The sequence below is a fragment of the Streptomyces rhizosphaerihabitans genome (assembly GCF_025399795.1).
Classification (GTDB): Bacteria; Actinomycetota; Actinomycetes; order Streptomycetales; family Streptomycetaceae; genus Streptomyces; species Streptomyces rhizosphaerihabitans.
Window position 1 is genome coordinate 1 of sequence record NZ_JAODTZ010000045.1, and the last position, 89,704, is coordinate 89,704.

Annotated in this window: 72 protein-coding genes; 22 read left to right on the plus strand and 50 right to left on the minus strand. The window is 71.0% G+C overall.

Translation table 11 applies throughout. The features are described from left to right. From N4G66_RS33375 to rimP, 4 genes are all read right to left on the minus strand, one after another. The coding region (locus tag N4G66_RS33375; RefSeq protein ID WP_261708017.1) for a translation initiation factor IF-2 N-terminal domain-containing protein at positions 1-184 on the minus strand (184 nt) is incomplete at its 3' end. 149 nt (positions 185-333) lie between these two features. Beyond that, entirely contained in the window at positions 334-612 is a 279-nt protein-coding gene (locus tag N4G66_RS33380; protein WP_261708018.1) for a YlxR family protein, read from the minus strand. A 101-nt stretch (positions 613-713) separates the two neighbouring features. Then, positions 714-1,736 (minus strand): transcription termination factor NusA, encoded by a 1,023-nt coding sequence (gene nusA / locus N4G66_RS33385; protein ID WP_261708019.1) that lies wholly within the window; start codon positions 1,734-1,736, stop codon positions 714-716. A 2-nt stretch (positions 1,737-1,738) separates the two neighbouring features. Continuing rightward, on the minus strand, positions 1,739-2,236 hold the full coding sequence (rimP, locus tag N4G66_RS33390) for a ribosome maturation factor RimP (protein ID WP_261708020.1): 498 nt from the start codon (positions 2,234-2,236) through the stop codon (positions 1,739-1,741). Between the two features lie 252 nt (positions 2,237-2,488). Between rimP and N4G66_RS33395 the strand changes: the two genes are divergently transcribed. From N4G66_RS33395 to N4G66_RS33405, 3 genes are read left to right on the plus strand one after another with little or no spacing between them, the layout of a single operon-like run. Next, positions 2,489-3,091 carry a hypothetical protein gene (locus N4G66_RS33395; RefSeq protein WP_261708021.1) on the plus strand — a complete coding sequence of 201 codons (603 nt, stop codon included), beginning with the start codon at positions 2,489-2,491 and terminating at the stop codon, positions 3,089-3,091. Beyond that, positions 3,088-3,561: a ferritin-like domain-containing protein gene (locus tag N4G66_RS33400; RefSeq protein WP_261708022.1), complete on the plus strand. Its 474-nt coding sequence runs from the start codon at positions 3,088-3,090 to the stop codon at positions 3,559-3,561. Before N4G66_RS33395 ends, N4G66_RS33400 begins: the two co-directional genes overlap by 4 nt. A gap of 38 nt (positions 3,562-3,599) precedes the next feature. Then, entirely contained in the window at positions 3,600-4,532 is a 933-nt protein-coding gene (locus N4G66_RS33405) for an aminoglycoside phosphotransferase family protein (RefSeq protein WP_261708084.1), read from the plus strand. Positions 4,533-4,835: 303 nt separating this feature from the next. On the opposite strand, the gene N4G66_RS33410 is transcribed toward N4G66_RS33405, so the two are convergent. The 9 genes from N4G66_RS33410 to N4G66_RS33450 all read right to left on the minus strand — a co-directional run bounded on the left by N4G66_RS33410 (position 4,836) and on the right by N4G66_RS33450 (position 18,077). Beyond that, positions 4,836-6,527 carry a proline--tRNA ligase gene (locus N4G66_RS33410; protein WP_261708023.1) on the minus strand — a complete coding sequence of 564 codons (1,692 nt, stop codon included), beginning with the start codon at positions 6,525-6,527 and terminating at the stop codon, positions 4,836-4,838. 71 nt (positions 6,528-6,598) lie between these two features. Beyond that, complete coding sequence (locus N4G66_RS33415) at positions 6,599-7,168, minus strand: GNAT family N-acetyltransferase (protein WP_261708024.1); 570 nt, start codon at positions 7,166-7,168, stop codon at positions 6,599-6,601. A 61-nt stretch (positions 7,169-7,229) separates the two neighbouring features. Beyond that, complete coding sequence (locus tag N4G66_RS33420; protein WP_261708025.1) at positions 7,230-8,078, minus strand: GNAT family N-acetyltransferase; 849 nt, start codon at positions 8,076-8,078, stop codon at positions 7,230-7,232. A gap of 559 nt (positions 8,079-8,637) precedes the next feature. Beyond that, a complete protein-coding gene (gene ispG, locus N4G66_RS33425) occupies positions 8,638-9,795 on the minus strand; it encodes a flavodoxin-dependent (E)-4-hydroxy-3-methylbut-2-enyl-diphosphate synthase (protein WP_261708026.1) in 1,158 nt (385 codons plus the stop codon). Positions 9,796-9,965: 170 nt separating this feature from the next. Continuing rightward, positions 9,966-11,270 (minus strand): M50 family metallopeptidase, encoded by a 1,305-nt coding sequence (locus N4G66_RS33430; RefSeq protein WP_261708027.1) that lies wholly within the window; start codon positions 11,268-11,270, stop codon positions 9,966-9,968. Beyond that, positions 11,267-12,523 (minus strand): 1-deoxy-D-xylulose-5-phosphate reductoisomerase, encoded by a 1,257-nt coding sequence (gene dxr, locus N4G66_RS33435; protein ID WP_261708028.1) that lies wholly within the window; start codon positions 12,521-12,523, stop codon positions 11,267-11,269. The genes N4G66_RS33430 and dxr overlap by 4 nt, the downstream gene beginning before the upstream one ends. A gap of 203 nt (positions 12,524-12,726) precedes the next feature. Continuing rightward, positions 12,727-15,501, minus strand: coding sequence for a preprotein translocase subunit SecA (gene secA / locus N4G66_RS33440; protein WP_261708029.1), 2,775 nt, complete (start codon positions 15,499-15,501; stop codon positions 12,727-12,729). 53 nt (positions 15,502-15,554) lie between these two features. After that, positions 15,555-16,013 (minus strand): hypothetical protein, encoded by a 459-nt coding sequence (locus N4G66_RS33445; protein ID WP_261708030.1) that lies wholly within the window; start codon positions 16,011-16,013, stop codon positions 15,555-15,557. Positions 16,014-16,145: 132 nt separating this feature from the next. Next, complete coding sequence (locus tag N4G66_RS33450; RefSeq protein WP_261708031.1) at positions 16,146-18,077, minus strand: acyl-CoA dehydrogenase family protein; 1,932 nt, start codon at positions 18,075-18,077, stop codon at positions 16,146-16,148. 415 nt (positions 18,078-18,492) lie between these two features. On the opposite strand from N4G66_RS33450, the gene N4G66_RS33455 reads away from it, so the two are divergent. Next, a complete protein-coding gene (locus N4G66_RS33455; protein ID WP_261708032.1) occupies positions 18,493-19,506 on the plus strand; it encodes a LacI family DNA-binding transcriptional regulator in 1,014 nt (337 codons plus the stop codon). A gap of 310 nt (positions 19,507-19,816) precedes the next feature. Then, positions 19,817-21,859 carry a glycoside hydrolase family 31 protein gene (locus tag N4G66_RS33460; protein WP_261708033.1) on the plus strand — a complete coding sequence of 681 codons (2,043 nt, stop codon included), beginning with the start codon at positions 19,817-19,819 and terminating at the stop codon, positions 21,857-21,859. A 77-nt stretch (positions 21,860-21,936) separates the two neighbouring features. Here the strand turns inward: N4G66_RS33460 and N4G66_RS33465 are convergent, their stop codons facing one another. The 6 genes from N4G66_RS33465 to N4G66_RS33490 all read right to left on the minus strand — a co-directional run bounded on the left by N4G66_RS33465 (position 21,937) and on the right by N4G66_RS33490 (position 30,910). Further along, a complete protein-coding gene (locus N4G66_RS33465) occupies positions 21,937-22,653 on the minus strand; it encodes a glycoside hydrolase family 12 protein (RefSeq protein WP_261708034.1) in 717 nt (238 codons plus the stop codon). A gap of 37 nt (positions 22,654-22,690) precedes the next feature. Beyond that, positions 22,691-25,057 (minus strand): glycoside hydrolase family 95 protein, encoded by a 2,367-nt coding sequence (locus tag N4G66_RS33470; RefSeq protein WP_261708035.1) that lies wholly within the window; start codon positions 25,055-25,057, stop codon positions 22,691-22,693. Further along, complete coding sequence (locus N4G66_RS33475) at positions 25,054-27,060, minus strand: beta-galactosidase (RefSeq protein WP_261708036.1); 2,007 nt, start codon at positions 27,058-27,060, stop codon at positions 25,054-25,056. The genes N4G66_RS33470 and N4G66_RS33475 overlap by 4 nt, the downstream gene beginning before the upstream one ends. A 147-nt stretch (positions 27,061-27,207) precedes the next feature. Next, positions 27,208-28,143, minus strand: a complete 936-nt coding sequence (locus N4G66_RS33480) for a carbohydrate ABC transporter permease (RefSeq protein ID WP_261708037.1) — start codon at positions 28,141-28,143, stop codon at positions 27,208-27,210. Further along, complete coding sequence (locus N4G66_RS33485; RefSeq protein WP_261708038.1) at positions 28,140-29,204, minus strand: ABC transporter permease; 1,065 nt, start codon at positions 29,202-29,204, stop codon at positions 28,140-28,142. The genes N4G66_RS33480 and N4G66_RS33485 overlap by 4 nt, the downstream gene beginning before the upstream one ends. A gap of 26 nt (positions 29,205-29,230) precedes the next feature. Continuing rightward, the gene (locus N4G66_RS33490) at positions 29,231-30,910 is read right to left on the minus strand and encodes an extracellular solute-binding protein (RefSeq protein ID WP_261708039.1); all 1,680 of its coding nucleotides are present in this window, start codon (positions 30,908-30,910) and stop codon (positions 29,231-29,233) included. Between the two features lie 363 nt (positions 30,911-31,273). On the opposite strand from N4G66_RS33490, the gene N4G66_RS33495 reads away from it, so the two are divergent. Then, positions 31,274-34,276, plus strand: a complete 3,003-nt coding sequence (locus tag N4G66_RS33495; RefSeq protein WP_261708040.1) for a glycoside hydrolase family 3 C-terminal domain-containing protein — start codon at positions 31,274-31,276, stop codon at positions 34,274-34,276. Positions 34,277-34,861: 585 nt separating this feature from the next. Here the strand turns inward: N4G66_RS33495 and N4G66_RS33500 are convergent. The 4 genes from N4G66_RS33500 to N4G66_RS33515 all read right to left on the minus strand — a co-directional run bounded on the left by N4G66_RS33500 (position 34,862) and on the right by N4G66_RS33515 (position 41,987). Further along, complete coding sequence (locus tag N4G66_RS33500; RefSeq protein ID WP_261708041.1) at positions 34,862-35,767, minus strand: helix-turn-helix transcriptional regulator; 906 nt, start codon at positions 35,765-35,767, stop codon at positions 34,862-34,864. Positions 35,768-35,855: 88 nt separating this feature from the next. Continuing rightward, entirely contained in the window at positions 35,856-37,301 is a 1,446-nt protein-coding gene (locus N4G66_RS33505; protein WP_261708042.1) for an aldehyde dehydrogenase family protein, read from the minus strand. A 465-nt stretch (positions 37,302-37,766) separates the two neighbouring features. Then, on the minus strand, positions 37,767-39,434 hold the full coding sequence (locus N4G66_RS33510; protein WP_261708043.1) for a PucR family transcriptional regulator: 1,668 nt from the start codon (positions 39,432-39,434) through the stop codon (positions 37,767-37,769). A gap of 171 nt (positions 39,435-39,605) precedes the next feature. Further along, positions 39,606-41,987, minus strand: a complete 2,382-nt coding sequence (locus N4G66_RS33515) for an ATP/GTP-binding protein (protein ID WP_261708044.1) — start codon at positions 41,985-41,987, stop codon at positions 39,606-39,608. Positions 41,988-42,283: 296 nt separating this feature from the next. Here N4G66_RS33515 and gabT point away from each other — a divergent pair, with 296 nt between their 5' ends. Together gabT and N4G66_RS33525 are read left to right on the plus strand one after the other, a co-directional pair. Beyond that, complete coding sequence (gene gabT / locus N4G66_RS33520; RefSeq protein WP_261708045.1) at positions 42,284-43,618, plus strand: 4-aminobutyrate--2-oxoglutarate transaminase; 1,335 nt, start codon at positions 42,284-42,286, stop codon at positions 43,616-43,618. Positions 43,619-43,819: 201 nt separating this feature from the next. Then, positions 43,820-44,755 carry a phosphatase PAP2 family protein gene (locus tag N4G66_RS33525; protein WP_261708046.1) on the plus strand — a complete coding sequence of 312 codons (936 nt, stop codon included), beginning with the start codon at positions 43,820-43,822 and terminating at the stop codon, positions 44,753-44,755. Here the strand turns inward: N4G66_RS33525 and N4G66_RS33530 are convergent. The 8 genes from N4G66_RS33530 to N4G66_RS33565 form a co-directional block, all read right to left on the minus strand. Next, a complete protein-coding gene (locus tag N4G66_RS33530) occupies positions 44,694-46,523 on the minus strand; it encodes a chitinase (protein WP_261708047.1) in 1,830 nt (609 codons plus the stop codon). The two genes, N4G66_RS33525 and N4G66_RS33530, sit on opposite strands and share 62 nt — an antisense overlap. Before the next feature lie 211 nt (positions 46,524-46,734). Beyond that, a complete protein-coding gene (locus N4G66_RS33535) occupies positions 46,735-47,193 on the minus strand; it encodes a bifunctional DNA primase/polymerase (RefSeq protein WP_261708048.1) in 459 nt (152 codons plus the stop codon). Between the two features lie 238 nt (positions 47,194-47,431). Beyond that, a complete protein-coding gene (locus N4G66_RS33540; protein ID WP_261708049.1) occupies positions 47,432-48,859 on the minus strand; it encodes an NAD(P)/FAD-dependent oxidoreductase in 1,428 nt (475 codons plus the stop codon). A 30-nt stretch (positions 48,860-48,889) separates the two neighbouring features. Then, on the minus strand, positions 48,890-49,690 hold the full coding sequence (locus N4G66_RS33545; protein ID WP_261708050.1) for an ABC transporter permease: 801 nt from the start codon (positions 49,688-49,690) through the stop codon (positions 48,890-48,892). Beyond that, entirely contained in the window at positions 49,691-50,620 is a 930-nt protein-coding gene (locus N4G66_RS33550; RefSeq protein ID WP_261708051.1) for an ABC transporter permease, read from the minus strand. After that, a complete protein-coding gene (locus tag N4G66_RS33555; protein ID WP_391858931.1) occupies positions 50,620-51,771 on the minus strand; it encodes an ABC transporter ATP-binding protein in 1,152 nt (383 codons plus the stop codon). Before N4G66_RS33555 ends, N4G66_RS33550 begins: the two co-directional genes overlap by 1 nt. A 5-nt stretch (positions 51,772-51,776) precedes the next feature. Beyond that, on the minus strand, positions 51,777-53,024 hold the full coding sequence (locus tag N4G66_RS33560) for a polyamine ABC transporter substrate-binding protein (RefSeq protein ID WP_261708053.1): 1,248 nt from the start codon (positions 53,022-53,024) through the stop codon (positions 51,777-51,779). Between the two features lie 76 nt (positions 53,025-53,100). Next, the gene (locus tag N4G66_RS33565; RefSeq protein ID WP_261708054.1) at positions 53,101-54,627 is read right to left on the minus strand and encodes a gamma-aminobutyraldehyde dehydrogenase; all 1,527 of its coding nucleotides are present in this window, start codon (positions 54,625-54,627) and stop codon (positions 53,101-53,103) included. Positions 54,628-54,835: 208 nt separating this feature from the next. On the opposite strand from N4G66_RS33565, the gene N4G66_RS33570 reads away from it, so the two are divergent. Together N4G66_RS33570 and N4G66_RS33575 are read left to right on the plus strand one after the other, a co-directional pair. Continuing rightward, complete coding sequence (locus tag N4G66_RS33570; protein WP_261708055.1) at positions 54,836-55,417, plus strand: NADAR family protein; 582 nt, start codon at positions 54,836-54,838, stop codon at positions 55,415-55,417. A 130-nt stretch (positions 55,418-55,547) separates the two neighbouring features. Next, on the plus strand, positions 55,548-57,143 hold the full coding sequence (locus N4G66_RS33575) for an MFS transporter (protein WP_261708085.1): 1,596 nt from the start codon (positions 55,548-55,550) through the stop codon (positions 57,141-57,143). A gap of 66 nt (positions 57,144-57,209) precedes the next feature. On the opposite strand, the gene N4G66_RS33580 is transcribed toward N4G66_RS33575, so the two are convergent. Further along, on the minus strand, positions 57,210-58,091 hold the full coding sequence (locus N4G66_RS33580; protein WP_261708056.1) for a DUF4190 domain-containing protein: 882 nt from the start codon (positions 58,089-58,091) through the stop codon (positions 57,210-57,212). Positions 58,092-58,726: 635 nt separating this feature from the next. On the opposite strand from N4G66_RS33580, the gene N4G66_RS33585 reads away from it, so the two are divergent. The 3 genes from N4G66_RS33585 to N4G66_RS33595 all read left to right on the plus strand — a co-directional run bounded on the left by N4G66_RS33585 (position 58,727) and on the right by N4G66_RS33595 (position 62,061). Continuing rightward, complete coding sequence (locus N4G66_RS33585; RefSeq protein ID WP_391858932.1) at positions 58,727-59,869, plus strand: adenosine deaminase; 1,143 nt, start codon at positions 58,727-58,729, stop codon at positions 59,867-59,869. A gap of 17 nt (positions 59,870-59,886) precedes the next feature. After that, positions 59,887-60,570, plus strand: a complete 684-nt coding sequence (locus tag N4G66_RS33590) for a glycerophosphodiester phosphodiesterase (RefSeq protein ID WP_261708058.1) — start codon at positions 59,887-59,889, stop codon at positions 60,568-60,570. A 339-nt stretch (positions 60,571-60,909) separates the two neighbouring features. Beyond that, on the plus strand, positions 60,910-62,061 hold the full coding sequence (locus tag N4G66_RS33595; RefSeq protein WP_261708059.1) for a serine hydrolase domain-containing protein: 1,152 nt from the start codon (positions 60,910-60,912) through the stop codon (positions 62,059-62,061). Between the two features lie 38 nt (positions 62,062-62,099). On the opposite strand, the gene N4G66_RS33600 is transcribed toward N4G66_RS33595, so the two are convergent. The 7 genes from N4G66_RS33600 to N4G66_RS33630 all read right to left on the minus strand — a co-directional run bounded on the left by N4G66_RS33600 (position 62,100) and on the right by N4G66_RS33630 (position 67,868). Next, a complete protein-coding gene (locus N4G66_RS33600; RefSeq protein WP_261708060.1) occupies positions 62,100-62,627 on the minus strand; it encodes a hypothetical protein in 528 nt (175 codons plus the stop codon). A gap of 63 nt (positions 62,628-62,690) precedes the next feature. Next, a complete protein-coding gene (locus tag N4G66_RS33605) occupies positions 62,691-64,055 on the minus strand; it encodes an FAD-dependent oxidoreductase (protein ID WP_261708061.1) in 1,365 nt (454 codons plus the stop codon). A gap of 333 nt (positions 64,056-64,388) precedes the next feature. Continuing rightward, positions 64,389-64,892, minus strand: coding sequence for a hypothetical protein (locus N4G66_RS33610; RefSeq protein WP_261708062.1), 504 nt, complete (start codon positions 64,890-64,892; stop codon positions 64,389-64,391). Further along, the gene (locus N4G66_RS33615; protein WP_261708086.1) at positions 64,876-65,367 is read right to left on the minus strand and encodes an RNA polymerase sigma factor; all 492 of its coding nucleotides are present in this window, start codon (positions 65,365-65,367) and stop codon (positions 64,876-64,878) included. Before N4G66_RS33615 ends, N4G66_RS33610 begins: the two co-directional genes overlap by 17 nt. A gap of 130 nt (positions 65,368-65,497) precedes the next feature. Next, positions 65,498-66,136: a class F sortase gene (locus tag N4G66_RS33620; protein ID WP_261708063.1), complete on the minus strand. Its 639-nt coding sequence runs from the start codon at positions 66,134-66,136 to the stop codon at positions 65,498-65,500. Beyond that, the gene (locus N4G66_RS33625; RefSeq protein ID WP_261708064.1) at positions 66,133-66,498 is read right to left on the minus strand and encodes a Tat pathway signal sequence domain protein; all 366 of its coding nucleotides are present in this window, start codon (positions 66,496-66,498) and stop codon (positions 66,133-66,135) included. Before N4G66_RS33625 ends, N4G66_RS33620 begins: the two co-directional genes overlap by 4 nt. Before the next feature lie 446 nt (positions 66,499-66,944). Further along, complete coding sequence (locus tag N4G66_RS33630; RefSeq protein ID WP_261708065.1) at positions 66,945-67,868, minus strand: LysR family transcriptional regulator; 924 nt, start codon at positions 67,866-67,868, stop codon at positions 66,945-66,947. A 196-nt stretch (positions 67,869-68,064) separates the two neighbouring features. On the opposite strand from N4G66_RS33630, the gene N4G66_RS33635 reads away from it, so the two are divergent. Beyond that, positions 68,065-69,036, plus strand: a complete 972-nt coding sequence (locus tag N4G66_RS33635; RefSeq protein ID WP_261708087.1) for a DMT family transporter — start codon at positions 68,065-68,067, stop codon at positions 69,034-69,036. 43 nt (positions 69,037-69,079) lie between these two features. Here N4G66_RS33635 and N4G66_RS33640 read toward each other — a convergent pair whose 3' ends face one another. The 3 genes from N4G66_RS33640 to N4G66_RS33650 form a co-directional block, all read right to left on the minus strand. Continuing rightward, entirely contained in the window at positions 69,080-70,270 is a 1,191-nt protein-coding gene (locus tag N4G66_RS33640; protein WP_261708066.1) for an ABC transporter substrate-binding protein, read from the minus strand. A gap of 82 nt (positions 70,271-70,352) precedes the next feature. Then, positions 70,353-71,783: a sensor histidine kinase gene (locus tag N4G66_RS33645; RefSeq protein WP_261708067.1), complete on the minus strand. Its 1,431-nt coding sequence runs from the start codon at positions 71,781-71,783 to the stop codon at positions 70,353-70,355. A 302-nt stretch (positions 71,784-72,085) separates the two neighbouring features. Next, positions 72,086-72,742 carry a response regulator transcription factor gene (locus N4G66_RS33650; RefSeq protein WP_261708068.1) on the minus strand — a complete coding sequence of 219 codons (657 nt, stop codon included), beginning with the start codon at positions 72,740-72,742 and terminating at the stop codon, positions 72,086-72,088. Positions 72,743-73,059: 317 nt separating this feature from the next. Here N4G66_RS33650 and N4G66_RS33655 point away from each other — a divergent pair, with 317 nt between their 5' ends. Continuing rightward, positions 73,060-73,782 (plus strand): hypothetical protein, encoded by a 723-nt coding sequence (locus N4G66_RS33655; protein WP_261708069.1) that lies wholly within the window; start codon positions 73,060-73,062, stop codon positions 73,780-73,782. Positions 73,783-73,890: 108 nt separating this feature from the next. On the opposite strand, the gene N4G66_RS33660 is transcribed toward N4G66_RS33655, so the two are convergent. Then, positions 73,891-75,330, minus strand: coding sequence for a gamma-aminobutyraldehyde dehydrogenase (locus N4G66_RS33660; protein ID WP_261708070.1), 1,440 nt, complete (start codon positions 75,328-75,330; stop codon positions 73,891-73,893). A 187-nt stretch (positions 75,331-75,517) separates the two neighbouring features. On the opposite strand from N4G66_RS33660, the gene N4G66_RS33665 reads away from it, so the two are divergent. The 7 genes from N4G66_RS33665 to N4G66_RS33695 all read left to right on the plus strand — a co-directional run bounded on the left by N4G66_RS33665 (position 75,518) and on the right by N4G66_RS33695 (position 83,294). Further along, positions 75,518-76,033, plus strand: coding sequence for an Lrp/AsnC family transcriptional regulator (locus N4G66_RS33665; RefSeq protein WP_261708071.1), 516 nt, complete (start codon positions 75,518-75,520; stop codon positions 76,031-76,033). Then, positions 76,018-77,400 carry an aspartate aminotransferase family protein gene (locus N4G66_RS33670; protein WP_261708072.1) on the plus strand — a complete coding sequence of 461 codons (1,383 nt, stop codon included), beginning with the start codon at positions 76,018-76,020 and terminating at the stop codon, positions 77,398-77,400. Before N4G66_RS33665 ends, N4G66_RS33670 begins: the two co-directional genes overlap by 16 nt. A 273-nt stretch (positions 77,401-77,673) precedes the next feature. Then, positions 77,674-78,411 (plus strand): ABC transporter ATP-binding protein, encoded by a 738-nt coding sequence (locus N4G66_RS33675; RefSeq protein ID WP_261708073.1) that lies wholly within the window; start codon positions 77,674-77,676, stop codon positions 78,409-78,411. Continuing rightward, the gene (locus N4G66_RS33680; RefSeq protein ID WP_261708074.1) at positions 78,393-80,051 is read left to right on the plus strand and encodes a hypothetical protein; all 1,659 of its coding nucleotides are present in this window, start codon (positions 78,393-78,395) and stop codon (positions 80,049-80,051) included. Before N4G66_RS33675 ends, N4G66_RS33680 begins: the two co-directional genes overlap by 19 nt. 118 nt (positions 80,052-80,169) lie before the next feature. Next, the gene (locus N4G66_RS33685) at positions 80,170-80,577 is read left to right on the plus strand and encodes a VOC family protein (RefSeq protein ID WP_261708075.1); all 408 of its coding nucleotides are present in this window, start codon (positions 80,170-80,172) and stop codon (positions 80,575-80,577) included. A gap of 760 nt (positions 80,578-81,337) precedes the next feature. After that, positions 81,338-82,453, plus strand: a complete 1,116-nt coding sequence (locus tag N4G66_RS33690; protein ID WP_261708076.1) for an LOG family protein — start codon at positions 81,338-81,340, stop codon at positions 82,451-82,453. 187 nt (positions 82,454-82,640) lie between these two features. Continuing rightward, a complete protein-coding gene (locus N4G66_RS33695; protein ID WP_261708077.1) occupies positions 82,641-83,294 on the plus strand; it encodes an LAETG motif-containing sortase-dependent surface protein in 654 nt (217 codons plus the stop codon). A gap of 72 nt (positions 83,295-83,366) precedes the next feature. Here N4G66_RS33695 and N4G66_RS33700 read toward each other — a convergent pair whose 3' ends face one another. From N4G66_RS33700 to N4G66_RS33730, 7 genes are all read right to left on the minus strand, one after another. After that, the gene (locus tag N4G66_RS33700; RefSeq protein ID WP_261708078.1) at positions 83,367-84,422 is read right to left on the minus strand and encodes an ABC transporter ATP-binding protein; all 1,056 of its coding nucleotides are present in this window, start codon (positions 84,420-84,422) and stop codon (positions 83,367-83,369) included. Continuing rightward, a complete protein-coding gene (locus N4G66_RS33705) occupies positions 84,423-86,021 on the minus strand; it encodes an ABC transporter permease (protein WP_261708088.1) in 1,599 nt (532 codons plus the stop codon). Between the two features lie 98 nt (positions 86,022-86,119). Beyond that, complete coding sequence (locus N4G66_RS33710; RefSeq protein WP_261708079.1) at positions 86,120-87,214, minus strand: thiamine ABC transporter substrate-binding protein; 1,095 nt, start codon at positions 87,212-87,214, stop codon at positions 86,120-86,122. 206 nt (positions 87,215-87,420) lie between these two features. Further along, entirely contained in the window at positions 87,421-88,527 is a 1,107-nt protein-coding gene (rlmN, locus tag N4G66_RS33715; RefSeq protein ID WP_261708080.1) for a 23S rRNA (adenine(2503)-C(2))-methyltransferase RlmN, read from the minus strand. Positions 88,528-88,713: 186 nt separating this feature from the next. Continuing rightward, positions 88,714-89,097, minus strand: coding sequence for a hypothetical protein (locus N4G66_RS33720; RefSeq protein ID WP_261708081.1), 384 nt, complete (start codon positions 89,095-89,097; stop codon positions 88,714-88,716). After that, positions 89,087-89,470: a DUF6193 family natural product biosynthesis protein gene (locus N4G66_RS33725; RefSeq protein ID WP_261708082.1), complete on the minus strand. Its 384-nt coding sequence runs from the start codon at positions 89,468-89,470 to the stop codon at positions 89,087-89,089. Before N4G66_RS33725 ends, N4G66_RS33720 begins: the two co-directional genes overlap by 11 nt. 54 nt (positions 89,471-89,524) lie before the next feature. After that, positions 89,525-89,704: hypothetical protein (locus N4G66_RS33730; RefSeq protein WP_261708083.1), on the minus strand; the 180-nt coding region annotated here is incomplete at its 5' end.

An 89,704-nucleotide genomic window follows, 5' to 3' on the forward strand; every position in this document is an offset into this window, starting at 1 on the left:
GCGGGGCGGGCTTGCCGCCACCGTTGCCCTGCTGGAGGGCATCTGTCAGTTTGCGTACGACGGGGGCCTCGATCGTCGAGGACGCCGAACGGACGAATTCACCGAGTTCTTGGAGCTTGGCCATGACGACCTTGCTCTCTACGCCGAACTCCTTGGCGAGTTCGTATACCCGGACCTTAGCCACTTCGCTCCTTTTAGGTCCGGGTCTGCGTCCGGACCGTCGCTACTTCATGGGCGTACTCATCGCGTGCTCATCGAGTGCTCATCGCAATCTCGACCTACTTCCAACTCGCGGAATACCAGGGCCGCACGGGGGTTCCGCACGACGCTTTCTTACGGGTTTGCCTGCTCGACGTAGAGGCGCAACGCCTCGGTGTCGAGCGGTCCCAGGGCGCGCAGCGCCCGTGGGATCGCCCGGCGGCGGACCGCCAGATCGAGACAGACCAGAACGGGATGCACGTACGCACCCCGGCCGGGCAGCGTACCGCGATGATCGGGGGCACATTCGCCCTCGACCGCCACGATGCGCAGCAAGTCTCTCTTGGCCGCTCGCTCCCGGCACCCCACACAGGTGCGTTCAGGGCATGCGCGGGCTCGCGTCCGGCCAGACACTCTTAAGTCTACCTCCCCGTACCGACCTCACCCCTTTGGGGCAAAAATCGAACGGTTGTTGTCGTGATGTAAGCGATCCGCGGGCCGGATCTATTCCCGGTCTATTCCCCGCGCTGCTCGCCGCGCTGCTCGCCGCGCTGCTCGCCGGGCTGCTCGGTGTCCGGACGGATGTCGATCCGCCAGCCCGTGAGGCGGGCGGCGAGGCGGGCGTTCTGGCCCTCCTTGCCGATCGCCAGCGACAGCTGGTAGTCGGGAACCGTCACGCGCGCGGAGCGGGCCGCGAGGTCGACGACCTCGACCTTGGAGACACGGGCCGGGGAGAGCGCGTTCGCCACCATGTCGGCCGGGTCGTCCGACCAGTCCACGATGTCGATCTTCTCGCCGTTGAGCTCGGCCATCACGTTGCGCACCCGGCCGCCCATCGGGCCGATGCAGGCGCCCTTGGCGTTCAGACCGCTGCGGTTGGACCGTACGGCGATCTTCGTGCGGTGGCCGGCCTCGCGGGCGATGGCGGCGATCTCGACGGAACCGTCGGCGATCTCAGGCACCTCCAGCGCGAAGAGCTTCTTCACGAGGTTCGGGTGCGTACGGGACAGGGTCACGGAGGGACCGCGGACACCCTTGGCCACCCGTACGACGTACGAGCGCAGGCGCAGGCCGTGCTCGTAGTTCTCGCCGGGGACCTGCTCCTGCACCGGCAGGATGGCCTCCAGCTTGCCGATGTCGACGAGCACGTTCTTCGGGTCACGGCCCTGCTGGACCACACCGGTGACGATGTCGCCCTCACGGCCCGCGTACTCGCCGAGTGTCGCGTCGTCCTGCGCGTCCCGCAGGCGCTGCAGGATGACCTGCTTGGCGGTGGTCGCGGCGATCCGGCCGAACCCCGACGGGGTGTCGTCGAACTCGCGCGCCTCCTGCCCCTCCTCCAGGTCCTCGGGGTCCTCCTTCGCCCACACGGTCACATGACCGGTCTCCCGGTCGAGTTTCACGCGCGCGCGCCGACGGCTTCCCTCGGTGCGGTGGTAGGCGATGAGGAGGGCCGACTCGATCGCCTCGACCAGCAGGTCGAAGGAGATCTCCTTCTCCCGTACCAAACCCCGCAGGGCACTCATGTCGATATCCACGGCTACGCCTCCTCTTCCTTCTTGTCCTTGCGGCTGAACTCGACCTGGACGCGGGCCTTGACGATGTCCGCGAAGGCGAGCCGCTTGGCGGTGGGCTTGCGCCCCTTCACGCCCGGCACTTCGACATCCAGACCGTCGTCCTCGACCCGCAGGATCCTGGCGAGCAGTTCTTCGTTGTCCGCCAGCTGGAACTTCACCAGGCGGTCGGTGGCGCGTACGTAGTGACGGTGCTCCTTGAGCTCGCGCTCGGCACCGGGGGTTCCGACTTCGAGGGTGTATTCACCCGCACCCATCGCGTCCGTCTCGTCGAGCTTCGCCGAGAGCGCGCGGCTCACATCGGCGATCGCGTCCAGGTCGGCACCTTCGTCCGAATCCACGACGACGCGCAGAACACGCTTGCGGCCTACGGTCTCCACTTCGATCTCTTCCAGATCGAGGCCCTGGGAGCTCACGAGCGGATCCAGGAGTTCTCGCAACCTCTCGCTCTGGGTCGTGCTCATCCGGGTGACTCCTCGGCCGCGTGTGCTGTTGTGGGTTGGTCGCGTGTCAGCTCAAAGGGTATCCGGTCGCGGAGGGTGTTGCCGTCCACCGGGATCGGTGTGCTCGCGCCGACGGGTACCGGAGGGTGTCCGCGAAATCGCGCCGGAGGCAGATGGAGGAGAGCCGCTGGGCGGTGATCGGCCGATGCGCGGGTACCGTGATCACGGGCAGCTCGCCCATACATTCGTACGAGCCCTCCGAGGACGTCTGCCGTGTCGTTCCCCCTGCCGTCGCGCACCCCGTCGGGTCCGCGCCGAAGGACCCTGCTCGCGGCCGCCGCGGGCGCCTTCGCGCTCGCGGGCTGTTCCGCTCCCGAGCCGTCCAGCGACACGACGGGCGGCAGCCCCTCGGCCGCGGACCGGGCCCGCGCGCGCGGGGCCCGCGACAGCGCGACGCTGGCCGACCGGTACACCGCGGTGATCGCCGCCCATCCGGACCTGGCGGGGCGGCTCGGCCCGCTGCGGGCCGAGGTCGTCCGGCACGTGCAGGCGTTCGGCGGCGGCAGCGCTGGGGCGTCCGCGTCTCCGTCCTCGCCCTCCTCGGCGGCGTCCCCGTCCGAGTCCTCGTCGGGGTCCCCGTCGACTTCGAGTTCGGGGTCGAGCGCGGCTTCGGCTTCGGCTTCGGCCGGTGTCTCCCCCGGTGCGGCGGCCCGGCCCAAGGACGCGCTCGCCGACCTCGCCGCCGCCGAACTGGCGCTCGCGGACGAACGGACGCAGGCACTTGTGGAGGTTCCCGGCGAGCTCGCCCGACTGCTCGCCTCGGTGGCGGCGGCCGGTGCGGCCCACGCGTTTCTGCTGACGAAGGCGGCGAAGTGAGCAAGCGGAACAAGACCGAGGAAGTCGAGCTCAAGGCCCTGCAGGCCGCGCTGGGAGCCGAGCACGCGGCCGTCTACGGCTACGGCGTCGTCGGCGGCCGGATCGGCACGGCCCGGCAGGCGGACGCCCGGTCGGCGTACGACGCCCATCGGGCACGCCGGGACGAACTGGCGCGGGCGGTGAAGGACATGGGCGCCATGCCCGAGGCCGCGTCGGCCGCGTACATGCTGCCGTTCCCGGTGACGGACACCGCCACCGCCATACGGTTCGCGACCGAGCTGGAGGAGCGGGTGGCCGACGTGTACTCCGACCTCGTGCGCGCCGCCACGGGTGACCGGCGGCGCATGGCGGCCGGGGCGCTGCGGGAGGCCGCGGTCCGTGCGGTGCGGTGGAGCGGCGAGAGCGTAGCCTTCCCTGGGCTCGCCGAGCGGGCGGGCGCCCCGTCCGCCACGGCGCCCTCGCCGACGTAACGCGACCTGGAAGGAACCTCTCGCGCATGGACTCGCGCATGGCCTTCGAACCGCCGCAGCGCCTTCTTCGGGCGCTCGGCGAGACCCGCCGGAGCGGGTCGGAGGGGGCCGACGAGTGGCTGGAACGGCTGCCCGAAACGGCCCAACAGGCCTCCGATCTACGCGAGTTGACCGTGGAGCGGGTGCAGGCACCGGGTGGGCGCAGCAGTCTCGTCGTCCTGGTGCGGCGGGCCGACGGCACGCCCGCCGTGCTGAAGCTGGCGCCCGAGCGGGCGCGCCCGGAGAGCGAGCGGGCCGCGCTCGCCCACTGGGACGGCCGCGGCGCGGTCCGTCTCCTCGACCCGGACGACACCCGCGACGCCCACGGCGTCCTGCTGCTGGAGCGGCTGCACCCGGACATGTCCGTGCGCTCGCTGCCCGAGGCGAAAGCCCTGCTGGAGGCGGCGGGGACGCTGCGGCGGCTGTGGGTCGAGCCGCCCGCCGGCCATGTCTTCGAGACCGTCGCGGAGCGGACCGGGCGGCAGGCCGAGGCCATGCGGGCCGCGGCGACGGCCGAGGACGGTGCCGGTGCCGAGGTGCCGGCCTTGGTCGACGCGGCGCTCGCGGCCCGCGACGAACTGCTGGCCGGGCCTCCCGAGGCGCGCCTGCTGCACGGCACCTTCCGGCAGAGCAAGGTGCTCGCCGGGGAGCGCGCGCCCTGGCTGGCCGTGGGACCGGACCCGGTGGTCGGCGAGTGCGCGTTCGACCTGGCCCGGCTGGTCCGCGACCGGGTCGAGGACCTCATCGCGTCGCCTTCGGGGCCGTCGATCACCCGGCGCAGGGTCAAGCGCCTCGCCGAGTCGCTGGACGTGGACCAGGAGCGACTGCGCGGCTGGACCCTGTTCCGCGCCGTCGAGTCGGGCGTCCGGGCGGGCCGGGTCGGCCGCCTGCGCGACGCCGAACTCCTGCTGGAGTTCGCCGGCTGGCTCTGACCCCGACTCCCGTTTGGCTGCGGCGAGTTCGAGGCCGTGGGACGACGACCGAAGACCGGCGGGAGTTCGCCGGCCGGTCCGGCGACGTGCGGGTTTCGAATCCCCGGCGCACCACCGTCGGCGCCCGCTCGGGTCCCGTCCGGGCTTCACCCCTTCGTGCGGCGCATGGCACAAGGCCCTTACGAAGCACGACACATGACAGTCCGTCACTTCCGTGCGGGCGGCGAGCGGCCCGGGAGAAACGGGTCGGCGGCGCTCCCGCACCCTCCGAAGAGGGGCTGCGGGAGCGCCGCCGGGGAACGGCTACGCCGTCAGGCGGGCGATCGCCTCTTCGACGGTCAGTTCCTCGCGCTCGCCGGTGCGGCGGTCCTTCAGCTCCACGACGCCCTCGGCCGAGCGGCGGCCGGCGACGAGGATCGTCGGTACGCCGATGAGCTCCGCGTCGGTGAACTTCACGCCCGGGGAGACGCCGGCGCGGTCGTCGACCAGGACGCGGACGCCCGCGGCGCCGAGCTTCTCGGACACGTCGAGCGCCAGCTCGGTCTGGAGGGCCTTGCCCGCGGCGACCACGTGCACGTCGGCGGGAGCGACCTCCTTGGACCAGCACAGGCCCTGCTCGTCGGCCGACTGCTCGGCCAGCGCGGCGACCGCGCGGGAGACACCGATGCCGTACGAGCCCATGGTCACGCGGACCGGCTTGCCCTGCTGCCCGAGAACGTCGAGACCGAACGTGTCGGCGTACTTGCGGCCGAGCTGGAAGATGTGACCGATCTCGATGGCGCGGTCCATCTTGAGGCCGGTGCCGCACGCCGGGCAGGGGTCACCCGCCTGCACCACGACGACGTCGAGGTAGTCGTCGACCTCGAAGTCACGGCCGGCGACGACGTTCTTCGCGTGCGTGTTGATCTTGTTGGCGCCGGTGATCCAGGCCGTGCCGGGCGCGACGCGCGGGTCGGCGATGTAACGGACCTTCTCCAGACCCTGCGGGCCCACATAGCCGCGTACGAGGTCGCCGCGGCCCTCGAAGTCCTCGGCCGTGACGAGCTCGACGACCGCCGGGGCGAGGTGCTCGCCCAGCTTGCCGAGGTCGACCTCGCGGTCGCCGGGGACGCCCACGGCCACGATCTCGCCGTCGACCTTGACCAGCAGGTTCTTCAGGGTCGCGGAGGCGGGCACGCCCAGGTGCTCGGCGAGCGTCTCGATGGTCGGGGTGTCGGGGGTGTCCAGCTCCTCGACCGCACCGTGCTCCTCGGAGACGGGCGTGAGCTTGAAGGTCACGGCCTCCGTGTTGGCGGCGTAGTCGCAGGCCGGGCAGTCCACGAAGGTGTCCTCACCTGCGGCGGCGGGCGCGAGGAACTCCTCGGAGGCCGAGCCGCCCATGGCGCCGGAGACGGCGGACACGATGCGGTAGTCGAGACCGAGGCGCGCGAAGATCTTCTGGTAGGCCGCGCGGTGCAGCCCGTAGGACTCGGCGAGGCCCTCGTCCGTGATGTCGAAGGAGTACGAGTCCTTCATCTGGAACTCGCGGCCGCGCAGCACACCGGAACGCGGGCGGGCCTCGTCGCGGTACTTCGTCTGGATCTGGTAGAGCATGACCGGCAGGTCCTTGTACGAGGCCACCTGGTCCTTCACCACCAGGGTGAAGATCTCCTCGTGCGTCGGGCCGAGCAGGTACTCGGCGCCCTTGCGGTCCTTGAGGCGGAAGAGGAGGTCGCCGTACTCCTCCCAGCGGGCGGAGGCCTCGTAGGGCTCCTTGGGCAGCAGGGCCGGCAGGAGGACCTCCTGGGCGCCGATCGCGTCCATCTCCTCGCGGACCACCCGGGAGACGTTGTCGAGGACCTTCTTGCCGAGCGGCAGCCAGGTCCAGATGCCCGCGGCGTTGCGCCGTACGTAGCCGGCGCGGACGAGCAGCTTGTGGCTGAGCGTCTCGGCATCCGCCGGGTCGTCACGCAATGTCTTGACCATCAAACGGGACATGCGCTGGACCTGGGCCATGATTCTCGACTCCTGCTGCGTAAGGGTGATGTCTGGAGGTTAGCCGGGCAGCGGCCGTCCCCGGAAATCCATTAGCGGTGTCGCAGTGGAAGCGGGGCGCCCATCACGGCGTACGGCTTGGGTGCGCTGGGGAACATGACCTGCCGCGCCAGGTCCTCGTAGCCGAGGGAGCGGTACAGGCCGCGGGCCGGGCTGTCGAAGTCGATCGCGGAGAGGATCGAGCGGGGTTCGGCCGCGGTGTCGGTGATGGTGGTGATCAGGGCGCGGCCGATACCCCGGTTCTGGAAGCGGGGGTGGACGTGCAGTTCGGTGATCACGAACGAGTCGTCGAGCCAGCCGTCCTGGCCCCGGCCGCGCAGATACGGTTCGACGACGGTGGACCACCAGTGCGCGCGGTCGTTGGGCATGCCGTAGACGAAGCCGACGAGCCGTCCGTCGAGTGTGGTCGCACCGAGCGCGTGGGCTCCCGGATAGGTGAGGTGGCGCAGCACGATCTGACGTCGTACGGCGATCTCGTCGGCGCCGAGCCCGAAGGCGAGCGCCTGCACGGCGAGCGCCTCGTCGACGCGCGCGGTGAGATCCAGCGGGCCGATGACCACGTCGTGGGAGTCGCGGGGGCCCTGACCGGGGAAGCGCAGCATGCCGGGAGACTACCTGGCGGACAGCGGGACGTGTGAGGTCCCGCTGGGCCCGCGCCGGGTGTCAGAACAGGACACTCATGAACGCGCCGACCTCTTGGAACCCGACGCGGCGGTACGCCGCCCGCGCCGCCGTGTTGAAGTCGTTGACGTAGAGGCTGACGACCGGGGCGACATCCGCGAGGGCGTAGCGCAGCACGGCCGCCATGCCGGGGGCCGCCACTCCCTGGCCGCGGTACTCGGGGGCCACCCACACGCCCTGGATCTGGCAGGCCTGGCCGGTCGCGGCCCCGATCTCGGCCTTGAAGACGACCTTGCCGTCCTGGTCGAGGCGGGCGAAGGACCGGCCGGAGCCGACGAGTTCGGCAACCCGGGCCTGGTAGAGCAGGCCGCCGTCGCCGGCCATCGGCGAGATACCGACCTCCTCGGTGAACATGGCGACGCAGGCCGGCATGATCGTCTCCATCTCGTCCTTGCGGATGCGGCGGACGTACGGATCCGGGGCGATGTCGGCGGGCAGCCGGTCGGTCACCATCAGCGGCTGGTGGGCGCGGACCTCGCGGGCGGGGCCCCAGCTCGGTTCCAGCAGTCGCCACAGCTGGGCGGTGGGTCCGGCGGGGCCGACGATCGAGGAGCAGCGGCGGCCGCCCCTGCGGGCCCGGTCGGCGAAGCCGCGCACGGCTCGCTGGGTGGCGCAGATCGGGACGAGGTTGGCGCCCGCGTAGCAGAGGGACTGGAGCATGCCGTCCTCGTACCAGCCCCACATCTCGCCGCCGAGCCGCCATGGGTCGAGCCCGGCGACCTGTACACGGGAGGCGACGAAAGCGTTCGCCACCGGCTCGCGGCCGAGGACGGCGAGCGCGGCGTCCAGGTCACTCGGTTCGAGGACCCTGGTGGTGGTCTGGGTCAACACGTACGGGGGCCTCACCCTGGGGTCTGCTGATCTCCGCACTGTACCTGTCGAGGTTGTGCCTCGCCCGCCCTCTTGCACGGGCTGACCGGCGGGGGCCGGTGCGCCCCTGGCCGGGCGGACCGGCCGCTGGCGGGGGGCTGCTCACGCATGCCCCCGCGGTCCCGGGGCCTGGGCCTGTCCAGGGTGCACGGGAACCTCGGCCGGACCTGGATCCGCCGGGAACCTGGGCCGGGCGGGCACGGGTTCGCCGGGAGCCCGAGCCCGACCGGAGTTCGCCGGGACCTGGGGCGGACCCGGATCTGCCGGGACCTGGCCAACCTGGGCCGGCACGGGTTCGCCGGGAGTCCGAGCCCGACCGGAGTTCGGCGGGAACCGCGGCCGGACCCAGGTCACCGGGAAGCTCGGGCGCACCCGATTTCGCCACGAACCTCAGCCCGTCCACGGTTCGGCGGGAACCGCGGGCGGGCACGGATTCACCAGGACCCGCAGCTCGTCCGGGGGTCGCCGGGAGCGGTGGGTGCGTCCGGGGCGGGCGCGTGGGGAGGAGTCCGGTCGGGCGTCAGCCCGCGACGGACACCGACGGCTCGCCGGAGGCGATGCCCTCGGCCTCCATCTGCTCGGCGAGCTTCATCGCCTCCTCGATCAGGGTCTCCACGATCTTCGACTCGGGGACGGTCTTGATGACCTCGCCCTTGACGAAGATCTGGCCCTTGCCGTTGCCGGAGGCGACGCCGAGGTCGGCCTCGCGGGCCTCGCCCGGGCCGTTGACGACGCAGCCCATGACGGCGACGCGCAGCGGGACCTCCATGCCGGTGAGGCCCGCGGTGACTTCCTCGGCCAGCTTGTAGACGTCGACCTGGGCGCGGCCGCAGGACGGGCAGGAGACGATCTCCAGGCCGCGCTGCTTGAGGTTCAGCGACTCCAGGATCTGCAGGCCGACCTTGACCTCCTCCACCGGCGGGGCCGACAGGGAGACGCGGATGGTGTCGCCGATGCCCTCGGAGAGCAGCGCACCGAAGGCGACGGCCGACTTGATGGTGCCCTGGAAGGCGGGACCGGCCTCGGTCACGCCGAGGTGCAGCGGGTAGTCGCAGGCGGCGGACAGCTGGCGGTAGGCGTTGACCATGACGACCGGGTCGTTGTGCTTGACCGAGATCTTGATGTCCCGGAAGTCGTGCTCCTCGAAGAGGGAGGCCTCCCAGAGCGCGGACTCGACCAGCGCCTCGGGCGTCGCCTTGCCGTACTTCTGGAGCAGCCGCCTGTCGAGCGAGCCCGCGTTGACGCCGATCCGGATCGGGGTGCCGGTGTCGTTGGCGGCCCGCGCGATCTCCTTGACCTGGTCGTCGAACTGCTTGATGTTGCCGGGGTTGACGCGAACGGCGGCGCAGCCGGCGTTGATCGCGGCGAACACGTACTTCGGCTGGAAGTGGATGTCCGCGATGACCGGGATCTGGGACTTCTTGGCGATCGTGGCGAGCGCGTCGGCGTCGTCCTGGGTGGGACAGGCGACGCGCACGATCTGGCACCCGGACGCGGTCAGCTCGGCGATCTGCTGGAGCGTGGCGCCGACGTCCGACGTCCGCGTGGTCGTCATCGACTGCACCGAGACGGGTGCGTCTCCGCCCACGGCAACAGTCCCGACCTGGATCTGCCGGGTCTTCCGGCGCTCGGCCAGCTTGGTCGGAACGGACGGCATGCCGAGAGAAATCGCAGTCATCTGCTGTGCAACCCCAAGTTATGGATCAAGGTCCCGGGAATCATGGGCTCCGGGCTTCGAGATTACGGTACGGGCGCACCACCGGGCACATCACGCCCCCGGCGTTCAAACCCACTCAATGGAAGACGGCCGGGCACCCAGGGTGCCCGGCCGTCGCTAATGCTGTATGACTAAGAGATTTTCACGGGATTGACAACGTCCGCGATCAGGACGAGGACCGTGAAGCAGACGAAGATTCCGGCCACCACATAAGCCACCGGCATCAGCTTCGCCACGTCGAACGGGCCCGGGTCCGGGCGGCGCAGGACGCGGGCGAGGTTCCGCCGCAGGGACTCCCACAGCGCGCCCGCGATGTGCCCGCCGTCGAGCGGGAGCAGCGGGAGCATGTTGAACAGGAACAGGGAGAGGTTGAACCCGGCGACCAGCAGGAGCATCATCGCGACCTGCTGCGACGCGGGGATGTCCAGGGTGAAGACATCGCCGCCGATGCGTGCCGCGCCGACGACGCCCATCGGGGAGTCGGCCTTGCGCGGGCCGTCGCCGAAGGCCGCGTCCCACAGGTCGGGGACCTTGCCGGGCAGCGAGACCAGGGACTCGACGCCGTTCTGCATCATGTCGCCCATGCGGTTCACGGACTGGCCGAAGGACTGCTCGACGATGCCGGTGGCGGGCGTGAAGCCGAACCAGCCGGCCTCCACGTACTTGCCCTCCACATAGCCGCCGCTGCCGTCGTTCTTGTTCACCGTGTTCTTGACCAGGTGGGCGGTGAGGCCGAGCTGCTCGCCCTTGCGGTCTACGGTGATCGTCACCTTCTTGCCGGGGTTGGCGCGGATGTCGGACTGAAGCGCGGACCAGTCCGAGACGGGCGTGCCGTTGAAGGCGACGATCTTGTCACCGGGCTTGAGTCCCGCCTCCGTGGCGGGCGCGACGGGGTCCTTCTTCGTGCACTTGTCGCGGTTCTCGCTGGCCTGGATCACGCAGGGGGAGACCGCGCTGACCGTGGTGGTCTGGGTCTGGACGCCGAACGTCATCATCACGCCGAGGAAGATCGCGACGGCCAGGATCAGGTTCATGAAGGGTCCGGCGAACATCACGATCACGCGCTTCCACGGCTTGCGCGTGTAGAAGAGGCGGGTCTCGTCGCCGGGCTTCAGCTCCTCGAACGCGGCCGAGCGGGCGTCCTCGACCATGCCCCGGAAGGGGGACGTCGAGCGGGCCTCGATCCGGCCGTCCGGGCCGGGCGGGAACATCCCGATCATGCGGATGTAGCCGCCGAGCGGTACGGCCTTGATGCCGTACTCGGTGTCGCCCTTCCTGCGCGACCAGATGGTCGGGCCGAAGCCGACCATGTACTGCGGCACCCGGATGCCGAAGAGCTTGGCCGTCGACAGATGTCCCAGCTCGTGCCACGCGATCGAGATCAGCAGCCCGAGCACGAAGACGACTATGCCGAGAATCATCATCAGGGTCGTCATGCACGAGCCTCCGCGGTTGTCGTCTGTGCCGTCAGTTCACGGGCCCGGGCGCGCGCCCAGGTCTCCGCTTCGAGGACGTCCGTGAGGGTCAGGGAAGTTCCCGTACGCGGTGTGCCGTGTTCCTCGACGACCCGGGTGACGGTCTCCATGATCCCGTTGAACGGCAGTGTGCCGTTCAGGAACGCGTCCACGCACTCCTCGTTGGCGGCATTGAACACCGCCGGGGCCGTACCCGCGAGCTGCCCCACGTGCCGGGCGAGCCCCACCGCCGGGAAGGCGTCGTTGTCGAGCGGGAAGAACTCCCAGCTCGACGCCTTCGTCCAGTCGAAGGCGGGCGCCGCGTCCGGGACGCGTTCGGGCCAGCCGATGCCGATGGCGATGGGCCCCCGCATGTCGGGGGGTGTCGCCTGGGCGATCGTCGAGCCGTCCGTGAATTCCGCCATCGAGTGGACATACGACTGCGGGTGCACGACCACCTCAATCCGATCGAAGGGAATGTCGTAGAGGAGGTGGGCCTCGATGACTTCCAGTCCCTTGTTGACCAGGGTCGCGGAGTTGACCGTGATGACCGGGCCCATGGCCCAGGTGGGGTGCGCGAGGGCGTCGGCCGGTGCCACGTCCGCCAGCTCGGCCTTCGTACGGCCGCGGAACGGGCCGCCGGAGGCGGTCACGACGAGTTTGCGCACCTCCGCGCGGGTGCCGGAGGCCAGCGCCTGGAAGAGGGCGGCGTGCTCGGAGTCGACCGGGATGATCTGGCCCGGCTCGGCCAGCGCCTTGACCAGCGGGCCGCCGACGATGAGCGACTCCTTGTTGGCGAGCGCGAGGGTGCGGCCCGCCTCCAGGGCGGCGAGGGTGGGCGCGAGGCCGATGGAGCCGGTGATGCCGTTGAGGACGGTGTGGCAGTCGGAGGCGGCGAGCTGGGTGGCCGCCTCGGGTCCGGCGAGGACGTCGGGAAGGGTCTCACCGGGGGCGTAGTGGGCCGCGAGGGCCTCCCTGAGCGCCGGGACGGCGTCCTCGCGCGCGACGGCGACCGTCCGTACCCGCAGTCGGTGGGCCTGCTCGGCGAGCAGGGAGACCCTGCCGCCGGCGGCGGACAGCGCGGTGACCCGGAACCGGTCGGGGTTGCGCAGCACGAGGTCGATGGCCTGGGTGCCGATCGAGCCGGTGGATCCGAGGATCACGACATCCCGGACTCCGGCCACGGGGTCGAAGACGAGATGCGGATCAGCGAGGGGGGCTGGACTGTCGCTCATCCCCCCATTGTGGCCGCATCGCGGCCGCCGAAGGACAGGGCGTCCCCTCTTCCCGCCGCCGCCCCCTCGATTCCCGGTGCGCGGCCGCGTCGAGGGGCCTTCGCGAGGTGGGGACATCCCGCTGGCATCCCGTACGGGCGGCGGTGGGCGGGGCTCGGCCCGCGGGGCTTGCGGCGTACCCCACCGCCGTACTGAACCGCAGGTCAGCGCTTGCGGCGGCGTCTGGCTCCGGACTTCGGCGGCTTGGGGCGGTTGGGCGCGGACGGTCCGTCGGTGGGCCCGTCCGCGGGTCCGGGAGGGGGCGGCGCGGTCCCGGGGGGCCGGGTGCGGGCGAACGCGCCTTCGACCACACCGTCGGCCGTGTCGAGCGTCGGCGCGGTGAAGAGGAGGCCGTCGCCCCGGTCTCGCCGGTCGAGGGCCTCGGTGGCCGGGGCCGTGGCGTCGAGGTTGAAGACGTAGCCGACGGACTCCTCCTTGATGGCGTCGGTCATGGCTCCGTACATGTCGAAGCCCTCGCGCTCGTACTCGATGATCGGCTCGCGGCCGAGGGTCCAGCGCAGACCGATGCCGTCGCGGAGGTAGTCCATCTCGTAGAGGTGCTCGCGCCACTTGCGGTCGAGGACGGACAGGACGACGAGGCGCTCCAGGTCGCGCAGGGGCTCGGAGCCGAGTCCCGTCTCGCGCTCCGCGTACCGGGTGCGGATGTCGTCGGTCAGCGTCTCGACGACCCGCTCGGTGGTGAGGCCGTCGCGGCCGCCGTAGCGGTCCTCCAGTTCCTCGACGGTGATCCCCACGGGGTACAGCTGCCCGAGCGCGCCCCACAGCCGCTCCAGGTCCCACTCCTCGCCGAAGCCCTCGCCGGTCTCCTGCTCGACGTACGCCCGGACGGTGTCCTCCATGAAGTGGACGATCTGTTCGCGCAGGTCCTCCCCCGCGAGGACGCGACGGCGTTCGGCGTAGATGAGCGTGCGCTGCCGGTTGAGGACCTCGTCGAACTTCAGGACGTCCTTGCGGGACTCGAAGTGCTGCTGCTCCAGCTGTGCCTGGGCGGAGGCGATGGCGCGGGTGACCATCTTGTTCTCGATGGGTACGTCGTCGGGGACGTTCGCCATGGACATCACCCGGTCGACGACGTTGGCCCGGAACAGCCGCATCAGGTCGTCCTCCAGCGAGAGGTAGAAGCGGGAGGCGCCGGGGTCGCCCTGGCGGCCGGAGCGGCCGCGCAGCTGGTTGTCGATGCGCCGTGACTCGTGGCGCTCGGTGCCGAGGACATAGAGCCCGCCGAGTTCCTTGACCTCGTCGTGCTCGGCCGCGACCGCGGAGGTGATCCGGTCGAGCACCCCGCGCCGCTCCTCCGGGTCCGCGTCCTCGCCCGCCTCGGCGAGCGCCATGGCCTCGGGGTTGCCGCCGAGCATGATGTCGGTGCCTCGGCCCGCCATGTTGGTGGCGACGGTGACGGCGCCCCGGCGTCCTGCCTGGGCGACGATCTGGGCCTCACGCCGGTGGTTCTTGGCGTTGAGGACCTCGTGCCGGATGCCCTGCCTGCGCAGCAGGGCGGAGAGCACCTCGGATTTCTCGACGGAGGTGGTGCCGACCAGGACCGGCTGGCCGAGCTCGTGCTTCTCGGCGATGTCGGCGAGGATCGCGGCGTACTTCGCCTCCTCGGTGCGGTAGATCTGGTCGGGGTCGTCGCGCCGGACCATGGGCCGGTTGGTGGGGATCGGGACGACGTGCAGCTGGTAGATCTGGTGGAACTCGGCCGCCTCGGTCATGGCGGTGCCGGTCATGCCGGCGAGTTTGCCGTAGAGGCGGAAGAAGTTCTGGAGGGTGATCGTGGCGAGCGTCTGGTTCTCGTCCTTGATCGTGACGCCTTCCTTGGCCTCGATGGCCTGGTGCAGTCCCTCGTTGTAGCGGCGGCCCGCGAGAATGCGGCCGGTGTGCTCGTCGACGATCAGCACCTCGCCGTCCACGACGACGTAGTCCTTGTCCCTCTTGAAGTGCTCCTTGGCCTTGAGGGCGTTGTTGAGGTGACCGATCAGCGGGGTGTGGTCGGACTCGTAGAGGCTGTCGATGCCGAGCTGGTCCTGGAGGTACTCGACGCCGGGGTCCAGGACCGACACCGTGCGGGTCTTCGGGTCGTACTCGTAGTCGTGCCGCATCCGCAGTTCGGCGAGGCGGTCCTTGTCGGCCTGCGTGGTGAACTGCTCCTCCTGCACGCGTACGCCCTTCATGTGCTGGGCGAACGCGGCGAAGGCCTCGTACCAGTGCGTGGGCTGGTCGGCCGGGCCGGAGATGATCAGCGGGGTGCGCGCCTCGTCGATGAGGATCGAGTCGGCTTCGTCGACGATCGCGAAGTGGTGCCCGCGCTGGACGAGTTCGTCCAGCGACCAGGCCATGTTGTCGCGCAGGTAGTCGAAGCCGAACTCGGTGTTGGTGCCGTAGGTGATGTCGCAGGCGTACTGGGCACGGCGTTCGGCGGGAGTCGACTCCGTTTTGACGACGCCGACGGTCAGGCCGAGGAAGCGGTACGCGCGCCCCATCCACTCGGCGTCCCGCCGGGCCAGGTAGTCGTTGACCGTGACGAGGTGAACTCCCTTGCCGGAGAGGGCGTTCAGGTAGACCGGCAGGGTGCCGACAAGGGTCTTTCCCTCGCCGGTCTGCATCTCGGCGATGTTGCCGAGATGCAGCGCCGCTCCGCCCATGATCTGTACGTCGAAGTGGCGCATGCCGAGGACGCGGCGGGACGCCTCGCGCATCGCGGCGAAGGCCTCCGGCAGCAGGTCGTCGAGGCTCTCACCGGCGGCGTGCCGTTCTTTGAACTCCGGCGTGAGCGCCTGGAGTTCCTCGTCGGTCAGCGCCCTGAACTCCTCCTCCAGGGAACCGACCTGCTCGGCGAGGCGTTCGAGGCGGTGCAGCATCCGGCCCTCGCCCGCCCGCATGATCTTGCCGGTGATGGCGTCGAGCCCTTTTCCTGGCATGGGAATTCCCTCGCAATTCGGCGCAGCCAAACGGCGTCCATGAGCATCCCCGTCTAGCGATCGTCCCGCTGGAGAATATGGACACCCTGCTGATTCGCTCTGATCACTTCACGCGGCACGGGGTCGTCGACCGCGTCGAGCGCGGCGCGGCAGAGCTGCCGGACCACGGGCCGCCCGCCCGGCCGGCCGGCGTCGAGGAGTCCGTCGGCGCCCCGGAGGTCGGTCCTCCGGGCCACCGGTGCGTCGGAGTCGGCGGCGGGTGGCCGCGACACCTCGTCGAACAGGGGCGACGCGCGGTCGTCGAGGAGGACCGCCGGGGCGTCCCGGTGGGCAGCGAAGGTCTCCGGCGTGGTTTCGCGCAGCTTCCGCGCAAGGGGGCGCACCTCGTCGCGCACGGTCCACAGGACCCGTACGCGATCCATTTCGTTCAGCTGCCGCTTTACCTCGGAGCGGGCCCGCGTCAGCTGTACGGAAATGCCGTGACTGTATTCTTCCCCGGCTCCTCGACGCATTTTCCGTCCCTGTTCGCCGTTCCTTTCATTGTTGACGCACGGCTTCGGTGCGGCAAGCAGCGGAACGGCGAACGGGGCCTCTGCACACGACTGGGTATTGCCGGGTATTGCCGGCTGTTCCTGGGGAAAGGGTCAGCGAATGGGACGGTGGACGTTTTCCTTCGTGCTCGCGCCGGGTGTGGCGTCGGCGATCCAGGGGCCTTCGCCGGACGGGTCGAGGACGCCTTCCTCCAGCCAGGTGTAGGTGCCCGACAGGACGCCCTTGACGACCTTGCGGTCGATGTCGTCGGTGTTGGTCCACAGGCGTCCGAAGAGTTCCTCGACACGGACGCGGGACTGGCGGCAGAAGGCGTCGGCGAGCTGGTAGGCCTCGCGGCCGTGTTCCCCTGTGCTGCGCAGGTGTTCGGCCCGTACGCAGGCCGCGCTCATCGCGAAGAGCTCGGCGCCGATGTCGACGATCCGGCCCAGGAAGCCCTGTTTGGTCTCCATGCGGCCCTGCCAGCGCGACATCGCGTAGAAGGTGGACCGGGCGAGTTTGCGGGCACTGCGTTCGACGTAACGCAGATGCGTGGAGAGGTCGACGTCGTGATGGAACTCGTTGTACGAGCGCGGGAGTTGACCTGCTCCCGCGACCAGTTTCGGCAGCCACTTGGCGTAGAAGACACCGGCGTTCGCGCCCGCCTTCGCCTTCTCCGAGAGGGACTTGTCGGGGTCGATGAGGTCACCGGCCACGGCGAGATGGGCGTCGACGGCCTCCCGGGCGATCAGCAGATGCATGATCTCCGTGGAGCCCTCGAAGATGCGGTTGATGCGCAGGTCGCGCAGGACCTGTTCGGCGGGGACTGCGCGCTCGCCGCGGGCCGCCAGCGACGCGGCCGTCTCGAAGCCGCGGCCGCCGCGGATCTGGACCAGCTCGTCGGCCATCAGACAGGCCATCTCGGAGCCGTACAGCTTGGCGAGGGCGGCCTCGATGCGGATGTCGTTGCGGTTCTCGTCGGCCATCTGCGAGGACAGGTCGAGAACCGCTTCGAGGGCGAAGGTGGTGGCCGCGATGAAGGAGATCTTGGAGCCGACGGCCTCGTGGAAGGCGACCGGCTTGCCCCACTGCTCGCGCACGGCCGACCACTCACGGGCGATCTTCAGGCACCACTTTCCCGCGCCCACGCACATGGCGGGCAGCGAGAGGCGGCCGGTGTTGAGGGTGGTGAGGGCGATCTTCAGGCCCGCCCCCTCCGGTCCGATGCGGTTCGCGGCCGGCACCCGCACCCGGTGGAAGCGGGTGACGCCGTTCTCCAGACCGCGCAGGCCCATGAAGGCGTTGCGGTTCTCGACCGTGACGCCCTCCGAGGCGGCTTCCACCACGAAGGCCGTGATGCCGCCCTTGTGGCCCTCGGACTTCGGGACACGCGCCATGACGACGAGGAGATCCGCGACGACGCCGTTGGTCGTCCACAGTTTCACCCCGTCGAGGACGTAGTCGTCGCCCTCGGGGACGGCCGTCGTGGCGAGCCGCGCCGGGTCGGAGCCGACGTCCGGCTCGGTCAGCAGGAACGCGGAGATGTCGGTGCGGGCGCAGCGCGGCAGGAAGGTGTCCCGCTGCTCCTGGGTGCCGAAGAGTTTCAGCGGCTGCGGTACGCCGATCGACTGATGGGCGGAGAGCAGCGCGCCGAGCGCCGGGTTCACGGAGCCGACCAGGGCGAGGGCCTTGTTGTAGTACACCTGGGTGAGGCCGAGACCGCCGTACTTGGTGTCGATCTTCATGCCGAGGGCGCCGATTTCCTTGAGCCCGGTGATGGTCTCGTCCGGGATCCGCGCCTCGCGCTCGATCCGGGCGGAGTCGATCTTCGTCTCGCAGAAGTCGCGCAGTTTGGCCAGGAACTCCTCGCCGCGCTGGACATCCTCGTCGGCGGGGAGCGGGTGCGGGTGGATCAGGTCGAGCCGGAAGCGGCCGAGGAAGAGTTCCTTGGCGAAGCTGGGCTTCTGCCAGCCCTGTTCGCGCGCGGCCTCGGCGACCTGTCGGGCCTCACGTTCGGTGACTGTGGGCTGGTGGGGTGTTGCGGACATGAGGCTCACCTCGCCGCGAATAGGGATCTTGGGGCTGTTCGTTACCGAACGGTTCTACTCGATCGTATTTACCGGATTCCCGGTGACCCCACCAGTCCTCGCGCAGCGTTCGGCCCAATGGGCGCCCCTCGGAACCCCGGCCGGAACCACCCCTCGGCCGCCCCCTCACCCGCCGGGACAGGCATGGTCGGCGGTGTTGCGCCGGAGGTCCGTTCCGGGGGACGGTCTGGGTACGCCGGCCAGGGGCCTCCGCACGACCACGAGGGCGATGAACCGCGTTCAGGAAATCCGTTGTCGAAGCGCTTCGACAACCTATGGACACGATTCTCCCACCGGGCTACTGTCGAGCTACCCTCACTCGCCCCTATCCGTACCACGCGCACTGTCGAAGCGCTTCACAAGCTTGGAGAGCTGGATGGTCACCCTCGCCGAGGTCGCCCAGCACGCCGGAGTCTCGGCCAGCACGGTGAGCTATGTCCTCAGCGGCAAGCGGTCCATCTCCGCGGGCACCCGCCAGCGGGTCGAGCGGAGCATCCAGGAGCTCGGCTACCACCCGAACGCGGGCGCCCGCGCCCTGGCGAGCAGCCGGTCCAACATCATCGCGCTGATGGTTCCGCTCCGCACCGACATGTACGTACCCGTGATGATGGAGATCGCCATCGCGGTGGCCACGAACGCCCGGACACACGGCTACGACGTCCTGCTGCTCACCGGCGAGGAGGGGCCCGACGCGGTGCGCCGGGTCACCGGCAGCGGGCTCGCCGACGCGATGATCCTGATGGACGTCGAACTCGACGACGAGCGGCTGCCGTTGCTGCGCGAGACCGACCAGCCGTCCGTGCTCATCGGCCTGCCCGCCGACACCACCGGCCTGACCTGCGTCGACCTCGACTTCGGGGCGACGGGCGCGTTGTGCGCCGAGCATCTGGCGCTGCTCGGCCACCGTGACATCGCTGTCATCGGCGAGGCGCCCGCCGTCTACGAGCGGCACACCGGCTTCGCCGAGCGCACGCTCGACGGACTCCGTTCCCGCTCGCGGGAGTTGGGACTGCGCGTACTGCACCGGCCCTGCGAGGGCGGCTATGACGCGATGGCCCTCACCCTCGCCCGCATCCTCGACGAACGGCCGGGCACCACGGGCTTCGTCGTACAGAACGAGTCGGCGGTCGAACCGCTGCTCGCGCTGCTGCGCCGGGAGGGCCGTGCCGTTCCCGAGGACGTGTCGGTGATCGCGATCTGTCCGGACCAGGTCGCCACCCAGGCCTCGGTGCGGCTGACCTCGGTCGCCATCCCCGCGCAGGACATGGGCCGGCACGCCGTCGAGCATCTGATCGCCAAGCTCGAAGGACGCGACAAGGACGAAGTCGTACTGATCGCACCGGAGTTGACGGTACGGGCGAGCACGGGGCCGGCGCCGGCCGCTCCCTGACCCGGACCCTCGACCAGGACGCCCGCTTCCGGGCCCCTTCTCGGACCTCGTGTCCCTGCCGGGGCACGCCCCTGTCCGCACGCTCTCTCAGCACCGGCCTGATTCCACCGCCCCGACCTCACCGCCCTGTCCGCACCCCCTGCCTGCGCCTCCGCCCGTCCCCGCTGTCTGCACCCCGGGCCCGCAAACCCGCCCGCATTCGCTGTCCGCGCCCCCTGCCCGTGCCCCGCCGGCACTCGCTGTCGGCATCCCCGGCCCGCGCCCCCTGTCTGCACTCCTTCATGTCTGCACTCCTTCAGGAGCAATCCACGTGAATCAGTCTGCCGAAACCCAGCCCCAGGTCAGCCTCGCGCAGTCCTCCCCGACCGTCGGCACGTTCCGTGAGCGGGACGGCGCGCTGGAGTGGAGCGGACGCACGGAGACCGTCCGGATCGAGCCGTGGGGCCCGGACGCGGTCCGGGTCCGCGCGCGTCTCGGCGGTCCCGTGCTCGACGGCCTGCCGGGAGCCCTGCTCGACGAGCGGGACACCACCACGAGCACGCTCGAACTCGTCGGCGGTGAGGGCCGGTTGACGGTCGGGGCGCTGACCGTCGAGGTGAGCGGCGAGGGGCTGGTCCGCTTCACCCGCACCGGCGACGGCAGTGAGCTCCTCGCCGAGGAGCGCGCCCACTTCTGGTGGCCCGGCTCGCGGCTGTACACCCCCACGGGCAACGGCCACCACCGGCTGGAGCAGCGCTTCGCCGCGTACGACGACGAGAAGCTGTACGGCCTCGGGCAGCACCAGCACGGGCTGTTCGACCAGAAGGGCGCGGTCCTGGACCTGATCCAGCGGAACGCCGAGGTCACCATTCCGGTGCTCACCTCCAGCCGCGGTTACACCCTCCTGTGGAACAGTCCGGCCATCGGACGGGTGGAACTCGCGGGCAACGGCACCCGCTGGGTCGCCGACTCGGCCCGTCAGATCGACTACTGGATCACCGCGGGCACTCCGGCCGACGCCCAGCGCCGCTACAGCGCGGCGACCGGCCGTACGCCGATGCTGCCCGAGTGGGCGGCCGGATTCTGGCAGTGCAAGCTGCGCTACCGCACGCAGGACGAACTCCTGGACGTGGCACGGGAGTACAAGCGCCGGGGTCTGCCGCTGTCGGTCATCGTCTGCGACTTCTTCCACTGGACCCACCTCGGCGACTGGAAGTTCGACCCGGCCGAATGGCCCGACCCGGCGGCCATGCAGGCCGAACTCGCCGAACTCGGCGTCAAACTGGTCGTGTCGGTCTGGCCGTCCGTCTCACCGCTCTCCGAGAACCACCAGCTCATGGAGCAGCGGGGCTACTTCATCGGTACCGAGTACGGACCGATGGCACACGCCGACTGGCCGGACAAGCAGGTCGCCTCCACGGTCCAGGTGGCGTTCTACGACGCCACGAACCCCGAGGCGCGCGACTTCCTGTGGTCGCGGGTGAAGGACAACTACCTCGATCCGTACGGCATCTCGGCCTTCTGGCTGGACGCCTGCGAGCCGGAGCTGAAGCCTGGCTTCTCCGAGAACCTGCGCTACCACGCGGGCCCGGGTCTCGAAGTGGGCAACCTCTACCCGCGCGAGAACGCCCGCACGTTCTACGAGGGTCTGCTCGCGGCCGGGGAGACCGAGATCATCTCTCTCAACCGCTCGGCCTGGGCGGGCAGTCAGCGCTACGGGGCCGCCCTGTGGTCCGGCGACATCGGTACCGACTTCGCGACCCTGCGCCGCCAGATCGCCGCGGGCCTCAACACCGCACTGTCCGGGATCCCCTGGTGGAACACCGACATCGGCGGCTTCCACGGCGGCGACCCGGACGACCCGGCGTACCGCGAGGTCATGGTCCGCTGGTTCCAGTTCGGCGCGCTGTCCCCGCTGATGCGGCTGCACGGCTTCCGCGACCCGGGCCTGCCGCTCGGCCCCGGCATGACCGGCGGCCCGAACGAGGTCTGGTCGTACGGCGAGGAGGCCGGCGCCGTCATGGAGAAGTACCTGCGGCTGCGCGAACGCCTGAAGCCGTATCTGCTGGACGTCATGCGGGAAGCCCACGAGGTGGGGCTGCCGGTGATGCGCCCGCTGCTGCTGGAGTTCCCGGAGGACCAGGCGGCATGGTCGGTGGACGACGCCTACCTCCTCGGCCCGGACCTGCTGGTCGCGCCGGTCCTCACCGCGGGCGCGACGGCCCGTACGGCGTACCTCCCGGCGGGCGCGCGCTGGACGGACGCGTGGACCGGGAAGACGTACGACGGGGGCGCGTCCGTCACGGTCGACGCGCCGCTGGACCGGATCCCGCTGTTCCTGCGGGACGGAGCCCGGCTGCCCGTGGCCGGTTAGGACCTGTCCGAACCGGGTGCGGCCGGTCCCCGCCAGGGACCGGCCGCATCTTCAAGCGTGGATCAACCAGGCACGGATCAACTGCTGCTGACCGTCAGGTTGTTGGTGGTGAAGTCGAGACCACCAGCGGACGAGGTGATCTCGAAGCCGAACTGCACGTCACCGATGGTCGCGGAGCTCGACATCCAGCCCTTGGTGTTCGCGATCCACCTCATGATCGGAAGGATGTTGACGGTGCCGGAGGTGGAGTCCGAGGTGCGCAGGAACGAGAAGACGTCGTTCGCGCCGTTGTTGCCCTTGTAGACGGTCCAGGTGTTGCCGTTCAGCGTGAGCGTGCCCTGTGAGGTGCCGAGCGCGCCGACGGCGCCGTTGTAGTTGACCCAGAGCATGGTCTCGTGGGCGTAGCCGGTGTCCCAGATGTCGTACGAGGTGTTGTACGCGCCGGAGGAGGGGACGGTGACGTTGTAGGTGCTGGTGAGGGTGGACAGCCCCGAGATCGTCTTGCCGACGTACTTCTTGGAGTTGGGGTAGGACTTGATGCCGCCGGTGTTGGGGTGGTCGGCCCAGACTCCCCAGTTGGTGCCGGAGTTGGCCCAGATGCACTGGCTGCCCGCGCCGGAGCCCCAGATGTCGTTGTAGAGCGTGTACCCGTTGAGGGTGGTGCTGCCCCACTGGTCGCAGGAGGACCAGACGGCGGCCTGGGCGGGGGCCGAGGCGAGGCCGATCGTCGCACCGAGCGCGAGCGCGGGGGCGAGCAGGGCCTTGGTGATCCTGTTCAGTGTGCGAAGTGCCATGGCAGTCCCTTCCATGGGTGGGGGGAAGTGCGGGGGTCTACCGCGGCCCCAGCGTGAGGACGCGGTCTTCTCCGGCGCTCAGTGAGAGCGGTCGCGCGCCGGTGGAAGTCTGGAGTTCGATGCGGCAGGTGCGGCCCGGTCGCAGTACGGCCGTGGCACCGTCCGGGTTCCAGGTGAGGTCGGCCTCCGCGCCGAACCTCGTCCGGATGCCGCGGAGTTCGCCGCTCGGGAGGCCGGTGGGGAGCGCGGGGAGCAGGACGAGCCGCTCCGGGGTGGACTGGATCAGTGCCTCGATGAGCACGGCGGGCAGGGTGTGGGCCGCGTCGGCGTTGTAGACGTGCCGGTTCGGGTAGTGGCCGCTCATCAGGGAGACGTGGAAGAAGTCCCCCGCCAGGACGTTGTCGAGGGCGGCCGCCACGCGCCCCGCGTCCCGCAGCCGGGCGGCCACCAGGGCGTGGTGGAGGTGGCCGTGCGCCGAGTCGTTCTCGGCTCCGCGCAGTTCGAGGGCGCGATGGGCCGCGGCGGCGAGCTCGGGGGTGTCGTACGGGTTGATCTCGTCGAGCGGCCAGACGCCGTAGAGGTGGCTGAGGTGCCGGTGGTCGTAGGTGTCGTCGAGTCCGGGGCGGGCCCACTCGGCGAGCGCGCCCTCGGCGTTGACCCGGTGCGGCGGCAGCCGGTCGGCGAGCGCGCGCCAGCGCTCGGCGTCGGGCCCCGGGTGGTACGCGGCGGCCGTGCGCAGGGCGTGCCGGGCAGCCGAGAGGTCCATGGCGGCGTTGACGGTGACCCAGCTCGCGTTCGCCGGCCGGTTCTCCGGTGAGTAGGACGGCACGATCACCAGGTGGCCGTCGTCGTCGGTCCGGGTGAGGAAGTCCTCGTAGAAAACGGCCGCTTCGGCGAGTGCGGCGGCGAGGCGCGGATCGCGTTCGCCGCGGGTCTCGTCGTGGTCCACGAGGGGCTTGAGCAGCCAGTCGGCACCGGCGGTCCACACGTGCAGCGGGTAGGAGCGGCTGAGGTGGTGGATGTGGCCCGACTCGCCGTCGGTGTGGGCGGGGGCCACGACTCCGCGTGCCCCGAAGACGGCTCGGGCGTTGTCCCGCCAGTGCGGCAACTGGCCGTGGATCAGGACCGCGTGCGCCTCGGTGACCTCGGGGAGCGCGGCAGCGGCGGCCGACGCGGTCTGCAGATTGAGGTTGGCGTCCGTGGTGAACGCCCCGGACCAGGCGGTGTCCCAGTCGCCGGACCAGAGCCCGGTCAGCCGGGGCGGCAGGGTCCCGGCCGCGGACAGCAGGTGGTGGCGGCCGGCCGCGAAGAGCCGCTCCAGGAGGGCGGGGCTCTTCGGGCGCCCGACCAGCTCCGAGCCGGGGAGAGCCCGTTCGTCGGGATCGGCGTGCAGGTCGAGGGTGACGCGGAGGTAGGCGGCGCGGTGCAGGGCGGTGTGGCGGGCGAGCAGATGGGCGTAGGCGCGCTCGATGTCCTCGGCGCCGTGGCCGGCCTCGGGCAGCAGCTCCCGCAGCGCGCGGACCTCGGCGAGCGCGTCCAGTTCGCCCGGGTGCCTGCGTACCCGGGTGAGCAGCAGCATCGAACGGGCGCCCTCGACCCGTACGCCGGGAAGGACGGGACGGGTCCGGCCGTCGGTGACGAGGAGCGTGACCCCCGTGTACGCCAGGTCGCTGTCCGGGTAGCGGGCGCGCAGCGTGAGGAGGGCGCCCTCGGGGGTGCGGACGGCTCCGTGTCCCACCGCCAGGCCGGCGGGCGCGCCCGGCAGCCGGTGGTCCAGCGTCACCTCGGCCGCGAGGTCGGAGGCGGTCACGTACTGCGCGATCACGTCGTCGGCGCGCGAGACGAAGACCTCGCTGCGCCAGTTACCGCACTCGGCGCGGACGGCCCCGGTGGTGAAGTCGGCCTCGCGCCGGTAGGCACTCCACTCCTCCGCGGGGCGGCGCAGCCGCACCTGGAAGGCCGGGTGGAAGGGCTGCACCCACAACAGCGGCCGGCCGTCGGTGAAGTCCTCCCCTGCGCTCACGTCTCCGGCCAGCAACCGGTCCTGTACGTCGGCGAGGCGGTCGGCAAGCTCGGGCGGGCGGGCGTCCGCGCTGCCGTTCGGACGGACCAGACGGTGATGATTGACGATCACCCGGTCGTCGTTCGGATCACCGAACACCATGGCGCCGTGCGTGCCGTTCCCGCTCAGGAAGGCGTCCTCCCAACGGGCTGCGGGCCGGGGTTCCCAGGTGCCGTGGACGGGGGCGGCGGTACGGCCGCCATCCGTTCGGGTGTCGGCGGTGGGAGCACCTTCATCTCGGGCGGCTTCATCTCGGGCGGCTTCACTTCGGGTGCCATTGGAGCCGGTACGAGCGGAGCCGGTACGAGCGGAGTGCGCGTCGGCGCGAGCCTTGTCCGTCATGGGGCGAGCACCACCGCTCCGTAGCGCTCCAGTCGTACGGAGCCGGCCACAGGCATGCCGCTGAGCAGGTCGCGGTGGCTGCCCGGCACCTCGACGGTCACCGGGTCGCGCCCGTGGTTGAGCAGGAAGACCAGTTCGCCGCGCCGGACGGCCTCCACCCTGTCGGGCAGTCCGTCGAGCACCGGCCGGACGCCGACGCCGTCCGCCGCCTTCGCCAGCAGTTCACGCAGGGCGGCCGGTTCGGGGAGGGTGGAGAGGTAGCGGGCGGTGCCCTTGCGGAGCACGGCGGGCAGTCCGTCCAGTTCACCGCCCCGGTACCGCGCCTCGACGACCGCGGTGCCGTCGGGTTCGATCTCCTCGGACCAGAGCGTGCCCCGGAAGCCGTCGCACGCCGCGGTCTCCCCCGCGTCCAGCGGCCACCACTCGTGCAGCGTGCGGATGCCGAACAGTTCGCGCAGCCGCTCGTCCATGCCGCCCGGCCGCACCCGGTCGTCCTCGTCGGCGACGCCGGTGAGGAATCCGCAGACGAGCGTGCCGCCCGCCCGTACATGGGCCAGGAGGTTGTCGACCGCCGCGTCCGTGAGCAGATACAGCTGGGGCACGACGACCATCCGGTAGGCGGAGAGGTCGTGCTCGGGATGCGCGAACGCAGTGCCGAGGTGGGCCTCCCACAGGGCGCGGTGCCAGGCCCGTACGACCTCTGCGTAGTCGTTCTCCGAGGACAGGCGGCCGTCGTGCGCTCCTGCCCACCAGGAGTTCCAGTCGTGCAGGATCGCGATGTCGGAACTTACATGACCGCCCGTCACATAAGGGCTCAGAAGGGCGAGTTCGGCACCTATCCGCTTGATCTCCTGGAAGGTGCGCCCCCGCTCCCCCGCGTGGCCGATCATCCCCGAGTGGAACTTCTCCGCACCCTGCCGGGACTGCCGCCACTGGAAGTAGCAGACGGCGTCGGCGCCACGCGCCACGGCCTGCAGCGACCACAGCCGGTTCAGCCCGCGCGGCTTGGGGTGGTTCACGCCGCGCCAGTTGACCGCTCCGGCCGCCTGTTCCATGAGCATCCAGGGGCCGCCCCCGGCCTGGGAGCGCGTCATGTCCTGGATGAGCGCGCCGTTCTGCGCGCCGAGGGGGTCGCGCGGGTCCGGATAGATGTCGACCGAGACGACGTCCTCCTCGGCGGCCCACCGCCAGGCGTCCTGTCCGACCCACATCGGCATGAAGTTGCTGGTCACCGGAGTGTGCGGGCTGTGGCGGCGCACGATGTCCCGCTCGGCGGCGTAACACTCCAGGAGCATGTCGGAGGTGAACCGCTTGAAGTCCAGCACATGCGTCGGGTTCTTCATGTAGTGCGCGTGACGCGGCGGGATGACCTCGTGCCAGTCGTCATAGCCCTGACCCCAAAAGGCCGTTCCCCACGCCTTGTTGAGGGCTTCGACGGTTCCGTACCTGTCCCGGAGCCAGCGGCGGAAGGCGGCGGCCGCCTCGTCGCCGTAGTCGACGGTGCAGTACTCGTTGTTGATGTGCCACATCGTGAGAGCGGGGTGGCTCCCGTAGCGGGCGGCCAGGTCCTCGGTGATGGCGGCGGCACAGCGGCGGTAGACGGCGCTGGAGTGCGAGAAGTGCTGCCGGGAGCCCCACCATTCGGTGCGGCCGTCCTCGTCCCGGGGCAGTGTCCCGGGGTGCAGCCGGCCCATCCAGGGCGGCGGCGAGGAGGTGGGCGTGGCGAGCACGACGCCGATGCCGTGCTCGTGCATCAGGTCCATCAGTCGGTCCAGCCAGCCGAACTCCCTTGCTCCCGGGCGTGGTTCCAGCCTGGCCCAGGAAAAGACGCCGAGGGTGACGGAGTTGACGCCGGCCTCCTTCATGAGCCGGACGTCCTCGTGCCAGGTCTCCTCGGGCCACTGCTCGGGGTTGTAGTCGCCGCCGAACAGGACACGGCCCCGGGTGGCGTCGCTCAGACTCGGCCGCCGGGACTCCGGGCCGATTCCGCGGGGCGTGCGCATGACCTACCTCGATCGGGGTGAGGAGTGGACCGCCGCGGCCGACCGCTGGTCAGGAGCAGGTCGGCCGCGGCGAGCGGAGGGCAGACGGAGCGGATGAGGGAGCGCGGGGGGGAGCCGGAGGTACGGGGCGTGAAGGGCCGGCCGGGGTCAGCCCTTCACCGCGCCGGTGAGCATGCCCTTCTTGAAGTGCCGCTGGACGAAGGGCGAGAGGACCGCGACCGGCAGCAGCGCCATCACCATGACGGCCATCTGGACGGCGAGCGGCGACAGTTGACCGGTGTTGATCTGCGTGGCGAGTCCGACGGGACGCTCCTGCTTCTGCACCAGCTGGATCATGACGTTCTGCAGCGGCATCATGTCCTGGTCGGTCAGGTAGATCGAGGCGTTGAACCAGGCGCTCCAGTAACCGACCGCGTAGAACAGCGAGATCACCGCGAGGACCGCCCGGGACAGCGGCATCACGATCTGCCACAGGATGCGCCAGTCGCCCGCCCCGTCGATGCGGGCGCTGTCGATGAGTTCGGGCGAGATGCCCATGAAGAACGCGCGCAGCACCAGGATGTTGAAGACGCTGACCGCGCTGGGGAGGATCAGCGCGAGATAGCTGTCGGTGAGGCCGAGCGCCTGCACCAGCAGATAGGTGGGGATGAGTCCGGCGCCGAAGAACATCGTGGCGAGCAGCAGCATCAACAGCCAGCGGTGGCCGAGCGATCCGGCGCGCGAGAGCCCGTAGGCGCACAGGACCGACACCGTCATGCTGAACAGGGTGCCGGCCAGGGTCACGCCGACGCTGACGAGCGCGGCGCGCTGCACCTGGCCGCCGGTGAGCAGTTCCTTGTAGGCGACGAGGGTGAAGCTCTTGGGGATGACGACCAGCCCGCCCGCCGCGTCGATGGTCTTCTTCGACTGGAGGCTGGTGACGACCACGATCCAGAGCGGGAAGAGGATCGCGAAGGCGGCCAGGGTGAGGGTGAGCCCCTTGCCCGCGAGGCCGGCCTTCGACGGCTTCTCCTCCCAGGGCGGCCGGGGAGGCGCCGCCCAGCGGCCGGGCTTGTCGCGCGGTTCGTAGGTGACGGCGGTCATTTCTTGTACACCCCCTGCTCACCCATGAGATGGGCGACCTTGTTGGCGGTCAGGACGAGCCCCAGGCCGACCACGCCCTTGATCAGTCCGGCGGCCGCGGCGTAGCCGAAGTCCTGGTTGCGGATGCCGTTCCACCACACGTAGGTGTCGAGGACCTCGGAGGCTCCGGGGCCCACCGAGTCGCGCTGGAGCAGGAGTTGTTCGAAGCCGACGGTGAGCGCGTCGCCGACGCGCAGCACCAGGAGCAGGGCGATCACCGGGCGCAGGGCGGGCAGGGTGATGTGCCACATCCTGCGCCAGCGTCCGGCCCCGTCCATGGCGGCGGCCTCGTACAGGTCGGGCGAGACGGACGACAGGGCCGCGAGGAAGACGATGATGCCCCAGCCCGCGTCCTTCCAGACGCCCTCGGCCGTCACCAGGAACTTGAAGATCCCCGGATCGGTCATCAGGTCGATGCCTTGGTGGCCGTGTTGGCGCAGGGTCTGCGCGATGATGCCCGCCCCGCCGAAGATCTGCTGGAAGACGGTGACGACGAGGACCCAGGAGAAGAAGTGCGGGAGGTACATGACCGCCTGGGCGACCGCCCGGACCCGGGGCCTGACCACGCTGTTGATGAGCAGCGCGAGGCCGACCGGGATCGGGAAGTACAGCACGAGCTGGAGGAAGAACAGCACGAAGGTGTTCTGCAACGCGTGCCAGAAGCCCGAGTCCGCGAAGATCCGCTGGAAGTTCTCCAGGCCGGTCCAAGGGCTCTGGAACATCGCGACGAAGCCGTTGTCGCTGAGATACGGGTCGTAGTCCTGGAAGGCGACGATGTTGCCGAGGACGGGGATGTAGTTGAAGAGGAGGACCAGCGCGATCGCCGGGAGGGTCATCAGGATCAGAGTGCGGTCGCGTCCGAACCGCAGCCGGAAGCCCAGCTTTCCGGCGTCCCGTCCGGCGCTCCGCCGGGCCCGCCGTCGGGCGGCGCGCCCGGCGGCGCCGTCCGGCGGACCCCCGTCCGGGCTCCTCCTGCCCGCCTTGGCCCCGGCCCTGCTCCGAGGCACCGTGCTGTGCGACACGGCCTTCTCCTTGCCTCAGTCCTGGGTCACTTGGCCGCGGAGCCGTTGTCGTCGAGCAGCTTCTTGTACCAGGCGCGCAGGTCGTCCCCGCCCTTCTGCTTCCAGTCCGCGACGGCCTGCTGCATGTCGCCGATCTTCTTGCGGCCGCGGACGATGTCGTCCTCCAACTGCTCGAAGTCGTTGGCGAGGTTGGTCCACCGGCTGGGCTCGGTGATGGTCAGGCCGTAGAAGGAGGACTTCTTGGTGAAGGCGCCCATGCGCTGCTGCCACTCGACCTGGAGCTTGGCGATCTCCGGCAGATCGGGGTGGGCGAGGTAGGCGGCCGGGTCGCCGGTGTAATCGTAGGCGCCGTTGACCTCGTTGGTGCCCTTGGTCGTCTTGGTGGGCAGGCCGTCCTTGACCGTGTAGTCGGTGCCCTCGACGCCGTACACCGTGAGCATGTACTCCTTGGTGCCGTACGGGGCCGCGCAGTAGTCGGCGAGCGCGAGGAAGTCCTTGATCTGCTGCTTGGACGCCTTCTTGCTGACGAAGGTGAAGATGCCGGCGGGCTGGGTCGCCCAGAGTGTGGGGTCGCCGCCGTCGGGGCCGAAGATGTCGAACGCGCCCATCTCGAAGTCCGTCTTCTGGGTGCGCTGTTCGGCCGTCTTGCCGTACCAGTAGGACAGGTCGCCGTTGAAGACGAGGGACTGGCCCGCACCGAAACGGTTGGACGCGTCGCCCTTGACGGCCTTGGCGTCGGGGTGGACGACGCCCGCCGCGTACAGCTTGCGCGTCCACTCCAGGGCGTCGAGGTACTCGGCGGTCTCGATCCGGTTGACCAGCTTGCCGTCCCGAAGGTCCCACCACAGTGCCTTGTCGCTGCCGTTGAGGACGCCGTAGATGTTGAAGGCCGTCCACTTGAGGTCGTCGCAGGCCCACACCTTCGCCTTGGCGTCGGTGGCCTCCTTCGCCCAGGACAGGAACTCATCGGGGGACTTGGGCAGGGTGTAGCCCTTCTTGGCGAAGATGTCCTTGCGGTAGAAGGCCGCGATGTTCGTGACGTACGAGGCCGGCATCGGGATCGCGCGCAGCAGGCCGCCGAAGATGGAGCGCTGCCAGGCGTCGGTCGGTACGGCCGCGAGGTTCGGGTAGTCCTTGACCTTGTCGCCCGACAGGTACGGGCCGAGGTCGGCGAACTTGGCGTTGATGGCGGTCGGTATCTTGCCGTTCAGATTCCAGCCCGGGACGACCACCACGTCGGGGATGTCGCTGGAGGCGAGGATCGCGCCCAGCTTCTCGTCATAGGTGTTGCCGTCCTGGTTCTGCCAGGTCGCCTTGATGCCGATGGCCTCGTTCATGGCCGTGTAGTACGCGTTGTCGTCGGCCGGCGGGGTACCCCAGAACGGCGACATGATCTTCAGGTCGCTGCCGCCGCCCAGCTTCTTCGGGACGGACGTCTTCAGCGTGTTCAGGTCGATCGCCCGGGTGAACCCGGCCGCCGATCCGTTCTTCGACGGAAGGTCGGGCGTGACGACGCTCGACGCCACGAACGTCGGAAGGATCTTCTGCGCGTCCTTGCCCGAGGTGGTGCCGTCCTTGTTGCCGTCCTGTCCGCCTCCGCAGGCGGCGAGCAGGGGCATTCCGCCGGCCACGGCGGCCGCTGCGACCGCCGTGGAGGCGAGGAAGCTTCTCCGGCTGGGGGCGGAGGTGGCGGAGTTCGGCGTCATTGCGTCAACCCTTCATGGCGCACAGCAGGACACCCGGCGGTGGAGCCGTCGGCTGCGGTGTCTTGAGTGGATCTGCCTGAGCTGAAGCGGTCCTCGGGGGACTGTGCCCTCCGAGGAGGGAAGCCCATCAATCGAAGCGCTTCGATGTTGCTGCGAGGTTAAGTGAACGCCTGAGGGTGCACAAGGGTCGATCCCAAGATTCCTCGGAGGTGTCACGCAACAAGGGTTGCCCGTCCGGCACTTGATATCTCTGGCGGGAAACGGAGGTGTTGCGCCCGGGTGTCTTGACACCCACCCCTTGGCCGATCGAGCATCGAAGCGCTTCGAAAGTACTTCGCCGCTCCACCGCAAAGGGATCACCACGTGACCGCAGAGACGCCACCCATGCCGCCCTTCCGTGATGCGAGCCTGCCGTTCGCGAAGCGCATCGACGACCTGCTGGCGCGGCTCACCCTCGACGAACGGATCGCGTTCCTGCACCAGTTCGCGCCCGCCGTCGAGCGACTCGGAGTGCGGGCCTTCCGCACCGGCCAGGAGGCACTGCACGGGGTCGCCTGGATGGGTCCGGCGACGGTGTTCCCCCAGGCCGTCGGGCTCGGCGCGACCTGGAACGAGGATCTCGTGCGCCGGATCGGGGAGGCCGTCTCGTCGGAGGTGCGCGCGATGCGCGCCCGCGACGACCGCGTGGGCCTCAACGTCTGGTCCCCCACGGTCAATCTGCTGCGCCACCCGCTGTGGGGCCGCAACGAGGAGGGCTACTCGGAGGACCCGGCGCTCACCTCCGCCGTCGCCACCGCGTACACCCGCGGGCTGCGCGGCGACCACCCGGCCTACTGGCGTACGGCGCCGGTCCTCAAGCACTGGCTCGCGCACAACAACGAGACCGGCAGGGACACTTCGTCCTCCTCCGTCCGCCCGCGCGTGCTGCACGAGTACGACCTGCGCGCCTTCCGCGACACGGTCCTGGCGGGCGCCGTCGCCGGGGTGATGCCCGCGTACAACCTGGTCAACGGCCGCCCCAACCACGTCTCGCCGTATCTGCGCGAGCACCTGCGGGCCTGGACCGACCAGGAGCTGCTGGTCTGCTCGGACGCGGGAGCGCCCTCCAACCTGGTCGACTCCGAGCACTACTTCGACACCCACGAGGAAGCCACCGCCGCCGCGCTCCTCGCCGGCGTCGACAGCTTCACCGACCACGGCACGGACGGCTCGCGGATCGCCGAACGCGTCCGGGGCGCCCTGGAGCGGGGCCTGCTGACCGAGGCCGGCATCGACACCGCGGTCCGCCGCCAGCTCGCCGTGCGCTTCCGGCTGGGCGAGTTCGACCCGGACCTCGACCCGTACGCCGGCACCGGCGACTTCGACACGCCCGCCCACCGCGCGCTCGCCCTGGAGGCCGCGGAACAGGCGATCGTCCTGCTCAAGAACGACGGTCTGCTGCCGCTGCGCCCCGGTGTCCGGGTCGCCGTCGTCGGCCTGCTCGCCGACGAGTGCAAGCTCGACTGGTACAGCGGAACGCTCATCCACCGTTCGACCCCGCTGGAGGGCCTGTACGAGCGTTTCGGCGCCGAGCGTGTGGACTTCGCCGAGGGCGTGGACCGCGTACGTCTGAGGACGTCGTCCGGCGGGTATCTCGCGGTACCCGCCGCCGATGACGCGTCCGGCGAGGTGCGCGGCGCCGAGGGCGCCCTCGACCCGGCGCTCCTCGCGGGCCGTACGGACCTGGCCCCGCTGACCGCCGACGCCGCCGGCACCGAACTGGCGCTGATCGACTGGGGCGAGGGAGTCCTCACCCTGCGCGCCCCCGACGGCCGGTATCTCTCCGTCGCCGACGACGGCTTCGTCCGCGCCTCCGCCGACCAGCCGGGCGGCTGGGTCGTCCAGGAGACCTTCCGGCTGGAACCCTCCGCATCCCATGAGAACGGCCACCTCCTCAAGCACCTGGGGACGGGCAGGTACGTCTCCGTCGCCGCCGACGGCGTGAAGGTTGCCGAGGAGGACGCCGGGAACCCCGAGATCTTCGGGCTGGAGTTCGGCGAACGCGGCGAGGACGCGGTGGCCCGCGCCGCCGCCGCGGCCGACGTGGTCCTCGTCGTCGCGGGCAACGACCCGCACATCAACGGCCGCGAGACCGAGGACCGTACGACACTGCGGCTGCCCGCCCAGCAGGAGCGGCTGCTGCGGGCCGCCCGCGCGGCGAACCCGGACACGGTGCTGGCCCTGGTCTCCGCCTACCCGTACGCCGTCGACCATGCCGATCTGCCCGCCCTGCTGTGGACCGCGCACGGCGGCCAGGCGGCGGGCACCGCGCTGGCCCGCGTCCTCGCCGGGGACGTCTCCCCCGCAGGCCGCCTCCCGCAGACCTGGTACGCCGGGGACGACGACCTGCCCGGCCTTCTGGACTACGACGTGATCGGCGGCCGGCAGACCTATCTCTACTTCGAGGGGACTCCGATGTTCCCGTTCGGACACGGTCTGTCCTACGCCTCGTTCGCCTACGACGACCTTCAAGTCCACCGGGACGCGGACGCGTTGACGGTCCGCTGCACCGTCACCAACACGGCGACCGTGACCGCCGACGAGGTCGTCCAGCTCTACATCCGCGCGCTCGCCCCGTCCGTGCCCCGTCCGCGCCGTGAACTGGCCGCGCACCGCCGGGTACGGCTCGCCCCGGGCGCCTCGACGGCCATCTCCTTCGAGCTGCCGCTCCGCGCCCTGGAGTTCTGGGACGTGGCACTCGGCCGCCGGCGTCTGGAGCCTGGCGCGTACGAACTGCTGGTCGGTGCGTCCAGCGAGGACATCCGGCTCGGCGCGACCGTCGAACTCGACGGCGAACCGGGCGCTCCCCGCCCCGTCCGCGAACGCGGCCTGAACGCGGCCGACTTCGACGAGCAGCGGAACACCGCGATCGTCGACCGCGCGAAGGCGGCGGGCGACGCGGTGACCCCGGCGGACAGCGGCACGGGCGAACTTCTCTACCGGGACTGCGACTTCGGCGAGGGGGTCACCGGGGTCGTCATCGAGGCGACGGGCGAGGGGGTCGTCGAACTCTCGCTGGACGGCGGCCCGTCGACGTCCTGGCTCCCGGCGGGCGGTGCGCCGGACACCGGACTGCCGCCAGGCGGTGCGCGGGTCACCGAACCGCGGCCCCGCGATGCGCGGGTCAACGAACCGCAGCCGCACGGTGCGCGTGTCACCGAACTGCCGCCGGACGGCAAGCCGGTCGCCGAAGTCACGCTGAGCGGAACGCGAGGGCCCTACGACTACCGCACCCTCACCGCCCCGTTCACCGCCGACGGTGTGCACGACGTCCACCTCAGACTGCGCGGCCCCGTCCGGCTCGCGCACGTCGGCTTCTCCGGCTGAGGGTCCGGAGGAGCCGGCACAGGGGTCCGGCACCGGAAGGCATCGGTGCCGGGCCCCTTCTCTGGCGACCTTAGCTGAAAACGATTGTCACTAGACATGCCGTTTTCGGTCACGTCCCGACGGACGGACGGCCGGAGCCCGTGGGTGTCTTCGAGCTCTTCCGAGAACACCCGGCCGCACACCTGCCGCGAATGCTCAGCAGTCCCGCCCCGGGCCGGGGCGTTTGTTCCTCCCTGGCCGTGCGCTAACATGATCTTCAGCAGATCAGCGGAGGTCACGCCGGTCCGCGATGCGTTGGTGGTCCAAGGAAAGACGCCCCGCTTCCTGCGGGGAAATGCAGGTGCAAGGCCTGCCCGGCGCTCTGTGAAGACCCTGTCCTGCATTGTCCGGGACAGGGTCTTTTTTGTCCGGGTCCGGCTCACACGGGCCGATTCCGGCGGGGCGACGGGGCTGCGTGAGCCCGTGCGGGCCCGTGTTGGCGCGGCGACCGTGGCACGCGGGTCGTCGGCGTGAAACCGCAGCGCACGGGCGAAGCCCTGCGCGCCGAGCGGTCGCCGTCGTGCTGCCTCGTCCCTGGACGGCAATTCAGGGTCGGGCCGGCAGCCAGCCCTGCTGAACGGCGCGCACGCCGGCCTCGAAACGGCTGCGTGCGCCCAGGCGGTCCATCAGTTCGGAGGCGATCCGCCGGGCCGTGCGGTGCGACACCCCGAGCCGTTTGGCGATCGCCTCGTCGGTATGGCCCCCGGCCAGGAGACGGAGGGCGGTCGCCTGCTGGCCGGTGAGCCCGTTCGGGTCGGTGGGGACGACCTCGCCGAGCGGCCGGGCGGCCTCCCAGGTGGTCTCGAAGAGCGCGCACAGCGCGGTGAGCGTGCCCTGGCCGGTCAGCAGGACGGCGCCCGCGGCGGTGTCGTCGCTGCTGACCGAGATCATGGCGGTCCGCCGGTCCATGAGGATCATCCGGGTCGGCAGGGACGGAATCGTGCGGATCCGGCCGCCCAGTCGGGCCAGCCAGGTGGCGTGTTCGACGGTGGGCCGGTTGGTGCGGACGCTGTCGAGGTAGATCGTGCGCATGCGCACCCCGCGGCCGAGCAGATCCTGGTTGAGCGGCCGTGAGGCCGCCATGTTCTCCGCGGTCTGCGGACCGCCCGGGGCGAAGGTCAGGAACTCCTCGCGCACCTCCCGGGTGAGCACGGCCAGCCGGTCGCGTATCTGGTCGAGGCCGACCAGTTGCTCCACCCCGGGATGGCTGGTGGCCGGACGGAGCTCGGCGTACTCGGAGATGAGCTGGGCCGCGGCCGCCCGCGAGGCTTCGAGGCGCTGCTGGTGGGCCGCCAGCTGGGCCTGCTGGCGGCCCATCAGGATCTCCATGCCTATGTCCGGGGAGACCGCCCGGAGCCGGCTCGCGTCCCCGGCGGCGGGGCGCACCAGAGCTAACTCGCTCAGTGTGTCGAGGGCGTCGCGCACCTCTTCCCCGGACAGCCCACCGTCCATGAGTCTTTGCACGTCGGACCGCCGGACACGCCGACGGCCGGAGCCCCCGCACAGTGGGCTCCGGCCGTCGGCTTCGGTGAGGTCTCCGTCAGAGGGCGAGACCCGTCAGCACCAGCACTCGCTCGTACGTGTAGTCGTCCATCGCGAACTTGACGCCCTCGCGGCCGACACCGGACTGCTTCGCACCGCCGTACGGCATCTGGTCGGCGCGGTAGGACGGCACGTCGCCGATCACGACGCCGCCCACCTCCAGGGCGCGGTGCGCGCGGAAGGCGGTCTGCAGGTCGTGCGTGAACACGCCTGTCTGGAGGCCGTACTTGGAGCTGTTGGCGGCGGCGAAGGCCGCGGCCTCGCCCTCCACCTTCTGCACGGTGAGGACCGGTCCGAAGACCTCCTCGCAGGAGATCGTGACATTGGCCGGCACGTCGGCGAGGACGGTCGGCGCGTAGGAGGCGCCGTCGCGCTTGCCACCGGTGAGCAGCGTGGCGCCGGCCGCGACGGCCTCGTCCACCCACGACTCGACGCGCTCGGCGGCGGCCTCGCTGACCAGCGGGCCGACATCCGTGGTGTCGTCGGACGGGTCGCCGGTGACCTGGGCCTCGACGGCGGCGACGATGCGCGGCAGCAGCCGGTCGTACACCGCGGCGTCCGCGATCACGCGCTGCACCGAGATGCAGGACTGGCCGCCCTGGTAGTTGGAGAAGGTCGCGATCCGGGTCGCCGCCCAGTCCAGGTCCGCGTCGCTCGCGAAGTCGGCGAGGACGACGGCCGCGCCGTTGCCGCCCAGTTCCAGGGTGCAGTGCTTGCGCGGCACCGAGTCCATGATCGCGTAACCGACCGTCTCGGACCCGGTGAAGGAGATGACCGGAAGGCGCTCGTCCTGGACCAGGGCGGGCATCTTGTCGTTGGCGACCGGCAGGATGCTCCAGGAACCGGCCGGGAGGTCGGTCTCGGCCAGCAGGTCGCCGATGATCAGGCCGGACAGCGGGGTCGCGGGCGCCGGCTTCAGGATGATCGGGGCACCCGCGGCGATGGCCGGGGCGACCTTGTGGGCGCACAGGTTCAGCGGGAAGTTGAAGGGCGCGATGCCGAGGACGACACCCTTGGGGAAGCGGCGCGTGAGAGCGAGCCGGCCCTGACCACCCAGGTCGGTGTCGAGGCGCTGCGCCTCGCCGCCGTTGAAGCGGCGGGCCTCCTCCGCGGCGAAGCGGAACACGGACACCGCGCGGCCGACCTCGCCCCGGGCCCACTTGATCGGCTTGCCGTTCTCGGCGGAGATGAGCTGCGCGATCTCCTCGGTGCGCTCGGCGAGGCGGCGCGAGACGTGATCGAGGGCGGCGGCGCGTACGTGGGCCGGGGTGGCGGCGAACTCGTCGCACACGGCGTACGCGGCGGCCACGGCCTCCTCGACCTGGGCCTCGGTGGGCACGCTGACCTGACCGACGACCCGGCCGTCCCACGGCGAGGTGACGTCGAACGCGGTCTCACCGGTGGCCCGGCGACCGGCGAGCCAGAAGGCGTGGGGGGCCCCCACAATCTTTTCCTGGGGCATGTGCGAGTCCCGGCCCTTCCATTTGAGGGGGTGTCCATTGGGGGGTGTTGCTGGTGGTCCTGCGCTTTCCCGTCCACGGTAGGGCCGGGACCACCGCCGGTGGTTTGTCCGGCGCGTAGCAGTCGGGGAGTGGGGTACGCCGGTTTGGCCTGATCGTCTAGATCCATCCGAAGGCGTCGGGGCTGGGTTCCCGACGGCAGCCGAACGGCGTCGGGGGCTGGGGGTTCCCGACGGCAGTCGAGGCTGGAGTCCCCGACGGCGGTCGAGGTGGAGTGGGGTGGGGTGGGGTCGCCGGTGGTCGGTGACCTGTGGCCGACAGCCGGTGCGGACAGGTCGCCGAGGCCACCGCGCCCGCGCCTCATGCCCACGCGCCACGCCCCATGCCCATACACATGCCCATGCGCCGCGCCCCTGCCCGAGCGCGCCACCGTCAGCGGCGGGGTCGGTTCACTCCCCCGTCGCGGTCGTGGTCTTCAGGGCCAGCCAGAGTTCCATCCGGACGTCGGGATCGTCCAGCGATCGTCCGAGGATCTCCTCGACCCTGCGCATCCGGTAGCGCAGCGTGTGCCGGTGGACCCCCAGGTCGGCGGCCGCCGCGTCCCACTGGCCGTGGCGCGACAGCCACGCCCGCAGCGAGGCGACCAGGTCCCCGCGTCCGGTGGCGTCGTGATCGTGCAGGGCCCGCAGGAGCCCGTCCGCGAACGCCCGCACCGCGTCGTCCGCGAGCAGCGGCAGAACGGACCCGGCCGCCAGTTCCTCGTGCTCGACGAGGAACCGGCCCCGCCGCCGGGCGACGGACAGGGCCTGTTCGGCCTGCTTGTAGGCGGCGCGGGCGGCGATCGGGCCGGCGGGGGCCGAGAGCCCGACGACGAGTTCGTCCTCGTCGACGGTGGCCCCGGCGGGCTGCTCGCGCGGGACGGCCCGCGCCGACTCCAGCACCACGGCGTAGTCCCCGCAGGCGGCGACCGCGGCACCGCCGTCCACGGCGAGGACGACCAGCCGCTCCCCGTCGGGCACGACGAGCACGGACTCCCCGGAACGCGCGGCGGCGGATTCGACGACCTCGGCCAGGCCGCCCAGCGGATCGCCGTTGACGTCGGGCACGGCGACGGCCGTCTTCGAGGGCGCGGCGGCGCCCACGCGCGCGCGCCCGTCGGCGTGCGCCCGTCCGGCCGACGCGGACACCGACTCCGCGATGATCAGCCGGAAGGGCGCGTCGAGCAGTTCGCCGTACAGGTCCCCGGCGACAGCCCGTGCGTGGTCGGGCTCCCCTGCGAGCAGCATCCCCAGCACGGCCGCGCCGATCCGCTGCTCGGCGGCGTGCAGGGACCGCGAGCGTTCCGTGGTGAGCGTCAGCAGGGCGATCGCCGAGTGCACGGCGTAGCGCTCGGCGGTGCCGAGGGCTCCGGCGGTCCCGACGGCGAGCGCGGCGCGCGGCCTGCGGCCCGTCCCGAGGGAGTGCAGTTCGACGCGGTCCTCCCCGCCCACCACCGAGCTCGCGGGTGCGGGCCGCTCGCGCAGTCGCTCCACGTCCGGGGTGAGCCGCGCGGCGCGGCGCCCCGCCCAGTCCGGCGCGGTGGCGACGACGGCGCCGGACGCGTCGTAGAGCGCCGCCCATCCGTCGACCTGTCCGGCGAGCGCGCCGAGAAGTCCTTCCGGTCCGTCGTTCAGCGCCTGCTTGGTGAGTTCGCGCTGCGCGGCGAACCCGGCGGTGACGGCCCGGTACTGATCCGCGGCGATGGCGGCGGACACGGCCTTGCTGATGGCGAGGAAGGGGGTGCGCCGGGGTACTTCGAGGAGCGGCAACCCCTCCTCCTCGGCCGCGTCGACGAGCGCCTTCGGGATCTCGTCGTAGTTGACCCCGACGGCGAAGCCGAGCCCGACGACTCCGGCGTCGGCCAGCCGCTTCACGTAGCGCCGCATGACGTCGGGATCGTCCGCGTCCAGCTTGAGCGCGGTGATCAGCAGCAGTTCCCCGCCCTCCATGTACGGCACGGGGTCGGCGAGCTCGCTGACATGTGCCCAGCGGACCGGCACGTCCAGGCGGTCCTCGCCCGCACGCACCATGAGCTTGAGCGCGGAGTGGTGGACGAGCGAGGCGAGCGTGGGGGGCATGAGGCCTTCAGGTCTGTGTGATCTCTGTGATCTTTTGGCCGCTGCGTATGAACGGCCTGTATCGATTCTGCCTCACCGTACGGTCGCCGTGTGCGTTCATATCCATACGTCCTGGTCAGTGGTCCGTATATCCATGCGTCCCCTTCGATACGTCACGCCCAGGGGCGCCCCTCAGCCGCGCAGGTCCACCAGCAGCGGCGGGGCGTGTTCGCCCTTCACGCTCGTCAGCGACAGCACGGCGTGTCCCGGCGGCACCGCGTGGGCCAGTTCGGACGCGGACCAGCGCTCCCGCTCGACCTGACGCACGGTGACGGCGTCCGTGGTCACGGCCTTGCCGGTCACCAGCTTGCGCAGCGCGTGGATGGCCCGGGTCATGGGCTGGTCGGCGAAGACGGTGTGCTGGGCCACGTCACGCGTCTCCACCCACTCGGTGCCCCAGGCGGCCGCGAACCTGCCGCCGTCCCAGGTGGTGACCCCGGACAGGGCCATGCGGCAGCCGACCGCACCGTACAGCGGTCCGTGCAGGGCCTCGGGGACGTCGGCGACGGTGCGCAGCGCGAGCACCACGCCCGCGTTCTGCGAGCGCAGCCGCTGCGTCCGGCGCACGGACTCGGCGGTCACCGCGCCGGTGGCGTCGTCGAGGACGAGCCCGGCGAAGTGCACCCGGCCGGCGTCACGGACGACGGCGGTGAACTGGGCCAGCACGAGCCGGGTGATCAGCCGGGACGCCTCGTCATGACCGTGCTCGGGCAGGTCGATGCGGACGCGCAGGGGGTGGTGGGCCACCGCGCGCAGCGAGAAGGGGCGGATCGTGTCGTCGCCCGCGCCGAAGAAGTCGGCGAAGGCCGGCCGGTCCAGCAGGGCGAGCCGGTCGGCGAGAGCCGGGGCGGGGTCGGCGGGGGTACCGGTCTGCCGGAGCCGGGCGTCGAGCTCCCGGCGCATGGCCAGGTGCCGTTCGTCCGCCAGCGCCTCGCGCAGGTCCGCCAGCGCCACGCGCTCCCCCTCGAGCAGCTCCCGCAGGACGGGCAGGGAGGGAAACGCGCCGTAGGCCGCCCGGTACGGGCCGAGCAGCTGGGCGAGCGCCGTCGCGGCCCGCTGGACACCCATGGTGTCGAGGTCACCGGCCAGGGCTTCGGCGAGGAAGGCGGCCGCCTCGTCGGGGTCGTCGGACTCGGCGTAGGGGTCCAGGTCGTGGACGGCCGCCGGGTCGCCGACGCGTACCACGACGTCGAAGGCGGAGTCCGGGTCGAGTGCCGTCCCGGCGGCGCAGACAACGACGACCGCGCACCGGCCGGTCAGCGCCTGGAGGGCGAGGGACTCGACCACGGGGGCGATCACCTGCCGGGTCTTGCCGGACCCCGGCGGTCCCACGACGAGGAGCGACGTGCCGAGCGTCTCCGGCCCGAGGGCCGCGCCCACACCGCCGTAGGCGAGCGGCGTACGGTCACCGCTCACCCACCGCCCGATGCGCACCTGTCCCGCGAGCAGGTCGTGCCGGGCGCCGCGGACAGGCAGGTCGCGGGCGCCGGAGGGGTGGGCGAGGGCGGCGGCGCCCCGGCGCCGCACAGCGTCGGTGAATGCCGTGATCCGTGCCGGGTTCCGGGCCTGTGTCCAGGCGTGTGCGACCCGGGCGCAGTCCACGTCGTTCATCCGGCCGGCGAGCACCTCGGCGGTGAGGATGTCCGCCTCCTCGTGCTGCCCGGCCGCGCGCAGTTCGGGCCAGCGTGCCCGGGGCTCGTCGGGGGCCTGCTGCAGGGGCCCCTCGTCCTTCCTGCGGCTGCGCTCGGCGAGCCAGGTCCGGGCAAGCGGCCACCAGTCGCCGAGGCGGGCGAAGGGCCAGGTGAAGAGCAGAACCAAGGCGGCGTAGACGCCGTAGACGAACAGCACCGAACTGAAGAGGCTGGTACTGCCCGAAATGGCGTAGGTGAGAGAGAAGATCGGATCAACGATCGGAGCGGGATCCCAGCCGACTCCGGGGAACGCGCTCGGGAAGACGAAGCTGAGGGTCAGGAGGGCCGCGAGGAGCGCGAGGAGGGCACGCGCGGGCTGCCGCCTGCGCTCGAAGTAGTAGCGGAAGACCTGTGGCCAGCCGCCCAGTCGGCTCATGGCGAAACCGAGCAGAACGAAGAAGATGCCGTTGTAGGCCACCAGGGCGTCCACACCGCGCCCCTTGTCCGTGTTGGGTGCAACGAGCGTGCCGCCCCACCACCAGTCGTCCGGGGTGAAAAGCCGCAGGAGCGTCCACTGGTACGGGATGACGCCCCGCTTCCAGAAGGACCACACGATCATCCCGACCACCAGGGGGATGACCAGGCCGATGACGGTGACGGGTGAGAGCTTCCCGCGGGCCGGCGCGGCCTTCGGCAGGCTGTACCCGTAGCGCCAGATACCCGGTCGGACATCCGGGCGCGGCTCGTTGAGCCAGTCGGCGACCGCTGGACGGGCCTGCTGCGGCAGGAACGCCGGCCTCGCCGGCACGTCCGGTGGCCCCGCCGGCGGTGGCACCGGATTCGCATGCGTACCCCGCGCGTCCTGGGTCCCGTAGCCGTCCATCGCCCTTGCCCCCTGACCAGCCGCTCCGTCCACCACCAGCGAGTCAATCTAACGCCCCCGTCAGGGGAGTTCACCCCTTACACGGCCGGGTCCGCGGTGAAGCCCCGACGCCTCTCTATATCCACGACGGACAAACATGGCAGCCGAAAACACCCACATGGAGCATGCCAGCCGCCCCTTCACCGCCCTAGCCTGCGAGAAAAGAAGGCAAGCGTCCGAAAACCCCCCGCCCGGACCACCCCGCGTTCGCCGGGGACCGTCCGGTTTCGCAAGACAAGATCATCAGGGAGCCCCTCATGACCGCACTTCCGCAGGAGCGCCGCGTCGTCACCGCCATCCCCGGCCCGAAGTCGCAGGAGCTGCAGGCCCGACGCACCGCCGTGGTCGCGGCCGGTGTGGGGTCGGTGCTCCCTGTCTTCACCACGCGCGCCGGCGGCGGGATCATCGAGGACGTCGACGGCAACCGCCTCATCGACTTCGGCTCCGGCATCGCCGTGACGTCGGTCGGCGCGAGCGCCGAGGCCGTCGTACGCCGGGCCTCCGCCCAGCTCCAGGACTTCACCCACACCTGTTTCATGGTCACGCCGTACGAGGGCTACGTCGCCGTCGCCGAGGCGCTCGCCGAGCTGACCCCGGGCGACCACGCCAAGAAGTCCGCACTGTTCAACTCGGGCGCCGAGGCCGTCGAGAACGCCGTCAAGATCGCCCGCGCGTACACCAAGCGCCAGGCCGTCGTCGTCTTCGACCACGGCTACCACGGCCGTACGAACCTCACGATGGCGCTGACCGCCAAGAACATGCCGTACAAGAACGGCTTCGGCCCGTTCGCGCCCGAGGTCTACCGCGTGCCGGTCGCCTACGGCTACCGCTGGCTGACGGGCCCGGAGAACGCCGGTGCCGAGGCGTCCGCGCAGGCCATCGACATGATCAACAAGCAGATCGGCGCCGACAACGTCGCCGCGATCATCATCGAGCCGCTGCTCGGCGAAGGCGGCTTCATCGAGCCCGCCAAGGGCTTCCTGCCGGCCATCAGCCAGTTCGCCAAGGACAACGGCATCGTCTTCGTCGCGGACGAGATCCAGTCCGGCTTCTGCCGTACCGGCCAGTGGTTCGCCTGCGAGGACGAGGGCATCGTCCCGGACCTGATCACCACCGCCAAGGGCATCGCGGGCGGTCTGCCGCTCGCCGCCGTGACGGGCCGCGCCGAGATCATGGACGCCGCGCACTCCGGCGGCCTGGGCGGCACCTACGGCGGCAACCCGGTGGCCTGCGCCGGTGCGCTCGGCGCGATCGAGACGATGAAGGAGCTCGACCTCAACGCCAAGGCGAAGCACATCGAGTCGGTCATGAAGACCCGCCTCGGCGCCATGGCCGAGAAGTTCGACATCATCGGCGAGGTCCGCGGGCGTGGCGCCATGATCGCGATCGAGCTGGTCAAGGACCCCGCGACCAAGGAGCCGAACCCGGAGGCGGCCGGCGCGCTCGCCAAGGCCTGCCACCAGGAGGGTCTGCTGGTCCTGACCTGTGGCACCTACGGCAACGTCCTCCGCTTCCTGCCCCCGCTGGTCATCGGCGAGGACCTCCTGAACGAGGGTCTCGACATCATCGAGCAGGCCTTCTCGCGCATCTGACGTCCGAGACACCGCAGCACCGGAATCCGGGAAACCGCCCACGGGCGGATTCCGCTCGGGTTCCGGTGCTGCGGCGTTCCGGGTCGGGGCGTGTGAAGAAGGTGTGCGAGGTGCATGACGGGACGCGATTCCGCCTGTCGGAGCCGCACCCCCTGCCGTAGGTTCTAACCAGATCAGCGATACACCCGCCCACAGGGGACTGTGGGTGACACCGGGCCGAGGCTTCCCCGGCCTCGCCCTGGTCGTGCCCTCGCGCACACACCCGGAGCTTCGGGCTCCGGTTCTCCTCACCGATCGGACAGTCGCCCGCCCCAAACCCCCCGGGGCGCGCGGCAACCCGGTCCGGACGGCCGCCTCGGAACCACCCCCCCTGTTCCGGGGCGGCCGACCCTCCTTCTTCCCCTTCCTCCGCCGGGCCCGTTCTTCAGCCCGATGCGGCAGGCGGGTGGTGCCGCGACAGCGTCGGACGATGGCACGCTGTCCCCCATGCCCCGCATGCCTCTCCTGTTCGGCCTGCCCGCCCTCTGCTTCGTGCTCATCACCTGGCAGGTCGTGGCGGGCGGCCCGCTCGTGAGCCTGGACGAGCGGATCAGCGCCGTCCTCGTTCACCCGGACCGGTTCTCCGAGCTGCTCGCCGACCTGGGCAGCGTCCAGGTGGCGGTACCGGTCCTCGCCGTCACGCTGATGTACATCGCGTGGCGGGGCCGCGCCACCGGTCTGGACCGATGGTGGCAGCCTCCTGCCGCCGCCGCGGTCCTGATGGCCCTCGTGCCCGCGGTGATCGTGCCGCTGAAGGAACTGATCGCCAGGCCGGGCCCCCCGGTCATGGGACCCGGCACCGGCTTCTATCCCTCGGGGCACACCGCGACCGCCGCCATCGCGTACGGCGCCGCGACGCTGCTCCTGCTCCCCCTGCTCCGCACCGCGGGCGCCCGTGGCGCACTGCTGAGCGTCTGTGCGGCCGTGAACGCCTGCGTGGCCTTCGGTCTGGTCCGGCGCGGCTACCACTGGCCACTGGACGTGGTGGCCAGTTGGTGCCTCTGCGCGGTGCTGCTGTGCTCCCTGCGGCTGTTCGTCAGCCGAAGTACGCGTCGAAGTTGCGCGAGAACTCCCAGCCTCCGAACCGGTCCCAGTTGACCGACCACGTCATCAGGCCGCGCAGGCCCGGCCAGGTGCCGTGGGTCGCGTACGAGCCGCAGTTGGTCTTCTTCGTGAGGCAGTCGAGCGTCTTGGTGACCTCGGCCGGGGCCACGTAGCCGTTGCCGGCGTTGGTGGTGGCGGGCATGCCGATCGCTATCTGGTCGGGGCGCAGCGGCGGGAAGACGTTATTGGCGTCACCCGCGACCGGGAAGCCCGTCAGGAGCATGTCGGTCATCGCGATGTGGAAGTCGGCGCCGCCCATGGAGTGGTACTGGTTGTCGAGGCCCATGATCGAGCCGGAGTTGTAGTCCTGGACGTGCAGCAGGGTCAGGTCGTCGCGCAGGGCGTGGATCACCGGGAGGTAGGCGCCGGCGCGCGGGTCCTGGCCGCCCCACTTCCCGGTCCCGTAGTACTGGTATCCGAGCTGGACGAAGAAGGTCTCCGGGGCCATGGTCAGCACGAACTTCGAGCCGTACTTGGCCTTCAGGGTCTTCAGTGCCGAGATGAGGTTGACGATCACCGGGGTCGTCGGGCTCTTGAAGTTCGTGTCGCTCGCGTCCAGGGAGAGCGAGTGGCCCTCGAAGTCGATGTCCAGGCCGTCCAGGCCGTAGGTGTCGATGATCTTCGAGACCGAGGAGACGAAGGTGTCGCGGGCGGCCGTGGTGGTGAGCTGGACCTGGCCGTTCTGGCCGCCGATCGAGATCAGCACCTTCTTGCCGGCCGCCTGCTTGGCCCTGACCGCGGCCTTGAAGTCGGCGTCGCTCTCCGCCGTGGGGCACTCGGTGACCTGGCAGCGGTTGAAGCGGATGTCGCCCGAGGTGGTGGAGGTGGGTTCGCCGAAGGCCAGGTCGATGACGTCCCAGCTGTCGGGTACGTCGGCCATCCGCGTGTAGCCGGCGCCGTTGGCGAAGCTCGCGTGGAGGTAGCCGACGAGGGCGTGGGCGGGCAGGTCCGAAGAGCCGCCGCCACCCGAACCCGCCGAGGTGGTCGCGGTGACCGTGGCCGACTTCGCCGACTCGCCCGCGGCGTTCGTCGCCGCGACCTGGAAGGAGTACGCGGTGGAGGGGGACAGACCGCTCACGGTCGTCGAGGTGCCGGTGACCGTCTGGACCTTCACTCCGTCGCGGTACACGGAGTAGCCGGTCGCGCCGGTGACCGCCGTCCAGGACAGGCCGACCGCCGAGGAGGTGACCGTGCCGGCCGTCAGTCCGGTGGGCGCGGCCGGCGGCTGCCCGGCGTCGACGCCGGGGCCGGTCAGCGAGAGGTCGTCGGCGTAGTAGGTACCGGTGCCGTACCAGCCGTGCGTGTAGATCGTGACCTGGGTGGTGGCGGCGCCGGTGCGGAAGGCGGTGCTCAGTTGCTGCCAGTCAGTGGCGGACGGGGTCCAGGTGCTGACGTCGGTCGTGCCGGTGCCGGTCGCGCCGAGGTAGACGTAACCGCCGCGGACGTATCCGGAGAGGGTGTACTGCGCGTCGGGTTTCACGGTCACGGTCTGCGAGCACTGCGCGTAGTCGCTGCCGGCCGGGGTCGCCATCAGCGCCGAACTACCGCTCCGCACAGGGGAATTGACGGTGCTCGCCGCCGTACAGGTCCAGTTGCTCAGGCCCGACTCGAATCCGCCGTTCCTGGCCAGGTCCGCGTCGGCCGCGCGGGCGGCCGACGAGAGCGCGACCAGGCCGGGTACGGCGAGGGCGGTGGCCGCGCACGCGGCGACAAGCCTTTGGCGACGGCGTGCGAACGGTCTGTTGTGTCTGGTGCGGTCCACGACTGCCTCCGGGCATGGGGGAGTTGGAGGATGGAGCGCGCCCAACTTGGTCCAGACCAATTCGCTTGTCAAGTCCTCCGGCAGGCAACGGACTTCGGACGGTCACCGGGCCGGCTTCCACACGGTCACCGGTCGGGCTTCCGGGCAATCACCGGGCCTGCTTCCGGGCGGCCGCCGAGTCGGACTTCGGACGGCCGCCGGTCCCGGCCCCTCACCGCCGTCGGTCCTCGTTCCCGGCGAGGCCCGCCGCGGCCTCGTGCATGGCCAGTTCGAGCAGTGCCGGGTCGGTGAGCGTGCCCGAGCCGTCCGGCGGGACCAGCCAGCGGACCCCGCCGGTGGACCGCCTCGGGTACGGCACCACGATCCAGGTGCCGTGGCCCGCCGTGCGCACCCCCGTGCCGAGCCACCGGGCCGCGGTGCCCGCGGGCACGAAGAAGCCCATCCGGGCGTCGCCGAAGTCGACGAGGACCGGACCGGGCTGGTCGATCACCCGGGTCAGTACGTCGAGGGTCGGATAGCCGAGCTCGCCCGGCAGGATGAGGACGTCCCAGGCCCTTCCCGCGGGCAGCAGCGCGATCCCGCGGGGGTTGCGCTCCCACTCCCGGCGGCAGGCCTCGGGATCCGGAGCCACGGATGCCAGCCAGTCGACCGCCGCCTTGGGCCCTGTCATGACGGAACCTCCCTCTCATGTCGACGCTGGTCGCGTCACGGAGGAGAGGGAGGCCCGGGCCGTTCATTACGCGGGTTCGGGCTACTGGTTGACAAAAATTCAGGTCACCCGGCCGACACCGGGCGCGCGCCGGTGGATCACGTCCAGGTCCGCGCGCCGGTGGATCACGTCCGGGGGCACGCGCCGGTGGATCACGCTGGGGGCACGCACGGGTGGATCACGTCCCGGGGCGCGCGCCTCAGCTGTCGAAGCCGAGGCCCAGCTTGTCCATGGTCTTCAGCCACAGATTGCGCCGGCCGCCGTGCGTGTCCGCCCGCGCCAGCGACCACTTGGTGAGCGCGATGCCGGTCCAGGCGAAGGGCTCGGGCGGGAACGGCAGCGGCTTCCGGCGGACCATCTCCAGCTCGGTCCGTTCGGTGCGCTCCCCCGCCAGCAGGTCGAGCATCACGTCGGCGCCGAACCGGGTGGCGCCGACGCCGAGGCCCGTATAGCCCGCCGCGTAGGCGACCTTGCCCCCGTGGGCGCTGCCGAAGAACGCCGAGAACCGCGAGCAGGTGTCGATCGCGCCGCCCCAGGCGTGGGAGAAACGGACGCCCTCCAGCTGTGGGAAGCAGGTGAAGAAGTGCCCGGCGAGCTTGGCGTACGTCTCGGGGCGGTCGTCGTGCTCGGCGTTCAACCGGCCGCCGTAGGGGTAGATCGCGTCGTAGCCGCCCCACAGGATCCGGTTGTCGGCGGACAGCCGGAAGTAGTGGAACTGGTTGGCCGAGTCGCCGAGGCCCTGGCGGTTCTTCCAGCCGATGGAGGCCAGCTGGTCGGCGCTGAGCGGCTCGGTCATCAGCGCGTAGTCGTAGACCGGGACGGTGTACGAGCGGACGCGCCTGACCAGGTTCGGGAAGATGTTGGTGCCGAGGGCCACCCGGCGGGCGCGGACCGAGCCGTACGGCGTGCGGACGGCCATGCCGGCGCCGGACGGCTTCAGTGCGAGGGCGGGCGTGTGCTCGTACACCCGCACTCCTAGCTGCTTGCATGCCCGCTTCAGGCCCCACGCCAGCTTGGCCGGGTGCAGCATGGCGACACCGCGACGGTCGTGCAGCCCGGCCAGGAAGGTCGGGGAGTCGACCTGTTCCCGTACGGCCCCGGTGTCCAGGAACTCGATGCCGTCGGCGAGGCCCTCGCGCTCCAACTCCTGGTGCCAGTCGCGCAGTTCGGCCGCCTGGTGCGGCTCGGTGGCGACGTCGATCTCACCGCTGCGCTCGAAGTCGCAGTCGAGGGAGTAGCGGGCGACGGCCGCCTCGATCTCGTCGAGGTTGCGGGCGCCCAGCTCCTCCAGCTTCCTGATCTCGTCCGGCCAGCGGGTCAGCCCGTTGGACAGACCGTGGGTGAGGGACGCGGCGCAGAAGCCGCCGTTGCGGCCCGAGGCGGCCCAGCCCACCTCGCGGCCTTCCACCAGGACGACATCCCGCCCGGGGTCGCGCTCCTTGGCGATCAGCGCGGTCCACAGTCCGCTGTAGCCGCCGCCGACGACGAGCAGGTCGCAGGTCTCGGCGCCGGTGAGCGCGGGCTCGGGGCGGGGTTTGCCGGGGTCGTCCAGCCAGTACGGGACCGGCTGGGCGTCGGAAAGGGATTTCGTCCACTGATTACCACGGGTCATGGCGCTTGGGGCCATGATTTCAACTCCCAACAAGGGTGACGAGCGTTATGCCTTTTGCCTGTTCCGGCGATTGCCGATGACCATTCCGGCCAGGACGAACAGTACGGCGACGAGGAACATGGCCGTACCGATGACATTGATCTGAACGGGCGTTCCGCGCTGTGCCGAACCCCAGACGAACATGGGGAACGTGACGGTCGAGCCCGCGTTGAAATTGGTGATGATGAAATCGTCGAAGGAGAGCGCGAAGGCGAGCAGCGCGCCCGCGGCGATTCCGGGGGCCGCGATGGGCAGGGTCACGCGCAGGAAGGTCTGCGCCGGGCCGGCGTAGAGGTCCTGGGCCGCCTGTTCCAGTCGCGGGTCCATCGACATGACACGGGCCTTGACCGCCGTCACGACGAAGCTGAGACAGAACATGATGTGGGCGATCAGGATCGTCCAGAAGCCCAGCTGAGCGCCCATGTTGAGGAACAGGGTGAGCAGCGAGGCGGCCATGACGACCTCGGGCATCGCCATCGGCAGGAAGATCAGCGAGTTCACCGCGCCGCGCGCGCGGAAGCGGTAGCGGACCAGTGCGAAGGCGATCATGGTGCCGAGGACGGTGGCCCCGACGGTCGCCCAGACGGCGATCTGGAGGCTGAGCGAGAGCGAGCCGCACATGTCGGCGACCCCGCACGGATCGCGCCAGGCGTCCGTCGAGAACTGCTGCCACTCGTAATTGAAGCGCCCCTTCGGTTTGTTGAAGGAGAACACCGTCACCACGATGTTGGGCAGCAGCAGATATCCGAGCGTCACCAGGCCGGCGATGACGACGAGATGGCGCTTGAGCCAGTTCACGAAGGCCATTTAAACCAGATCCTCCGTCCCGGACTTGCGGATGTAGAGCGTGACCATGATGAGGATCGCAGCCATGAGAATGAACGAGAGCGCCGCGGCCGTCGGATAGTCGAGAATCCGCAGGAACTGGGTCTGGATGACGTTGCCGACCATCCGGGTGTCGGTGGAGCCGAGCAGGTCGGCGTTCACGTAGTCACCGCTGGCGGGGATGAAGGTCAGCAGCGTTCCCGAGACCACACCGGGCATCGACAGCGGGAACGTCACCTTGCGGAAGGTGGTGATCGGCCGCGCGTACAGGTCTCCCGCCGCCTCGTGCAGCCGTCCGTCGATGCGCTCCAGCGAGGTGTAGAGCGGCAGCACCATGAACGGCAGGAAGTTGTACGTGAGTCCGCAGACCACCGCGAGCGGGGTGGCGAGGACGCGGTCCCCCGCGGTGAAGCCGAGCCAGTTGGTGACGTCCAGGACGTGCAGCGAGTTCAGGGCGCCGACGACCGGGCCGCCGTCCGCGAGGATCGTCTTCCAGGCGAGCGTGCGGATCAGGAAGCTGGTGAAGAACGGCGCGATCACCAGGATCATGATCAGGTTGCGCCAGCGGCCCGCCCGGAACGCGATCAGGTAGGCGAGCGGATACCCGAGCACCAGACACAGGATCGTCGCGGCGCCGGCGTAGAGCACGGAGCGCAGGAACTGCGGCCAGTAGTCGGAGAGGGCGTTCCAGTACGTCTGGAAGTGCCAGGTGACCTTGAAGCCCTCCTCCAGCGAGCCCGTCTGCACGGACGTGGAGGCCTGGTAGACCATCGGCAGCGCGAAGAAGACGACGAGCCACAGCAGGCCGGGGAGCAGCAGCCAGTACGGGACGAGGCGGCCGCGCTTCTTGGGCGGTTTATCGGCGGACTTCGGCGCGACCGGTGGCGCCTCCACCTCGGTGACGGTGGCCATCAGGCGGCCTCTTCCTCAGCCGTCTCGACGCCGGCGTCGATGTCCTGCGCGGCGTCGAGGCCGAAGGTGTGCGCCGGGCTCCAGTGCAGGACGACGTCCGCGCCGGGGACCAGCCGGGAGTCCCGGTCGATGTTCTGGGCGTAGACCTCGAACTCGGGGCAGACGGCGCTGTCGATGACGTACTGCGTGGAGACGCCGATGAAGCTGGAGTCGGCGATCTTGCCGGTGATCCGGTTGCGGCCGGCGGGTATCTCGCCCGCGTCGTCGGCGTGCGTGAGGGAGATCTTCTCCGGGCGGACGCCGACCAGGACCTTGCCGCCGGTCGTGGCGGGTGCCGAACAGCGCGCCACGGGGAGCACCAGCTTGCCGCCGCCCGCCTTGAGCACGATGTCGTCGCCGCTGCGGGAGTCGACCTCGGCCTCGATGAGGTTGGAGGTGCCGAGGAAGTTGGCGACGAAGGTGGTGTTCGGGTTCTCGTAGAGGTCGGCGGGCGCGCCGAGCTGCTCGACCCGGCCCGCGTTCATCACGGCGACGGTGTCGGCCATGGTCATGGCCTCCTCCTGGTCGTGCGTGACATGGATGAAGGTGATGCCGACCTCGGTCTGGATGCGCTTGAGTTCCAGCTGCATCTGGCGGCGCAGCTTGAGGTCGAGGGCGCCGAGCGGCTCGTCGAGGAGCAGCACCTTGGGGTGGTTGATCAACGCGCGGGCCACGGCGACACGCTGCTGCTGGCCGCCGGAGAGCTGGTGCGGTTTCTTGCGCGCCTGCTCACCGAGCTGTACGAGGTCGAGCATGTCCTCGACCTGCTTCTTCACCGACTTGATGCCGCGCCTGCGCAGACCGAAGGCGACGTTCTCGAAGATGTCGAGGTGCGGGAAGAGGGCGTACGACTGGAAGACCGTGTTCACCGGGCGCTTGTAGGGCGGCAGGTTCGTCACGTCCTGGTCGCCGAGCGAGACGACGCCCGAGGTGGGCTCCTCCAGCCCGGCGATCATCCGCAGGGTGGTGGTCTTGCCGCAGCCCGACGCCCCGAGGAGGGCGAAGAACGAGCCCTGCGGCACGGTCAGGTCGAGGGGGTGCACGGCCGTGAAGGAGCCGTACGTCTTGCTGATCCCGGAGAGGCGGACGTCGCCGCTGTTTTCGTTCGTCATGGTGGTCACGCCCCTGTGAGCTTCGCGAACTTCTCTTCGTAGGCCGTCTCTTCCTTCGAGCTCAGTGAGCGGAAGGCGTGGGACTTCGCGGCCATGGCCTTGTCAGGAATGATCAGCGGGTTGTTCGCCGCGTCCTTGTCGATCTTCGCGAGGTAGGGCTTCACCCCGTCGACCGGGCAGACGTAGTTGATGTAGGCGGAGAGCTCCGCGGCGGGCTCGGGCTCGTAGTAGTAGTCCATGAGCCGCTCGGCGTTCGTCTTGTGACGTGCCTTGTTGGGGACCAGCATGTTGTCCGTGGACGTCAGATAGCCGCTGTCCGGGATGATGAAGTCGACGTCCGGGCTGTCCGCCTTGAGCTGGACGACGTCACCGGCCCAGGCGAGACAGGCCGCGAGGTCGCCCTTGGTGAGGTCGGACGTGTAGTCGTTGCCGGTGAAGCGGCGGATCTGGCCCTTGTCCACGGCCTTCTGGATACGGGCTGTCGCGGCGTCGAAGTCGTCGTCCGTGAAGTTCGCCGGGTCCTTGCCCATGTCGAGCAGCGTCATGCCGATGCTGTCGCGCATCTCCGAGAGGAAGCCGACACGCCCCTTGAGCTTGGGGTTGTCGAGCAGGTCGGAGACGGACCTGACCTCGATCCCGTCGAGCGCCTTCTTGTTGTAGGCGATGACGGTCGAGATGCCCTGCCAGGGGTAGGAGTAGGCGCGGCCGGGGTCCCAGTCGGGGTTGCGGAACTGGGCGGACAGGTTGGTGTAGGCGTGCGGGAGGTTCGACGGGTCGAGCTTCTGCACCCAGCCGAAGCGGATCAGCCGGGCCGCCAGCCAGTCGGTGACGACGATCATGTCGCGCCCGGTGTCCTGGCCCGCCGCGAGCTGCGGCTGGATCTTGCCGAAGAACTCGACGTTGTCGTTGATGTCCTCGGTGTACTTGACCGTGATACCGGTCCGCTTGGTGAACGCGTCGAGCGTGGGGTGGTGCTTCTCGCTGTCGTCGACGTCCATGTACTCGGTCCAGTTGGAGAAGTTGATCGTCTTCTCCTTGGCCGAGTGGTCCTCCGACGACACACTGCCCTGGGGTTTGCCGGCCGCGGGGATCCCGCAGGCGCTCAGCGCCCCGAGGCCGCCGGCGGCCAGCGCGCCGCCCGCCGAGGCGCGCAGCAGTGACCGGCGGGTGAGGGACGCCCTGCCGTTCCGGAAGCTGCGCCGCAGGGCGGCCAGTTGCACCGGGGACAGGCGTTCGGGCTCGTACTGCTCCATGCTCTGATGCCCTTTCGGAAGGGTCGCGGCCGTGGTCGCGGCCTGGTCTGCCACAGGGCCGTAGCCGGTCGATCGGCTACGGCCGGTCCCCGAAGACCGTGCGGTGCCAGTCCTTCCTGGCCACCGCGGTGTTGTCGAACATGACGTGCTTGACCTGCGTGTACTCCTCGAAGGAGTAGGCGGACATGTCCTTGCCGAAGCCGGACGCCTTGTAACCGCCATGCGGCATCTCGCTGATGATCGGAATGTGGTCGTTGACCCAGACGCAGCCGGCCTTGATCTCGCGGGTCGCGCGGTTGGCACGGTAGACATCGCGGGTCCAGGCGGAGGCCGCGAGTCCGTACGGTGTGTCGTTGGCCAGCGCGATGCCCTCTTCGTCGGTGTCGAAGGGGAGCACCACGAGCACCGGGCCGAAGATCTCGGCCTGCACGATCTCGCTGTCCTGCCCGGCGTCGGCGACGAGCGTGGGCGCATAGTACGCGCCGCTCTTGAGCTCTCCCTGCGGGACCTCTCCGCCGGTCACCACGCGCGCGTAGCCGCGGGCCCGCTCGACGAATCCGGCGACACGGTCGCGCTGGGCGTGCGAGATCAGCGGGCCGAGGTCGGTGCCGGGCGCGAAGGGATCGCCCACGCGGACGCTCGCCATCAGGGCACCGGTGCGCTCCACGAACGCTTCGTAGAGCGGCCGTTGCACGTACGCGCGCGTGGCGGCCGTGCAGTCCTGGCCGGTGTTGATGAGCGAACCGGCGACCGCGCCGTGCACGGCGGCCTCCAGGTCCGCGTCGTCGAAGACGAGGAAGGGGGCCTTGCCGCCGAGCTCCAGGTGGAGGCGCTTGACGGTCGCGGTGGCGATCTCCGCGACGCGCTTGCCGACGGCGGTCGACCCGGTGAAGGAGGTCATGGCGACGTCGGGGTGCCCGACGAGATGCTCACCGGCCTCCTTGCCCAGGCCCGTGACGATGTTGACGACACCGTCCGGGATGCCCGCGTGGGTGGCCGCCTCGGCGAACAGCAGGGAGGTGAGCGGGGTCAGCTCGGCGGGCTTCAGCACGATCGTGTTGCCGGCCGCGATCGCCGGGAGGATCTTCCAGGCGGCCATCTGGAGCGGGTAGTTCCAGGGCGCGATGGAGCCGACGACGCCGATGGGTTCGCGGCGCACGTACGAGGTGTGGTCGCCGGAGTACTCACCGGCCGACTGGCCCTGGAGATGCCGGGCGGCGCCCGCGAAGAACGCGGTGTTGTCGATGGTTCCCGGCACGTCGAACTCGCGGGTCAGCTTGAGGGGCTTTCCGCACTGCAGCGACTCGGCCTGGGCGAACTCCTCGGCCCGCTCGGCGAGCACGGCGGCGAACCGGTGCAGCGCGTCGGAACGCTCTCCGGGGGTGGTGCCCGCCCAGCCGGGGAACGCCGCGCGGGCGGCCGCGACGGCCGCGTCCACGTCGGCGGTGCCCGCCAGCTCGTACGTGTACACCTCTTCGCCGGTGGCAGGGTTCACGACGGCGTGCGTACGACCGGAGGTGCCCTTGGTGAGACGGCCTCCGATGTACTGCGCGCCGTCCGCGAGGCGGTCCTGCGCCTGGAAGCGATGGCCCGGATTGTGCATGTCGCTCTCCTCCGCCGTCCTCCCCGTCGGGACGGGGGTCGGCGTAGCTCCAGCTCGATTTGAGTGCCGATCCTGACAGAGCAAAGGGACTCCAACAAGTGATTCCGTTGTTGCCTTTTGGTTACGCGACGGAATCCTTCGACCAGGTGTCGAGTCCTCCTGGAAAAGGCGGGACGGTGTGTCAGTGGTGCGTGCCAGAGTGGCGTGCATGGGGAAGATCGAGTCGCGGGAAGCACTGGCCAGTGCGGTCAAGTCGGGGACGCCGGTGAAGTACCTGCACTTCTGGGGGCACCGCCCGCGGGCGGACGGCCAGGTGGGGTCGAGCTGTCTCAGCCAGTGGTGGCCGTCACCCTTCGTGGTCGACGGAGTCGCCTACGCGACGGCGGAGCACTGGATGATGGCGTCCAAGGCGCGCCTCTTCGGCGATGCCGAGGCCGAGCGGCAGGCGATCGGGGCAGCGAACCCCGCGCTCGCCAAGAAGGCCGGCCGGCTGGTGCGCGGCTTCGACAACGCCATATGGGAGCGCGAGCGGTTCGAGATCGTGGTCGAGGGCAGCGTCCACAAGTTCTCCGCCCACCCCGGCCTGCGGGGGTTCCTGCTGGGCACGGGCGGGCGGGTACTGGTCGAGGCGAGCCCCATGGACCGGGTCTGGGGCATCGGACTCGCCGCTAACGACGACGGTGCCTTCGACCCCCGCCGCTGGCCGGGCGAGAACCTGCTGGGCTTCGCTCTGATGGAGGCACGCGAGCGGCTGCGCGCGGCGGACGCGCCCACGGAGGCGGGCCCCTAGGGATCCGGCCGGAGGCGACGCCCCCAGGGGCGGGGGTGGCGGTCAGCGGATGCCGGGGCGGCCGCCCCGGGGGTGGCGGTCAGCGGATGCGGTGCTGTCCCGACCGGCCAAAACTGTCCGTGTGAGTGGCATGTACGCAGAGCAGAACGACATCGCGCCCACCGCACCCCGCGTGCCGCGCCAGTCACTGGCACTGGCGGCGATGCTCTTCGCGGTGGCGATGACGTTCATCGACCAGACGATCGTCTCCATCGCGGCCCCGGACATCGTCCGCGAGCTGGGGCTCTCGGCGTCCGGGATGCAGTGGGTGGTGAACGCCTACCTGCTGTCGCTGGCCGCGTTCTTCGCCCTCGGCGGGCGGCTGGCGGACCTGCTCGGGCCACGCCGTGTCGTCGTCGTGGGCACCCTGGTGTTCGTCATCTCGTCGGTGCTGTGCGGCTGTGTGCCCGAGGGAGACTTCGCCCAGACCTGGCTGATCGTCTTCAGGGCGACACAGGGCCTGGGGGCCGCTCTCCTCTTCCCCGCGGCCCTCGCCGTCGTCGTGGCCGTGTTCCCGGTGCAGCGGCGCGGCCGGGCCCTGGCACTGTTCTTCGGACTGTCAGGAGCGCTGACGGCCATCGGCCCGCTGCTGGGCGGCTGGCTCACGTCGTGGACCTGGCGGGCGATCTTCTGGGTCAACGTGCCCGTCGCCGTCGTGGCGCTCGTCCTGACCGTGCTGGCGCGCATTCCCGACCGGCGGCGCGACGAGTCGCTGGACGGGGTCGGGGCCCTGCTCATCGCGGTGGGCATGGGCCTGAGCGTGCTCGGATTCCAGCAGGCCGCGTCCTGGGGCTGGAACAGCGCGGCGACCTGGGGCTGCATCGCGGGCGGCCTCGTCGTCCTGATCCTCTTCTGGCGCTACGAGCGGGACCGGCGCCACCCTCTGGTCAACCTGGCGGTCTTCCAGGACAAGGCGTTCACCGTGGACTCCCTGGTGCTCTTCTTCGCCATGCTGGCCTTCGTCCCGGTGTTCTTCTTCGCCTCGGTGTACGCGCAGGTCTCCCTCAGCGCCTCGCCCGATCAGGCCGCGCTCTACCTGCTGTACTTCTTCGCGGGCTTCGCGATCGCCTCCCAGTGGGGCGGCCGCATGCTGGACAGGCAGGGCCCGCGGCCGGCCATGAAGATCGGCACCGCCCTGGGCGCGGTCGGGTTCTACCTCTGGGCCGACAAGCTGACCGACCTGTCGATGCACGACCAGTGGCCCTACGTCGCCCTCGCGGGAGCAGGGATCGGCTTCATCCTGGCGCCCGCGTCCACCGACGCCGTCAACCGGTCCATCGGAGCCTCCTACGGCGAGGTCACCGGCATCACCCAGACCGTCCGCAACTACGCGGCGAGTGTCGGGCTCGCTGTCTTCGGGACCGTCCTGACACACACGATGACGGACAAGGTCGTATCGACGCTCCGGTCCCACGGCCTGTCGTCGACCGAGGCCCACGGCGTGGCCGACGACATCGCCCAGGCGGTCACGGGCAACTCCGACGCACGGCAGCCGACGGGCACCGGCGTCACCGCGTCGACCATGCGGGAGGTGATGAGCAGCGTGCGGACGGACTTCGCCGAGGCCAACCAGCGGGTCTTCTACGGCATGGCGATCGCGCTCGCCGTCGGGTTCCTCTGCGCCCTGCGCCACCCCGGCGGCCGAGGGGGGACGACGGAGCAGGAGGAACCCCCTCCGGCCGGCTGACAGCGCCGTCGGGCCGGTCCACGGACGGGCCGGGCGCGGGCCGTCATCGGTGGGTCACACGGGCCGTCACCGCTGTGTCACCAGGGACGCGGAGAAGCCGTCGTCGCCACCCGCGTCACCGCTGCCGCCGTCGTCGGGAGCGAACACGATGACCAGGACGAACACGCCGACGGCGAGAACGAGTCCGACGGCTCCGCAGATGACCCCGGCCAGCGCCTGCCCGGGGTTCGTGGCCTCGCCGCGGCGGGCCTTGGCCCCGCCGATCAGCCCGAAGATCACGGCGAGGACGCCCAGCACGATCGCCAGCGGCCACACGATGAACAGGACCGCCGCGATGATGCCCAGCACGAGCCCGGCGGTTCCCAGCCCGTTGCTCGGCATGGGCCTCGCCAGGGGCCAGCCGTAACCCGGTGCGCCCGGATGGACGGCACCCGCGGGAGCGCCGGGGTACTGCGGATAGCCGTAGCCGTACGGGAGGCCGGGACCTCCGGGGGCGATCGGCGGCGGAGGGACGGGCTCGCCGGGAAAGGGCTGCGGGTAGGGGGTGCGGGCCGTCGGCGGCGCGAAGGGGTTGTCCCAGGTGGGGCCGCCCGGGTGTCCGGGTCCGGGCGGGACGGGCGTGCCGGGCAGCGAGGTGATCGCCGGAAGCCCGTACGCCGGAGGAGGCGCGGCACTCCCCCGCGCGGTCCCCCCGGACGAGGCGATCTCCTCGGGCGGGGCCCAGGGGTTGAACTCGGAATCCCGGTCGGCCTCGCGCTTCCCGAGGGATATCCGGGCGTCGGGGACGGGGACGGCGAAGGGCGCGGTGCCCTGCGCGGGAACGAAACCCGCAGGCGCCTCATCGAACGCGCCGCCCGCCGGGGGCGCCGGATGTCCCCCTCCGCCGTCGAACGCGCCGCCCGCCGGGGGCGCCGCGTATCCCGGTCCGCCATCGAACGCGCTGTCCACCCACCGCGCGGGCGCCTCGGACCCGGAGCCCGGATCACCGTCCCGGCCACCGCCCGGGCCACCACCCGAATCGCTGTCCAAATCGCTGTCCGGGTCGCTGTCCTGACGTCTGTCCCGGCTGTCGTCCGGTCCGCCGTTCGACGCGGGGGCCGTCCGGTCGGGGCCGGCCGCGTGCGTCGCATGAGCCGGGCCGACGGCGGGTGTCCCCTGATCCGGGCCGGCCGCGGGCACCGCGGATGGCGCGTGGTCCCGATCGGCCGCCGGTACCGCACGATCCGGACCGGCGGCGGACGCACGATCCGCCTCGGGTATCGCATCCTCCGCGGGACCGGGATCCGCCCCGGGTATCGCATCCTCCGCGGGACCGGGATGCGGCCCGGTGCCCGTCCCGGACGATCCGCTCCGCCCGGGTGACCCGCCGCGCTCGGACATCGGGCTCGCTCCGCCCGGCGGAGCCCACGCACCCGCATCGCGTGGGACGGTCGGCCTCTGGGCGTCGTCGGACATGTGCGAGGTCCCCTCTTCTCGTACGTTCCGTCATGCTACGGCCCACGCCGCTCCCCGGATCTCGGTCGTACGACGGCCCTCTCGCCCCCGCGGGGTACACCGTGCCCGGACGGGGGCGGCCGCCTACGATGATCCCCGAGCCATCGATCAGCCGATCACCCGCGTCCCGCCGGTCACGGTCAGGGGACGCCGTTCCGGGGAGGAACCCGTTGACCGAGCACATCACCCCACGCGAGGACGCCCGCGACCTGCGCACCTTCATCGCCGGGCTGCCCAAGGCCGAACTGCACGTCCACCACGTCGGCTCCGCCTCCCCGCGGATCGTTTCCGAGCTCGCCGCCCGCCACCCCGACTCCCGGGTGCCGACCGACCCCGAGGCGCTCGCGGACTACTTCACGTTCACGGACTTCGCCCACTTCATCGATGTGTACCTGTCCGTCGTCGACCTCATCCGCACGCCCGAGGACGTACGGCTGCTCACGTACGAGGTCGCCCGGGACATGGCGCGCCAGCAGGTGCGCTACGCCGAGCTGACGATCACTCCGTGGTCCTCCACGCGGCGCGGAATCGACGAGCGCGCCTTCATGGACGCGATCGAGGACGCCCGCAAGGCCGCCGAGGCCGAGCTCGGTGTCGTCCTGCGCTGGTGCTTCGACATCCCGGGCGAAGCCGGTCTGGAGGCGGCCGAGGAGACCGTGCGGCTCGCGACCGACGACCGGCTGCGGCCGGAGGGCCTCGTCTCCTTCGGGCTCGGCGGCCCCGAAGTCGGCGTGCCGAGGCCGCAGTTCAAGCCGTACTTCGACCGTGCCCGCGCGGCGGGACTGCGGTCGGTGCCGCACGCGGGTGAGACGACGGGCCCGGAGACGGTCTGGGACGCGCTGAACTTCCTCGGCGCCGAGCGCATCGGCCACGGAACGAGTTCCGCGCGGGACCCGAGGCTGCTCACCCATCTCGCCGAGCACGGCATCGCCCTGGAGGTCTGCCCGACCTCGAACATCGCCACGCGCGCGGTCCGCACCCTCGACGAGCACCCCGTCAAGGAGTTCGTGGCGGCCGGGGTGACGGTCACCGTCAACTCCGACGACCCGCCGATGTTCGGCACCGACCTCAACACCGAGTACGCGGTCACCGCCCGCCTCCTCGGCCTCGACGAGTCGGGCCTCGCGGCGCTCGCCAAGAACGCGGTGCGGGCCTCGTTCCTCGACGAGGCGGGGAAGGCGGAACTCGCCGCGGAGATCGACACGTATGCCGCGACCTGGCTCGCGCTCTGACCCAGCACAATGGGATCATGCGCACCGTGACCGCAGTCGCCCATCGCGGCGACCCCTATCGCGCCCGTGAGAACACGATCGACTCGCTGCGTTCCGCGCTCCACCGGGGCGCGGACGCCGTCGAGATCGACGTACGGCTGACCCGCGACCGCGTACCCGTACTGCTGCACGACGCGACGCTCAAGCGTCTGTGGGGACACGACCGGCCGCTGCGCTCGCTCTCCGGCGACGAGGTGCGCGGGCTCACGGAGGGCGGGGTGCCGACGCTGGCGGAGGCCCTCGGGGCGACCGGCGACAGCCGGGTCATGGTCGATCTGCCCGGACCGGTGGACGCGAGGGCCGCGCGCGAGGTCGTGGACGTGGTGCGGGCCTGCGGGGCCGAGGAACGGGTGTACTACTGCGCCGCGGCGCCCGCCATGCTCGCGGTGCGGGCCGCCGACTCGTCCGCGGAGATCGCGCTGACCTGGACGACCGTGGCGCCGCCGCGCCGTGGGCTGCTCGACGTCGTACGGCCGCGCTGGCTCAACTACCGCTTCCCGCTGGTGAACCGGGACCTCACGGCCCGTGTGCACCGCGACGGCTACCTGGTCTCCGTATGGACCCCGGACACCCGCCGTTCCATGCGCCGACTGCTCGACGCGGGGGTCGACTCGATCACGACCAACCGCATCGACGCACTCACCGCCCTGCGCAAGGACTGAGCCTGCCCCGGCAACCGGCAACCGGCAGTCGGCAGTCGGCAGCCGGCAGCCGGCAGCCGGCAGCCGGCAGCCGGCAGCCGGCAGCCGCAGACGACACACCGGATGCGTTGGGTACGGTGGGCGCGCCCGGCGGAGCCGCGGCCGGAGTCGTGCGCGCGGCGGGGCGTGCGCGGCGGTCGCGAGGCGTGCGCGGGCCGGGGTCGTCACGGCCGTCCCCCTAGGGGCGCCCCCGGCCCGGATACGGGGGGCGGCACCCTGCCTGGTGAGGATCCCGAGGGTCGCGCACGGCCGGAGGATGAGCGGTGTCCGCTTCCGGCACACCGCCCTCAGGAGCACTCAATGCCCGTACGTCGCCCAGCAGTTGCCCTCGCCGCCGCCCTCGCTCTCGGTCTCGCGGCCGGACCGCTGGGCGCCCCGGCGTTCGCCACCCCCGCCGCGGCTCCGGCGCGGACGGCCGCCGGACCCGACGCCGACGCGCTGCGCGCCGCGCTGGCCGGACTCCCGGACACGGACGCGACGGCGGCGCTCGTACGGGTCGGCGGCAGCGACGGCACCTGGCGCGGCAGCGCCGGGGTGCACGACCTGGAGAGCGGACGCCCGGCCGATCCGGACGCCCGCTTCCGCGCCGGTTCCACCACGAAGGTCGTCACGGCGGCGGTCGTCCTCCAGCTCGCGGCCGAGGGCAGAGTCGGGCTGGGGACTCCCGTGCAGAAATACCTCCCCGGGCTGCTGCCGTCCGCCTTCGAGCCCGTCACCGTACGGCAGTTGCTCAACCACACGAGCGGCATCCAGTCCGGTGACGGCTTCGGCGACGCCTTCGAGGACGCGTACGCGCACCGCTTCGACACCCTCACACCGCGCGAGGTCGTGGCCTCCGCGGTGGCGAAGGGGCCGGAGTTCACGCCGGGCACCCGGCAGGACTACCTGAACATCAACTACACGATCCTCGGCATGCTGATCGAGAAGGTGACCGGCCACCCGTACGCACACGAGGCGGCCCGGCGGATCCTCGGGCCCGCCGGAATGCGCCACACGTACTTCCCCGGCACCGACCCCTACATCCACGGGCCGCACAACCGCGGTTACCAGGCGGTGCCGCGGCCCGACGGCACGACGGCGTTCGTGGACGTCACCGACTGGAACCAGGCCGACCGGTGGGCGGCCGGCGACATGATCTCCACGACGGCCGACCTGGAGCGGCTGATCACGCGCCTGTTCAAGGGAGACCTCGTCCCGGCGCGACAACTGGAGGAGATGTTCACCGTGCCCCCGGGCATCAAGGGCGCCGACATGAGCGCCGGACTCCAGCGCTTCGAGTACGGGGGCACGGTGTACTGGATCAAGTCGGGCGCCCGGTACGGCTACAGCACCGTGGTCGCGGCCACCCGCAACCTGTCCCGCACCCTCGTCTACTCGGTCGGCTCCACCGACGCCAAGGGCGAGACGATGAACCCGGTCGCCCGGCGGATCGCCCTGGCGGCGCTCAAGTAGCCGGCACCGGAGCGGTCGAGCGGCGCGTACCGGTGCGGTCAAGTAGCCAGTGCCGACGCGGTCGTTCGGTCCGGGGTGAGTGCCTCAAGTCGCTTGATCTTCTTCCGGAGGACGTACAGCGGGATCACCCCGAGGATCCCGAAGGACAGGTCGACAACCGTCCACCAGAAGGGAATTCCGCGGATCGGTCCGCAGATCAGGGCCAGCGGGACGATGCCGGCGCAGGCGATCATCCCGAACTCGACGACCCAGATGTTGCGGACCGGATCGCGGTACGGACCGTAGAAGGCGACCGCGATCACCAGATGCGCGAACGCCAGCCAGTCCGTTCCGTAGAGCAGGAAGGGGTATTGGGCGTCGGCGGTGTCGAGGCCGTGCCTCACACGCACGATCCAGTCCATCAGGACGGGCAGGTGCTCCGGCACGGACAGGGACCTCAACAGGTCCTCGGCCCAGTGGAGTTCGTGTACCAGGGGGAAGGCCGTGGCGCCACTGAGCACCAGGCTGACGACGAAGAAGACAAGCCACGCACGGATGCCCTTGAGCAGGGCGGCTCTGTCGCTCATGGCTGGAGCGTACGCCCCGACTTGAACGTGTTCAAAACCGCCCCCGCCCAAGGGCCCGGTGGCTCAGGCGCCGCTCTCCCTCAGCATGTCCTCGCGCTCGACGATCTTCACGCGCGCGCGGCCCTGCGGTTCACCCAGCGCCTTCTCCGCGGCGTCCAGCCGGTACCAGCCGTCCCACGTGGTGAAGCGGACGTCCCGCTCGCCGAGGAAGGCGTCGACGGCGGCCGGGTCGGGCGAAGTGGGCGCGTGCAGACGGCCGTTCGCGTGGTCGCCGAGCAGACTCGCGACCGTCTCGTTGGCGTCGCCCTTGGTGTGACCGATCAGACCGATGGGCCCGCGCCGGATCCAGCCGGTGACGTACGTGGACCGCAGGTGCTCGCCCGAGTCCTCCAGCACACGGCCGGCCGCGTCCGGCACCGTGCCCGAGTCGACGTCCCAGGGCAGCTTGGGCAGGCTGTCGGAGAGGTAACCCACGGCGCGGTAGACCGCGGTGACGTCCCAGTCCTTGAACTCGCCGGTGCCCTTGACGTTCCCGGTGCCGTCGAGGGCGGTGCGCTCGGTGCGCAGGCCGACGACCTCGCCGTTCTCACCGAGGATCTCGGTCGGCGACTCGAAGAAGTGCAGGAACAGCTTGTGCGGGCGGTCGCCGGCGTCGCGGATCGCCCAGTTCTCCAGGGTCTTGGCGACCATGTCGGCCTGCTTGTTGCCGCGCCGGGTTGCGATCGAACCCTCGTCGTAGTCGATGTCCTCGGGGTCGACGATGACCTCGATGTTCGGCGAGTGGTCCAGCTCACGCAGCTCCATCGGGCTGAACTTCGCCTGCGCCGGGCCGCGGCGGCCGAAGACGTGGACCTCGAGGGCCTTGTTGGCCTTGAGTCCCTCGTGGACGTTCGGCGGGATCTCGGTGGGCAGCAGTTCGTCCGCGGTCTTGGCGAGGATGCGGGCCACGTCCAGCGCGACATTGCCGACACCGAGGACGGCGACCTTCTCCGCCTCCAGCGGCCAGGTGCGCGGAACGTCCGGGTGACCGTCGTACCAGGAGACGAAGTCCGCCGCGCCGTACGAGCCGTCGAGGTCCAGGCCGGGAATGTCGAGGGCCCGGTCGGCCGTCGCACCCGTGGAGAAGATCACGGCGTCGTAGAAGGCGCGCAGATCGTCGAGGCTGATGTCGCGCGGATAGTCGACGTTGCCGAAGAGGCGGACCTGCGGCTTGTCGAGCACCTGGTGCAGGGCGGTGATGATGCCCTTGATCCGGGGATGATCGGGGGCGACGCCGTAACGGATGAGACCGAACGGGGCCGGCATCCGCTCGAACAGGTCGATGGAGACACCGGACTCGGCGGCCACTGCGGATTTCAGCAGCGCGTCGGCGGCGTAGATTCCGGCGGGGCCGGCTCCGACAATGGCTACCCGCAGAGGGCGAGGCATGATCAGATTCCCTTCGAGCAGGGGCAGGGGACTCGACGGGAAGCCTAAACTGAGGCAAACCTAAGTCAGTAGGCGGGTCCGGGCTATGACCTCATAAGGCTGACTTATGGGTCCTGAAGGGCCGCTTTATGGGTGGCGTTCATGCGAGGCCGGAAGGCTACCGGGCGCTCGGCGAGCAGGGGCGGCCAGGGCCCCGACCGCGCACTCGCGCCACGGTCCGCCGCCCCGTCCGCCCGCGCTCGCACCACGGGCTGCCACACCGACCGCAGCCGCACCCCTCGTCCCACGCCCTCGACCGCTCGCGCTCACATCACGGGCCACCACCCCGACCGCCTACCGCCGGACCGGCGCCGACGGGGTGGGGGCCGCCCCGGTCCGGACGGCGGACGGCTCGACGGTCGCGGAGGCCGGCGTCGACGACGGAGTGCGGGTGCGGACGGGTGAGCGGGTTGCGGTCGTGGGAGTGGGTGCGGCGCTCGGCGCGGAGGTCCGGTCGGAGCGGCGGCTTCCACCGGGGCGGGGGCTGACGCGCCCCGGCGAGGCCGACGGGGTGGGCTCGGCCGACGGACTGCTCGCGGGCGGCGGGGCCAGCGGGACCACCGGGGACACGGGTGACTCCGGGGCGGCCGACCGCAGCGGCAGCGCGACGAGAGCACCGACGGCACACGCCATTCCGACCCCGGCCGCGGCGCGCAGCAGCCGGCGACGGGCCGCACCCCGGCGGATCGCCTCGTAGCGGCCGGGTGGTGGACCGAGATAGTCGGAGGGGGGCCGCATGATGACGGCGAGCGGGTCGTCGGGGCCGAAGTCCGGACCATCGTCAGAGTGTGTGATCAAGACTTCTCCTCAGGTGGGCGCGGAGCAGTTCGCGGGCCGCGTGGAGATCGGCCTTGACGGTTCCTTCCTTGCGCCCGGTCAGCGCGGACACCTCCCGGATCGGCATGTCAGCGTAGTAGTGCAGCAGGATCGGGACGCGCAGCCGTTCGGGAAGCGACTGCACGAGCAGACGTACGGACGGATCGGCCTGTTCGTTCCGCGGGCCGACGGCCGCCTCGGCGGTGGCCCGGTGCACGGCCCTGCGCTCACGCTCCAGCTTGCGCCAGTGATCCCGGACGAGGTTGGCCGCGGTGACGTAGAGGAACCCGCGCGGCTCGGCCACGGAGGTCCAGCGGGCCCAGAGCCGGGTGAACGCCTCCGAGGCGATCTCGTGGGCCGTGCCGTCGTCGTCGACGAGACGGCGGCACCAGCCGGCGAGGCGTGGATAGAGGGCGGCGAACAGCTCGGACGCTGCCTTCTCACGGGACCCTTTCAACATTCTCCATGGTCGTGACGGCACTCGAGGGAAGGATCCCGGGCCGTGGGTCTACGGTCCATCGGCCCAGGATCCCGCCTCCGGGTCCATGGCGGACCCGGAGGCTGTGACGGGGAACGGCGGTCGTGCGTCAGGGGTTCGCGGAGCTCAGCGCCGCGAACACGATCACGTTGTCGAGGTAGCCGTCTCCGGAACGGGGACCGCCGCAGGTGATGAGCCGCAGCTCCGGGCGGTCCACGTCTCCGTAGACCGCGTCCGCCGGGAAGTCGGCCTTGGCGACCGTGCGGACGGTACTGACGGCGAACACCGCCGACCTGCCGTTCTCCAGGCGCACCACGATCCGGTCGCCGTGGCGCAGCCGTGCGAGGTGGCGGAAGACGCCGTCCCCGTACGCGCCGACCGTGACATGACCGAGGATCACCGACGGGCCCTTCTGACCCGGCGTCGGCGAGTGCCGGTACCAGCCCGCCTCGTCGTGCGCGGCGATCGGGGGCACCTGCACACTGCCGTCCGGGGCCAGCCCGAGCCGCATGAGCGGGGTGTCGACCCCGATGGCCGGTATCCGCAGTCCGACCGGGATCGAGCGCCCCAGCGCATGCGCCGGCTTCGCGACGGTACGCGAGTCCGCAGGTGTGCCGGCCGTACGCGAGGACGGAGGTGTGCCGCCGGGCCGCGAGACCGCGGGCGGTCCGGCCAGGTGGCCGCCACAGCCCACCAGCAGCGCGGCCGTCGCCGCGGCGACGAACACGCACCTGGAGAAGGACGTCATACCCCGGTCGCCCGCCGGCGGCGTACGACGAAGACCGCCGCGCCCGCGGCGAACACGGCGGCGGCACTCCCGCCGATCAGCCCGCCCGCTCCTGAGGACTGCGCCGTCGTGGTCGCCACACCGGTGTCGGGCGCTCCGCTCGGCCGGACGGAGACCTGACGGGAGGCCGGCGCCCGGGTCGGCACGGGGCTGGGGGCGGCGGTGGGCTTCCGGGTCGCGGTGGGGCTCGCCGGGGCCGGCGCGGCGGTGACGCTCGGGCGGGGCCTGGGGCTCGGGGAGGTCCCGTCGGCGAACGCGGGCACCGTGCCCACCAGCACGGCGGTGCACGCGAGTGCCGTGGCACTGAAGACGGTTCGGCGCATGAATCGCTCTCTTTCGTCGGTCCGCCCGCCGGTAGGAACGGCGTGCGGGTTACGGATCGAGCGGAGAGACGAGGCAGCGAGGGACGGGGTTGTAAAGAGGAGGCAAAGGCGCCGGGGTACGGCCGGGGCCTGCGCGCCCCGAGGCCGCAGACCCCGGGCCCCACGGCGTTCACCGGGGTACGAGGGGGCGCGGGGCCGGTCAGCACTGCCGGCTGCACGAGGCGGTCGAGATCGGGGCACGTTCTCTCGGCCTCGCCGAACGGTCCGCGATCCGACCGCCGCCGCGTTCGAACGGGCGAACCTCACCGAACTGCGGCTGCTCCTCGAAGAACCCGAGCCGGCCCGCGCCCTCGCCGAACAAGCCGTGGCGGGCGCGGAGACGTACGGCGCCTGGCGCCTTCTGCCCCTGCCGCTCCTGTCGCGGGCCCGCGGCGCCCCGGACGCGGTCAGTCCGTCCCGGGCCCATCGGGCGGGTCGGCGGTGGCGGTGGCCGCGTGCCGCAGTGTGTCCAGCAGAGCGCGCAGGGCGGGCTGTTCGAAGGCGATCTCCCTTACGGCTGCCGAGATCACCCGGACCGGCTCGGGGTTGCGGACCGGGCGGACAACGACGCCGGGGTGCTGGTTGCGCAGCCCCAGCCGCGGCATCAGGCCGACACCGAGGCCGGCCGCGACAAAGCCCTGAGCGGTGGCGTAGTCCTCGCTCTGGATGACGAAGTCGGGACTGAAGCCGGCCGCCGCACAGGAGTCGATCACCGGTTCCAGGCAGGGCCCGGGCGGCTCGCTGCCGACCCACTGCTCGCCGGACAGCGCGCTCAGGTCGATGACCTCGTCGCCGGCGAGCGGATGACCGAGGGGCAGTACGGCGGCGTAGGGGTCGTCAAGGAGGTGGACGAGCCGAAATCCGTCGCCGACGCGGTCACGCGTCTGGACGACCACGGCCAGGTCGGCCCGCCCCCGCGCCACTTCCTGGAACGGGTCTTCTGGGTCGGCGAGTCGAAGGTCGACGCGGACGCCGGGGTGCTCGGCGCGCAGCCGGGCCAGGGCGGGGGCCATCAGCGTGGACCCCGCAGTGGCGAAGTAGCGGACCGCCAGGCGTCCGGTGCGTCCGGCGCGGAGATCGGCGAGGGCGGTCTCCGCCTGGGCGACCGCCGAACTGATCAGGGCCGCGTGCTCGGTGAGCAGCAGGCCGGCGGCAGTGGGCCGCACCCCGCGGCCGACCCGTTCGAGCAGCGCCGCGCCGGCCTGCTTCTCCAGCGCCGCCACCTGCTGACTGACGGCGGACGGTGTGTAGCCGAGGTGGGCCGCGGCAGCGGTGACCGTGCCGCTGGTGACCACCGCGCGCAGGACCTGCAGTCGCCTCACATCAAGCATGTAGCACAGCTTAACGGTATGGGTAGAACCATTCGCTTGTCCTCAAAGCCTGGCTGGGGCACCTTCGAAGGACCGGAACCGAAGGAGCCCGCTGGACCGACCGCGGAACCCGCCACGGAACCGACCCACCAAGCCGGACATCGACCGAATCGGGAAAGCCATCGTGAACAGCAGTACACGGAGTCTGCGGGGCGGAATGCGGGTGGCCGTGCTCGCTCTGCTGTGGGGCTCGACCTTCCTCTGGATCGAACTGGCGCTGCGCGGGCTCTCCCCGCTCCAGGTCACGTTCGTCCGCTGTGCCCTCGGCGCGCTCGTCCTCACCGTCGCCTGCTACGCGACGGGCCGGAGCATGCCCCGGGGCGTCATCGTCTGGCGTCACCTCGTCGTCGCGGCCTTCTTCTGCAACGCGCTCCCGTTCGCGCTGTTCAGCCTGGGCCAGCAGACCGTCGACTCGGGCCTGGCCGGAGTCCTGAACTCCACGACCCCCATCTGGTCGATCGTCCTCGGTCTCGCCCTCGGCTCGGAACGCGGGCTCCGCCCCGTCCGTCTGACGGGCCTTCTGCTCGGTTTCGCCGGCACGATCGTCATCTTCGCCCCCTGGCGGACGAACGGGTCCATCGGCTGGGGTGCCCTCGCCATCCTCGGCGCGGCCGCCAGCTACGCCGTCGCGTTCACGTACATGGGTCGCACCCTGGTCCGTAAGGGCACCCCCACCATCTCCCTCTCCGCCGCCCAGCTCGTCGCCGCGAGCGGACTGACCGCCATCACGATGCCGATCGGTGGCCTGGAGTCGATCCACCCCGGTCCGACCGTCCTGGTCGCGGCTGTCGTTCTCAGTGTGTTCTGCACCGCGGCCACGTTCCACCTCACCTACCGGATCATCAACGATGAAGGCGCCACCAGCGCGGCCGTGGTCGGCTATCTGCTGCCGGTGGTGTCCGTTCTCCTCGGCGCGGTCGTCCTGGGCGAACACCTCAGTGTCCGGGTGGTGCTGGGCATGGCCGTGGTGCTCGTGGGCGTCGGGATGACACGGCAGAACGGGACCCCGGCCACGCCTGCGGCTCCGGCCGACGGGCAGTCGGCGGTGGGCGCGTCTGCGGCCTTCGGGAAGCCGGCGGTCGAGAACGCGACGGCCACCGCAATCGGTCTCGGTGCCTGCGATTCTTGAGTGCCACCTGAGAATCCTCGTCACAACGGCGTCGGACCACCGTTCACAGGCCCGCTATCGCGTTCCAGCGCTTGGCGAACTCGGTGCGTTCGGTGGACGTGATGTCGCGGGCGATCGCGAGGCGCTTGCGCATGGTCGCGTCCGGGAAGATCAGAGGGTCCTCGGCGAGGGCCGCGGTGTCCTCGTCATTGGAGGAGGCGAGGACGTCCTGGGCGGCGGGGACCGGACACACGTAGTTGACCCAGGCGGCCAGCTCGGCGGCGACCTCGGGCTCGTAGTAGTAGTCGATGAGCTTCTCCGCGTTGGCCTTGTGCCGGGCCAGGTCGGGGATCATCAGCGACTCGGCCCACAGCTCGGCGCCCTCCTCGGGGACGACGAAACGGATGTCGGGGTCGTCGGCCTGGAGCTGGATCACGTCGCCCGAGTAGGCCTGGCAGGCCAGCACGTCGCCGCTGGAGAGGTCCTTGATGTAGTCGTTGCCGGTGAAGCGGCGGATCTGGCCGCTGCGCACCCGCTTCTCGACCTGCTCGCACACCTGGTGGAAGTCGTCCGCCCGCCACTTCGTGATGTCGACGCCGTTGGCCTGCATGAGCAGCGCGAACGCCTCGTCCAGGCCGGAGAGCAGGGTGACCCGGCCCTTGAGGTCGTCGGCCCACAGATCGGACACGTGCTTGATCTCGCGGCCGACCTTGCGACGGTTGTACGCGATGCCGGTGATCCCCGACTGCCACGGCACCGAGGACTTGCGGCCGGGATCGAAGGCGGGCGAACTCAGCAGCGGATCGAGGTACTTGGTGACGTTCGGCTGCTTGGCCCGGTCCATCTCCTGGACCCAGCCGAGCCGGACGAACCGGGCGCACATCCAGTCGCTGATGACGATGAGGTCGCGGCCGGTCCGCTGGTGGTTCATCAAGGACGGACTGATCTTGCCGAAGAACTCGTCGTTGTCGTTGATCTCCTCGATGTAGTCGACGGAGATCCCGGTGCGCTTCTCGAACGCGGCGAGCGTCGGCCGCCGGGTGGTGTCCTCGTCATCGGTGTCGATGTACAGCGGCCAGTTGGCCCAGGTAAGCCGCTTGTCCGTGGCGGACAGGTCGGCTCCGGCCCGGTCGCCAGGTCCCACGTACGCCGCCGGTACCCCGCATCCCGCGAGGGCTCCGAGCGCGGCACCACCACCCAGGGCGTGCAACAGGGACCGGCGGGACAGGGGCGAGGTCTTCCGATTCACTGGCACGCGCCGAGCATGGCTGCCCGGGCTCGGTCCGGACAATGGACGCTGCGTCGACCGGTCGCCCGCCGACCCGACACCCTGTCGATCAATTTCCGAGCGTTTCGAAGACTCCGGGCGCATGGCCGTCGGCCGGGCGCGCGCGAGAAGCCTGTCCGTCGGGCTGCCTCGCACGAAAGGCGCGGCCATCGGCCGGCCGTACGCGGGAGGCGGGCCCGTCGGCCGGCCCCGGCGGGGGGACCGGCCGTCCGCAGGGCGGGAACGTGACCCTCACCGTCAGGCCGCCCTGCGGACGGGGCCACGCCTCGACGGTGCCGCCGTGGGCGGTGGCGACGGCCGTGACGATCGACAGGCCGAGGCCCAGGCCCTCGCGATGGTGGCCCTTCCCGTGCGGGCGGGGCCGGGGATGCGCCCGGGTCCGTTCCGCGCCCAGGCGCCGGAACGGCTGGAAGAGTCCGGCCACCTGGTCGCGCGGGATCACCGGGCCGGTGTTGTCGATCCGCAGGACAGGTCGCCCCGCCTCCGTCCCGGTCCACAGGCGAACCCAACTCTCCTCGTTCTCCGGGTTGTTGTGCCGTACTGCATTGTCGGCGAGGTTGACCACGAGCCGCTCGATCAGCTGGGGGTCGCCCAGCACGAGCGCGGAGCCGAGGTCGGCCCGCACCTGAGGCCGCCCATCCCCTGACCCGCCGTCCCCTGACCCACCACGCGCGAACCCGCCCTCCTCCGACCCGGCGTGCTCAGAGCCGTCGCCCTCGAATCCCTCGACCTCGGACCCGTCACCCCCGGCCCCGTTGCACTCCGACCCACCGGTCGACTCCCCGTCTCCGTCCACCACCGCCCCGTGCGGGAACCACTCCCGCACCATCTCGGCAAGGTCGATGAACTCCCGGCACTGAAGGCCCCGTTGGCTGCGTGCGAGTGTCAGCAGGGCGTCGATGAGCCGCGCCTGTTCCTGTCCGGCGGCGCGTACCCGCAGGCATGCGGCCCGCAGGCTCTCCACCGACGCCCCGGGGTCGGCGAGCGCGACGTCCACGATCGCCTGCTGGAGCGTGAGCGGAGTGCGCAGTTCGTGCGACGCGTTGGCGACGAACTGCTTCTGCGCCTCGAACGCGCCTTCCAGCCTCCCCAGTACGTCGTCGAAGGTGTCCGCCATCGCCTTGAGCTCGTCCTCGGGGCCCGGTACCGCCAGCCGCTGACGGAGGTTGTCCGCGGAGATGCGCCGGGCGGCGGCGGTCATCGTGCGCAGCGGCGCGAGAACGCGTCCGGCCATCAGCCAGCCCAGGGCCACGGAGGCGAAGGTCATCACGGCGAGCGCGATGCCCGCCTCGACCAGCAGCTGGTGCAGTTGATCGGCGCGCAGGGCCTCGGCGTACATCGTGAGCGTCGGCGGATCGGGGCTGGTGAAGGTGCTGCCCCCGGGCAGCCCCGGCCCCACGGACGAGCCGATCGCCGTCGACGGCGTGGACCGCGACGCGAGCAGGTAGGTGAAGCCGAGCAGAGCCGCCCCCGCCACCATGAACAGGGCGCTGTAGAGCAGGGTCAGCCGCCAGCGAATACTGCGCGGGGCCAGCCGCCACCGAATTCCGCCCGGGGCGGGTCGTCGACGAAGAGCGCCTCGGCCCGGCCGTCGACGAAGAGCACCCGAGGCCAGTCGTCGGCGAAGAGCGCCTGGGGCCGACCGCCGGCGGAGGTCGCGCGGCCCCGGCCACCAGCGGTGACCGCCCGGTGCCGGTCGCGGGCGGGGAACGCGCGCCGCGGGCCGGTACCGGGGGCGCTCGTCGTACGGGTCCGGCCGGTCCGGGCCTGAAGGTCCGTCCGTCATGCGATCCGATATCCCGCCCGGTCGACCGTCGCGATCAGCGGAGGCTCCCCCAGCTTGCGACGCAGACGGCTCACCGTGACCTTCACGGTCTGGCTGAAGGGGTCGGCCGCCTCGTCCCAGGCGCGCTCCAGGAGTTCCTCGGCGGAGACCACGGTGCCCTGCGCGGCCAGCAGGAGTTCGAGCACGGCGAACTCCTTCGGACTGAGGGCGAGCCCCGAACCGCCCCTGGTCGCCTGCCGCCTCGCCGGGTCGAGCCGCAGCTCCCCGCGGACCAGGACAGGAGGCAGCGCCGGCTGCGCACGCCGAGCCAACGCCCGTATACGCGCGACGAGTTCGGCGAACGCGAACGGCTTCGGCAGATAGTCGTCGGCACCGAGGCCGAGCCCCATGACCCGGTCGGCCACCGTGCCGGACGCGGTGAGCATCAGCACCCGCGCCCGGCTGTCGCCCGCGGTCAGCGTCCGGCACACCTGGTCGCCGTGCACGCCGGGCAGATCGCGGTCGAGCACGACGACGTCGTACCCGTTGACATCTGCGCGCTCCAGCGCCGTGGGCCCGTCCAGCGCGAGATCGACCGCCATGCCCTCGCGGCGCAGCCCGGCGGCCACGGTCTCGGCGAGCTCTTCATGGTCCTCGACCACCAGCACACGCATGGCGGTCAGTGTGGCGGGCCGGTGGTTGCACGGGCATAAGCGTTCCCTGTGCGGGCTCGCGCCTTCCCCGGCGGCCTCCGGCTGCTTGTTGCGTCGCGATAAGGACGGCCGTTCCCGTGCCGTAACCGCCCCCGGGCTTGTCTGGAGCACAACACGACACAGCGCACCCCGCCACAACGCGTCCCAGCCCGACCGATCACGCCACGACGCAGCGCGGCACGACATCGCGGCACCACGCAGCAGGGCACAGCGGTGCGCCACCGTGCCCCATCGCACCCGAACCGGCGGCACCGCCGCCCACCACATGGAGGAACCCCATGCGTGCACTGGCCACTCGGCCACAACGACTCGCCCTGGCCTGCGCCCTGATCTCGGCCGCCGCGCTCGGGACCGTCAGCGCCTCGGCGGCTTCGGCGTCCGACAGGTCCACCGTGACCGACGCGACAGCCGTGACCTCGGCGTCGGCGCGGCTCACGCTGCGCGCCGGGACCGGCGAGCCGCCCAAGGGAGGCCTGCCGCCCAAGGGAGCGCTGCCCGCGATCGCTTACCGGCCGACCGCGCAGGCGCCCGGCGACGTGAACATCGCCAACGGCCTGTTCGCGACCTGTATGCGTGACCGCGGCCAGAAGGTCTTCCCGGTCTTCCACGCCTCGAAGGACAAGCAGGGCCGCGTGCTGATGAGCGTGCAGATGAAGGCGGGCAAGCGGTTCGACCCGACGTCGAAGAGCTACCGGGCCGATGTGAAGGCGTGCGCGCCGATCCTGAAGAAGGCCGGCATCAGCTTCTCGACGGGAGCCGGCCTGCCGCCGCTGCCCGCGTCGGGCAAGCCCGGCAGCGGTTCCGGTACCGGATCCGGTGGCAGCTCGGCCGGCGGATCCGTCGGTGGATCCACCGGCGGCCCGGCCGCCGGTTCCACCGGCGGCAAGGGCGGCGGATCCATCGGTGGATCCCGCAAGCTGCCGCCGCACCTCCACACGGAGAAGGGACAGCCCGGCGTACGTGACCTGCCCTCGCTCTCCGTCGTGACCGAGAGCGCCTGAGCCTTCGCGGAGGGGGAACAGCGTGGCCCCGGACGGGAGGATCGACTCCCGTCCGGGGCCACGTGGTTCACACGATCGGAACTCGGCCCGTTCCCGGCCGGTTCGCGGTCAGCCGTCGAGCGACGTCATCACGTGCTTGATGCGTGTGTAGTCCTCGAAGCCGTAGCCCGACAGGTCCTTGCCGTAGCCGGACTTCTTGAAGCCGCCGTGCGGCATCTCGGCGACCAGCGGGATGTGGGTGTTGATCCACACACAGCCGAAGTCGAGGGACTTGGACAGACGCATCGCACGGCCGTGGTCCTTGGTCCACACCGAGGAGGCGAGGGCGAAGTCGACACCGTTGGCCCACTCGATGGCCTGGGCCTCGTCCGAGAAGGACTGGACGGTGATGACCGGGCCGAAGACCTCGTTCTGGATGATCTCGTCGTCCTGCTTGAGGCCGGAGACGACGGTCGGGGCGTAGAAGTAGCCCTTGTCGCCGACCTGCTTGCCGCCCGTCTCGACCTTGGCGTGCGCGGGCAGACGCTCGATGAACCCGGCGACCTGCTTGAGCTGGTTCGGGTTGTTCAGCGGGCCGTAGAGCACGTCCTCGTCGTCCGGCTGGCCGGTCTTCGTCCCGGCGGCGGCCTTGGCGAGCGCGGTGACGAACTCGTCGTGGATGGATTCCTGGACGAGGACGCGGGTGGCGGCCGTGCAGTCCTGGCCGGCGTTGAAGAAGCCCGCGACCGAGATGTCCTCGACGGCCTTGGCGATGTCGGTGTCCTCGAAGACGACGACCGGGGCCTTGCCGCCCAGCTCCAGGTGGACGCGCTTGACGTCCTTGGACGCCGACTCGGCGACCGAGATGCCCGCGCGGACGGAGCCGGTGATGGACGCCATCGCCGGGGTCGGGTGCTCGACCATCGCGCGGCCGGTGTCGCGGTCGCCGCAGATGACGTTGAAGACGCCCTTGGGCAGGATGCCGCCGAGGATGTCGGCGATCAGGACGGTGGAGGCCGGGGTGGTGTCCGAGGGCTTCAGGACGACCGTGTTGCCCGCCGCGAGGGCCGGGGCGAACTTCCACACCGCCATCATCATCGGGTAGTTCCACGGCGCGACCTGGGCGCAGACGCCGACCGGCTCGCGGCGGACGATCGAGGTCATGCCCTCCATGTACTCGCCGGCCGAGCGGCCTTCGAGCATGCGGGCGGCACCCGCGAAGAAGCGGATCTGGTCGACCATCGGCGGGATTTCCTCGGACCGGGTCAGACCGATCGGCTTGCCGGTGTTCTCCACCTCGGCCGCGATCAGCTCCTCGGCCCGCTCCTCGAACGCGTCCGCGATCTTCAGGAGGGCCTTCTGGCGCTCGGCCGGGGTCTTGTCCCGCCACTGGGGGAAGGCCGCGGCGGCGGCCGCCATCGCGGCGTCGACGTCCGCCTGGCCGGAGAGCGGCGCGGTCGCGTACGCCTCGCCGGTCGCGGGGTTGACCACCTCCGTGGTCCGTCCATCGGCGGCATCGCGGAACTCTCCGTCGATGTAATTGCGCAGACGACGCAGCTCGGTGCTCACTGCCCGGCCCTCCTGTCGGATGTCCAACGACTCAGGTGTCCACTACCTGAGATGCCTGGGCCCCACCCTAATCCGTGGCTCCACGTTTTCAACACCCCCGAACGGCCCAGAACTGCGAAATCCGCAAGACGCGTACCCGTAAACAACGAATTTCATCGCCTGATCCTTGCGGAACTGTCGAGACGTCGTGCACAGTGGGGTCGTGGCCAGTCGCAGCGCGGAACCCAGGGACTCCCGCGAGTCCAGGAACGGCAGTCCCCAGGTGGACACCGTCTCCCTCGCCATCATCGAGCAGCTCCAGCAGGACGGACGCCGCCCGTACGCCGCGATCGGCAAGGCCGTGGGCCTCTCCGAAGCCGCCGTGCGCCAGCGGGTCCAGAAGCTCCTCGACCAGGGCGTCATGCAGATCGTCGCCGTCACGGACCCGCTCACCGTGGGATTCCGCAGGCAGGCGATGGTCGGCATCACGGTCGAGGGCGACCTCGACCCGGTGGCCGAAGCACTGACTGCCATGTCGGAAGTCGAGTACGTGGTGATGACCGCGGGCTCGTTCGACATCCTCGCCGAGATCGTCTGCGAGGACGACGACCACCTGCTGGACGTCATCAACAAACGCATCCGGGCGCTGCCCGCGGTGCGCTCCACCGAGAGCTTCGTCTACCTGAAGCTCAAGAAGCAGACCTACATGTGGGGAACCCGATAGCCGTGAGCACCAAGGACCTCAGCAAGACCGCGTACGACCACTTGTGGATGCACTTCACCCGCATGTCCTCGTACGAGAACGCGCCCGTTCCCACCATCGTCAAGGGTGAGGGCACCTATATCTACGACGACAAGGGCAAGCGCTACCTCGACGGTCTCGCGGGCCTGTTCGTGGTCCAGGCCGGCCACGGCCGCACCGAGCTGGCCGAGACGGCTTTCAAGCAGGCCCAGGAGCTGGCCTTCTTCCCGGTGTGGTCCTACGCCCACCCCAAGGCCATCGAGCTGGCCGAGCGTCTGGCGCACCACGCGCCGGGCGACCTGAACAAGGTGTTCTTCACCACCGGTGGCGGCGAGGCCGTCGAGACCGCGTGGAAGCTGGCCAAGCAGTACTTCAAGCTGCAGGGCAAGCCGACCAAGTACAAGGTCATCTCGCGTGCGGTCGCCTACCACGGCACCCCGCAGGGCGCCCTGTCGATCACCGGCCTGCCGGCCCTGAAGGCCCCCTTCGAGCCGCTGGTCCCGGGTGCCCACAAGGTCCCCAACACCAACATCTACCGCGCCCCGCTCTTCGGCGACGACCCCGAGGCCTATGGCCGCTGGGCCGCCGACCAGATCGAGCAGGAGATCCTCTTCGAGGGCCCGGAGACCGTCGCCGCGGTCTTCCTGGAGCCGGTGCAGAACGCCGGTGGCTGCTTCCCGCCGCCGCCCGGCTACTTCCAGCGCGTGCGCGAGATCTGCGACAAGTACGACGTGCTGCTGGTCTCGGACGAGGTCATCTGCGCCTTCGGCCGCCTCGGCACGATGTTCGGCTGCGACAAGTTCGGCTACGTACCGGACATGATCACCTGCGCCAAGGGCATGACCTCGGGCTACTCCCCGATCGGCGCGTGCATCGTCTCCGACCGCATCGCCGAGCCGTTCTACAAGGGCGACAACACATTCCTGCACGGCTACACCTTCGGCGGCCACCCGGTCTCCGCCGCCGTGGCGCTCACCAACCTCGACATCTTCGAGCGTGAGGGCCTGAACCAGCACGTGCTGGACAACGAGGCCAACTTCCTGCAGACCCTGCAGAAGCTGCACGACCTGCCGATCGTCGGCGACGTCCGCGGCAACGGCTTCTTCTACGGCATCGAGCTGGTGAAGGACAAGGCCACCAAGGAGACCTTCACGGACGAGGAGTCGGAGCGCGTGCTCTACGGCTTCGTCTCCAAGAAGCTCTTCGAGTACGGCCTCTACTGCCGCGCCGACGACCGCGGTGACCCGGTCATCCAGCTGTCGCCGCCGCTGATCTCCGACCAGTCGACCTTCGACGAGATCGAGGGGATCGTCCGTCAGGTCCTGACGGAGGCGTGGACCAAGCTCTGATCCCGCGCCTCTGATCCTCAGCCGCGGCCCGGCTCCGCCGACTTCCCCCGGCGGCCTCCGGCCTCCCGTCCGACTGATCAACACCGGCCCCGGTGACGCCCGTTCGAGTGAGAATGGGCGGCCCGGGGCCGCGTGCTGTCCGGCCTCCCGGCCCCGACTCCCTAGCGTGCGAAGTGACCGATCGGCCCTGCCTTCGTTCCCCCGTCCGGGGGACCGAGCGACCTCGAAGAGGCCGCCGGGCACGGCACATCAGATCTGAACGAGGTGTACGCGATGGTGGCCCCGCCTGACAACGACGTGCTCTGGGCACGCGCCCTGCACGTCAAGCACAACGGCTCGCCCGCGCTCAGCGGTGTCTCGCTCGGCGTCCGTGAGGGCGAGATCCTCGCCGTCGGCGGGCCGCGCGGCAGCGGCAAGACGACCCTCCTGCAGTGCCTGTCCGGCCAGCTGGTGCCGCAGCAGGGCGAGGTCTGGTTCAACAGCTCGCCCGTGCACACCATGGGTCCGCTCACCCGCGAGCGGCTGCGCCGGGGCCGGTTCGGCTGGATCGACCCGTTCCCGATGCTGGTCCCCGAGCTGAACGCCTGGGAGAACACCGCCCTCCCGCTGATGCTGCGCGGCTGGCCCCGCCGGGCCGCCAAGACCGCCGCCCTGGAGTGGCTGGAGCGCCTGGACATCGGCGGCTGCGCCCGCAAACGCCCCCACGCCCTGCTCCAGGCCGAACGGCAGCGCGTCGCCTTCGCCCGCGCCATCGCCCCCACCCCCACCGTGCTGTTCGCCGACGAGCCGACGGCCCCGCTGCACCGCGCCGACCGCGCCCAGGTGCTGCGCACCCTCACCACGGCGGCCCGCTCGCACGGCATCACGGTCGTCCTCGCCACCCACGACCCGGACACCGCGGCGCTCGCCGACCGAACGGTGTCGCTGCTCGACGGACGGCGCGTGAACACCGTCCACCTGCCCCCGGTCTCCGAGACGGAAGGCCGGGCCGCGTGCTCGCTCTCCGTCTAGCCCGCGGGGGCCACCCCCTCGTCCAGCTCCGCCGGCTCCTGGTCGCCGCCGCCTCCGCGGGCACCGGGTTCCTGCTGCTGTGCACGCTGGGTTACGCGATGAGCCACCCGGACGCCTCGGCCGCCGGCGCGCTGCGCCTGGCCTGGTGCGTCGCCCCCCTCGCCGCCACGGTCTACTTCGCCGTCGCGGTGGCCCGCACCGACCCCGCCACCCGCCCCCGGTCCGGCCTGTCCGCCATCGGCCTCGGTCCGGGCCGACTGATGGCGATCTCCGCCGTCACCACAGCCCTGTCCACGATCCTCGGCTCCCTGCTCGCCCTGCTGCTCTTCCTCCACCTGCGCGGCGACCTGACCGGCATCCCGTTCGGCGGCGCGGCGGCGGACTTCCTCGCCTCCGGCCAGTCCCTGCCCCTGCCCGCGGCCCTGACGCTGCTCACCCTGGTGCCGATCGCGGCCTCCGGCGCGGCCGCCGTGGTCCTGCGCCCACGGCGCGGCGGTCCGCAGCGCACCGCGTGGTCGTACGGCCGCACCTGGATCTCGGCACGGCAGAACGCGGTCGCGAGCGCTCCGCAGCGCGGGACCCCGAGCGGCGGACGCCCCACGGGCGGCGGTCGCGGCACGCCCGCGGCCTCCACCGCGACCCGCATGACCGCCGCCTCCGCCACGGCCGGCCCGGCCGACGGATTCACGGTCACCGGCACGGGGGACGGATTCCGGGACGTGTCGGCGGACACCCACGGCGCCGCCCTGCCGCAGCCCGACCCGCGGGCCACGGGAGCGGACGGCCCCGACGGCTCCGACTTCCACTGGACCGCCGAGGCGTACGCCGGTGGGGAGACCGCCCAGCGGGTGGGCGCGCAGGACCGTTCGGGCGCCGTCGCCCACAGGCACCCCGGGACGCCCGCCTCGTACGACGGCGCGGACGGGTCGTACGACGGTGCGGAGGTGCCGTACGAGAGCGCTGAGGTGTCTCAGGCGCGCCCGGACCGGCATCGGGCCGCCGAGGCCGGCTCCCGTCGGCTGCCGCCCCCGGAGACCTCCCCGAACGGGCTCCCCTGGGGCGCGGCCGTACTGGCGGCGGGGCTGGCCGTGGAGACGCACGCGAGCCGTTCGGGACCCGCGCCCGCACTCGCGCTGCCCGGCGGTTTCGTCGGCGGTCCGGCCGGGGTGCTGCTCGGCTGGGTGCTGACGGCGGTCGGTCTGGCCCTCGCCGGGCCGGCGATCACCTATCTGTGCGGGCGGCTGCTCCAGGCCGTACGTCCGGGCGCGCTGCGACTGCTGGCCGGGCGGGTGCTCCAGGCGGAGGCGCGGCGCATCGGGCAGCCGCTGGGCGTGGTGTGCGCGGTGGCGTCGGGCGGGTTCGCCATGACGACGCTGTACACCGGTGCCCGGCCCGCGTTCGGTCCGCTGACCACCCTCGGGGCCCTGCTGGTCGCCGGGTGCACGCTGCTGACGCTGGCGACCGCCGCCGTCGAGGCGAAGCAGGCCCGTGCGGACACGACGGCGGCCCTGCTGCGGCTGGGGGCGCCCGGTTCGTTGCTGCGCGGCGCGGCGGCGCTGCGCGCCGGGGCGCTGTTCGCCGTGTTCGCCCCGCTGACCTGGGCGGTCGCCGAACTGGCAGCGCTTCCGCTGATCAGCTGATCCGCCCGCGGACCGCTCCGCGCGATCCCCGGGGAAAAGGTCCGCGCCGGGCGATGATTTCCGGCCCGGCCCGCGGTCTGTCCCTGCGAACGGCACAACACTGACGGGAGACCCTCGCATGTACCAGCAGATGATCTTCGTGAACCTGCCAGTGTCCGACGTGGACACCTCGAAGAAGTTCTTCACGGAGCTCGGCTACACGATCAACCCGCAGTTCTCCACCGACGACTGCGCCTGTGTGGTGATCAGCGACACGATCATCGCGATGCTGCTGAGCAAGCAGCGCTACGCGGACTTCACCAAGAAGCAGATCGCGGACGCGACCAGGACCAGCGAGGTGCTGCTGTGTCTGAGCGCCGAGAGCCGCGAGAAGGTCGACGAGCTGGTCGACGCCGCCATCGCCGCGGGCGGCTCGGGGACCGGCGAGGCGCAGGACCAGGGCTTCATGTACGGCCGCGCCTTCGACGACCCGGACGGCCACACCTGGGAGGTCATGTGGATGGACCCGGCGGCGGTCCAGGGCTGAGCCCCACCGGTCCGGTTCACGTTCCGGGGCCGGCGCGCGGTACAGGGGTCCGCGCGCCGGCCCCGCGACGTCCCCCCGAGGGCCCGGCCGCGGCCTCGACGCCCGCTGCGTCACCTGGCGGAGCATCACCCGCGCACCGACCGCACCCGGGTGACCCGGCAACAGGGCGAGCCACTGGGCGAGGCGCCCCGAAACCGGGCGCAGGACGCCGGTGCCGGGCGCAGCAGACCGGACACGAATCGCCGCGCCGGACGGCGGACCCGGACCCGCAGGACGCCATGCGGACGCCCCGGACCCGGGGCGCGTTGGTCACCCTGCGGACGCCCCGCACCTCCGTCGTGGGCCGCCGGACGGACACCGGCCCCCGGCGCAAGACCTGTCCGGAAGCGTGCACTTCACCGCCGGCTCGCGGCACCGGACCCGGGCGGAGGTCGCCGGACGGACGCTGCGGACCCGGCGCGAGTCTCCGGACGGGCGCCGCGCACCCGGGCACGAGTCGCCGGGCGGACGTCCGGGCGCGAGCCGCGGTGCCGGACGCCGGACCCGGGCGCCGGCCCGTACGCAGGGCGCCGTCCGAAACGCTCCGGAACCGGGCGCAGGGACGCCGTGCGGACGCCGCGGACCCGGCGCGAGTCGACTTCGGGGCGCCTCGCACCCGGGTGGGGGTCGCCCTGCGAACGCCCCGGACCCGGGCGCGGGTCGTGGTGCCGGATGGGCCGTACCCGGGGGTGCCGCGAAGGGCAGCCCCTAGCATGGCCGCGTGCAGCCGACACCCCTTCACGCATCCCATGACCGTGAGATCGAATCCCTCGCCGAGTTCGACGAAGTCGTCTCGGGGGGCGGCTCCCTCGCCCGGTTCCGTGTTCAGGCCATCGATCTGACGGACCGTACGCGGGATCTGCTCTCCGTGGACACCACGGGTGCCGTCTTCCTCGGCTGCCCGATGGAGCCGGTGGCGGCCGAGCGGGTCCGGGCCTCGGGCGCGCTCGTCTTCCCGCCCGTCCCGGGCCTCCCCCTCGACCCCTACCGGGGTCATCTCTACTCCCCCGACGAGCTCTTCGCCTCGCTCGACGCGGGCTACGAGGCGACGCCCGACGCCCGCGCGTACGCCTGGTTCCAGCAGGCCAAGGCCGACGGCGACATATTCGCGTCGATGGTGCGCGCGATCCACGACGACTCCGTCTCGGACGCGCTCGACGAACTCCTCGTCGGCGTACGGGTGGTCGGTGTGATGGGCGGCCACGCGATGGCGCGCGGCACGCAGGCGTACGCGGGGGCCGCGCGGCTCGGCCGTACGCTCGCACGCTCCGGTCTCATGGTCGCCACCGGCGGCGGCCCCGGCGCCATGGAGGCGGCGAACCTCGGCGCGTACGCGGCTCCGTTCGACGACGGCATGCTCGACGAGGCGCTGAACATCCTGGCCGCCGTCCCGTCGTTCACCCCCTCCGTCACCGACTGGGCGCGCTCGGCGTTCGAGGTGCGGGGGCGCTGGCCCTCGGGCGGTCCCTCGGTCGGCATCCCCACCTGGTTCTACGGCCATGAGCCGCCGAACGCCTTCGCCGCGCACACGGCCAAGTACTTTGCCAACGCGACCCGCGAGGACGGGCTGCTGGCCCGCTCGAACGCGGGTGTCGTCTTCCTGCCGGGTGCCGCCGGGACCGTACAGGAGATCTTCGACAACGCGACGCCCAACTACTACGAGTCGAGGGGCGAACCCACCCCCATGGTCCTCGTGGACCGCGCGCACTGGACCGAGAAATACCCCGCCTGGGCACTGCTCAAGTCGCTGGCCTGCGAACGGGCGATGGAGTCGCGCATCGCGCTCGTCGACCGGATCGATGACGCTCCGGAGGCACTCAAACACTTCGGAGGTTAACAACTCGGCAAAGCCGACGGCGAGACAGGGCATACGCATTGACAGCCCTTAGGCTGCGCTTATAAACCTGTGAAACTCCTGGGGGTGCTGTTGCTGGAATGATTCGCAGCAAATCCCCCGACACCCCCCGCAGTTGCGCAACCTGTGAAGGGCAATCGTGTCCATATCTCGACGCACCGCACGAACCGTGCGAATCCTCGGCGTTGCCTCCGCCTCTGCCGCGCTCGCGCTCGGCGTCGCCGGCAACGCACTCGCTTGCAACATCAAGGACTTCTCGGCCGCCGCCACCTGCGACGGCAACGGGAAGGGCATCATCACCGTGACCGACATCGACGCCTCCGCCAAGGAAGCCACCGTCACGGTCTTCCTCGAGCGCAACGGCGCCGACGACCACCAGGTCGGGTCCGCCCAGAAGGTCACCGGCAGCAAGGACGGTGCCACCGTCTCCTTCGCGGAGGACTGGGCGCCCAAGGCCGAGTACCGGATCCACGTCAGCGTCCCGAACATCGTGGACAAGGACATCTCTCCGAACCTGGTGACGAAGGACGAGGCCTGCGCGACGAAGTCGGAGTCGCCGTCCCCGTCGGCGAGCCCGGCGCCGTCGGAGTCCGCCTCGGACACTCCCTCGGACTCGGCGACCCCGTCGGACTCCGAGAGCAGCGCCGCTCCGGCCACCCCGGGCGACAACCAGCCGTCCGCGGCCGCCGGTGAGTCCAACCTGGCCGAGACCGGTGCGAACTCCAACACCCCGATGATCGCCGGCATCGCCGGTGCGTTCGTCATCGTCGGTGGCGGAGCGGTCTTCTTCGGCATGCGCCGCCGCGGCGCCTCGAAGGCCTGACCCGCATCCTGAACGACCGTGTGGCCCGCCTCCGTCGAGGAGGCGGGCCACACGGCTGTCCGGGTGCCTCGGTCAACCGGCGTGATCCTCGGGGCCCCTGGCGGACCGCGCCCCGAGGACGACGATCTCGTCGGCGTCGAACTCCACGCCGACCACGTCCCCGGGCTCCGGTGCGTCCCGCAGCGCGCACGCCGCCTCCAGCCCGGGAGCACCCTCCGGCTGAAGCTGTACAGCGACGTGCGTGCCCCGGAAGGTGCGTGCGGCGACCGTGCAGCGCAACCCGTCCGCCGGGGCCACGAGCCGTACACCGGCGGGCCGTACGAGGAGCGTGCCGGGCCCCTGGGCGGCGCCCTCCGGCACCGGGACCTTGCCCCACGGGGTGTCGGCGGCCGCCGCGCTCACCGTCGCCTCGACCACGTTGTCGAAGCCGAGGAAACGGGCCACGAAGGCGTCCGCGGGATGCTGCCAGACCTCAAGGGGCGTACCGGACTGGGCGATCCGCCCGTCGCGCATCACCACGACCCGGTCCGCGAGCGCGAAGGCCTCTCCCTGGTCGTGAGTGACGGCGAGCACCGTCGTACCCAACTCGCCGAAGAGGCCACGGAGTTCGACGACCAGCCGTTCGCGCAGCGAGCGGTCCAGCTGGCCGAGCGGTTCGTCGAGCATCAGCAGCCGGGGGCGCGGCGCGAGGGCGCGGGCCAGCGCCACGCGCTGCTGCTCACCGCCGGACAGGGAGGCGACGGCGCGGCCCCGGGCTCCCGGCAGACCGACGAGCTCCAGCAACTCCCCCACCCGGGCCGCCTGTCCGCTCCTCGACGTGCCGCGCATCCGCAGCCCGAAGGCCACGTTGCCGCCCACGTCCCGCTGCGGGAAGAGCTGATGGTCCTGGAACATCAGGCCGACGCCCCGCTTGTGCGCGGGAACGGCCGCCTGGTCCTGCCCGTCCAGCACGACACGGCCCGCGTCCAGCGGCTGCAGTCCGGCCACCGTCCGCAGGAGCGTGGACTTGCCGCTGCCGCTCGGCCCGAGCACGCACACGATCTCGTGCTCGGCGACATCGAGGTCGACGGCGTCGAGCACGGCCCGCCCGCCGAAGCGTACGGTCGCGCCCTGCAGGCTCAGCAGCATCTAGAACTCCCCGGTCCGGTCGGTCCGTACCCGCTCCAGCAGCAAGAGCGCCACCGCGCACACCACCATCAGAATCGTCGAAAGGGCCATGGCCTGGCCGTAGTTGAGATCGCCCGCGCGCCCGAGCAGCCGGGCCACGGCGACCGGCAGCGTCGGGTTGTCGGGCCGTGCGATGAAGACGGTCGCCCCGAACTCCCCGAGGGAGACGGCGAAGGCGAACCCGGCCGCGATCAGCAGCGCCCGCCGCACCATCGGCAGATCGACCTCGCGCCACACCCGCCACGGCGACGCCCCGAGCACGGCCGCGGCCTCCCGCAGCCGCCCGTCCACCGCCCGCAGCACGGGCAGCATCGTCCGTACGACGAAGGGGACACCCACCAGCGCCTGCGCCAGCGGCACCAGGATCCAGCTGGCTCGCAGATCCAGCGGCGGCTCGTCCAGGGCGATCAGGAACCCGAAACCCACGGTCACCGCGGAAACGCCCAGCGGCAGCATCAGCAGCGCGTCGAAGCCCCGCATGAGACGACCGGCGCGCCGGGTGAGGGCCGCGGCGGCCAGACCGCCGATGAGCACGGCGATGGCGGTGGCGGCGAACGCGTACTCCAGCGAGTTGCCGATCGCCTCGATCGGGGCGACGAGGAAGACCCCTCCGTCGTCGTCGGCCAGCGCCCGGTAGTAGCCGAATCCCGGTGCGCCGAGGGACCGCTGGACGAGGACCGCGAGCGGCAGCACGAGGAGCACCGCGATGCTCGCCAGCACGCCCGCGAGAAGCGTCCACTGCCCGGCACCGCGCGGCCGGCGCGCGGTCGTCTCCGGGGCCACCAGACGCAGGGCGGTCTCCCGTCGGCGGACGGTCGCCGCGTGCACGGCGAGGATCGCGCCCACCGCCACGAACTGGACGATCGTGAGCACCGCCGCCGTCGCGAGGTCGAAGATCTCGGAGGTCTGCCGGTAGATCTCCACTTCGAGGGTCGAGAAGGTGGGGCCGCCGAGGATCTGCACCACACCGAACGAGGTGAAGGTGAAGAGGAAGACCATGAGCGCGGCGGCGGCCACGGCGGGCCCGAGCGCCGGCAGCGTCACCCTGCGCCACGCAGCCAAGCGCGAGGCGCCGAGCATGCGCGCGGCCTCCTCCTGGCCCGGGTCGAGCTGCGACCAGAGCCCGCCGACGGTCCGTACGACGACCGCGTAGTTGAAGAAGACATGCGCGAGCAGGATCGCCCACACCGTGGTGTCCAGGCGTACGCCCCACAGCTCGTCGAGCAGCCCGCCCCGGCCGACCAGCGCGAGGAACGCCGTGCCGACGACCACGGTCGGCAGCACGAAGGGCACCGTGACCACGGCCCGGAGCATCTGCTTGCCTCTGAAGTCGAAGCGTGCGAAGACATACGCGCCGGGGAGCGCGACCAGCAGTGTGAGCGCCGTCGAGGCGAGCGCCTGCCAGGTGGTGAACCACAGCACGTGCCGGATGTCCGGCCGGGTCGCCACGTCCCAGATCCGGGCCGGCTGCCAGCCGCCGTCCCCGTGGAGCCCGCGCGAGACGATCGCGGCGACGGGGTAGGCGAAGAAGACCGCGAAGAAGGCGACGGGCAGGACCATCAGCCCGAGCCGCGCGGCGCTCTGCCCGCGCGAGTCCCGCGAGGTCCCGTCGACCGCGCCCGCTCCGCCGGCCCCTCCGGCCCCGTCGGCTCCGTCGGCTACTTCAGTACGAGCGAGGTCCACGACTTGACCCACTGGTCTCGGTCGGCGGCGATCTTCGCGGGCGCCAGGGTCTCGGGATCCTTGGCCTGCGGACCGAACTGCGCGAACTCCTTGGGCACCTGCGCGCCCTCACGGACCGGGTAGACGAACATGTTGAGCGGCATGTCCTCCTGGAACTCCTTGGTGAGCAGGAAGTCCAGGAACGCCTTGCCGCCCTCGGCGTTCTTGGCGTGGCTGAGCAGACCCGCGTACTCGACCTGCCGGAAGCAGGTGCCGGCCGCGACCCCGGTCGGGGCGGTGGCGGGCTTCGGCTTCGCGTAGATGACCTCGGCGGGCGGCGAGGAGGCGTACGAGACGACGAGCGGCCGGTCGGCCTTGGCCTTCTTGCCGCCGGCGGACCCCGAGAACTCGTCGTTGTACGCCTGCTCCCAGCCGTCCACGACCTTCACGCCGTTGGCCTTGAGCTTCTTCCAGTAGCTCTCCCAGCCCTTGTCACCGTAGTGCGCGGCGGACCCGAGCAGGAAGCCGAGGCCGGGCGAGGACGTGGCGGCGTTCTCGGTGACGAGGAGATTCTTGTACGCGGGCTTGATCAGGTCGTCGAAGGACTGCGGCGGCGCCAGCTTGTGCTCGCTGAAGTAGGCCTTGTCGTAGTTGACGCAGATGTCGCCCGTGTCGATCGGCGTGACCCGGTGCTTGTCCTGGTCGGTCCGGTACTCGGGCAGGACCAGGTCCGCGCCCTTGGCGGCGTACGGCTGGAACAGTCCGTTGTCGAGGGCGCGCGAGAGCAGGGTGTTGTCGACGCCGAAGAAGACGTCGCCCTGCGGGTTGTCCTTGGTCAGGATGGCCTTGTTGACGGCCTGCCCGGCGTCGCCGTCCATGAGGACGCGGACCTTGTAGCCGGACTGCTTCTCGAAGTCCTTGAGCACGCTCTTCGACACGAGCCACGAGTCGTGGCTGACGAGCGTGATCGTCTTCTGATCGCCCGAGCCGTCGGCGTCGGACGAGCCGCACGCGGACAGCGCGGGCAGCGCGACGAGGCCGAGCCCGACGGCGATGACCGCGAACCGCCTGCTGCTGGTGGTGGTGCTCACTGATTCCTCCTGGGTGACCAGGAAGAGACGCGGCCCCGCCCGGGACCTCTGGCGGTTCCCGGGCAGGGCGCAACAGCTTGAGTAACGACCGAACTTCCTACCCAGAATGACCTGGGCGAGGTTCAGAGGGTCTGCGGTCTGTCCCGCACTCTCAGCGCTGTGGCGCTCCCCTGTCGGAATATGAAGATGTACTGACCCGGTTCAGACTACCGCTCGGTCGCGGCGAGCTGACCACACGCTCCGTCGATCTCCTGGCCACGGGTGTCCCGGACGGTCACCGGCACGCCATGGGCCGCGATGGCCTCGACGAACGCCTTCTCGTCCTCGGGCCGCGAGGCGGTCCACTTCGAACCCGGGGTCGGGTTCAGCGGGATGAGGTTGACGTGCACGGGCTTGCCCTTGAGCATCCGTCCGAGCCGGTCACCACGCCACGCCTGGTCGTTGATGTCCCGGATCAGGGCGTACTCGATGGACAGGCGCCGCCCGGACTTGGCCGCGTACTCCCATCCGGCGTCGAGCACCTCGCGCACTTTCCACCGCGTGTTCACGGGGACGAGGGTGTCGCGCAGCTCGTCGTCCGGGGCGTGCAGGGAGATCGCGAGGCGGCACTTGAAGCCCTCGTCGGAGAACCGGTTGATGGCGGGGACCAGCCCGACCGTCGACACGGTGATACCGCGCTGCGAGAGCCCGAGCCCGTCCGGCTCGGGGTCGGTGAGGGCCCGGATCGCCCCGACCACCCGCTTGTAGTTGGCGAGCGGCTCACCCATCCCCATGAAGACGATGTTGCTCAGCCGCGCCGGACCCCCGGGGATCTCGCCGTCCCGGAGCGCCCGCATACCGTCGACGATCTGGTGGACGATCTCGCCGGTCGACAGGTTCCGGTCGAGGCCCGCCTGTCCGGTGGCGCAGAACGGGCAGTTCATCCCGCAGCCCGCCTGCGAGCTGATGCACATGGTCACCCGGTCCGGGTAGCGCATCAGCACGGACTCGACGAGCGTGCCGTCGAAGAGCCGCCACAGGGTCTTGCGGGTGGTGTCCTGGTCGGTCGACAGATGCCGTACGACCGTCATCAGCTCGGGAAGCAGCGCCTCCTGGAGCTTGCCGCGCGAGGCGGCCGGGATGTCCGTCCACTCGGCGGGGTCGTGCGCGTACCGGGCGAAGTAGTGCTGTGAGAGCTGCTTGGCACGAAACGGCTTCTCGCCGATCGCGGCAACCGCCTCTTTGCGCTCGGCGGGCGTGAGATCGGCAAGGTGCCGCGGCGGCTTCTTGGCTCCGCGCGGCGCGACAAAGGTGAGTTCTCCGGGCTTCGGCATAACCCTTCCAGTGTCGCAGATCAACACCACCGGCCCAGGCCACAGCGAGGTGGGAGCGGTCACCCGCGGGTGACGCCTGTCAGCTTGATCGACCTCGCACGGCCCAGGGACGGCCCAGGAGGCCGCCCGCTAGTCCCCGACGTGGCCCAAGATCGCGTACTTGAAGGAGACGTGCCGTGAGCCGCCTCAGAGGCGTTCGGGCGAACGTCGCAGACGCTGCGTCAATCTGGAGTACGTCGCGGTCATCACCACGGCCGTGATCAGGCAGCCCGCTGTGGCGACAGCAAGGATGACGATCGTGGGATTGATCCACACGGGAACGAGGTCGTACGACGCGTTGCACTTGTTGTGCAACGGGAACAGTCGGGACGGCTCCTGCCAGTTCTCGTCCCGGTAAGCCGGATCGTACGTCTGCCCTTCCAGCAGCTCACAGGTTTCTCTCACATCCAGGCCACCGGAGAAGGCTCCCAAGAACCAGGTGGCGAAGAGCCCGAAGCACGGCACCAGCGAGAGCAGAAGCCAGAGGAGCGGCTTGCGCCGTTCCCCGCCTCTGCGGAGGTCATTGCTCATTCTGCGGATCAGCCGACCGGCCCTCGGTCAGACGCGCCATGCATGCCGACGCGGCCGCGGGATCCCAGGTCTCCAGCACGACGTGCGCAAGACCCCACGGATGCGCCATCACCACGAAGCCGCCGGCCGACGCAGCGACGGCTGGAAACGACTCGCTGCGATAGTCGCGGAAGTCGCCCGTCGTCGACACATGCAGCTCGTTCATGCTCGTCCACGGAAACAAGGCCCGCAGAACCGGCTCGTCCACCGCCGACCGCAGCAACCGCCACATCGTCGGGCCGGCCCAGTCACCGGCCTTGTGCGGCGGCTGCCAGGCGTGGAGAGCCGCCCGCCATTCCCGATCGCGCTCTCCGGCCACGCCATCGATCGCCATGGCCCGACCATCGAGGCCGGCTCCACACCCTGTCAACGCCGGCCCCTTGAAGAGTCACCCGCCGGCGGTGGTCGGACTGCCGTGGATCAGGCCGGACGGCCCGCTCACCGAGCGGCACCTGAGTTGCACCGACACAGCCAACGGAATCGCCTGGCGAAGCAACTGCAATGTCCAGAAGTGGAGCCCGCCCTTGTGGCTGTCGGCCTCATTGCCACCGGGCCGGCCCTGGCCCGC

Coding starts and splice junctions, on each gene's coding strand:
- rimP (WP_261708020.1), bottom strand. CDS start 2,236: ATGAGCACGACCCAGAGCGAGAGGTTGCGAGAACTCCTGGATCCGCTC.
- N4G66_RS33405 (WP_261708084.1), top strand. CDS start 3,600: ATGGCCTTCGAACCGCCGCAGCGCCTTCTTCGGGCGCTCGGCGAGACC.
- N4G66_RS33410 (WP_261708023.1), bottom strand. CDS start 6,527: ATGGCCCAGGTCCAGCGCATGTCCCGTTTGATGGTCAAGACATTGCGT.
- N4G66_RS33415 (WP_261708024.1), bottom strand. CDS start 7,168: ATGCTGCGCTTCCCCGGTCAGGGCCCCCGCGACTCCCACGACGTGGTC.
- ispG (WP_261708026.1), bottom strand. CDS start 9,795: ATGACTGCGATTTCTCTCGGCATGCCGTCCGTTCCGACCAAGCTGGCC.
- N4G66_RS33430 (WP_261708027.1), bottom strand. CDS start 11,270: ATGACGACCCTGATGATGATTCTCGGCATAGTCGTCTTCGTGCTCGGG.
- dxr (WP_261708028.1), bottom strand. CDS start 12,523: ATGAGCGACAGTCCAGCCCCCCTCGCTGATCCGCATCTCGTCTTCGAC.
- secA (WP_261708029.1), bottom strand. CDS start 15,501: ATGCCAGGAAAAGGGCTCGACGCCATCACCGGCAAGATCATGCGGGCG.
- N4G66_RS33445 (WP_261708030.1), bottom strand. CDS start 16,013: ATGCGTCGAGGAGCCGGGGAAGAATACAGTCACGGCATTTCCGTACAG.
- N4G66_RS33450 (WP_261708031.1), bottom strand. CDS start 18,077: ATGTCCGCAACACCCCACCAGCCCACAGTCACCGAACGTGAGGCCCGA.
- N4G66_RS33455 (WP_261708032.1), top strand. CDS start 18,493: ATGGTCACCCTCGCCGAGGTCGCCCAGCACGCCGGAGTCTCGGCCAGC.
- N4G66_RS33465 (WP_261708034.1), bottom strand. CDS start 22,653: ATGGCACTTCGCACACTGAACAGGATCACCAAGGCCCTGCTCGCCCCC.
- N4G66_RS33470 (WP_261708035.1), bottom strand. CDS start 25,057: ATGACGGACAAGGCTCGCGCCGACGCGCACTCCGCTCGTACCGGCTCC.
- N4G66_RS33475 (WP_261708036.1), bottom strand. CDS start 27,060: ATGCGCACGCCCCGCGGAATCGGCCCGGAGTCCCGGCGGCCGAGTCTG.
- N4G66_RS33480 (WP_261708037.1), bottom strand. CDS start 28,143: ATGACCGCCGTCACCTACGAACCGCGCGACAAGCCCGGCCGCTGGGCG.
- N4G66_RS33490 (WP_261708039.1), bottom strand. CDS start 30,910: ATGACGCCGAACTCCGCCACCTCCGCCCCCAGCCGGAGAAGCTTCCTC.
- N4G66_RS33500 (WP_261708041.1), bottom strand. CDS start 35,767: ATGGACGGTGGGCTGTCCGGGGAAGAGGTGCGCGACGCCCTCGACACA.
- N4G66_RS33510 (WP_261708043.1), bottom strand. CDS start 39,434: ATGCCCCCCACGCTCGCCTCGCTCGTCCACCACTCCGCGCTCAAGCTC.
- N4G66_RS33515 (WP_261708044.1), bottom strand. CDS start 41,987: ATGGACGGCTACGGGACCCAGGACGCGCGGGGTACGCATGCGAATCCG.
- gabT (WP_261708045.1), top strand. CDS start 42,284: ATGACCGCACTTCCGCAGGAGCGCCGCGTCGTCACCGCCATCCCCGGC.
- N4G66_RS33535 (WP_261708048.1), bottom strand. CDS start 47,193: ATGACAGGGCCCAAGGCGGCGGTCGACTGGCTGGCATCCGTGGCTCCG.
- N4G66_RS33540 (WP_261708049.1), bottom strand. CDS start 48,859: ATGGCCCCAAGCGCCATGACCCGTGGTAATCAGTGGACGAAATCCCTT.
- N4G66_RS33545 (WP_261708050.1), bottom strand. CDS start 49,690: ATGGCCTTCGTGAACTGGCTCAAGCGCCATCTCGTCGTCATCGCCGGC.
- N4G66_RS33550 (WP_261708051.1), bottom strand. CDS start 50,620: ATGGCCACCGTCACCGAGGTGGAGGCGCCACCGGTCGCGCCGAAGTCC.
- N4G66_RS33555 (WP_391858931.1), bottom strand. CDS start 51,771: ATGACGAACGAAAACAGCGGCGACGTCCGCCTCTCCGGGATCAGCAAG.
- N4G66_RS33560 (WP_261708053.1), bottom strand. CDS start 53,024: ATGGAGCAGTACGAGCCCGAACGCCTGTCCCCGGTGCAACTGGCCGCC.
- N4G66_RS33565 (WP_261708054.1), bottom strand. CDS start 54,627: ATGCACAATCCGGGCCATCGCTTCCAGGCGCAGGACCGCCTCGCGGAC.
- N4G66_RS33570 (WP_261708055.1), top strand. CDS start 54,836: ATGGGGAAGATCGAGTCGCGGGAAGCACTGGCCAGTGCGGTCAAGTCG.
- N4G66_RS33575 (WP_261708085.1), top strand. CDS start 55,548: ATGTACGCAGAGCAGAACGACATCGCGCCCACCGCACCCCGCGTGCCG.
- N4G66_RS33585 (WP_391858932.1), top strand. CDS start 58,727: ATGATCCCCGAGCCATCGATCAGCCGATCACCCGCGTCCCGCCGGTCA.
- N4G66_RS33590 (WP_261708058.1), top strand. CDS start 59,887: ATGCGCACCGTGACCGCAGTCGCCCATCGCGGCGACCCCTATCGCGCC.
- N4G66_RS33595 (WP_261708059.1), top strand. CDS start 60,910: ATGCCCGTACGTCGCCCAGCAGTTGCCCTCGCCGCCGCCCTCGCTCTC.
- N4G66_RS33600 (WP_261708060.1), bottom strand. CDS start 62,627: ATGAGCGACAGAGCCGCCCTGCTCAAGGGCATCCGTGCGTGGCTTGTC.
- N4G66_RS33605 (WP_261708061.1), bottom strand. CDS start 64,055: ATGCCTCGCCCTCTGCGGGTAGCCATTGTCGGAGCCGGCCCCGCCGGA.
- N4G66_RS33620 (WP_261708063.1), bottom strand. CDS start 66,136: ATGACGTCCTTCTCCAGGTGCGTGTTCGTCGCCGCGGCGACGGCCGCG.
- N4G66_RS33625 (WP_261708064.1), bottom strand. CDS start 66,498: ATGCGCCGAACCGTCTTCAGTGCCACGGCACTCGCGTGCACCGCCGTG.
- N4G66_RS33630 (WP_261708065.1), bottom strand. CDS start 67,868: ATGCTTGATGTGAGGCGACTGCAGGTCCTGCGCGCGGTGGTCACCAGC.
- N4G66_RS33635 (WP_261708087.1), top strand. CDS start 68,065: ATGCGGGTGGCCGTGCTCGCTCTGCTGTGGGGCTCGACCTTCCTCTGG.
- N4G66_RS33645 (WP_261708067.1), bottom strand. CDS start 71,783: ATGGTGGCGGGGGCGGCTCTGCTCGGCTTCACCTACCTGCTCGCGTCG.
- N4G66_RS33650 (WP_261708068.1), bottom strand. CDS start 72,742: ATGCGTGTGCTGGTGGTCGAGGACCATGAAGAGCTCGCCGAGACCGTG.
- N4G66_RS33655 (WP_261708069.1), top strand. CDS start 73,060: ATGCGTGCACTGGCCACTCGGCCACAACGACTCGCCCTGGCCTGCGCC.
- N4G66_RS33675 (WP_261708073.1), top strand. CDS start 77,674: ATGGTGGCCCCGCCTGACAACGACGTGCTCTGGGCACGCGCCCTGCAC.
- N4G66_RS33685 (WP_261708075.1), top strand. CDS start 80,170: ATGTACCAGCAGATGATCTTCGTGAACCTGCCAGTGTCCGACGTGGAC.
- N4G66_RS33700 (WP_261708078.1), bottom strand. CDS start 84,422: ATGCTGCTGAGCCTGCAGGGCGCGACCGTACGCTTCGGCGGGCGGGCC.
- N4G66_RS33705 (WP_261708088.1), bottom strand. CDS start 86,021: ATGGTCCTGCCCGTCGCCTTCTTCGCGGTCTTCTTCGCCTACCCCGTC.
- rlmN (WP_261708080.1), bottom strand. CDS start 88,527: ATGCCGAAGCCCGGAGAACTCACCTTTGTCGCGCCGCGCGGAGCCAAG.
- N4G66_RS33720 (WP_261708081.1), bottom strand. CDS start 89,097: ATGAGCAATGACCTCCGCAGAGGCGGGGAACGGCGCAAGCCGCTCCTC.
- N4G66_RS33725 (WP_261708082.1), bottom strand. CDS start 89,470: ATGGCGATCGATGGCGTGGCCGGAGAGCGCGATCGGGAATGGCGGGCG.